General features: G+C 69.7%; 56 protein-coding genes (1 of these 56 running past the window's edge). 31 read left to right on the top strand and 25 right to left on the bottom strand.

All coding sequences use genetic code 11. The features are described from left to right. The 4 genes from GTZ93_RS23840 to GTZ93_RS23825 form a co-directional block, all read right to left on the bottom strand. A protein-coding gene (locus GTZ93_RS23840; RefSeq protein WP_139915652.1) for a tol-pal system YbgF family protein crosses the window boundary here: on the bottom strand, positions 1–614 show its beginning. It extends 811 nt beyond the left edge of the window; the window shows 614 of its 1,425 coding nt (coding positions 1–614); the start codon lies at positions 612–614; its stop codon lies off the left edge, out of view. Positions 615–627: 13 nt separating this feature from the next. After that, positions 628–2,400, bottom strand: coding sequence for a M61 family metallopeptidase (locus GTZ93_RS23835; protein ID WP_161663013.1), 1,773 nt, complete (start codon positions 2,398–2,400; stop codon positions 628–630). Between the two features lie 35 nt (positions 2,401–2,435). After that, the gene (locus tag GTZ93_RS23830) at positions 2,436–3,926 is read right to left on the bottom strand and encodes an RsmB/NOP family class I SAM-dependent RNA methyltransferase (protein ID WP_139915650.1); all 1,491 of its coding nucleotides are present in this window, start codon (positions 3,924–3,926) and stop codon (positions 2,436–2,438) included. Positions 3,927–4,135: 209 nt separating this feature from the next. Beyond that, positions 4,136–5,800 carry a metallophosphoesterase gene (locus GTZ93_RS23825; protein ID WP_139915649.1) on the bottom strand — a complete coding sequence of 555 codons (1,665 nt, stop codon included), beginning with the start codon at positions 5,798–5,800 and terminating at the stop codon, positions 4,136–4,138. A gap of 207 nt (positions 5,801–6,007) precedes the next feature. Between GTZ93_RS23825 and GTZ93_RS23820 the strand changes: the two genes are divergently transcribed. From GTZ93_RS23820 to GTZ93_RS23770, 11 genes are all read left to right on the top strand, one after another. Beyond that, on the top strand, positions 6,008–6,205 hold the full coding sequence (locus GTZ93_RS23820) for a hypothetical protein (protein ID WP_120580872.1): 198 nt from the start codon (positions 6,008–6,010) through the stop codon (positions 6,203–6,205). Positions 6,206–6,385: 180 nt separating this feature from the next. Beyond that, on the top strand, positions 6,386–7,009 hold the full coding sequence (locus GTZ93_RS23815; protein WP_139915648.1) for a DUF7710 domain-containing protein: 624 nt from the start codon (positions 6,386–6,388) through the stop codon (positions 7,007–7,009). A gap of 37 nt (positions 7,010–7,046) precedes the next feature. After that, on the top strand, positions 7,047–7,304 hold the full coding sequence (locus GTZ93_RS23810; RefSeq protein WP_139915647.1) for a hypothetical protein: 258 nt from the start codon (positions 7,047–7,049) through the stop codon (positions 7,302–7,304). 193 nt (positions 7,305–7,497) lie between these two features. Next, the gene (locus tag GTZ93_RS23805) at positions 7,498–7,929 is read left to right on the top strand and encodes a hypothetical protein (RefSeq protein ID WP_139915646.1); all 432 of its coding nucleotides are present in this window, start codon (positions 7,498–7,500) and stop codon (positions 7,927–7,929) included. A gap of 104 nt (positions 7,930–8,033) precedes the next feature. Next, positions 8,034–8,372 (top strand): hypothetical protein, encoded by a 339-nt coding sequence (locus GTZ93_RS23800; RefSeq protein ID WP_139915645.1) that lies wholly within the window; start codon positions 8,034–8,036, stop codon positions 8,370–8,372. Next, on the top strand, positions 8,353–8,709 hold the full coding sequence (locus tag GTZ93_RS23795) for a CPCC family cysteine-rich protein (protein WP_139915644.1): 357 nt from the start codon (positions 8,353–8,355) through the stop codon (positions 8,707–8,709). Before GTZ93_RS23800 ends, GTZ93_RS23795 begins: the two co-directional genes overlap by 20 nt. A gap of 47 nt (positions 8,710–8,756) precedes the next feature. Then, positions 8,757–9,551: a hypothetical protein gene (locus GTZ93_RS23790; RefSeq protein WP_139915643.1), complete on the top strand. Its 795-nt coding sequence runs from the start codon at positions 8,757–8,759 to the stop codon at positions 9,549–9,551. 39 nt (positions 9,552–9,590) lie between these two features. Further along, a complete protein-coding gene (locus GTZ93_RS23785; protein WP_139915642.1) occupies positions 9,591–10,142 on the top strand; it encodes a hypothetical protein in 552 nt (183 codons plus the stop codon). 23 nt (positions 10,143–10,165) lie between these two features. Further along, positions 10,166–10,519: a dihydroorotate dehydrogenase (quinone) gene (locus tag GTZ93_RS23780; protein ID WP_139915641.1), complete on the top strand. Its 354-nt coding sequence runs from the start codon at positions 10,166–10,168 to the stop codon at positions 10,517–10,519. A gap of 174 nt (positions 10,520–10,693) precedes the next feature. Continuing rightward, positions 10,694–11,431: a hypothetical protein gene (locus GTZ93_RS23775; RefSeq protein WP_139915640.1), complete on the top strand. Its 738-nt coding sequence runs from the start codon at positions 10,694–10,696 to the stop codon at positions 11,429–11,431. A 110-nt stretch (positions 11,432–11,541) separates the two neighbouring features. After that, positions 11,542–11,823, top strand: a complete 282-nt coding sequence (locus GTZ93_RS23770) for a hypothetical protein (RefSeq protein WP_139915639.1) — start codon at positions 11,542–11,544, stop codon at positions 11,821–11,823. 626 nt (positions 11,824–12,449) lie between these two features. Here GTZ93_RS23770 and GTZ93_RS23760 read toward each other — a convergent pair. Beyond that, positions 12,450–13,403, bottom strand: coding sequence for a peptidylprolyl isomerase (locus tag GTZ93_RS23760; RefSeq protein WP_161663011.1), 954 nt, complete (start codon positions 13,401–13,403; stop codon positions 12,450–12,452). A 280-nt stretch (positions 13,404–13,683) separates the two neighbouring features. On the opposite strand from GTZ93_RS23760, the gene GTZ93_RS23755 reads away from it, so the two are divergent. The 5 genes from GTZ93_RS23755 (at position 13,684) to GTZ93_RS23735 (ending at position 65,051) form a co-directional block, all read left to right on the top strand. Continuing rightward, positions 13,684–14,496, top strand: a complete 813-nt coding sequence (locus tag GTZ93_RS23755; RefSeq protein WP_161663010.1) for a peptidylprolyl isomerase — start codon at positions 13,684–13,686, stop codon at positions 14,494–14,496. A 95-nt stretch (positions 14,497–14,591) separates the two neighbouring features. After that, positions 14,592–47,957 carry an Ig-like domain-containing protein gene (locus GTZ93_RS23750; protein ID WP_161663009.1) on the top strand — a complete coding sequence of 11,122 codons (33,366 nt, stop codon included), beginning with the start codon at positions 14,592–14,594 and terminating at the stop codon, positions 47,955–47,957. Between the two features lie 119 nt (positions 47,958–48,076). Further along, positions 48,077–48,871: a peptidylprolyl isomerase gene (locus GTZ93_RS23745; RefSeq protein WP_161663008.1), complete on the top strand. Its 795-nt coding sequence runs from the start codon at positions 48,077–48,079 to the stop codon at positions 48,869–48,871. Further along, entirely contained in the window at positions 48,868–64,386 is a 15,519-nt protein-coding gene (locus tag GTZ93_RS23740; RefSeq protein WP_161663007.1) for an RHS repeat-associated core domain-containing protein, read from the top strand. Before GTZ93_RS23745 ends, GTZ93_RS23740 begins: the two co-directional genes overlap by 4 nt. Then, positions 64,383–65,051, top strand: coding sequence for a hypothetical protein (locus GTZ93_RS23735; protein WP_139919840.1), 669 nt, complete (start codon positions 64,383–64,385; stop codon positions 65,049–65,051). Before GTZ93_RS23740 ends, GTZ93_RS23735 begins: the two co-directional genes overlap by 4 nt. Positions 65,052–65,427: 376 nt before the next feature. On the opposite strand, the gene GTZ93_RS23730 is transcribed toward GTZ93_RS23735, so the two are convergent. From GTZ93_RS23730 to GTZ93_RS23705, 6 genes are all read right to left on the bottom strand, one after another. Continuing rightward, positions 65,428–66,237 carry a hypothetical protein gene (locus GTZ93_RS23730; RefSeq protein ID WP_139919839.1) on the bottom strand — a complete coding sequence of 270 codons (810 nt, stop codon included), beginning with the start codon at positions 66,235–66,237 and terminating at the stop codon, positions 65,428–65,430. Then, a complete protein-coding gene (locus GTZ93_RS23725; protein WP_139919838.1) occupies positions 66,234–66,944 on the bottom strand; it encodes a DUF4956 domain-containing protein in 711 nt (236 codons plus the stop codon). Before GTZ93_RS23725 ends, GTZ93_RS23730 begins: the two co-directional genes overlap by 4 nt. A 5-nt stretch (positions 66,945–66,949) precedes the next feature. Next, positions 66,950–68,656 (bottom strand): dTMP kinase, encoded by a 1,707-nt coding sequence (gene tmk, locus GTZ93_RS23720; protein ID WP_139919837.1) that lies wholly within the window; start codon positions 68,654–68,656, stop codon positions 66,950–66,952. A 6-nt stretch (positions 68,657–68,662) separates the two neighbouring features. Next, the gene (locus GTZ93_RS23715; RefSeq protein WP_139919836.1) at positions 68,663–69,382 is read right to left on the bottom strand and encodes a VTC domain-containing protein; all 720 of its coding nucleotides are present in this window, start codon (positions 69,380–69,382) and stop codon (positions 68,663–68,665) included. Positions 69,383–69,396: 14 nt separating this feature from the next. Next, positions 69,397–70,677 carry a hypothetical protein gene (locus GTZ93_RS23710; protein ID WP_161663006.1) on the bottom strand — a complete coding sequence of 427 codons (1,281 nt, stop codon included), beginning with the start codon at positions 70,675–70,677 and terminating at the stop codon, positions 69,397–69,399. Positions 70,678–70,902: 225 nt separating this feature from the next. Next, positions 70,903–71,550, bottom strand: a complete 648-nt coding sequence (locus GTZ93_RS23705; RefSeq protein ID WP_161663005.1) for a hypothetical protein — start codon at positions 71,548–71,550, stop codon at positions 70,903–70,905. A 72-nt stretch (positions 71,551–71,622) separates the two neighbouring features. Here GTZ93_RS23705 and GTZ93_RS23700 point away from each other — a divergent pair, with 72 nt between their 5' ends. After that, positions 71,623–73,842 carry a serine/threonine protein kinase gene (locus GTZ93_RS23700; RefSeq protein WP_139922171.1) on the top strand — a complete coding sequence of 740 codons (2,220 nt, stop codon included), beginning with the start codon at positions 71,623–71,625 and terminating at the stop codon, positions 73,840–73,842. Here the strand turns inward: GTZ93_RS23700 and GTZ93_RS23695 are convergent. Next, positions 73,839–74,171, bottom strand: a complete 333-nt coding sequence (locus GTZ93_RS23695) for a rhodanese-like domain-containing protein (protein ID WP_120566412.1) — start codon at positions 74,169–74,171, stop codon at positions 73,839–73,841. The genes GTZ93_RS23700 and GTZ93_RS23695 overlap by 4 nt on opposite strands. A gap of 101 nt (positions 74,172–74,272) precedes the next feature. Between GTZ93_RS23695 and GTZ93_RS23690 the strand changes: the two genes are divergently transcribed. After that, entirely contained in the window at positions 74,273–74,656 is a 384-nt protein-coding gene (locus GTZ93_RS23690) for a HesB/IscA family protein (protein ID WP_120581019.1), read from the top strand. A gap of 85 nt (positions 74,657–74,741) precedes the next feature. Here GTZ93_RS23690 and GTZ93_RS23685 read toward each other — a convergent pair whose 3' ends face one another. Genes GTZ93_RS23685 through GTZ93_RS23675 form a run of 3 tightly spaced genes read right to left on the bottom strand, consistent with a single transcriptional unit; the run spans position 74,742 to position 76,882 of the window. After that, the gene (locus GTZ93_RS23685) at positions 74,742–75,260 is read right to left on the bottom strand and encodes an acyl-CoA thioesterase (protein WP_120581020.1); all 519 of its coding nucleotides are present in this window, start codon (positions 75,258–75,260) and stop codon (positions 74,742–74,744) included. 34 nt (positions 75,261–75,294) lie between these two features. Further along, on the bottom strand, positions 75,295–76,050 hold the full coding sequence (locus GTZ93_RS23680; RefSeq protein WP_139922169.1) for a deoxynucleoside kinase: 756 nt from the start codon (positions 76,048–76,050) through the stop codon (positions 75,295–75,297). A 13-nt stretch (positions 76,051–76,063) separates the two neighbouring features. Then, positions 76,064–76,882: a glycerophosphodiester phosphodiesterase gene (locus GTZ93_RS23675; protein WP_139922167.1), complete on the bottom strand. Its 819-nt coding sequence runs from the start codon at positions 76,880–76,882 to the stop codon at positions 76,064–76,066. Between the two features lie 159 nt (positions 76,883–77,041). Between GTZ93_RS23675 and GTZ93_RS23670 the strand changes: the two genes are divergently transcribed. The 3 genes from GTZ93_RS23670 (at position 77,042) to GTZ93_RS23660 (ending at position 82,257) form a co-directional block, all read left to right on the top strand. Then, positions 77,042–78,103: a hypothetical protein gene (locus GTZ93_RS23670; protein ID WP_139922165.1), complete on the top strand. Its 1,062-nt coding sequence runs from the start codon at positions 77,042–77,044 to the stop codon at positions 78,101–78,103. Between the two features lie 213 nt (positions 78,104–78,316). After that, on the top strand, positions 78,317–81,292 hold the full coding sequence (locus GTZ93_RS42355) for a serine/threonine protein kinase (RefSeq protein WP_186820061.1): 2,976 nt from the start codon (positions 78,317–78,319) through the stop codon (positions 81,290–81,292). A 158-nt stretch (positions 81,293–81,450) separates the two neighbouring features. Continuing rightward, the gene (locus GTZ93_RS23660; protein ID WP_167548358.1) at positions 81,451–82,257 is read left to right on the top strand and encodes a hypothetical protein; all 807 of its coding nucleotides are present in this window, start codon (positions 81,451–81,453) and stop codon (positions 82,255–82,257) included. Between the two features lie 87 nt (positions 82,258–82,344). Here the strand turns inward: GTZ93_RS23660 and GTZ93_RS23655 are convergent, their stop codons facing one another. Both GTZ93_RS23655 and GTZ93_RS23650 read right to left on the bottom strand, forming a co-directional pair. Further along, on the bottom strand, positions 82,345–83,532 hold the full coding sequence (locus tag GTZ93_RS23655) for a hypothetical protein (RefSeq protein WP_139923944.1): 1,188 nt from the start codon (positions 83,530–83,532) through the stop codon (positions 82,345–82,347). Between the two features lie 23 nt (positions 83,533–83,555). Continuing rightward, a complete protein-coding gene (locus tag GTZ93_RS23650) occupies positions 83,556–85,118 on the bottom strand; it encodes a hypothetical protein (protein WP_186820060.1) in 1,563 nt (520 codons plus the stop codon). Between the two features lie 182 nt (positions 85,119–85,300). Between GTZ93_RS23650 and GTZ93_RS23645 the strand changes: the two genes are divergently transcribed. After that, positions 85,301–85,681 (top strand): metallothionein, encoded by a 381-nt coding sequence (locus tag GTZ93_RS23645; protein ID WP_139918577.1) that lies wholly within the window; start codon positions 85,301–85,303, stop codon positions 85,679–85,681. Positions 85,682–85,733: 52 nt separating this feature from the next. On the opposite strand, the gene GTZ93_RS23640 is transcribed toward GTZ93_RS23645, so the two are convergent. Both GTZ93_RS23640 and nadA read right to left on the bottom strand, forming a co-directional pair. Next, positions 85,734–86,345, bottom strand: coding sequence for a zinc ribbon domain-containing protein (locus GTZ93_RS23640; protein ID WP_139918579.1), 612 nt, complete (start codon positions 86,343–86,345; stop codon positions 85,734–85,736). Positions 86,346–86,433: 88 nt separating this feature from the next. Then, positions 86,434–87,366, bottom strand: coding sequence for a quinolinate synthase NadA (nadA, locus tag GTZ93_RS23635; RefSeq protein WP_120578459.1), 933 nt, complete (start codon positions 87,364–87,366; stop codon positions 86,434–86,436). A gap of 379 nt (positions 87,367–87,745) precedes the next feature. Here nadA and GTZ93_RS23630 point away from each other — a divergent pair, with 379 nt between their 5' ends. The 6 genes from GTZ93_RS23630 (at position 87,746) to GTZ93_RS23605 (ending at position 98,990) form a co-directional block, all read left to right on the top strand. Further along, on the top strand, positions 87,746–90,190 hold the full coding sequence (locus GTZ93_RS23630) for a PilZ domain-containing protein (RefSeq protein WP_139918581.1): 2,445 nt from the start codon (positions 87,746–87,748) through the stop codon (positions 90,188–90,190). Further along, positions 90,190–90,975: a methyltransferase domain-containing protein gene (locus GTZ93_RS23625; RefSeq protein WP_180946068.1), complete on the top strand. Its 786-nt coding sequence runs from the start codon at positions 90,190–90,192 to the stop codon at positions 90,973–90,975. The genes GTZ93_RS23630 and GTZ93_RS23625 overlap by 1 nt, the downstream gene beginning before the upstream one ends. Then, on the top strand, positions 90,972–93,899 hold the full coding sequence (locus GTZ93_RS23620; protein ID WP_139918583.1) for an ATP-binding protein: 2,928 nt from the start codon (positions 90,972–90,974) through the stop codon (positions 93,897–93,899). The genes GTZ93_RS23625 and GTZ93_RS23620 overlap by 4 nt, the downstream gene beginning before the upstream one ends. 172 nt (positions 93,900–94,071) lie before the next feature. Further along, the gene (locus tag GTZ93_RS23615; protein WP_139918585.1) at positions 94,072–95,460 is read left to right on the top strand and encodes a peptide MFS transporter; all 1,389 of its coding nucleotides are present in this window, start codon (positions 94,072–94,074) and stop codon (positions 95,458–95,460) included. A 124-nt stretch (positions 95,461–95,584) separates the two neighbouring features. Next, positions 95,585–96,751, top strand: a complete 1,167-nt coding sequence (locus GTZ93_RS23610) for an FIST signal transduction protein (RefSeq protein WP_167548357.1) — start codon at positions 95,585–95,587, stop codon at positions 96,749–96,751. 16 nt (positions 96,752–96,767) lie between these two features. After that, the gene (locus GTZ93_RS23605) at positions 96,768–98,990 is read left to right on the top strand and encodes a sensor histidine kinase (protein ID WP_139918587.1); all 2,223 of its coding nucleotides are present in this window, start codon (positions 96,768–96,770) and stop codon (positions 98,988–98,990) included. Here GTZ93_RS23605 and GTZ93_RS23600 read toward each other — a convergent pair. Together GTZ93_RS23600 and uvrA are read right to left on the bottom strand one after the other, a co-directional pair. Next, positions 98,987–100,435 (bottom strand): POT family MFS transporter, encoded by a 1,449-nt coding sequence (locus GTZ93_RS23600; RefSeq protein WP_139918589.1) that lies wholly within the window; start codon positions 100,433–100,435, stop codon positions 98,987–98,989. The two genes, GTZ93_RS23605 and GTZ93_RS23600, sit on opposite strands and share 4 nt — an antisense overlap. A 22-nt stretch (positions 100,436–100,457) precedes the next feature. After that, positions 100,458–103,331, bottom strand: coding sequence for an excinuclease ABC subunit UvrA (gene uvrA, locus GTZ93_RS23595; RefSeq protein ID WP_139918591.1), 2,874 nt, complete (start codon positions 103,329–103,331; stop codon positions 100,458–100,460). Between the two features lie 418 nt (positions 103,332–103,749). Here uvrA and GTZ93_RS23590 point away from each other — a divergent pair, with 418 nt between their 5' ends. Both GTZ93_RS23590 and GTZ93_RS23585 read left to right on the top strand, forming a co-directional pair. Then, positions 103,750–106,689 carry a choice-of-anchor D domain-containing protein gene (locus GTZ93_RS23590; RefSeq protein WP_139918592.1) on the top strand — a complete coding sequence of 980 codons (2,940 nt, stop codon included), beginning with the start codon at positions 103,750–103,752 and terminating at the stop codon, positions 106,687–106,689. 84 nt (positions 106,690–106,773) lie between these two features. After that, positions 106,774–107,697, top strand: a complete 924-nt coding sequence (locus tag GTZ93_RS23585) for a metallophosphoesterase family protein (RefSeq protein ID WP_139918594.1) — start codon at positions 106,774–106,776, stop codon at positions 107,695–107,697. Here GTZ93_RS23585 and GTZ93_RS23580 read toward each other — a convergent pair. The 4 genes from GTZ93_RS23580 to GTZ93_RS23565 are packed head-to-tail and all read right to left on the bottom strand — an operon-like array spanning position 107,687 to position 113,753. Next, complete coding sequence (locus GTZ93_RS23580) at positions 107,687–108,850, bottom strand: hybrid sensor histidine kinase/response regulator (RefSeq protein ID WP_169831350.1); 1,164 nt, start codon at positions 108,848–108,850, stop codon at positions 107,687–107,689. The genes GTZ93_RS23585 and GTZ93_RS23580 overlap by 11 nt on opposite strands. Further along, complete coding sequence (locus GTZ93_RS23575; RefSeq protein ID WP_139918596.1) at positions 108,834–109,454, bottom strand: chemotaxis protein CheB; 621 nt, start codon at positions 109,452–109,454, stop codon at positions 108,834–108,836. Before GTZ93_RS23575 ends, GTZ93_RS23580 begins: the two co-directional genes overlap by 17 nt. A 16-nt stretch (positions 109,455–109,470) precedes the next feature. Then, positions 109,471–110,298 (bottom strand): CheR family methyltransferase, encoded by an 828-nt coding sequence (locus GTZ93_RS23570; RefSeq protein ID WP_139918597.1) that lies wholly within the window; start codon positions 110,296–110,298, stop codon positions 109,471–109,473. Positions 110,299–110,306: 8 nt separating this feature from the next. Continuing rightward, entirely contained in the window at positions 110,307–113,753 is a 3,447-nt protein-coding gene (locus GTZ93_RS23565; RefSeq protein ID WP_161663003.1) for a response regulator, read from the bottom strand. A gap of 1,045 nt (positions 113,754–114,798) precedes the next feature. Between GTZ93_RS23565 and GTZ93_RS23560 the strand changes: the two genes are divergently transcribed. Then, a partial coding sequence (locus tag GTZ93_RS23560; protein WP_161663002.1) for a FadR/GntR family transcriptional regulator occupies positions 114,799–115,343 on the top strand: 545 nt, incomplete at its 3' end.

Below are 115,343 nucleotides of genomic sequence, written 5' to 3'. Positions count from 1 at the left end.
AAGAAGGGGTCCTCCCACACCACGGGCTGCCCCAGGGCCTGCAGCGGGAGCATGATCCGCCCGACGGTCTCGTACCCGGACACGGAGGGCAGCAGGTGCCAGGCACGCGCGAGCGCGGGCACGAAGACGCCCACGGTGACGCCCAGTCCGCGCAGGCCCGGCACGATGTTGTCCTGGACGATGCTGGTGAAGCCGGGTCCCTCGGGATCCGCGTCGCCCCGGGCCGCGCCGCGCACGAGCGCGAAGAAGGCGGACCAGAAGACGCCCAGCCCGAGCGCCATGGGCAGCACCACGAGGATGCGCACGCCCATTCCGAGCATGCGCAGCACCGCCAGCATCAGGCTGACGGCCAGGAGCGTCTGCAGGCCCGGAACGGTGAAGGGAAAGCGCAGGGCGCCAGTCAGGCGGGTCCGGAGGGCCCGCTGCGAGCGGTGGCGCAGGAGCACGTTCGCCGTGCCCTCGCACCGGACGCAGACGGTGTACTCCACCGTGCCCGTGCGCCGGGTCTCCACGCACGCGGGGCACAGCAATGCCTCGCAGTGCTCGCAACGCCAGCCAGCGGCAGCGTCCGGGTGTCTCGCGCAGGGGGAAGGGGCAGGGAGGGAAGGGGCCATGCGGCCCGAAAGCCTACGCCGGGCCGGGAGTCTCGTCCCAGGGGGACCCCAACCACGCCTGGAACGCGGCCTTCTGCGCGTCCGTGGGGCGCTCCACGCGCTGCAGCCACGCGGCGTCCGCGGGCTTCTGGCCCAGGACGACGGGCACCTCCAGCAGGCGGTCGCGGCGGAACAGCGTCACCCTCACGGTGTCGCCGGGGCGCTTGTCCTCGCAGCGGGCGATGAGCCCCGCGCCGTCCACGCGCCAGCCGTCCAGCGCCACCACGTCGTCTTCCGGATACAGGCCCGCGTCCAGCGCGGGCGTGCCCTCCGGTACGGTGGACAGCGTCGAGGAGCCGCGCAAGGTGACGCCCAGCCAGCCCTTGGGCTTGGGCTCGCCCTTGAGGCGCGGCGGCGTGCCGCCCTTGTCGTTGGGGGCCTCCCGCACGCGGAAGGACACCTCCAGCCCCACGTGCGCGAAGACGCCGTAGTCCAGGTCCTCCGTGGAGCGCACCGTCCGGTCGAAGAAGGGCGTCAGGTCCACGCCCGCCACCTCGCTCGCGGCCTGCTCCACGCCGTCCTCGGGGACGCCGGAGCCGTCGCCATGGCGTTGCCACAGCAACCGCATGACATCATCCAGGCACTTCGCGTCGCCGGTGGCGCGGCGCAGCTCCAGGTCCAGCAGCGCGCTCACCACCTCTCCCTTCAGGTAGTAGGAGATGGCGCTGTTGGTGGAGTGCTCGTCCGGGCGGTAGTGCTTCACCCAGCTGACGAGCGACGCCTCCGTGAGCGACTGCACGCGGCGGCCCGGGGTGGAGTGCAGCAGGGAAAAGGTCTCCCCCAGCCGGGCCAGGTAGCGCGTGGGGGACATCAGGCCCGCGCGGCGCACGAAGAGGTTGTCGTAGTAGGCGGTGCCGCCCTCGAAGGCCCACAGCAGCGTGGTGTAGTTCTCCTGCGAGTAGTCGAACGGCACCAGCGCGCGCGGCTTCACCCGCTTGATGTTCCACAGGTGGAAGTACTCGTGCGCCACCAGCGTGAGGAAGTCCTCCCAGCCCCGGAGCGAGGACAGCCCCGTGCGCGGGAAGAGCAGCGCGGTGGAGGCCTGGTGCTCCAGCCCGCCGCGGCCCTTGTCGGTGAGGTAGACGAGGAACAGATATCGCTTGAGCGGCAGGCCTCCGTACATGCGCGCCTGGGCCTCGCAGATGCGCTGCATGTCCGCGCACAGCCGGTCCGCGTCCGGCACGCTGTCGCCCCACACCACCACTTCGTGCGGCACGCCCGCGGCGGTGAAGGTGAGCGGCGTGTGCGGGCCCACCTCGAAGGGGCTGTCCACGAGCGTGTCGTAGTCCGGCGCGTGGAAGGTGGCCCCTTCCGAGTCCAGCGCGCAGAACGTGCGCCAGCCCTCCGGCGCGTCCACGGTGACGTGGTGGGGCAGGGTGCGCGTGGCTTCCGTGTAGAGGAACACGGTGGCGCCGTTGAAGTAGGCGTGGCTGCCGTCCAGGTGGCTGGTGCGCACGGACAGCTCGTTCGCGTAGACGCGGTAGCGCAGGGTGACGGCCTGCCCTCGCGCGTCCACGCGCCACGTGCGCTTGTCCACGCGGCGCACCGGCAGGGGCTGGCCGTCCGGGCCCTGCGCGGTGACGTCCTGCACCTGGCGGGCGTACTCGCGCACCAGGTAGCTGCCCGGCGTCCACACCGGCATCACCGCGTCGAGAAAGTCCGTCCCGGCGGGGAAGCTCGCCTCCACTTCGAACAGGTGCGCATGCGGGCGGGGCATGGCGACGCGGTAGTGGACGGCGAGCGACATGGACGGAGGGCCTTTCTTCCTGGGGGACGGCGGGGTTACTTCGCCTTGACGAGCACGGCGCCGAAGAAGCCGTCGGTGCCGTGGGTGTGCGGGGCCAGCCGCAAGAAGGGGCCGGGCCCCAGCTTCGCGCCCAGCTCCGCGCCCAGCACCTCCGCCACGGGGCGCACGCTGAAGTCGGGGTGCTTGGACAGGAAGTCCTCCACCACGTTCTCGTTCTCCTCACGCAGCACGCTGCACGTGCCGTAGATGAGCCGGCCGCCGGGCTTCACCAGCATGGCGAAGCGCGCGAGCAGGGCCTTCTGCCGGCCCACGTGCATCTCCAGGTCTTCCGGAGTGAGGCGGTAGCGGGCGTCCGGCTTGCGGCGGAAGGTGCCGGAGCCGCTGCACGGCGCGTCCACCAGCACCCGGTCCGCCAGGCCCTTCAGCGGCGTGAGCGCGGCGTCCGCGTCCGGGCCCTCGTGGGGGATGATCTGCGTGCGCACGTTGTGCACGCCGGCGCGGCGCGCGCGCTTGCGCAGGTCCTCCATGCGGCCTTCATCCACGTCCAGCGCGTGCAGGTCGCCGCGGTTCTTCATCTGCGCGGCCAGCTGCAACGTCTTGCCGCCCGCGCCCGCGCACGCGTCCACCACGCGGGTGGGCGGCGCATCCACGAGCATGCCCAACAGCTGGCTGCCCTCGTCCTGGATCTCGAACCCCCCGTCCTTGAAGTCCTGGAGGGAGAAGAGGTTGAGCCGCGTCTCCATCACCAGTCCGAAGGGGGACAGCGCGGTGGGCTTCGTGGACTCCACGTCCTCCGCGGCCAGGCGATCCTGGAGCTGGGCGCGGTCGCCCTTGAGCGTGTTGGCGCGGACGATGAGCGGGGCGCGCTCATTCATGGCCTCGGCGGCGCGCGAGGCGTCCTTGCCGAAGACGGCCTTGAAGCGGTCCGCGAGGAAGTCCGGCAGCGACGCGGCGATGGGGAAGCGCTTCGCTTCCGGCAGGGCGTCCAGGTCCGCGGCGGCGTCCGGCAGGCGGTCGAGCACGGACACGTCCGGGCCGGTGAGCCCGCTGGAGCGCGCGACGTAGGTGGGGTCCTCGCCGTGGAGGATGCGGGACGCTGCGAGCCGCATGACGTCCTGCCGCGTGGCGTCCAGGGTGTCGAACTTCTTGTGAGACTTCTCCAGGAGGAAGTCCACGGTGCGCTGGCGGCGCAGCAGCGCGTAGACGCGCTCGGCCACGGCGCGGCGCTCGGTGGAGTACAGGGCCGTCTTGCGGCGCAGCACGAACTCCAGGGCGCGGTCGGACAGGCGGCCCTCGCGGCGCACGCCGCCGTAGGCCTCCAGACACGCCTGGAGGACCAGGTCCTCGCGCAGGGGGCGGTTGGGGTTGGGGCGCGCGCGTTCATGCTGGGCGCGGCTCATCTTCGGTTTGTCGGCGCGTCCACCGGCGTCCTTGCGCTTCTTCGGCGCGCCAGGGCGGGACGTGCGGGGCCCGCCGGACTTGGGGGGGCCGCCGCGGGAAGGTCCAGGCTTACGAGTCGTGGCCATGTCGCATGGGGCCTTTACATCCCCGGGTAGCGTTGACAAGCGAGTAACGCAAAAGACGCCCCCGGAAGGCCCTGGATGGGCTGGCCGGAGGCGTCTGGGAGCCGCTGGGGGGCTGGGGCTTCGGACCTCCGTTGGGTCCGCCCCTCCCCGGCGGGGTCCGAAAACCTGTCCGACAGTCGGACAGGTTCGCGCGGTCCGCCTCCGGGGGCTCAGCGGTTCCGGCGCCGGCGACGCACGAGCCCGGCCACGAGGGCCGCGGCGGCGGGAATCAGGGCGGCGGACGGGCCGGCGGCGCAGCCACCGCCCCCGTTCGAGTCATCCCCCGGCGTGACGCCCGGCGTCGAGGGCGTGGCCGGAATCTCGGGGCGGGGGTCGGGGTCGGACGGCGTGGTGCCGGGGTCCTCACCCGTGCCGGGGTCGGTGCCAGGGTCGGTGGTCCCGTTGGACGTCACGGTGACCACGGTGGTGGCCGTCAGCGGGGCGGCGCCCTGGACGGTGGCCTTGGCCGTCACGGTGTAGGTGCCAGCCTGGGCGAAGACGTGCTGGACCTGGGGGCCTTCAGCGGTGGCGCCGTCGCCGAAGTCCCAGGTGACGGTGGCGCCGGACTGGGAGGCCGTCGCGGTGAACGAGGCCGTGTGGGGCGCGGCGCCGCTGGCGGTGTTGACGGCGACGTTCAGCGTGCCCTGGGGCTGATCCGGCTGCGTGGGGAGCGTCTTGGAGAGGGTGAACGAGTCCAGGGTGCCGCCGTCCGTCTTCACGAGCTTCGCGGTGAGGTTGCCCTCGACGACGTCCACGTCGAGGAAGCCGTGGGCCGCGTCGTCGCGGATGACGCTCCAGGAGGGGCGCGCCGTGGCGAACGTGCGCAGGGTGGCGCCGCCGCCGCCGACGACGAGGAAGGGGATGCCCGTCTCGTTCTTGCCGGCCTCGGCGTCACCGCGCATGGGCTTGCTGCGCTCGTAGTCGTGGTCATGGCCGGTGAGGACCAGGTCCACGCCGTACTTCTCGAACAGGGGGCCGAACTGGCGGCGCATGGTGAGCTGCGAGCCGTGCTCGCCGCTGGACCAGGACGGGTGGTGGAAGAAGACGACCTTCCAAGGCTGCGTGGTGGCGGCCAGGTCCTTCTCCACGAACGCCTTCTGCGCTGCGAGCGTGCATTTGCTCGCGGACGCCAGGCCCACGGCGCAGTTCGAGTCGATGGACACGAAGTGCACGTGCCCCCAGTCGAACGAGTAGTAGCGCTCCGAGCCCTCTGCGTTGTTGGTGGGCAGGTAGAGGTTGTCCAGGTAGGGCTGGGCCTCGTTGGTCACGTACTCGTGATTGCCGGGCGTGGCGAACATGGGCACCTGTGCGAGCAGGGCGGCCATGGGGGTGAAGAGGTTGGTCTGGAACTCGGTCTCGGTGCCGGATGCGTAGGCGTTGTCACCCAGTGCGACGAAGAGCTCCGGCTTGTTGGTGAGCATGGAGGCGGCGACCTTCTTCTGGTCGCTGCCACCGGTGCCGAAGTCGCCCACCGCTGCGAAGTGCACGCGCCGCGTGCCGGGCACGGGGGCGGTGGTGAACGTCTTCGCCGGGGTCGTCTCACCGCAGCCGTCCACGGAGTACGTATAGGAGGTGGCGGGCGACAGGCCGGTGAGGACCACGGCGTGAATCTTCGCGGTGGCCGACGACTTCACCGTCTGGCTGGTGTTGCCCACGCCGTAGCGCACCTGGGCGCTGGAGCAGTTCGACGACAGCCGGAACGCCACGGTGGCGGTGTCGGGGCCCACCTTCTGAAGGTAGGGATCACGCGGCAGGGCGAGCGCGTCACCCGAGGCGAAGCCCCCCACGAAAAGGGCAGCCAGGGCGGCGAGCGAAAGAGACTTCGTCCGGTCCATGAATCCTCCGGCCCGAGACATTCGGGACGGGGGCCCAACCGTTCATCGTTCAACGATCATCCGAAAATCAGGCGTTCGGGAGTAGGCAGGCGAACGGGCGCCCGGTGTGGCGGAAAGACAGACGAACAGGCCTGCGTCGCATGTTTCAGGGAAGGCGGAACCGGGGGGCGCCTTGCGGCGTCCGGAGGCTGCGTTACCCCTGAAGACATGACCGAAGTCCACTCCCAGACCCGTGAGTACACCCTCCCCGAGGGCTGCCCCGTGTGCGAGTCGGACCTGCCGGTGCGGGTCACCGCGACCGGTCCGAACGCCGTCTGCACGCACTGCGGCTGGATGGGGCGCCCGTTCATCACGGTGACGTACGACGGCCTGCGCGTGTCGTACGACGACGCCGCGCGGGCCTGAGCGCCAGGCCTGCCTGTCAGGCTTGCGGAGGGGGCAGGAAGTCCACGCCAAACCGATGGAGCGGCTCTTCCCGCGGTCCGACGTCACGTGTCCGTGAAGCGGGTGCCCCTGCACCCTTCGCGGGATGGCGCCGGGCGTGTATGGAGGTGGGAGGTGATGTCCCGAGCAGGGGTGCTCCCAATGCGACCGGTGTCCTTCCCTGTAGCGACTACCTATGAGGATGAAGACTGGGTCGTGACGTTTGCTTCGACCCGGGAAGAGCTCCGGCCGCTGGGCGAGCCCGGCTTCATCGAGGAGGACTCGCTGCGCACAGCGGGAGGCCGTGAGTTTCACTGGGCCTTCGAGTTGGAGAGTGGGCTTCGGTTCAGTCTGCGCTGGAGTGAGGAGATGAAGTATTCGGTAGTCGTCGCGGATCCTCCGGACCCGTCCGCGGTCGTCGCCGCGCTTCGTGCCCTCGGCATGAACACCGAGTTCGTGACGCGGGAGCTACCGGAAGACCGTCATCTCCGGCGCAGGATGGCGCGCGGTTGTGTCTGGCTCTTCACGGGGGAGGGCGCCGTCCAGGTGACAGCGGTCTTCTCTCGGAAGGCCCTGGCGGACGCGTGGCTGGCGGAGAAGCACCTTTCCGGAGAGCTTGTCGCGTACCCGCTGGACACCTCCGTCTACGAAGCAGAAAGGCGCTGGGGGATACCGGAGGTGCCTCAATTGGGACCTGAAGGCATCCAGTGTTTCGTCGGACGGGTGGCCGAGCGCTACACATATCGGGACGGGAACCCCGTGAACCCAGGCGTGCCATCCCCGTGAGCGAAGGCGCCGCCGTCCGGGTTGAGAGCAGTCGGGCATGACCACCTATTGGTATACGACCTGCTCCAGGTGCCGTGGCCAGGGGCGCCTGTTCATCATGCGGGAGCTTGAGAACGGTTCCCTCTACCTCCATTGCGAAGAATGTGAGTGGGGCTGGCGGGATCCGGCGAGCGTGGGAGAGGTGCCCGCTGGCTTCCTGACCTTGGAGGATGAGGCCGACGCGAAGCCCGCGAGCCGTGAAGAGATTGAAGCAGCGGGCTGGACGCCGTTCGCCACGCACCGTGTCGAGGAGTGAGGCGGATGAATCCGGAAATGAGGAAGTGATGACGTGCCCGGAGTGCTCTGGTGAGCTTGCCTGGATCGGGGTGATGGGAGGCACGGACCACCTCCGGTGTTTGGTGTGTGGACATGACGTCCATGCGCTGTCAACGCCGCGCCTCAGTCCGGAACGGCGGTTCCGAGCCGTCGTCCGGTGGAAAAACGAGATCTTGAGCTTCGCTGAACTGGAGAGCCTGAGGACGATTTCTCCTGAGGCGAGGATCATCCCTGCTGGTGAGATCTGGGAGCGGTCAAAGCAGGAGGGGTGGGTGCTGGGCGAGTACATGGAAAGCCAGATTGACGCCCTCTGGACTCAGGCTTACGAACTTCAGCTTAGGTTGGATTTTGTTCTGGTGTCCGAGCCAGAGCCCGAGGTGCGGCCGGTTTGCATGTTTGTGGTCTGGGAAAAGGCGGGCCCTTCCCCCGAAGAGATTGTTGCATTGCGTAAGCTGTCGGAAGAGGCCGCGAACATGCCTGTTTCAGCGGTTCTGCGGAAGGCCAGGGCGGGTGAATGGCTGTTGGGGCGCTTCTGGCCAAACAGGCTGCCTGAAATCGAACGCCGAGCGATGGAGTTGGGGCTTCAGCTTCGGCGCGAGTCTTGAGGCCCGCATGCCTCCAGCGTGCATGGAAAACTGTTGCGGCTTGTGCGTAGGGCGAATGCGCAAGCCTCACCCTTGGAAAACGAGTGGGACAGGAGGCGGTGGAGATGGCGCCCATTGATGATGTGAAGGCTTTTCTCCTGCTGCATGGGCTGGAGACAGAGCAGACCGCTTATGGCTTGCGCGGGGAGCTGGAGTGCGGGGGGCGGAGGTATCTCTATAAAATCGGGAGAGCGCACGACGGTGGGAACGAGGTGAGCGTCCGCCCCCTTCCTGAGAGGCTCATCTGGTGGTTCTGGCGCGAGAACCTCGAGGGGATTGCCAAGCTGCTGCTGGATGCACGTGCGCGGGTTGAAGAGGGACAGGCGAAGTCCTGGCTGGAGGCCCTGCGTCATCTCGATTCGACGATGAGTGCTCTCTGGCCGGATGACCCTGATGCATTGTGAACGCGGGGCGAACGAGGAGGCGATCCAGGTCCTTTGCCGTGGCGTCACCAACGGGTTCCTGTCGCCGGTCTGCGAGGCGATCTTGGGGGGAAGAGTCGAGGTCGTGGGGGAGGCAGAGGTCCTGTTGCCATGGCCGTGCTGCGGCCACCGGACGCTAACGGAGCTGTATGATTCAGTGGTGAGAACCGGCTACGACATCTGCAACCACTGCCGCTGGGAGGATGATGGAATCGTGAGTGATTCCGTCCACGGCAGCGTCAACAAGGCAGCCATGTCTCAATATCGGGAGCGGATTCGCGAGGAGTCGAACTACTTCTACCGTGAGAAGTGGAGCTAATAGATGTCGAGTCCGGATGGGGCGCGATGGCCTTGCGAGGAGCACCTGTGAATCTGGTGCGCATTGATGAGTTCGTAGAGGGCTCCGAGCCCGACCGTGTCTATCTGACGGAAGTGGCGAAGCGCATGGACGCGCTATGGGGGCACGTGCGGGACGAAGGTGCAGTCGGGCCCGCTGTCGGATTCTTGAGTATTACGAGGCTGGTCTTTCGTGATGGTTTCAAGATCAACGACGGATTGGATATTAATAATATTCTCAATATTGCCATGGCTGCGGCAGTCATGGCCGCCGTTTGGGACTGGATGGACCTGGACTGGAAGGGAATGGAGCATCGGTATTGGGCTCCGAAAGAGGAGCACAGACCTTTCAGTAAATGGGACAACGCGCTCGATGCGCTGGCATCCGGTCATCCATCCGTTGTGTTGGTGCACGGGAAAGCCGCGAGATGGCCTCATTGGCTGCCTCCAGAGCAGCCGCCGCTGGTCGAGTCGAAAACCGCGATGCGGCGGCGCCGACATCGTTTGAGGGTGCCCGGAGGCATCTGGAGACTGTTCGCCCAGATTAAATCCGGTCCTGTGCACATCGAGAACCAGGGGACCCTCAAGGAACTGGTCGTGGGCGACTGGCTCCATGTCGAGCATGTGGAAGACGGGGTCTGGTGGATGCGGGTCGGAGACATGCGAGTATTTGTCGTGGCCTCACGTGGCGACAGGCCCCTGGTGGATGTCGAACGGGGCTTCTATGGCAGGGTGGAAGGCGACACGACAGTCATCGAGGACAGTTTCAGCCCCGAGGTCGCCAGCGAAGGGGATGGTGGAGGAGGAAGGGGCGGTGAAGAGTAGTGGCAGAGAGGGCCGGGAGATCTGGGGTAGACTGCGCCAATGCTCCTTGAGTGGATCAGGCAGTGGTGGGCGGGAAGCGTGGAGCGCTTAAGTCCAATCGAACGACTCCGGCGTGCATACCGGCTTCTGCCGGATGAGGCGTTCACGATTGAGGGGTTGCTCTACACTCGGTCCGATGTGGAGAATTGGCTGGAGCGGACAGAGTATGAGGTTCTGGTCATCGTCTTGGGTAGCATCGGAGACCACTACGAGTCGGAGCGGGCCTCGCTTCCTGGTGAGTTCTGGGAGGAACTGCGCCAGGCGGCTCGTGAGCTGGGCTATTCTGAAACCCTGGCGGACTACCTCCCTGGTGCTCAGCTGCAGCCTTCAGCGCAGGCACGGTTCATTGTTGCGGACGCGGCTGGGGATTTTGTCGCCATGCGAGACTCGGGCCGTACGCCGGTCGAGATCGGTGCTGCGGCGGTGCGCCTCGGCGCTTCCAAGATTGATGCGGTTCGGCTTCTGCGTGGGCTGTTTGGAGTTGACCTGCGACAGGCCGTGTCGATTTATTCCGAAGTAGAAGCGGCCGTGCGCGACAAGCGCGTTTATTGATCAGTTCGCCAATGACGAGTTGTATGCGTGATTTTTACGAGGGATTCGAGGGTGAGCCGGAAATTCGCTTCGTCGCGAAGGTCAAGGGCGTGCCAGATCAGGTTCTGCGGATCTGGGATGGATATTTTGATTCTATCATGGCGAGAATTGAGCTGAAGGGTGGCCAGTGGACTGGGTTGGCTCTGCCATATCATCTGTGTGAGGGTTGGCATGACGCACCCTGGAAGATTGAAAACCTGGACTCTGTGGTGGATCAGTGGAGACAGATACGAACGGACGGTCTTCCCGCAGGGTGTGGCGAGGTGCATGTCGCCATTCTTGAGTTGTTGACTTCAGCTGATGCGGCTGGTGGCGAGGTGTGGATCTCGGAGGAGTAGAACCGTCGCTATTCGCGCCTCTCGAAGTCGGGGTCGCTGCGTCATGAGCTTGCTGGGGATGTGCAAAGACGGCAACTGTTGATGGGAGCGACGCTTGGAGGTGTGTCTACAAGAGGATGCCTGGATGAGCGTGGGGCGATTCAGAGTTCCCGCGGATTCTACAGAGGAGCATCCATGAACCTGGCACGCATCGATGAGTATGTCGGGGACTCCGAGTTCGACCGTGTCTTCCTGACGGAAGTGGCGAAGCGCGTGGACGCGCTCTGGGGGCACGTACGCGATGAAGCCGCGGCCAGAGTCGCCGTAGGTATCTTGTATCTGGATACGCTGGTCTTTCGGGATGGCTTCAAGGTGAATCACGGCTGGGAAGCGAATAGCTTCGTTGGAGTCGACGGGGCCGCGGCGGTGATGGCCGCGGTCTGGGACTGGATGGGGCTCGACTGGTTGATGATGAAAAAGCGGTTCCGCCCAGGCCCTGGGGAACCTCAACCACCCCAATCGTTGCACGACGAGCTCCGGGGAATGGCCATTCGCCACCCGTCTGTCGTCCTGGTGGATGATCAGCCCGCGAGATGGCCTCATTGGCCGGCCCCTGAACGGCCGCCGCCCGTGGAGTCGAAAGCCGCGATGCGGCGGCGGCGACGCCGTTTGAAGGTGCCCGGAGGAATCTGGAGGCTATTCACCCAGACGGATTCCGGCCCCGTGCACTTCGAGAACCAGGGGGCCCTCAAGGAACTGGTCGTGGGGAACTGGCTCCATGTCGAACAGGTGGAAGATGGGGTCTGGTGGATGCGGGTCGGAGACATGCGCATCAGCGTCCAGGCCCCACGTAACGGCTCACCCGAGGTGGATGTGGAACGGGGCTTCTATGACGTGGTGCAGGGCGAGACGAAGTGCGTGCCAGACGAATAAGACCGCGATTCTACAGCCGTCTCGGCATCTCTCCTGAAAGGAGCACCAGCATGGTCGAGTGTGAACGTCACGGACTCAGCTTTGGGAGTCGTTCGTGTGAGCATGTCGCAGTGGCCATTGACGAATACATTTCGCTGGCTGCCAAAGTCTTTGTGGATAGGATGACAGACCTGCATCATCTTTGTCCGGCCTGTGTCGTGCCGGTCGAGGCGTGGCTTTCTGCGTATAGACTGGGCACTCAACCGGTGCCTGAGCCGGACTACTCCATGAGTGGCAGTTGTCTCGAGTGCGCGCGTGAATGGTACAAGGACACAGGCTTGGGTGACCTCGGTGCGGCAGTGCAAAAAGCACGCGGAGAACGCTGGAAGATTGAGCAAGAACTCGGTGGTTGATGCTCGTGCCTATCGAAAGCCATACGACATAGGCGCGGAATGGAAAGCCCGGGCCAGCGCATCCTCACACCTCGCCGCGCTCGTTCAGCTTGCCGCGCTGGACCTTGATGGCGTTGGTGAACGTGCCTGCGGGCGTCGTCACCGTCACGTCCTTCTCCAGCACCTTATGAATCCGAGCGATCCCCCCAGAATTCTGGTCGATCTCAACGAGATGGTTGAGCAAGACGTTGTGCTTCTGTCGCGCGAGGACACAAGGCGCGATTCCTCAGGAAGCCTTGTTGAGTTACGGGCCGGACGACGCGTCTACCTCTACGCGGAGGATGCCGACGACAGGGGTGCTCCGTGCCAACTCCTGGCAACGGGAATCGTCGAGCGGAATGATGCCGACGACTGGAGTTCGTCGGTCCGGTGGCGGTGTAGGATCGACCAGTGGGAGTCCTGGTGACACTGCTGCACGACGAGTCGTGATGCTCGAACGGCCTGGAGGGTAAGCAGACGGCTGATTCGCTGGGAGAGCGGAGTGCCTACCCCGATGCTCGCACCGCGCAAAAGACGGCCAGCTCTTGCTGCGCGCCGCGCCTTCTCGACGCGCAGCGTGAGACCGTTCGAGACTTACGCTCGGTCGTCTATCGCGGCGCCGCCTCGGCCTGCCCCGGGCGGGGCGCGGGCTTCACGCCTGCCTCCGGATTCACCTTCGCGAGGATGTCCTCGTTCACGTCCACCTTCGTCTGGGTCCGCAGCTTCTCGACCAGGGCCTCCAGCGCCTTCGCCCGGCGCTCCGCTCCCAGACGTTGCATGATGCGAGGCTTTGCCTGTTCGAACGTCTGCTCATGCCCCACCTGACGTGCCTGCAACATCAGGAGATGGACGCCCGCATCGGTTTCGACGGGGGCTGACAGCTGGCCCACCGCCTTCATGTTCCACGCGGACTCCGCCAGCGCCTCGCCTCCCAGGGCCGTCAATTCCTCTCGCGTGTGGAAGCCCAGGTCTCCACCCTGTGCCTGGGTCGCCGTGTCCTGGGAGTGCGCACGCACCGCCGTGTCGAACGCGCGCGGCACATTGCTTTCCTTCCGCACCTCCGTCGCCAGCTTCACCGCCTGCGTCAGCGCCTTCTGCCGCTCCGGCGTGCCCCGGGGCGCCTTCAACACGAGCTGGCTGATCCGGACGCGCTCCGGCTTCACGAACTCCGCGAGGTTGGCGTCGTAGAAGGCTTTCGCGTCCGCGTCGCTCACCACCGCCTCCGCGGACTCCGTCTGGGATTTTACCAGCTGCTGCACCATCACCTTCTCAAGCATCGCCCGGACCTCGGGGTCCGACTCCAGCCCGCGGCGCTTCGCCTCCTGGACCAGCAGTTCAAAGCGAACAAGATTGTCTAGAAATTCCTTCTTCTTCTCCGGAGTTCCGTAGCGCGCCCTGACAAAGGCAGGCTGTTCCGCCAGCTTCGCCTCCAGCTCCGCCTGGGTGATTTTCGTCTCCCCCACGCGGGCTACGACAGAATCCGTCACTGCCGGGGTCGAGGCTGACTTCTCCTTGCCGCAGGCACTCACTCCCAGGGACAGCCCCAACACTGCCAGTCCCATCCACCTGAACTTCCGACCCATCGAAATCTCCACGGTCCAGCTGCCCCCGGACGCGGTGTCCGCGCCATTGAATGTCACCCTGTCCGTTATCCTACAGCTGCTTGTGATCAATGGTCGAACTGGAGTATTTCCAGCCGCCTCGGGCAAGCGGACATTGGACGGCATGGGACATCAGCGGGGCTCTGGAGTTTGGCTGTCAATTTCCTCGCTGCTCCTGTCCCTGGCGTGCGGCCGGGCAGGCACCCCCGAGCCCTCCTCCACGGCTGGCACGGCCCCCGTCGTGGCGCGCTTCGATGGCGGCGTGGTGACCCAGGACGAGGTCCTGCGCGAGAGCCAGCGGCTCCCTCCCAACCTTCGCGAACGTTTCGAGACCGGTCCAGGACGTCAGGAGTTCATTCGTTCCCTGGTTGATAAGCGATTGCTGTTCCAGGAGGCCACTCGCCGGGGCATTCCCCAGGACGAGGAGATCCGCCGCCAGGTGCGGGAGCTGGAAGAGCGGCTGAGCATCCAGGCCCTCCTCGCCCAGGAAGAGAAGGCCGCTGCCGCCCCCACGGAGGCGGAGGCGCGGGCCTTCTATGAGGGGCACCTCGAACGCTTCGCGCAGCCGGAGCGGCTCCGCCTGGCCCGGGCGTGGGTGATGGTCCCTTCGGGCAGCGGTCGCCCGGTCTGGGAGCAGGCACGCCAGCGCGCCGAGTCCCTGCGAAAGCGGCTGCTCGCGGGCGAGCCGGTGGCGAAGGTCGCGGCCTCGGGGGATGGCCCGGAGCGTGCGCGAGGCGGGGAGTGGGGGCTGCTGGCGCGGGGCGAGTTCGGGAACGCGGAGCTCGAGAAGGCCGCGTTGGCGCTGAACCGCCCGGGTGCCGTCTCCGCGGTGGTGCAGGACGCGACGGGCGTGGGCGTGCTGGTGCTGCAGGAGCGCCGTCCCGCGCGCGTGCCTCCCTTCGAGGAGGTTCGCGAAGCGGTGGCCGGGCAGATGGCGCCGGGGGCCCAGCGGCGCGTGTTCGAGCAGCTCCTGACGCGGCTTCGGGCCGCGTCGTCCGTCCAGTTGTCGGACGGGACCGGATCCCCGGCGGGGACTCCGGACGTGAAGCCTTGATGGGGCGTGGTGGGTGGCGGGGCCTTGCCTTCGGGCAGACGGTCCGGGTCGAGCGGTCTTCGTTGGAATGAGGGGGAGCGGTGCTCCTTGAAAACATGAAGCGGTGCCTGACGCTGCTGGCGCTGGTGACCGGGCTCATCGTCGCGGGAAACGCCCAGGCGCAGACGCGCGTGGCCGCTGTGTTCCCTCTGATGCCGCTGCGGCCCGGAACGAGCGCCCTGGACCTGGGGTTCACGACCACCGGCGTCGTCACCCAGCTGCGCGTGGCGGTGAAGGCGACGTCCGCCACCCAGGGCACCCTGGTGGACGTCCAGGACGTCGTGGTGGAGCAGGACCTGGCCGGCGCCGTGCCCTTCCACGTCCGGGTGCCGCTGCGGCGCGCGCTCCCCCCGGATGCCGTGGTGGACATCGACGCCGCCCCGGCCAGCGGTGGGACGGGAGAACCCCAGCACGCGCATTTCGACCTCTCCAGCGCCCCCCCGGTCCTTCCGGCCGGCTCGGTGCGGGTGAACGCCAGCGCGGACCTGTCCCATCTGGTGGTGGTGGTGACCGCGCAGGGACCCGTGTCCCATGCGGAGCTGACGCTCGTGGGCGCTTCCGTGGAGGCGCTGCGCAGCGTTCACGGCAGCCTCAGTGACGCGGAGGCCGTGGCCTTCGCCAGCGTGCGCCGTCAGGTGGGCCGCCCCCAGACCCAGGGCTCCAGCCAGATCCAGTTCGTCGTCCCCCTGCTGGGTGACGTCCAGGTCCCCGCGGATGGCGTCGTCGTGGCGGACATCGCCGTGCATGATCCGTATGGGCGCGTGGTGAATGGCTCCGCCGTGGAGTTCACCAGCGGCCGGGCGTTTGATCCGCTCGTCGCGCTGTCCGTGACCCCCTCGCCGCTGCTTTTGTCCGGAGGCTACGGCTCCACCGTGCCCGTGCGGGTGACGGGGCACTTCTCACTCGCGGGCGACGTGGACCTCAGCGGCGCGCTCCAGGGCGTCACCTACGCTTCGTCCAATCCCTCCGTGTTCGTGGTGTCCTCCGAAGGCCGCGTCCAGGCTCGCTCGGACGGCTCCGCCCAGCTCACCGCCACCTTTGGTGGGCTGACCGCCACCGCCACGGTGATGGTGGACTCGGGCGCGGACCTGGCCAGCGTGGCCGTGCTGCCCGCCAGCCCGCAGGTCGCGCGGGTGGGGGGAACGACGGCGCTGCGCCTGGAGGGCACCCTCACCGGAACGCCCGTGCGGCACGTGGACCTGTCCGCGGGAGCGCTGGGGACTCAGTGGTCGTCCGCGAAGCCGGACATCGCGACGGTGGACCGCGACGGACGCGTGACCGGCGTTCGCCCCGGCGTGGCGCGCATCCTCGCGACCCACGAGTCGTTCCAGGCCTTCGCCGATGTCGAGGTGAAAGACGGCGCTCCCACGGTTCGACTCTCGGTCCCGTCCACGGTGGTGGCCGGTACCGCGTTCGACCTCACGGCCGTGGCCACCGACGACATCGGGGTGGCATCCGTCGAGTTCCTGGTCAACGGCGTGCCCGCCGGCAAGGACACGGAGGCGCCCTACACCCTGCGCATCCAGGCGCCTCCTTATGGTGGCGCCACGCTCACCCTGGCCGCGGCGGTGACGGATACCGGGGGGCAACGGGTGGTGGGTCCGACGCAGAGCGTGACGGTGGCGGGGACCCCCGCGCCCAGCAAGCAGCCCGTCGTCATCGAGTTGCCCGCGCCCGGCGCCATGCTGGTGCAGGGCCTGCCCCAGGTGCTGCGCGTCACCAGTGGCGCCTGGACGTCAGGCACCCTGTCCACCGAGGACTTCCAGGTGGCGCGCTTCTACCTGGATGACGCCTTCGCGGGCGCGGTGGACCTGCCGCGCGTGGAGGTGCGGGAGGACCCCGAGACCGGCGCCCCCATCCCGGTGCCCCTGTGGGAGATGACCTTCACGCCGCGCCAGGGGACCGCCGGCTCCAGCGTGGCGCTGCGCGTGGAGGCCCTGGACCGCGCGGGAGCGCTGGTGCGCTCGGAGACGCTGCTCGTGCGCGTGGTCGCGGACGCGCCGCCGCTGCTCACCGTGACGCAGCCTCGTGGCACCACGGCCAACGCGGTGGTGGGCGTGCCCTTCCATGTCTCCGGCACGGTGGGCGACGACGGCATGGCCTTTGGCACCCAGGTGTCCCTGCGCGTGGCCGGGACGACCGTGGCGTCGACGCGGCTGACCAAGGCAGGGGGCGGTGGCACCTCCTCGGGCAGTGACTTCTTCGACCTGTCCTGGACGCCGGTGACGGGTGACCTGGGCCGTTCGCGGCAGGTGGAGGTCGTGGCCATCGACAGCGCCGGCCAGCCCTCGCGCTACGCGTTCACCGCCACCGTCGTCGCGGACGCGCCTCCCAAGAACCTCGTCATCCTCACGCCCGCCTTCCAGTCCACCCAGGTCGGGGGCAGCACCGTGACGCTGACCGCCCAGGTCGAGGACGAGCAGCCGGACAAGGTGGAGGTGCGTTGGTTCGTGGGCGGCGTGGCGGTGGGCCTGTCGACGAAGGCGCCCTATGCCCTGGCGTACACGCTGCCGGGCGTGGCGCAGTCCACGGTCCTGAAGATCGCCGCCGAGGCTCGCGATGTCGCGGGGCTCACCACGCTGAAGGAGAGCGAGGTGTTCGTCGTTCCGGACGCCGTGCCGCCCTCGGTGTCCTTCGTGGTGCCCAAGGCCCCCGCGAAGGTGACGGAGCAGCAGGACCTGCTCGTTTCCGTGGCAGGCCTGGACGACGTGGATGTGGTCAAGGCGGAGATCCTCCTGGACGGCAACCGCATCCTCCTGGACGAGTCTCCGGGGGAGAACGGCGGCGTGCGGGGCTCGTTCGTCACCCACGCCGTGGTGCCGAAGAGCGCGCTGGGCGTGGCGGGCAGCCACCACGTGCTGACCGCGCGGGCCTGGGACTCGTCCGGCAACCTGGGAGCCGCGCCCCAGGTGCAGGTCGAGGTGACGGCGGACGGTGCACCGCTGGTGTCGTTCCCGCCGCTCACGCCCACGAAGGCCACGGTCGGGACGACGGTGGATGTGTCCGTGGTGGCCAGCGACGACGTGGCGGTGACGTCCGTGAAGCTGCTGCTGGACGGTCAGAGCCTGGGCGAGGCCACGGTGCCCCCATACCACTTCGCCTTCACGGCGGAGGGGCCCGCGCGCAAGGCGACCCTGGTGGCGCGGGCTTCTGACGGCACGCACGTCACGGAGGCCTCCAGGGAGCTGGACATCGTCGGGGACAGCCAGCCGCCCATGCTCACCTTCCGCTCGCCCGCGCCGGGTGCGCCGGTGTTCGCGGGCCGGACGCTCGAGGTGGTGGTCGCCGCCCTGGACGACGTGGAGGTGAAGCAGGTGGAGCTGTGCGCGCAGGGCAACTGCGTCACGCGCACGACGGGCACCACGGAGGGGCTCTACCAGGTGTACCGCTGGACGGTGCCGGTGGCGGCCAACCTGGAAGGCCAGACGCTCACCCTGAAGGCCGAGGCCAAGGACTCCTCCAACCTCACCACCGTGCGCGAGCTTCCGGTCGCGGTGGTGAAGGACCAGGCGCCCGTGGTCACCCTCGTCGCTCCCGCCGCCGGCACGCCCTACAAGGAGGGCGAGGACGTCCGGCTGATGGCCACCGTGGGCGACGATGACGGCGTCGTCGGACTCGTGGGCCTGTCGGGCGGCGTACGTCAGGGCCCGCTGCCGTTGTCGGGGCCGCCGCTCGTCCTCTCCGGACAGCAGACCCTCGTGGTCCAGGCGCCCATCGTCAGCAAGGGCGCGCAGCCGTCCGTGGGCATCGAGGCGAGCGACACGGGGGGCCAGACGGGCAAGGCCGAGGTGCACCTGGACGTGCGCGCGGACACCGAGGCTCCCTCCGCGGTGCTCGTGGCCCCGCTGTCGCCGCAGGGCAACACCCTCACCGTGAAGCGCGATGGGGCCCTGGGCCTGCGCGTGGAGGCGGGCGACGACGTGCGCGTCGCGCGGGTGGACGTGGAGGTGCGCCGCAACGGCGTCGTGGTTGCGGGTGTCGGCGGTGACAGCGTGCTCGCGTCCAAGGACGGGCGCTATGAGGAGACGCGCACGCCCAACCCGCTCGCGCCCGGGGAGATCCTCGTCAGCCGGCGGTACCTGGCCAGCTTCGAGGGCACGCTCAGCCTGAAGAACCTCCCCGCGGGGACCGATTACACCCTGGTGACCCGGGCGGTGGACCCCGCCGGGAACACCACGGCCACCGCGCCCCTGGCCTTCCACATCGTGGAGGCGCAGGACACGGAGGCGCCCGTCCTGGCCCTGTCGCTGGAGGGGGCGCCCTCCGACAAGACGTGCGTGGCGGGTTCCTCGGTCACGCTGAAGGCCCAGGCTCGCGACGACGGCAAGCTGGCGTCGCTCACCGTCAAGGCGGATGGCACGGCGCTGACCGTCGCGCCCTTCGAGCCCGTGGCGTCCCTGACGCGCACGTGGCCGCTGACGCTCCCCGCGCTGGGCTCCTTCGGCCCCCGGACCTATACCTTCACGGCCCAGGTGACGGACGCCGCGGGACGGACCACCCATGCCTCGCTCTCGTGCGAGCTGGTGGCGGACGTGGCCCCGGTGGTGCGCTGGTCGCAGCCGGCCGCGAACGCCGCGCTCCTGGAGGAAGCGGCGCAGACCGTCCAGGTGGAGGTGGAGGAGGACACGGGCCTCGCCGCCGGGTGGCTGGTGGGCTCGACGCGCGCCCTCGCGGGCTTCCTGGGCAATGGCCACTTCGTGCTGCCCACGCCCAACGCGAGCGGAACCGCGCGGGGGGCCGCCGTGGCGCTGGAGTTCGGCACGGCCCAGCGCTTCGCGCTCCAGGCTGGCGCGACGGGATTGGACGTGGAGCCGCCCGCGACCGGCCTGCTCGGCTCGGCGCCGCGCCGGCTGGTGCTGTCCGTGGGGCCCTCGGCGGTGGACGGCTTGCGCGCCGAGGTGCGCTACCGCTTCACCGTGACGCCGGGCATGGAGAACGACGCCCTGCTCCAGTCCTTCCTGGCCGCGAACCCGGGCGGACGCCGGCAGGTGGACCTGGCCTCCGCGTCGCGTTGCGGGGGCGTGCAGGACGGTCCCTTCTGCGTCGACCTGATGTTCCCCGCGGCGCTGGACATGGAGGAGGTCCAGGTGTCGCTGCGGCCCATCCAGTCCGGGGGCGCGATGCCGGCCGTCACGGAGGTGGGCGTGCGCTACGAGGGCGCTTCCGCCCAGGTCCGCGCCGTGGTCTCCGGTGAGCGGCTGACCGTGCAGCCCTGGAGCATGGCGGTGACGCCCGGCAGGGTCTTCTCCGCGCAGACGAAGTACCGGCTGCCGGAGGGCTGGAGCCCGGATCCGGTGCGGCTCACCGTGGCGGTGAAGGACCTGGCGGGAGCGCTGACGGTCCAGGGCCGCGCGTTCCAGGCCGCGCCGGACACGGTGGGGCCGTCGGTGCGCATCGTGCAGCCGGTCAGCGGGACGTCCCGCGTGGAGAAGGAGGCGTTCTCCGTCCAGATTGAAGCCGCCGACAACGTGGACGTGCGCCGCGTGGAGCTGTTGGTGGACGGCGTCAGCCGTGGCGTGCGCGAGGGCGTGCGCCTGGGCACCGTGTACTTCCCCCTGAGCATCCCGACGCCCACCACCGGAGCCCCGCTCCAACTGGTGGCGCTGGCGGAGGACCGCTCCGGCAATGCCTCCGTGTCGCAGACGGTCTACCTGGAGATCCGCCCGGACGCGCCGCCGACGGTGGCCCTGTCCCAGATGGAGTTCACGCTGCCCAACGGCGCGCCCGAAGGGGGCAACCGCATCTCCGAGACGGAGCTGCGCAGCGGCTACGTGCGCGTGCTGGAGGACGTGCCGCACAAGGTGCAGGTCGTGGCCGCGGACGACGTGGGCCTGGCGAAGGTGCAGGCCTGGTACGACGACGTGGAGGTCCTGACGAACGTTCCCGCCGCGGGCACCAAGAGCGCGTCCCACACCGTGTCCTTCACGCCGCGGCGCAAGGCGGGCGGCGCGCCCGGACTGCTGCGGGTGCTCGTCACGGATTCGAAGGGCTTCCAGCAGCAGGCGCGGGTCCTGGTGGAGGCGCAGGCTCCTCGTGCGCCGGCCATCGCCATCGCGACGCCGACGCCCGGCATGACGCTCACCGAGGGCAGCGTGTCGCTGGTGCTCTCCGCGGTGGCGGGTGACGACACGGGCGTGGGCAGCGTGGAGTTCTTCATCAACGGCAAGTCCGCGCTGACGGTGTCGCGCGCGCAGGCCCGCGGCATCCAGGCGGAGCCGGCGGATGGCTCGCCCAACAGCCTCCCCCTTGCGTACGACCCCACGGTGCGGGACGCGGCGGCGACCCTGGCCGCGCCCTTCAACGACGTGTCCCGGCTCAAGGAGTTCCAGGGCCGCGTGTGGTTGCCACCGGGCTTCGTGAAGCGGGATCCGCTGAACCCGACGCGGTTGGTCGTCCGCGCGGTGGCCCGGGACCTGGAGAACCACACCTCTGGTGTCGAGCACAGCGTGCTCGTGGTGGCGGACACCACGCCACCGGAGGCCATCGTCCTGCGCCCGTCGCTCGGGCAGGACCTGGTGGAGGGCAGCCCCGTCGTCATCGAGGCGATGGGCCTGGACAACGTCTTCGTCCAGGAGGTGGAGATCCTCGTGGGCCCGCACCTGGGCGCCCTTCAGACGGTGCGCCGCGCGGGTGGCTTCACCCCGGAGAGCGCCGTCGTCCAGGAGGGCTACGGCCTCTCCAGTCCCGTGGTGCGCGCGGAGTTCACCGCGCCGCGCCTGAGCGAGCTGGGCGCCGGGGACTCGGCGCCGTACTTCATCGTGGTGCGCGTGCGGGACTCCGCTGGCAACATGAGCGAGGACGCGCTGCAACTGGTGGACATCGTGAGGGATCAGCAGCCCGCGGTGTCGCTGCTGTCCCCGAGTGACGGCGCGTCCGTGGTCGAGGGAACGCCGGTCACGGTGACGGTGTCCGCCGAGGACGACGTGGCCGTCACGAGCGTGTGGCTGTCCGTCAACGACGCGGCCTACGGACTGGTGCTGCGCGCGCCGCCGTATGTGTTCAACGTCCCCGTGCCCGCGGGCGCCACGACGATGAAGCTGCAGGCGGTGGCCCGGGACTCCTTCGACCACGAGGTGCGAAGCCAGGTGGTCGTGGTGTCGGTGAAGCAGGACGCGCCGCCCACGGTGGCCATCGCCGAGCCGCAGAACGCCACCCAGGTCACGGAGGGGCGGGACTTCGCCTTCCTGGTGGCCGCGCAGGACGACGTGGGCGTGCAGTCCGTGGAGGCCACCGTGGAGGGAGGCCTGGGCGGAACGCTGCGCTTCGTCAGCACCAGCGCTCCCCACCGCTTCCGGGTGCCGCTGCCGCCCGGCTCCGCGGGACGGACGCTCACCCTGCGCGCCAGCGCCCGCGACACCGCCCAGAAGCAGGCGCTGGCGCCGGTGGTGACGGTGCAGGTGGTGGCGGACACGACGCCGCCGACGCTGAGCTTCCTCACGCCGGCGGACAACTCGGAGATCACCGCCGGGCAGCTGCTGCGCGTGGAGACCACCGCGGACGACAACGTGGCCGTGGTGCGCGTGGACTTCAAGCTCAACAACGCGCTGTACGCGACCATGCCCGCCGCGCCCTACGCCTTCACCTACCGGGTGCCCGCGAATCTGGCGGGAACGGACCTCAAGCTCGAAGCCATCGCCACCGACACGTCCGGCCTCTTCGTCAGCAAGACGCGGACGGTGAAGGTGAAGGTGGATGCCCTGCCGGAGGTCGCGATGGTACCGGCGGGCCGGTTGGTGGTGGGCCGGCCGACACCGCTGGGCGCGACCGCGTCGGACGACGTCGCCATCGCCAGCGTGGGCTTCCATGCCTCGCGTGCGGGCGGGAACGAGATGGAGGTCGGGCGGCGCAACCAATTGCCCTACGAGATCGTCTACGTGCCGCAGCCGGAGGAGTTGGGCCAGACGGTGGTGTTCCGCGCCCGGGCCGTGGACGTGGCGGGGCAGGAGAAGTGGAGCCAGACGGTCTCCGCGGTGGTGGAGCCGGACTCGAAGCCCACGGTGGCCATCGTCCAGCCGGCCGCCGATACCGCCATCTTCGAGGGCGCGTCCCTGCGCATCGACGTCGACGCGCGCGACCAGGAAGCGCGCGTCAGCGCGGTGCACTTCTTCGTGGACGGCCTCAAGGTGGCCACGTCGAACGTCCCGGCGGGCTACGCCGGCAAGCCCACGGTGTTCTCCGCCACGTTCCAGCCGGACGTGGGCAGTGGCAACCGCTTCCTGACGCTCACGGCGGTGGCCGTGGACTCGGCGGGCCAGGAGACGACGTCCGCTCCCGTCCGTGTGGGCACCGTGCGCGACACCGTGCCCCCCGAGGTGGAGCTGGTGGATCCGCCCGCCTTCGACGTGGTGACGGAAGGCGAGCCGATGACGCTCTCCGCGGCGGCCGTGGACAACGCCCCCCCGCTGGCGCGCGTCGACTTCATGCTGGACGGCGGCGTCATCGCCTCCGATACGACGCCGCAGACAGGGCCGGCCAACCGTCCGCTGTACAGCGGCACGTGGACGCCGCCCACGGGCTTCGCGGGTGAAACGGCGACGTTCCACGCCGTCGCGTGGGACTCGTCCGACAACAAGGGCGTGTCGTCGCTGGAGACCGTGGAGCTGGGCATGGCGCCGTCGGGCCGGTTCATCCCGTTCCCGGGCAACATCACCCAGACGCTGCTGCGCGGGGGACCGGACCATCTGGTGCTCGTGGGCAAGCGCGGCGGACAACCCGTCCACCAGGCGGCGCTCACGCGCGTGGACCAGGGCACGACCACGTCCCTGGGCACCGTGGAGCTGGACGGTCCCGCGCGCGCGGCGGCCTTCATTGGCAACACCGCCGTCATCGCGACGGGCGTCTACGCGCCGGGCGGCAACCAGTCCGCGTTCCCGCCGCAGTTGACGGTCGTCGACGTGGCCAACCCGAACGTGCCCGGGAGGAAGGGGACGGTGGATCTGCCCGGGGAGGCCATTCACGGCGCCGCCGCCGCGGGCCACCTGGCCTTCGTGGCCAACGGCTCGGCGGGCGTGGCCGTGGTGGACATTGGCGACCCCATGACCCCGGTGCGGTTGAACACGCGCACCGTGGTGGGCACGGCGTACGACGTCGCCGTGAGCGGAGACCTGCTGCTGGTGGCGGCGGGGACGGGCGGCCTGCGCGTGCTCGACCTGCGCAGTCCGTCCCTGGTGCAGCGCGGCTTCGTGGCGCTGCCGGGCGAGGCCGTGCGGGTGGTGACCCAGGGGAGCCGGGCCTTCGTGGCATGCCGTGACTCCGCCGCCACGCTCGCGGTGGTGGACGTGTCGAACCCGGCGGAGCCGCTCCTCCAGGCGCTGGTCCCGCACCGTTCGGCGCGCCAGGACCTCCTGGCCACTGGCCTGTCGGACGTGGTGGTGGAGGGCAACCTCGCGGTGGTCGCCGCCTCGCTGGTGAAGGGCACCACGCCCGTGAAGGGCCTGCTGACCGCCTCCGTGCTGGGCACGAACGGCACCGTCACGCCCTTCGTCCGGGCGAACCTGCCGAGCGCGGGTGGACTGACGCTGACGTCCGGCACGCCGGTCGCGCAGTTCGGCGACGTGGGTGGCGCCATCTACACGCTGCCCCGCTTCGTCGTCACCGGCGTGACGCCGCTGGACGGCACCCAGGGCGTGGCGGTGAGCGCCCCGGTCGCGCTGGAGTTCTCCTCGCCGCCCGAGGAGGGCGAAGTCACCGTGGACACGGTGATGCTGCGCGAGGCGGACCCCACGCTGGGCCGCCGGGTGCCCGTGACGCTGACGGCGTCCGGCCGGTCGGTGACGCTCACGCCCCTGTCCACCGAACCCCTGAAGGTGTCCACGCCGTACTTCGTCGTCGTGACGTCCGCGCTGCATGACGTGGCGGGCAGGGTGCTCGCGAAGCCCTTCGTCTCCGGGTTCCGCACGCGCGCCACGATCCAGGACGCGCCCGTGGTGTCGAAGGTGGTGCCCGCGGCGGGTCCGCTCGGAGGCGGCTCGCGGGTGACGCTGACGGGAGCGCACTTCGTCACGGGCGCGAAGGTGTACTTCGCCGGGGCGGAAGGGCAGGCCGTGGAGGTGGCGGAGGACGGCGCGAGCCTCACCGTGACCACGCCCGCGCGGGAAGAGGGTCCGGCGCTGGTGACGGTGGTGAACCCGGACGGCGGCGAAGGGTCGCTCGTCGGCGGCTTCCTCTATCTGCCCATGTTGCAGGTCTCCTTCGTGGCCCCCGCGTCGGGGCCGCTGGCGGGCGGCACGCACGTGGAGGTGTCCGGCGCGGGTTTCCAGCGCGGCGCCACGGTGACGTTCAACGGCGTCGAGGCGACGGCCGTGCGCGTGCTGGCGCCCGGGCGGCTGGAGGCGGTGACGCCCCCCGGTGCCTTTGGTCCGGCGGACGTGGTGGTGACGAACCCGGACACGAAGCAGGCCTTCGCCGCGGGGGCCTTCCTCTACAGCCGGCTGGCCGTGTCGACGCGCATCGGGCGTTACGACCCCCAGACGGACGGGAGCACCAAGCCCAACTACCGTCTGGCGAAGGGCGCTCCGCTCGCGGTCGTGGTGAAGGACGGGACGGCGTGGGTGCTGTCCGGGGCCCAGGTGAACACGCAGGGCCTGACCCCCACGGAGGTGACCGATACGAGCACGGCGGGCGGCCTGGGCGCGGTGGACGTGTCCCTGGCGCAGGCCGGGGTCGTGGGCGGCATCGACATCCTTGCGCCGTACGAACCCGCGGCGCTGGCGGTGCGGGGCAACCGCGCCTACGTGGTGGCCAACGCGCAGTCGCTGCCGTTCGTGGACATGGTGGGCGAGGGCGGTCCGTCGCTCCTGGCTTTCGACATCTCCCAGCGCAACGGGCCCACGAGGCTGGGCGCCGTGCCGTTCCCTGGCACCGCGCGGTCCATCGCGCTCGTGGGGGACCTGGCGCTGGTGGCGGCGGGTGACGGGGGCCTGTTGACCTTCTCCCTGGTGGACAAGGATCAGCCCCTGCTGCTCGGCGCCCGCACCCAGTTCCTGATGGCGGGCAGCAGCGCGCCCGTGAGCGTGGAGCAGGTGGCGGCCTGGGGCGACCGTGCGCTGGTGGAGGTGAAGCGCGGCAACGTCTTCAGCACCCTGCTGCTGGACCTGGCCCCGGCGGGCTTCGCGGTCCTCGGCGAGCTGTCCGGTGAGTTCGGCGCCATGGCGATGCGCGACACCCAGGCCCTGTCCGCGTGGCGCACGCTGCGCACGACGTCCCTGGTCCCCACGTCGCGTCCGTACACGCAGGCGGTGGTGCCGCCGATGATGCGCGGCGGCCTGTTCGTCTCCGGCGCGCTGGGGCCGCAGGTGGCCGCGGCGGTGACTTCCTCCATCGGAATGACGGGCAGTCCCGCGTCGCTCCAGCTGGTGGAGGCCTCGGACCTGTCCACGCCCCGCACCATCGACGCCATCGACCTGTACCCGGCGACCCAGTTGTCCGACGTGGACATCGAAGGGGACGTCGCGGTGGTGGGCATCTCCGCGACGGAGAGGGGCAAGGCCCTGGACGGCCTGGCCGTGGTGCGCCTGCCGTTCCCCATGGTCGTGGCCTCCGTGCCTTCCGCTGGAGAAGTGGCGGCGCGGCCTTCCAGCGCGCTGCGCCTGACGTTCAACATGCCCGTGGAGCAGGGCCCCTCCGCCGAGGTCCGGCTGGTCCTGCTGGATGGTTCCGCGAACGGCGCCAACGTCACCGTCAGCGTCGGGGGGATGGGCACGGACGAGCTGACGATTTCGCCTTCCGGAGGGACCCTGGCGACGTCGCAGCGCTACCGGCTCACCGTGTCGGGCCTGCGCTCCAAGGACACCCAGGCGGCGATGCCCGGCGTCTACACGCTGGAGTTCGGCACGGCGAAGGTGGCCAATCCCTCGCCCATCAGCGTGACGTCGTTGACGCCGCGTCAGGGGCCCGTGGGCGGCGGCACCGAGGTCACCGTCGAGGGCACGGGCTTCGAGGCGGGCCTGGCGGTCCTGGTCAACGGCCAGGAGCTGCTCCCCGCGAAGGTGACGCTCGCTGGTTCCACGCTGAAGTTGATCACGCCCCCGGGAGCGGAAGGGGCCGCGACGCTGGAGATCCGCAACCCGTCTGGAACTCGCTTCGTGCTTCCCGGCGCGTTCGTCTACACGGCGGACCTGTCGCTGGTTTCCATCGCGCCCGCGCGCGGCCCCACCGCGGGTGGGACGCGCGTGGTGCTGACGGGCCATGGGTTCTCACCCACGGGCACCGTGAAGGTCTGCTTCAAGACGCTGACGGACTGCGTGAACGCCAGGGTGCTGGGGCTCAACACGCTGGAGGCCACCACGCCCAATGGGGCGCGCGGCACGGTGGACGTCTCCGTGGTGAACCCGGATGGCGCCCACGCCACCCTCCCCAATGCCTTCACCTTCGACCAGCCCACGGGCGCGTCGGTGGCCCTGGGAGGCACGCTGCGTGATGCGGTGGTGATTGGTTCCTATGCCTACGTGGTGGGCAGCACGGGCCTCACCGTGGTGGACATGTCCGGCCTCTACACCAAGGGCCCCAAGGCGGACGCGGGCATCGCCATCCCGCCGCAGCAGCAGGCGGAGCTGGTGGACGAGGACAAGCTGGGGGGCGATGACCGCATCGTCGGCTTCGAGGCGGCGGGGGACCTGTGGTCCGTGTCCTATCCGTCCACCGGGGGCACCCGCATCTTCGCGAGCGGCGTCCTGTCGCGCGACGAGGACGGAAACCCGAGGACGGGCGCGGTCTACGAGTTCGACGTCTCCAACCCCTTCCAGCCGAGGCGCGTGTCCACGCGCGCCATCCCGGGGGACGGCGTCTATGGCGTGGATGCGCGAGGCGACCGGCTGCTGGCCGCCGCGGGGACCCAGGGCTTCCACACCTTCGACATCTCGTACGCGCCCTTCCCGATCCGGAGCGACGCCTCGACGCCGGGCGCCCAGGCGCTGTCCGTCGAAGGCGGGCAGGCCGCGGCGGGCGTGGGCACGCGCACGCGCGCGGGCACCGTCCAGAACGGACGGCTGCGGATGCTGTCCGTGGAAGGCCCCGTCACCCAACGGGGTGAGCTGGCGCTGAACGTGCAGCGCGTGCGCCTGCGCGGAACCCTGGCGGCGGTGGCCGCGGGGGCCGAGGGGCTCGTGCTCGTCGACGTGAGCGACCCGGCGCACCCCGTGCGCATGGGCGACATCGACGTGAAGGGCTTCGCGACGGACGTGCGGCTCGCGGGCGACCTCGCGTACGTGGCCGCCGGCGCGGCGGGCGTCGCGGTGGTGGACATCAGCGACCCGGCGTCGCCGCAGCTGCGCTACCACGTGACGGGCGCGCAGGCGGGCAGCACGTACGCCGCGGTGCTGACGCCGGGCGGCCGCGTGGTGAGCCTGCGCCAGCGCAACGGTTCGGGGGCGTGGTCGGTGGACTTCGGTCCCGGCACGGACCTGTCCGTGGTCAGCGCGAGCGTGGCGACGGGCGACGTCGTTCCGCTCGGCCTGCAGTCCGTCACGGTGGTGCTGTCCTCCACGGTGGATCCGACGTCCGCGCAGACCGCCTTCCAGCTCACGGCGGACGGCGTGCCGGTCCCTGGAACCCTGGCTGCCGGTGATGCGCAGCAGGCGCTGAGCACGATGGTGTTCACGCTGGCGGCGCCGCTGCCTCCCGACGCGCAGATGCGGCTCACGGTCGCGGACACGCTGCACAGCCGCGACGGGCGGCCGCTCGCCGCGCCGCTGCAGGTGGACTTCCGCACCGCGTTCGCGGAAGGGCCGGCGCCGGTGATTTCGCAACTCGTGCCCCGCGTGGGCCCGGTGGCCGGCGGGGGCGTGCACCAGTTGCTGGGCGCGAACTTCGACGCCTCGTGTGAGGTGTTCATTGGCGGCGCTCCGGCGACGGTCGGCTCGCGCTCGTCCACGCGGATGGACGTGGTGGCCCCCTCGGGCGCACCGGGCCTCGCGGACGTGGTGGTGCGCAGCACGGCCACCGGCCTGAGCGCGCGTCGGTCGGGCGGCTACTTCTACACGCTGCCCCTTCAGGCGATGGCCGCGACGCCGCGCTTCCTGAATCCGCGCGGCGGCAGCACGGTGGAGGTGGAGGGCCAGGGCTTCCTTCCGCCCTGGGCGGATCCGCTCGGCCTGTCCACGCAGGTCCGGGTGCGCGGCATTCCCGCCACGCAGGTGGAGGTGCTGTCGCTCACGCAGCTGAAGGCCGTCGCGCCGCCGGGCTCGTTCGGTGATGCGCCGGTGATGGTGCTGTCCTCCGACGGCGTGGAGCGCAGCGTGGCGACCACCACGCGCACCGGCTACGGCCTGCCGTACCTGGGCGAGGAGCCGGCGCTGGCGGTGCGGCCGCAGGCCCTGTCGCGCAGCCCGCTGTCGCCCTTCTACGTGTACTCGGCCGCGGGAGCGGCGGGGGCTGGCAACCGGTTCCCGCAGCCGTACATCGGGGCGCTGACGGGGCAGGGGACGGTGCCGCAGTCCTACCGCGCCGTGGCCTACGACGTGCAGCTTGCCGGTCGTCCGCGCGCCGCGGGCAATCAGATCGTCAAGGCGCCGGACGCCAGCGTCGACCTGGTAATGGCCATCCTCAACCACTTCGTGCCGGCCAGCACGCCGATGCCGGACATCGAGCTGATGCCTGACTCGCTGGACATCGCGCTGTCGGGACAGCAGCTGTACGTGGCCAGTGGCCTGAGCGGACTCGCGGTGCTGAACGGGACCGGCACGCTCCAGGTGAACGCCAACGGTGAGCTGGAGACGCTGGGCCTGCTGGGCCGGGCGAAGCTTTCGGGCAGCGGAGAGTTGCTCTCCACGCGCGTCATCCCCACGCCGGTGGGCGCCTGGGTGCTGACCAACGGGTTGATGGATCCTCCGGACAGCCAGCCGCCTCCGACGTGCCAGCCCCAGCGGGATCAGGTGGGCGCGGACGGCAGGCTCTACCTGGTGGACACGCGGACGCCGACCGACCCGCTGCTCGTGACGCAGTCGGGAGGCGAGGGCTTCGAGCCGTACGGCGCGACGGTGGCGGACGGCCGTCTCTACGTGGTGACGGGCCAGCACCAGGGCGTGCGCTACACCCGGTGCGAGCCGAATCAGCCGCTGCCGCCCCTGCCGGAGGTGTCTCTCAAGGGCGGTGCTCGCGGCGGTCAGCGCACCATCTACAAGAGCAACGTCATCCCCAAGGGCTCGCTGCTCATCTACTCCTCGGCGGGCGCGGACGCGGCCGTGGTGGGGACGCTGCATGAGAACGGCAACCTCACGGACGTGGTGGTCCGCGACGGCGTGGCCATCCTCGCCTCGGCCGAGTTCGGCCTGACGTTCGTGGACGTGTCGAACCCGCAGTCCCCTTCGGTCATCACCCGCATTCCCTTCGACGAGGACCTGTCCAACACGCCCGGCGAGCCGCAGCGGCTTCGCCTGGTGGGCGACGTGCTGTTCGTGGCGGCGAACGCGGGCGGCGTCGTGATGGTGGACGTCTCCGACCTCCACCATCCGGAGCTGCTGAGCGGCGGCAACGTAGAGCCCGCCATGGACGTGCTGCCGGTGAGCGACCGGCTGATGCTGGCCGGAAGCTCGCGCCTTTACGAGCTGGAGACGCCGTTCATGCTCGTGACGGGGACGCAGCCCGCGCGGGGTGAGCTGGTGCCGCCGTCACTGCAGGAGCTGGTGGTCCGGATGAACCGCCCCGTGTCGCCTGGGAGCGTCACCGCGGACTCCGTGCGGCTGAAGGGGCCGCAGGGGACGAACGTGCCGCTGACGCTCTCCGTGCGCGACATCCCGGGGCAGATCGACTTCGCCATCGTCGCGGTGCCTCAGCAGCCGTTGCAGGCGGAAGCGCTGTACACGTTGGAGGTCGACACCTCCGTCACGGATCAGCGGGGCGGCGCGCTGCTCCTGCCGCTGCGCACGAAGTTCCAGACGGCGAAGGCCGGGGCGCGCGCGCCGGTCATCGCGTCGTTCTCCCCGTCCACGGTCTCCACGGCCGGTGGCGGAACGGTGACGGTGCACGGCCATGGGCTCGCGGGCGTGAACCGCGTGTTCCTGGGCTCGGGCGCGGAAGGCATCGTCGGCGACAAGACGGACACGACGCTGAAGGTGACGCTGCCGGTGCTGTCCGCGGGGCCGGTGGACGTGAGGCTCGTGGACGCAGGGGGCCCGGAGACCTTCTTCCCCGCGGGCCTGCTCGCCCTGGAGCCGCTGGCCAACAAGGCCGTCACCCTGAGCCCGAACCACGGTCCGGTGAGCGGTGGAACGCGCGTGCGGGTGAGCGTGGCCGGCAAGGCCATGGCGCCCGGAACGACGGTCAAGGTGGGCGCGGTTGCTGGCGTGGACGTGGACATCCTCGACCTGTCCTCGCTGGAGTTCACCACGCCCATCAGCGATGCCGCGGGCCTGGCGCTCGTGACGCTGACGCGGCCGGAGGACAAGGATCCGCTGACGGGGGAGTCCGTGCCCGTCACCGTGGGGACCTTCTCCTATGACCTGCCCATTGGCACGACGCTGAGCCTGCCCGGGTTCCCCCCGCGCGAGGCGTCCGACATCAAGCTGGTGGGAGACAAGCTCTACGTCGGTGTCTCCACGCCGCCCCTGGCGGGCCTGGAGATCTTCGATGTCCGCCTGGAAGAGCGCCCCCTGCGGCTGGGGGGCTTGAGCACGACTTCGCCGGTGCGGGGCCTGGATGTGGCGGGCGCGCTGGCGCTCCTGGCCAATGACGTGGCGGGGCTCGCGGCGGTGGACGTGTCGCGTCCGGAGACGCCCTTCCTGGTGCGGCGGGTGGCCACGGATGGCATCGCTACGTCCGTGAGGCTGGAGGGCTCGCGGGCCTTCGTCACCACCGTGAACCCCACGGTGGCGGGCGGCAAGGTGCAGGTGTTCGACGCGGCGTCGCCCGGCCTGGAGCTCCTGGAGACGGTGCCGTTGGCGACGGGGCCGCTGGGGTCTGACGCGCTGGCCCTGGACCTGGGGCCGGAGCGTTTCTACGTCCTGACGTCCGACGTGGTGGGCACGCAGGGCAACGGGCTCGTGCTGTCCATCCGCGACCGCGCGGGGACCCTGTTGGGGCACATCAGCGTGGACACCGCGCTGACGCAGTTCGAGGATCTGGTGCGCAGCCGCGTGGTGGTGCGCTCGCAGCGCGCCTACGTGACCGCGGGCAAGCGGCTGCACGTGTTCGACCTCACGAACGAGGCCTCGCCGCAGCGGGTGCAGTCCACCGACCTGGGCGTGGACCTGGCGGGTCTGGGCTGGGTGGGCGGGACGCTGTTCGTGTCCACCGACGGCGCGACCACCGTGCAGACGGTGCCGCCCGTGGAGCTGTTGCCCGTGGGCATGGTGCCCGCGTCCGGGGCGCTCGCGGAAGCGACGGCCTCCGTGCAGGTGGACTTCACCCTGCCGGTGAAGGAGGAGTCCCTCACCGCGGCGTCGTTCGAGGTGAAGGCGCTGCGCGCGGGGACGACCCTCGGGGTGCCGGGGACGCGGAAGGTGGAGTATGCCGTGCGCGGCTCCTCCGTCGTTTTCACGCCCGACGCTCCGTTCCAGGATGGGGACGTGGTCTCTGTGGACGTGAGTGGGCTCGTGTCGATGAGCCTCAAGCCCCAGGCCGTGCCCTTCCATGGGACTTTCACGGTGGTGGGCGCGCAGGCTCTCCAGCCGCGCATCGACTCGCTGAAGCCGGCGTCGGGCCGGGCGGACCGCACGACGGTGGTGGAACTCAAGGGCGCGGGCTTCCGCGCGGGCGACGTCGTCCGCGTGGGCGGCCGTCCCGTCACGGTGACGGTGGTGGATGAGAACACGCTCTCGCTCACCATTCCCCCGACGCCGTTGGACAGCTCCGGCCTGCCGGTGGCGGGCGCGGCGGCGGTGGAGGTGGTGGACCTGAGCGGCCTGTCCGCCCTGAAGCTGGGCGGCTTCGTGTTCCGCGACGCGCTGAAGCTGCTCGCGCTGTCGCCGGACCGCGCGCCGCAGCAGGGTGGGGTGAAGGTGCAGTTGACCGGCCGCGGCTTCGCGCCGGGCATGAAGGTGTCCTTCGGGGGCACGAACTCCTTCGACGTGCGGGTGCTCGGCACGCAGGCCGTGGAGGCCGTCGCGCCGACCCATGTCGCGGGCGTGGTCGATGTGGCGGTGACGCTGGAGGGCGACACGTCGCTGCTGCCGGCCTCGTTCCTGTATGGCTCGGGCGCGGTGTCCCGGCTGTCGACCCCGCCGGTGCGCGACGTGCTGGTGGACAACGGCGTGGCCTATGCCGCGCTCGGCGCCACCGTCGACGTGTACGGCGCGAATGGCACCCTGTTGTCAGCCAACCGGAAGACGCCGAACGGCGGACTGCTGCTGGCAAGCCTCAGCGAGCCCACGCACGTCACCTCCATCGCGCAGCTCACCTTCTCCGGGGAGGGGGGCAGCCGCCGCGTGCTCAAGCGGGGCAACACCGTCTACGTCGCCGCGGGTTCGAGCGGCGTGCAGCGCGTGAACGTGGCCACTCCAGGTCAGCCCGCGCTGTACTCGGCCCTCACGGTCCCTGGCGGCGCGGCGGACATCGCGCTGGGCGGGTCGCTGTTGTTCGTCGGTGACTCCGAAGGCGTCAAGGTGTTCGACGTCTCCAACGCCAATGCCGCCGCGCAGCCCCTGCGCGTCGGCGCGCGCGCCATCCCGGGTGGGGTGGGCGCCCTGGCTTTGCACGGGAGCCGTCTGCTGGTCTCCAGCGCGGCGAAGGTCGCGCCGAAGTTCCATGTGCTGGACGCGCGGACCGGCGACCTGGTGGAGCAGGGCGTGGCGGAGCTCGTGGCCCCGGCGGCGCACATCACCGCCGAGGGGACGCGGGCCTTCCTGTCACTCGGAGCGGCGAAGCAGGTAGCCCTCTACGAGCTGTCGGGCTCCCAGCCCACGCCCGCGGGGACCCTAGTGGTGGAGGATCCGCTGGGCGGCACCTGGGTGTCCGCCGAGCAGACGCGCGTCGCGGCGGGCGTGGCGTACGTGGCCGCGGGTGGCGGCAAGGTGCAGCGCTTCTCCGTGCGCGAGGGCATGGCGCCGGTCCGGTTGGGCCAGGCGGCGGTGGTGGGCGACGCGCGCACGCTGGCGTTCATGGGGCGCTACCTCCTGGTGGGCACGCTGGTGCTGGACGACGCGGGCACGGCGGTGGAGCTGCCGCTGACGGACCCGACCCAGGCGGGGCTGCCGCTCGCGGGCGCGCTGGCCTCCGTGGAGCTGGACACGCTGGAGATCCGCGGCACGGAGCCGGCGGAAGGGGACATCGTCGCGCCGGGCGCGGAGGTCCGCGTCCTGTTGACCTCCCTGCCGGACGTGGCGAGCGCCGGACAGGTGACGCTGGTGCGCGCGGATGACGGCGAGCTGGTGTCGGTGTCGCGCTCGGTGGTGACCGACACGCAGGGCGGCCAGGTGGTGCTGACGCCGTCCGCGCCGCTCGCGCTGGACACGCGGTACGAGCTCCGCGTGGGCGCGGGGCTGAAGGACCTCCGGGGCGCCACGCTGGGCACCGAGGCCCGCGTCCGCTTCCGCACGAGCCTCAACGCGTCGCAGGAGCGGCCGGAGGTGGCCTCCGTGTCACCGGCCTACGGGCTGGAGGCGGGCGGCAACGCAGTGGACGTGCTGGGCACGGGCTTCCTGCAGGACTGCACCGTGAAGGTGGGCGGCGCGGTGGCTGCTGTCGCGGAGCTTTCGCAGGACGGCAAGCGCATTCGTGTGACGGTGCCGCCGGGCAAGGCGGGCGCCGCCGCGGTGGAGGTCATCAACCCGGGTGGCCTGTCGCACGTGCGGCTGGGCGCCTACCGGTATCTGTCGCTTCCGTCGCTGGCGGCGGTCCAGCCGGCGCGCGCGCCGTACAGCAGCCGGCAGGTGGTGACGCTCACGGGCCAGGGACTCTTCCCGGGCTCGCAGGTGTCGTTCGGTTCGGTGCCCGCGCGGTCGGTGACGTTCTCCGATTCCGGGGCGCTGCTCGTGGAGGTCCCGGATGACGTGACGGGGCGCGTGGACCTCACGGTCCTCACGCCGGGCACGCCGCCCCAGCAGGCCACGCTCGCGGGAGGCTTCACCTTCACGCTGGCGAAGCGCGCCCAGCTGGACGGCGTGGGCCAGGTGGTGGCGCGCAAGGACCACCGGCTGTTCGTGGCCCGGGAGGGGTTCCTGACGGCCCTGGACTTCTCCGTTCCGGGGAGCCCCACGGAGGTGGGGACGGTGACGGGCGTGACGCAGCCCGTGGACCTCGCGCTCCACGGTGACTCGCTGTTCCTCGCGGGCAAGGGCGAGGTCGTCCGCTACGACGTGTCGTCTGGTGCGTGCGCGCCCCAGCCGCTGGCGACGTGTGGTCCGCTGGAGAAGGACCGCGTGCAGCTCGCGCCGACGTCGGGTGTCACGCTCCGCGCGGTCGCGGCGGGCAACGCCGGGGCGTACGTGGCGGTTGCAGGTGGCAACGAGCTGGCGCTGCTGGCTCCCGTGAACGGCGTGTACGCGGTGGTCGCGCGGACGTTGCTCGACTCGGGCACGGTGCTGGACCTGGACCTGGTGCGGGGCGCGCTGGTGGTGCTGGTGCGGGATGGCGCGGCCGGTGCCCGTCTGGAGGTGCGCAGCACGGAGAGCGCCAGCCTCACGCGTCTGCGCGAGGTGTCCCTGCCGGGCACGACGTCCGGCGGTGACGGCGCCCTGACGCACGAGGGGGCGCGCCTGGCGGCCTCCGTCGGTGGGCAGCTGTACCTCTTCGACCTGACGGAGGTGGAGGCGCCGGGCTTCGTGGCGTCCGCGCTGGACCCCAGCGGTAGCACCTCCAGCACCCTGTCGCTGTCGGGCCCGTGGCTCATGGCCGCGCAGGGCGGCCGCGTGTCGTGGCTGGACACCACGCAGGGGCTGCGGGAGCGCACGTTCGCGGACGGCCTGGGCCTCGTGTCGGACGTGGCGGTGATCAACGGCGTGGCCGTGGCCGCCAGCTCCAACAACAGCCTGCACGTGTTCCGGGTGCCGTACCCGGCGGTGGACGGCATGTCGCCGCTGCCTGGTGAGAGGGTGGCGCAGGGGGCGGCTGTCTCCGTGGCCCTGGCCTCGGAGGTTCCCAGCACGGTGACCCAAGCGTCCTCGCTGGCGCTGTGGGACGGCGCGCTCGAGGTGGAGGGTTCGTTGCTGGCCTCGGGCCACTCGCTCGTCTTCACGCCCGTGGCGGCGCTCGACCCGGCGCGCTCCTACGTGGCGCGGCTGGGACTGGGCGCGCTGCCGGATGTCGTCGGTGGCACGGTGCTGGGCCCGTGGGACTACCCGCTGCGCGCGGGCGGCCCGGCGGTGTCGTTGATCATCTCCTCCGTGACGCCGGACACGGGCCCGACGGCGGGCGGCGTGACGGTGAGCGTGCTGGGCGCGGGCTTCGATGCGAGCACGCAGGTGTTCATCGGTGGCATCGCCGCGCCGCTTGTCGCTCCGTTCGAGGCGGGCCGGCTGCAGGTGAGCCTGCCGCAGGCCATTGTCGCGGGCCCCGCGGACGTGCGCGTGCGGCGCGCCTTGGATGGCGTGGAGGCCGTGGCGGCTTCGCGCTTCCTGTACGTGGCGCCGCTGTCGTTCGCGAGCGTGACGCCCCGCGCGGTGGACCTGGCGGGAGGCACGGTGAGCATCACGGGCGCGGGCTTCCACCGCGGCCTGGAGGTTCACTTCGACGGCGTGAAGGCGTTCACCCAGAACCTGACGGCCAGCCGCGTGGACGCGCTGGTTCCGGCGGGTGATGAGCGGCACCTGACGCTGACGCTCAGCCAGCCCGGCGCGACGCCGATGGTGGTGGCGCAGGCGGTCTACCGCGGTGACGTACGTGCTCCCGTCGTGGAGCGCGTGGAGCCGATGGCCACCGTGGGCAACCAGAATGTCCCGCTGGCCGCCGTCTTCGACGTCCGCTTCGACGAGACGCTGGCGAGCGCCAGCACGCAGGGCCTGAAGCTGCTGCGCCATCCCTCTGGCGTGGCCGTGCCTGGCTCCGCGAGCCTGCTGGGCGACGGGCGCACCCTGCGCTTCACGCCGGGCGCCGCGCTGACGTCCACCACGTCGTATGCGCTGAGCGTCACCGGCGTGACGGACGTGGCGGGCAACATCGCGTCCGCCTTCACGCACGTGTTCCGCACGGTGGACACGGTGAAGCCCACCCTGCAGCTGCGCCGTGCCGGTGGGGCCGTGGTGGTGGATCAAGCGCGCTTCGCGGCGGAGGTCGCCTGGACGTTCCAGGTGGTGGCCACCGATGACAGTGGCGGCACCACGACGACCACCCTCAAGGTGGACGGCCAGCCGGTGACGGCGACGAACGGCATCTACCGCTACACGTGGCCGTCGTCCGCGATGGGCCCCTCCGTGCTGACGGCGACCGCGACGGACGCGAGCGGCAACGTCAGCGACCCGGTGACGGTGACGGTGACGGTGGTGGAGGACTCGCCTCCGGACGTCTCCTTCCAGCAGCCGGTGGCGGACGGGACGCGCACCGAGGGCGAAACGCAGGACATCGTCGTGGCGGCGTCCGACAACCACGGGCTCGTGTCCGTGGAGCTGCACCTGGATGGCGTGCCCTTCGCGCGGCTGGACGGGTTGAGCGGCACGAGCGCGACGCTGACTCGCACGCTGAGGCTGGACCCGGTGCCGGGGACGGACCTCCAGGTGCAGCGCGTGCTGACCGCCTATGCCACGGACTCCGAGGGCCAGGTGTCGGCCGCGGAGCAGCGCGTCGTCACGGTGACGCGCGATGCGCAGGCGCCCACGGTGGCGCTGCGCTCGCCGGTCGAGGGTGGCCGGGTGGTGGGCGGTTCGGAGCTGACGCTGGAGGCGCTCGCGTCCGACGCGAACGGTGTGGCGTCGGTGGCGTTCTTCGTGGATGGCACTCCGGTGGGCGAGGCCCAGAAGGCCCCGTGGACGGTGGCCTGGAAGGCGCCGACCGTGACGTCCAATGCGTCGCGTACGGTGAAGGCGGTGGCGAAGGACGCGCGCGGCAACGCGGCGGAGGCCTCGGCCCTCATCACGGTGGAGCCGTCGTCCGCCCGGCCGTACGTGGCGTGGTCCTCGCCCGCGGCAGGGGCGTCGTTGCAGGAAGGGCGGCCCTTCGAGGTCTCGGTGGATGCCTCGGCCTCGGCGGGAGTCGCGTCGGTGCGGGTGCGGGCCGGCACGGAGGAGCGGATCCTCACGCAGGCGCCGTGGCGCACGACGTTCGTCGCGCCCGTCCTGGAAGCGGGCTCCGCGCCTCTGGCGCTGGAAGCCCAGGTTACGGACAACGCGGGTGGCACGAGCACCGTCATCCGTCGGCAGGTCACGGTGGTGGATGACGGCCAGACGGCGGTGGGCGTGTCGCTGGCGCAGGAGCCGGACGGGACGTTGCTGCTGGGCGGCTCGACGCTGGTGCTGACGGGCGCCACGGATGGTGGGGGCGCGCCTGTCCTGACCGCGAAGGTCGGGAGTGTGGACCTGCCGGTGCGGATGCGCGCGGGCGGGGTCCAGGGCGAGGCGCAGTTGCCAGAAGGGCCCGAGGGCGCGCAGGTGCTGGCGCAGGCCTCGGTCACGGCCGCGGGCGGTGCCTCGGCGTCGGTGGAGCACGCGGGAACGCTGGCCGTGCTGTCCAGTGGCCAGGCGGCGCGGGTGGAGGACGCAGCGGATTCCCTGACGCCGGTGGCGCTGGTGTCGCGTGGCGACCAGGTGCTGGTGGTGCGCTCGGATGACAGCGGCGCGGGTGTGGTGGAACTGCGCTCGCGGCAGACGGGCGTGAAGCTCGCGACGCGCGACGTCCTTGGCACGCCGGTGGGCGCGGCCTTCGTGGGCGACGCGGTGGTGGTGGCCTTGGGCCGGAACGGCGCGGGGTCGCTGGAGCGCTTCTCGCTGTCCACGCTGGACCCGCAGGACTCGACGCCGCTGGCCCGCGCCCCGCTGGCGATGGATGGGGCGGGGGACTGGCTTGCGCTGGGCACGGACGAGGGCGTGGAGGTGCGTCGCGCCAACGGCAGCCTGGCGGGCCGGCTGCGCCTGGGCTCGGTGAAGGGCGTGTCGGCGGAAGGCGACCGGCTCTTCGCGCTCACGGGCACGCAGCTCGTCGCGGTGGACGTCACGTGGCCGCATGCGCCGAAGGAACTGTCCCGCTCCTCGCTGGGGACCTCCGGTTTCACGGTCGTCGCCGCGCTGGCGGACGGCGGCGTGTGCTCGGCGGGCGCTGGCGTGAAGTGCTTCGGGATGAATGGCACGAACGCGCTCGTCGCGCGTGGTGAGACGACGATGGGCTCGCCCGCGGTGAGCGCCGGCGCCTTCGGAGAGCTGCTGGTGGTGGGCACCGCCTCGGGTGCCCGCGTACTGGACATTCGCGGCGCACCGGCCGTGGCCGGTGTGTATCCGGCCATGACCGGGCCGGCGCTGCTGGTGCCGGGAGCGCTCGTCGGTGGACTTCCGCGTGGGATGGCGCGGCTTCCGGTGGTTCGCGGGCCGGCCACGCCGCAGCTGACGTGGACACTGGTGGCCTCCGCGGTCCAGGGCTCTCGCCTGACGCTGGGCGCGCAGACGACGGATGACGCGCTGCCGCTCAACGGGTTCACGGCGGAGCTGTCCGTGAACGGCGTGGTGGTGGACGCGAGGGATTCGAGCTTGCCGCAGTGGGTGGACCTGCCCACCACGGGAAGCAACGCGACGGTGGATCTACTCGTGAGGGACCTGGCCGGACGACAGGCTCGCGTCACGCGCGAGGTGTCGCTGACGGAGCCCACGGGTGGACCGGTGCTCGCCTCGGCGGAAGTTCCTCCCTTCGTGGAGGAGGGGACGACCTTCTCCGTGAACGCCGTGCCGGTGAACCCGGCACAGGTGGTGAATGTGGAGGCCACGCTCGCGAGCGGAACGCCTGTGCTGCTGCCGGCTCCTGCCTTCACCGGCGGCCTGCTCGCGCCGGCCGTGACCAGCGAGACGCAGATGCAGGTGTCGTTCGTGGCCATCGACGCCCAGGGGCGCCGGGGCCCGGCCCTGGTGCTCCCGGTGTCCATCCGTGACGCCACCAGTGCTGCGCCGTCCGTGGCGCTCGTGCGCCTGGGCGCCAGCGGTGACTCCGCCATCGAGGGCCAGTTCGTGACGGTCGAAGCGACCACCACGCTAGGCTCCGAATCCACCGTCGTGAGCTTCCTGCTGGATGGGGTGGAGGTGGCGTGGGGAACGGGCCTCATCGTCAACGCGACGGTTCGGATGCCGCTGGTCGTGGGGGCCCGGCAGGTGGTGCTGAGCGCGGTGGCATGGGAGGCGGGCCGCAAGTCCGCTCCGACGACGTTGAACATCCAGGTGTTGGATGACCTGACGAAGCCGACCCTCTCCATCGAGACGGATCCGTCGGGACCGGTCGTGGCCGCGGGCACAGAGCTCAAGGCGACCGCCAAGGCCTCGGACCTGCTGGCGCTGGAGCGCGTGTCGTTGGAGCTCTGGTCTGGCGGTGTGCGTCAGGCCCGGGGTGGAACGGTGCTGAGCTTCCACGTCCCCGAGCAGACGCCGCCCGGAACGGTGTTGGAGCTGCGGGGCCGTGCCGAGGACCGGTCGGGCAACGTGGAGACGGTCACGGTGCAGCGCACCGTGGTGTCGCCGGCGCAGCCCGCCGACGCCGCCACCGTGGCGTTGAGCGGAGCCACGAGCGTGGCTCGGTTGGGCGAGCACGTGTACGCCGCCCATGCCTCGGGCTTGTGGATTGGAAAGGTGGCCGGGACGGCCGAGGCGCCGGGGCTGGAGACTCTCGGGTCGCTCGCCACGCCGGTCGCGCCCAAGGCGCTCGCGGTGTGGGGCAAGCACGTGGCGCTGGCCCTGGGCGCGTCGGGCCTGTGGCTGGTGGACGTCAGCGTGCCTGCGTCGCCGGTCGTGATGGCGCGGATGGAAGGCAACTACGCCACCGTCGCCGCCGCCGATGCCTTCTACGCGGGCCGCTTGGACTCCGGCTACCCCACGTCGGAGCGGCTGGATGTGGGCGACCCGTCCGCGCCGGTGCGCACGGCCATCCTGCAGAACTCCAACCTGTCGCTCGCCGGAGCGGGGATGGATGGACCGCTGGCGTGGTACGGCACCTCGGACCTCATCGTCTACGAGGCGGAGTCGGGAAACAGCTCGGTCTCGTTCTGGCCCGCCGTCGGCCGCGTGGCCCGGGCGGATGGGGACCGGCTGGTGGTGGGCACGGACCGCTCGCTGGTCGTGTGGACGCGCGAGACGAACAACGTGCTGACCAAGGTGGCGACCCTGGAGCTGCCGTCGGGTGTCCGCGCGATGGATGTGGTGCGAGGCGTCGCGTATGTGGCGGGCGACGACGGCTGGCTGCGCGTGGTGGACCTGCGCGAGCCGACCTCGCCGCGAATCGTGTCGCGCACGGCGCTGGACGCGAGCGGTCTGTCGATCGGCGGTGGCCTGTTGTTCGCGGCGGGCCCCGAGGGCGTGCGCGCGATGCTCCTGCCTGTGCCCACGGCGGGAGAGTCCGCGGGGGCGGTGGTCCTGGCGGACACGGCGCTGGGATTGACGCCGTTCCGTGGTGGAGCGCTGGTCGCGGCGCGGACGGCGGGGGTCCACGCGGTGTCCGTGGCGGGCGGCGTGGCTCCGACCGACCTGGGCGTGCTGCGCTCGGGCACGGACGTGCGGCAGGTGGAGCGCGCGGGCCGGGACGTGCTGGTGCTGGACGGCCAGGTCCTGAATGTCTACCCGGAAACGGCCAACGGAACGTTGGCCGGAACGTCGGCGAACGGCTGGGCCCTGACGGCGTCGCTCGGAAACGTGGACCGCTTCGCGGCGTCCGCGGGTCGCATCTGGTCCGTGTCGGCGGGGACGGTGAAGTCGGTGCGCTGGCCTTCGGCGGATGGCTTTGGCTCGCTGTTGCTGGGCAGCGCCGTGCTGGACGTGGCGGGTGACGAGCAGCGTGCGCTGGTGGCGTTGGGCGCCCAGGGCGTGGCGGTGGTGGAGGTGGCGCCGTCCGGCCAGCTGCGCCGTGTCGCGACGCTGCCGGTGAACGCCTCGACGGTGGCCCTGGCGGGGCCGCTGGCGGTCGTGGGCGGCGCGTCGTCGTTCTCCGTGTTCACGCTGGCGAATGGGGAAGCGCCCCAGCTGGTGGGCACGGTGCCGACGGTGGGCACGGTGCAGCGCGTCCGGCTGGAGGGCCGGTTGGCGCTCGTGAGCGAAGGGGCCGCGGGCGTCGAACTGTGGCACCTGCCGGAAGGCCAGCCGTTCTCGCTCATGGCGACCCTGGCGGCGGCCGGGGCGACCGACGCGGTGGTCTCCGCGGGCCGGGTGCTGGTCGCGTCCGGCGCGTCCGGAGTTCAGGCCTTCATGCCGCCCACGGGCGTGCTGCCGGCGGTGCGGGTGTCCGCGCCGACGGGAACGCAGGTCGTGGAGACGGGGGGCCAGGTGAGCCTGACCGCCGTGGCCACGGGCGTCGGCCTGGACAGCGCGGAGCTGGTGGTGGACGGCCAGCCGGTGGCTGCGCTGGATGAATCGAAACCGCTGGCGCGCTGGACGGTGCCGGGCGGTTCCGTCACGGGTCAGCGGCACGCGCTCCAGGTGCGCGTGCGCGCCGCGGGCGGGACGGAAGCCCTGTCGCCCCCGTTGATGGTCGAGGTGAAGGCACCGACGACGGGTGCGCCGGCGGTGGCGGTGACCTGGCCCTCGGCGAACACGCAGCTGCGTTCAGGGGCCGCGGTATGGGTCGAGGCGCGTCGCTCGGGTGGCGTGACGCCGGCCACGCTGGTGGCGCGCCTGGGAACGCTGTCGCTGGGCAGGCTGCTTCCCTACGCGACGGATTCGTCGCTCTACGGTGCCATGTTCCGGCTGCCGGTGGTGGAGTCGACGCTGGACACGACGCTCACGGTGTCCCTGTCGGATGGCGCGGGCCGTGGGGCGGAGAACTCCATCCTCGTGAAGGTTCTGGCGGACGTGCAGGCGCCGAGCATCCCCAGCGGGCTGCCCACGAGCCTTCGCGCCGGGCCGTACGTGAACACGTTCCAGGTGAACGCCACGGACGACGGCGTGGTCTGGCTGGAGTTGGAGAAGGACGGCGTGGTGATCGCGGCCACGTCCGAGGCCAATGTCAGTACGGGCCTCTCCTACAGCCTGATCCTCCCCGAGGATTCGGTGGGCCAGCAGGTGACGTTGAAGGCGACGGCCTATGACGTGGCGGGCCACAGCACCCCCGTGGAGAAGACCTACACGGTGGAGCCGGATGGCGTGAAACCGACGGTGTCGTTCTCCTTCAACTTGCCGCCCGCGACTGCCATCGAGGGCAGCACCATCACGGTCCAGGCCACGGCCACGGACCCGGACGGAGACCTGGAGAGCATCCAGCTGTTCGCGGATGACGAGGAGATCTCCTCGAGCACGACGTACATCGCGACGGCGGCCTACACGCTGCCGCTCCGTGCGCAGAAGCAGCAGGTCGTCTTCCGCGCGGTGGCGAAGGACCACCGCGGCCGCCCGGATGAAGCCATTCGCACGACGGTGTTGCAGGCCAATACTCCCCCGGAGCTCACGTTCACCCTCAACCCCAGCGCTCCGCGCGAGGGCGATACCGTGAACGTCTGCGTCCGGGCCGTGGACAACGGCGGCATCCAGTCCTTCACCGTCACCGTGGGTGGGGGGCAGATGGTGGCGCAGGTGTCATGTGGTCCGACCTGCGTCCGCAAGTGCATGGATTACTCGCTGGGCGCGGGGGCGGCGCCAATCCATGTGGAGGCGAGCGCCACGGACGATCTGGGCGCGGTGACCACGGACGTGCGGGACTTCCCGGTCACGGCCAACGAGCCGCCGAAGGTGACGTTGGCGACGCTCAACATCCCGAGCAAGGGTGTCGATATGGTGCTGTCCGGCACGGTCACGGACGATCGGGGCCCACTCGCCTGGGCGGAGTTCCGGGTGGGCGGCACGCGCGTGGGGAACCGCGTGGAAAACCTGCCCTCAGGTGCCGCGTTGAGCCAGACCTGGGTGCCCACGACGGTGGGGCCGGTCACCATCTCGCTCGTCGCGCGGGACCGCAGCGGCCTGGAGACCTCCGCCTCCCAGACCCTGACGGTGGTGGAGCCGCAACAGCCCACGGAACTCACGGATGTCATTGCCGCGGATGACATGCGTTTCGAGAACCAGGACATCATCATCCAGGGCAACAAGACGCTGCGCATCGATGGCGCGCACACATTCCGCAATCTGTATGTCCTTTCAAACTCGACGTTGACGCACAGCCTGCAGGGCGTGTCTGGGGCGAAGTTCCTGGACCTGACCGTGACGCAGGAGGTGCGCGTCGACAGCACCAGCAAGATCGACGTAAGCGGACGCGGGTACCTGGGTGGGCGGCAGGATGGGAATGAGCAGATTCCAGGACGGACGACAGGAAATGTGTCGTCAGGCCAGATGGGTGCGGCGGGCAGTCATGGAGGCGTCGGGTACGTAGGCTCGTACTATGGGGTGGCTCAGTACGTCCCTACGTATGGTGACCCGAAGGACCCAGCGGATTTCGGGTCGGGTGGCTCCGCCGTTTCGGATTGGCAGTCTGGAGCCAATGGAGGCGGGTTGCTGCGGTTGAAGGCGGGCAGCTTGAAGCTGGATGGCGCGCTTCTGGCCAATGGAGACGCGGCTCGCTACAGCGGCGCGGGTGGCGGCATCCGGGTGGAGGTAGGCGCTCTGACCGGGGCTGGGCGAATGGAAGCCAACGGCGGCGGCGAATCCAGCAACTTGCGGGGCGGTGGCGGGCGGGTGGCTATCTACTACGATACGGGCAGCAGCAGCTTTGACTGGAGCAAGGTTTTCGCGCGCGGAGGCCCCGATTCGGGTGCGGGAACGGTGTTCCTGAAGGGCAGCCAGCAGCCGAATGGCGAGCTGGTGGTGGACAACCTGGACAACCTTCCCAATGCCAGCACGTTGGGGCGCACCCAGGTGCCAGGTGGGTCCTATGAGCGCTTCGTGGTGCGTGGCAGGGCGCAGGTGGACGTCACGGGCCCGCTGACCACCCCCATCCTCCAGGTGAACAAGGGAGATGTCGTCTTCAGGCAAGCCCTGACGGGAAGCTTCACCTCCTTGTTGGTACAGGGGGGGGGGACGGTGGACTTGCGTCAGCCCTGGGCCTTCGCGGATGGAATGGCGGTGGAGTTGACCGAGGGTTCGACGCTGAAAGCCGCGGGAGGCATGCCGCTCCGGCTGTCGCGCCTCAAGGTTCTGGGAAGCAACTCGAGGCTGGCACTCAACGGTCGTGAGGACGGAGTTCCCTGGCCCTTGGATCTGGACGTCACTGGCGCGGTAGAGGTGGGAAGCGGGGCCTCTATCGACGTGAGCGGCCGTGGGTACCTGGGCGGGTGGCAGGGCGCGAATCCACAGCTGCCAGGGCGAACGACCGGGAATGTATCGTCGGAGTTGTTGCGTGCGGCGGGCAGCCACGGCGGCATTGGGTACGCGAGCGACTCTCAAGCCATGCCTGCCTACGGTGACCCGAGGGGCCCAGCGGATTACGGATCGGGTGGTGCCGCCAGTTCGCAAACACAGCCTGGAGGTAATGGAGGCGGGTTGCTGCGGCTGAAGGCGGGCAGCCTGAAGCTGGATGGCAAGCTCCTGGCCAACGGAGCCGATGGCTACTTCGGCGGCGCGGGCGGCGGCATCCGCGTGGACGTCGAGGCGCTGACGGGAACGGGGAGCATGGAGGCGGTGGGTGGGAGCTACTCCCCCTATTACAACGGCGCAGGAGGGGGCCGAGTCGCCGTCTATTACGACACCGCCAGCAGCAGCTTCGACTGGAGCAAGATCATCGCGCGAGGAACGCTCAACGCGGGTGCGGGGACGGTGTACCTGAAGGGCAGTCAGCAGCCGAATGGCGAACTGGTGGTGGACAACCTGGGCATCGTCCCGGATGCCACCCGCGCAGGAGTTACACCGGTGCCAGGAGGCGCCTATGATCGCTTCGTGGTGCGAGGTGCCGCGCAGGTGGGCGGGGGCCGAAGCCTAAACGGTGTTCCCCAATCCCTGGTGCTGGACGTCACAGGGGCGCTGGAAGTGGGGACCGGAGCGTCCATTGATGTCAGCGGTGCTGGGTATCTGGGCGGTTGGCAGGGCGTGAACCAACAGCGCCCCGGTAGGACACAGGGTAACGTTTCGACAGGCCAAGCCGATGCCGGCGGCAGCCACGGTGGCTCCGGAGAGGCGGGTCCCAGTTCCACTTCTGTGCCTCTCTATGGAGACATCCACGCACCGTCGGACTTCGGCGCGGGTGGTTCGGGTGGCTCCACCAACTCCTCGAAGGGGGGCAATGGTGGTGGTGCTCTCTGGGTGAAGGCCTCCAGCCTGAAGCTGGACGGTGCCCTCAAGGCCAACGGCGTCAATGGAACCACCTACGGCGGCGCGGGCGGCAGCATCCGCGTGGACGTGGGGACCATGACCGGGGCCGGTACCGTCGAGGCAGTGGGTGGCACTGCTGGCGGCGGCGGGCGGGTGGCCATCACCTACGACACGTCCAGTAGCACCTTCGATTGGAGCAAGGTCTCCGCCAAGGGAGGCGACCGAGCAGGCCCGGGTACCGTGTACCTCAAGGGCAGCCAGCAGCAGTACGGTTCGCTGTCAGTGGATCACAAGTTGAACAGCCTGGACCGGACGAAGGTGAAGGCCACGCAGGTGCCAGCGGGCCGCTATGATCGCTTCGAGGTCCGCGGCCGTGCCTGGGTCGAAGTGGTGGGGACCTTCCTGGAAGGAAGCGTGCTGGAGGTGTCGGGTTCAGACTCGGTCGTGACGCTGCAAGGCGCTGTGACGCACAGGCTTTCGTCCTTGAAGGTGACCGGGTCCAATTCCTATGTGTCTGTCCAAGGCAGGGCGGACGGCCAACCGCTGCAGCTCAAGTTGGACGTGGACTCGGTGGAGGTCGGGAGTGGCGCGTCCATCAACATGAACGCCGCGGGGTACCTGGGCGGCTGGCAAGGCGTGAACACGCAGCTGGCGGCACGGACCACGGGGAACGTATCGACGGGCCGGACGGACGCCCTCGGGGGCAGTCATGGTGGATACGGGAGTGTCGAATCCTCCACGGCGTCTGCCATCCCAATCTATGACGACATCCAGAACCCCTCCGACTTCGGTGCGGGAGGCTCGGCCAATAGCTCCACGCAGAAGGGTGGCAACGGTGGCGGCGCCCTGTGGCTAAAGGCTGACAGCCTGATGCTCAATGGCAGTCTCCTGGCCAATGGAGAACATGTCAACGCGTGGGCCAGAGGCGGCGCTGGCGGCGGCATCCGCTTGGAGGTGCGCGCGCTCACGGGCGCCGGAACGGTGGAGGCCGCGGGAGGCGCCTATGGTGGCGGTGGACGCGTGGCGGTCTACTACGACACGGCGGCGACCTCCTTCGACTTGAGCAGGGTTTCGGCGCAGGGAGGCACGTACGCAAAATCCGGCACCGTGTTCCTGAAGGGGAGTCATCAGACGAACGGTGAGCTGGTATTGGATCAGCTGAACGTCGGTGCGAACCGTGATCTCACCCGGCCCACGCCCGTCCTGGGTGGAACCTATGAGCGCGTCCTGGTGCGCAACAATGCCTTCGTGGAACTGGCCGACGCAGTGTCGACGCCCGTGCTTCAGGTGGAAGGCACTGGAACGGTGCTGGTCCTCAGTGGAACCCAACCCCGGGTGCTCTCGAGCCTGAAGCTCACCGGCCTCAACGCGGCGCTGGAGACCGGCCGGGCCTCCGACGGCAACCCGTTGACGCTGGACCTGGACGTCAGTGGAACGGTGGAGGTGGGGAGTGGCGCCTCCATCAACCTGACCGGAGCCGGCTACCTGGGCGGATGGCGAGGCGTGAATACCCAGCAGGCGGGACGGACCGTGGGCAACGTCCCGGCCACGGCGGTCAATCTGACCGGCAGTCACGCGGGTTATGGCGCTGCGGAGAACTCCGCGGTCGTGCCTACCTACGGTGACTACCTGATGCCCGCGACCGCCGGCTCAGGTGGATCCGGTAGCGGAGGTGGGGCGCCGGGAGGCAATGGTGGCGGCGTACTGCGCCTGAAGGCGGCCAGCCTGGTCCTCAATGGCAAGCTGCTGGTGAACGGCATGGACAGTGGCTCCGGCTACTATCCAGGCGCGGGCGGCAGCATCTGGCTGGATGTGCTGTCATTGACCGGGGCGGGGTTCATTGAGGCGAACGGAGCTTCCGGCGCGGGCGGCGGGCGGGTGGCCATCTACCACGAGGCCGCCAGCACCACCTTCGACTGGACCCATATCTCCGCGATGGGGGCGTCGTCCGGTGGACCCGGCACGGTGTACGTGAAGGATCATCAAGAGCCGTACGGCGACCTCATCGTCGACAATGCCAACGCCGCCTACTTCAACCCAGGTACGGCGCGTGCCACCCCGTTGCCCGCGACCCCCGCCGGACAGCAGACCTTCCGCAATCTCACCCTCACCCGGAAGGCCTCCGTGGCCACGCCGGATGCGCTGAACATCACGGGCACGCTCACCGTGGACTCCAGCTCGCGCCTGCAGTCGTCGAACCTCAACCGCCCATGACCCGTCCTGCTCGTGACCGGAGCGCTTCCGCGCTCCCTCTGTCTGCCCGAATCACATCTGTTCTCTTCCTGACAGCCCTGCTTTCCACGGGCTGCCGTGACGAGGACGTGGTGGCCCGGGTGGGCCGTACCGACCTGCGGCGCGCGGACGTGGAGCTCTTCGCGTCCCAGCGTGCGCCGGAGCCTGGCGGCATCCAGGCCCAGCTCGACGCGCTCATCGACCGGCAGCGACTGGCGGAGGAGGCGGACACGCGCGGTCTGGACGACCGCCCGGACGTCCGCGCCCGGCTCGCGGCGGCCCGGCGGGAGGTGCTCGCCCAGGCCCTGGTGGAGGAGCAGCTCCAGGGCGCCACGGAGGACAAGGCGCTGCGCGAGCGGTACGCGGCCCAGAAGGACGCGCTGTCGCGCCGGGAAATCCATGTGCGGCACATCCTGGTCCGCGTGCCCCAGGGCGCGGACGAGGCCGAGCGGCGCAGGGCCCGGGACCGCGTGAACCTCCTCTACGCCCGCATCCTGGGCGGTGAGGCCTTCGACAAGGTGGCGCGCGAGTCCAGCCAGGACGAGGTCTCCGCGCCGCGCGGCGGGGACCTGGGGCCGGTGCTCGAAGGGCAGGTGCACGCCGCCTTCTTCGAGGCCGCCGCGGCGCTGAAGCCGGACGAGGTGGGCAAGCCCTTCGAGACGCCCTACGGCCTCCACATCGTCCAGGCGATTTCGCCGGTGGAGACGCGGGTGCCCTCGTTCGAGGAGGCCCGGGGCCGGCTGGCGGCGGAGTCGCGCCGTGAGGCGGAAGCGCGGTGGATGAAGGACCTGCGGGAGCGCGTGTCGGTGGAGCGCTTTCCCCAGGCGATGCGTCCGTTGGAAGCGGGCGCACCGGATGCGGGGACGGAAGGAACGCAGGGGGAGATGTCTCGATGAGCGGGCGAGTGCGGATCCAGGGGTTGTGGGGAGCGCTGTTGCTGGCGGTGGTGATGGCGTGCGGCAAGACGCCGGAGCGTCCCCCCGAGGCGCCCGCGTCCAAGCCCTCCGGGGCCGTGGCCTCCACGCGCATGCGGCTGACGCCCGCGGAGCTGGCGCCCGCGTGCGTCGGCGTCATCGAGGAGGCCGTGGGGCCCGCGTGGCGGGGTGGCACCCTGCCCGTGCAGGGCGGTCAGCAAGGCACGTCCTCGTTCACCGGGACGCTCAACGAGCCCGCGCTGGTCGTCGTGCAGAACGGCGACGCGCGCGGCGCGAATGAAGTGGCGACGTCGGAGGTGACGCTCAACGGCACCGTGCTGGGCGGCGTCTCCGCGGGCACCCCGTTGGCCGTGTTCCGCGTGGCGCTGCAGGCAACCAACCAGCTCTCGGCGTCCACGACGGGCGGCGGCTCGGTGCGCGTGTCGGTGGCTTCGCTCGGCGCCCTTCCGTGTTCGCTGGCGGATTCGGGCTACGTCCAGGCGGGCCCCGAGCCCGTGTCGAGGTCGCTGGAGTTCGCCCCCGACGCGGCGGCCGGCAGGGTGGCCGTGCTCGTGGTGGACATGGTGGGCACGGACGCGGACGGCACCGTCCGCTTCAACGGCGTGGACATGCTGGCGGGCCTCACCGGCGCGCAGAAGCGCACCTTCGTGTCGAAGGTGACGCTGGCCGCCACGAACCAGCTGGAGCTGACGGTCCTGGGCGGGCCGGAGTCCTCGGTGCGCGCGGCGGTGTTCGACGCGGACACGCTGCCCTCCACGCTGACCATGCTGGAGCCGGAGCCGGGGGCGTTCTTCACCAGCTCCCCGGTCCGCGTGTCCGGCCAGTTCGGGGCGGACGCCAAGAGCGTCGTCATCAACGGCATGACCGCCATGCTCTCCGGTCAGTCGGGGTACTACCTGGACCTGCCCCTGGTGGAGGGCACCAACGCCGTCACCACGGTGATCGCGGACCAGTGCGCCAACGTGACCCGGGTGTGCCATCCGGTCGCGCTCGACAGTCAGGCGCCGGTCATCACCCTCAGTGGGGTGACGGAAGGGGCGATCACCCGCGGGCCCGTGACGCTCAGCTACACGGCGACGGGCCTGGGGCCGCTGACCGAGGCCGCCACGGTCGACGGTGTGCCCATCGCGAACGGCGCGTCGTATTCCGCCGAGGGACCCCACGAGTGGCTCGTGACGGTGACGGACCCGGAGGGCCGGGTGGCGAAGAAGCGGGTGCGCTTCCGCATCCTGACCATCGGGCCCGTCCTCGAGATCATCGGGGTGGCGGACGGCGCGTACTACCCGGGGCCCGTGGTGCCCACCGTGACGGTGCACAGTGAGTTCCTGGAACTCACTTCCTTCATCCGCGACAGCATCTTCGACTGGAAGAGCGGCGATCCCATCGTCGGCGAGGGGCAGCATCGCCTCTTCCTGGTCGCGAAGGACCAGGCAGCCAACTACGCCGTCACGGACATGTACTTCACCATCGACCAGACCTTCCCGGTGGTTTCCATCGCGGGGGTCGAGGAAGGCTCGGTCCATGACGTGCCCGTCGAGGTGACCTTCTCCGCCACGGACGCCCATCTGGTCGTCGGCAGCGTGGTGGGACGGCTCGACGGCGTGGAGTTCACCAACGGGAGCACTGTCGCGGGTGAAGGACAGCACACGTTGGAGGTGGAGGCCACGGACCGGGCCGGCAACCGCACGGTGGCGCAGCGCCACTTCACCCTGGACCTCAACCCGCCCGTCATCACGTTGGGCGGGCTGCCCCAGACGAGCCCGGTCTCCACGACGGTGACGCCCACCTTCACGGTGGCAGACGTGAACCTGAAGTCGGTCACCGCCACGTTGAAAGGCGTTCCCTTCGAGAGCGGCACGGAGGTCACCGAGGATGGCTCGTACCTGCTGGAGGTGAAGGCCGAGGACTTCTCCGGAAGGCAGTCGTCGGTGGTGGCCTCCTTCAGCATCGACCGCACGGCGCCCGTCATTGCAGTCACCGGCGTCACTCCCGGCGCGCACTACAAGGCGCCCGTGCAGGTGGGCTTCACCGCGACGGATGCCTATCCGCAATCGCTCACCGCGAAGCTGAACGGGGCGGACTTCACCAGCGGGACGCAAGTCTCCGAAGCGGGCGAGTACTCGCTGGTGGTGACGGCGGTGGATCAGCTGAACCACACCTCCACGAGCACCGTGCTCTTCGTGCTCGACTTCACGCCGCCGGTCCTCCTGCTCACGGGCCTTCCCGCGCAGCCGCTGACGAACCAGCAGGTGACGCCGGGCTGGACGCTCACGGAAGCGCATCCGGACCGGGTCGAGGCGAAGCTGGACGGTGTGGTCTTCGAGGCGGGCACGACGCTCTCCGCTTCGAAGGACTACACGCTGGTGGTGAGCGCGTGGGACCGGGCGGGCAACACCGACAGCAAAACGGCCCAGTTCACCATCGACCGCGTCGCGCCGGTCATCACCGTGACGGGCGTGGCGGACGGACAGCACCGCAACACGCCCGCGACCATCTCCTGGACGGTGGAGGATGCGCACCCGGGGACCGCGACGGCGAAGCTGGACGGCGCGGACTTCACGAGCGGAACGACGGTGAGCGCGGGCGGGTCGCACACGCTGGTCATCACCGCGGTGGACCAGGCGGGCAACAGCGCGGAGGCCCAACGCACGTTCACCATCGACACGGCGCCCCCGGTGCCCACCATCCAGTCGCCGCAGAACGGGCTGGTGACGCGCGAGGCCCAGGTGGAGGTCGCCGTCTCCGTGACGGAGCCCGGCCAGGTGTCCCGCATCGAAGTGGGCGGCGTGGAACTGGTGAAGGGGACGGACAACGTCTGGCGTCACGCCGTGCCGCTGAACGAAGGGACGAACGTCCTGACGGTGAGCGTGCTGGACGCCGCGGGAAACGCGTCCACCGCGAGCGTGACGGTGGTGCGTGACTCGACGGCGCCGCAGTTGGTGGTGACGAGCCCGTCCTCGAACGCGCGCATCGGCGCCCTCTCCGTGAAGGTGCGCGGCACGGCGAAGGACGCGACGCCGGTGGTGCTCACGCTGAATGGCACCGCGGTGCCCCTGACGGCGGACGGTGCCTTCGAGGTGACCCAATCGCTGACGCAAGGCGCGAACACGCTGCTGCTGCGGCTGACGGACGCGGCGGACAACCTGACCGAGCAGACGCTCCAACTGCGCGCCAACGCCACGCTGCCCACGCTGTCGCTGACGGCACCCGTGGACGGCCTGGTGACGGAGCAGACCTCCGTGACGGTGCGAGGCACCGCGTCGGCCGCGGACAGCACGGACACGGTGACAGTGGTGGTGGCGGGCGCGCTGGCCGCGACGTTGCCGGACCACTCCTTCCAGCGCACGGTGCAGCTGTCGCCCGGGACGCAGACGCTGACGGTCGTGGCGATGGACAGCTATGGCCTGCGCACCGAGTCCACGGTCAACGTCACGCGGAACGTCACGTTGCCGGACGGCGGGATCGCGGACGCGGGGACCGGTACCGGAAGCGATGCGGGCACGACGGTGGATGCGGGCAGTCCGCTGGATGGCGGGTCGGGCTCGGATGCGGGTACGTCCGTGGATGCGGGCAGTGGGGCGGCGGCGCCGGTGCTGGCGCTGGAGTCCCCCACGCAGGGGGCGGTGCTGGGGGGCGTGAGCGTGGCGGTGGCGGGCCAGGTGCAGGGCGGGACGTTGCCGTTGCAGGTGAAGGTCAATGGGGTCAGCGCGGCGGTTTCGGCGCGCAGCTTCACCCTGGCGTTGGCGCTCCCGGAAGGGGACCACACGCTGGCGGTGCAGGTGACGGACGCGGAAGGGCGCTCGGCGAGCACCACGCGCACGGTGGCGGTGGACCGCACGAAGCCCACGTTGACCATCACGGATCCGGCGACGAGCCCGGCGACGGTGAACGAGTCCCCCTACGTGGTGAAGGGGACCGTGGGCGACACGCACCTGGCGGGCGTCACGGTGAAGGGGCAGCCGGCGACGGTGTTGGGCGGCGCGTTCAGCGTGCCGGTGGCGCTGGCGCAGGGCCAGACGGTGGTGGAGGTGGTGGCGGTCGACCAGGCCGGCAACACGGAGCGGAAGAATCTCACGTTGATTGTCGACCACGCGCCCCCGCTGGTGACGGTGCTGTCGCCGGTCAGTGGCAGCGAGTCGCCCCAGGCCGTGGTGCATGTCCGCGCGAAGGTGGAGGCCTTCGCCGCGCTGTCGGAGGTGCGAATCGGCACGGGGCTCGCGGCGGAGGAGTCCACCGGCGTGTACGGGGCGGACCTCCCGCTGTCGCTGGGTGAGAACACGCTCAAGGTTCAGGCCACGGACGTGAACGGGCTCATCGGGCGCGCGAGCGTCGTGGTGCGTTACCGGAACCCGGCCACGGAGCCGTTGGTGGTGACGGGCGTGCAGCCGTCCGCGGGCGCGAGCGACGTGAAGACGGACGCGCTCATCAGCGTGTCCTTCAACAAGGCGGCGACGCTGGCGTCGGTGCGGCAGGGCTTCAAGGTGAAGGCCCAGGGCAAGAACCTGGAAGGCGGCTACTCCCTGGCGCCGGGAGGCCAGACGGCGACGTTCATCGCCAATGCGCCGCTGCCCGAGGGGGAGCTGCTGCAGGTGGAGGTGAAGGGCATCCAGGCGGAGGTGGGGCCCGAGCAGGGCGCGGCGTTCTACAGCCAGCTCACGGTGCGGCGGCCGCTCACGCGGGTGCGAGGCTCCGTGATGGATGACGCCTTCGAGCCGCTGTCGGGCGTGCGAGTCATCCTGGAGGGAACCTCCGAGACGACGCGTACGTCGGCGGACGGCAACTGGTCGTTCATCACGTCAGCGTCGGGGCCGCGAGTGGTCCGCTACGAGGGCGGGACGACGGCGGAGGGCCGTCCGCTGCCCACCGTGCGCCGGATGCTGACCATCACGCCGGAGGTGGAGACGGTGGACGCGCCGCTGGCGTTGACCGCCGTGGACACCGCGAGCGCGACGCGGGTGGACACCACGCAGGCGCTGCACGTGGACTTCGCCCAGAAGCACGGGGCGCTGGCCATCGACGGAGACCCGGGCTCGCTGCTGTTCGAGGACGGCAAGACGGAAGGCCAGTTGACGGCGACGCGGCTGCAGCCCGTGTCGCTGCCCGTGCGGCTGGAGAACAACGCCACGCCCACGGCGGTCTGGCAGGTGGGCCCCGCGGGCGTGCGCGTCCAGAAGCCCATCCTGTTGCAGTTCCCCAACGTGACGGGGCTGCCGGTGGGCCGTTACGTGCTGGTGCTCGCGCACGAGCCACGCACGCACGTGCTCGCGAGGGCGGGTCTGGCGGTGGTGAAGGACAGCGCGACCATCCAGACGGAGGAGCCGCTGTCGCTGCGCTCCGTGGAACTCGTGGGCTACATGGCCCTGACCGAGCAGCAGGACACGATCGTCCGTGAAGCGCTGGCGCGGTCGGGAGGGCAGGGGAGCGCGACGCCGGATGCAGGCATGGAAGGCTCGCTGCCTCCGGGAATGCTCCAGACGCCGGAAGCGCCGTGGTGGAAGCGGGCGCTGAACCAGGTCGTGGGGGAGGCCCACGCGCAATTGGCCTACGCGTTCCTGCCAGTGCTGGACGAGTACCTTCAACAACTCATCCCGGGCCTGATCAGCGGAAAGGTTCGTGCGCCGCAAGATCAGCAGCTCACCGTTCAGTTGTCAGACGAGCTGACGGGTTTCATCTCGATTCCCCGGCAGGTGACCTTCCCCTACGCGATGCCTGTGTCGCTGCGGGCCTCGCGGATCTCCGATGGTTCTGGCGCAGAGCGCGTGGATGCATTCATTTCGGCGAAGACCGAAGGTGGCGTGGACATCGCGCCTCCGGCCGGGGAGACGTGGTCGGTCAGCGACCAGCGAAGTGACAGTCAGGAACTCACTCTCGCGGGCAATGTCGAACTGGTTCGGGGTGGCGTCACGGTCATCACCCTGGGCGCACGGATGGGCACCGAGCTTCGGACCGTGACGCTGACCGTTCAGGCCGTGCCTGTGGCGGATGCGGGTGCGCAGACGTTCCAGTTGATCGTCGCCCGTGACGATCAAGCGACCTCCAACGGCCAGGAGCTTCAATCCGTCGTGCGCTTCCCGGACGTCCGCGTGACGGTGACGGGACCTGGGCCCGCGATGAGTGGTGTCACGGGAAAGACCGGCGAGTACGGCATTCCCGTGATGGTGCCCGGAGGCTCGGCCATGGGCATCGCCTGCGCGGACATCCCGCTGGGGCCTCGGCCACTTCTGGGCCATGACCCGGAGACGGGAGCCGCGGTCGTCCAGTCCATGGTGTCCGCCAGCTATCCCGCGTGTTCGCCGACCTTCACGGCGAACATCGGTCAGCTCACGCGCGCGGACATCCTTGTCGACGCTCGCCTGCTGCATGGCGCGCTTTACTTCGTGGATCGCGAGGGCCGTTCGCTTCGTCATGACTGTGGCGAGGGGGCGACCAGCGAATACGACGCGCAGAAGGGAGGCTTCGCCTCCATCGCGGACGTGGACATTCCCCGGACGGAGGTCCACTTCTTCCGCGCGGACGACCTGGAGCGGCCCATCGCCCAGTTCACTGTCGGCGTGCCGGACACCGAGTGCGAGGCACAGCAGCCCGGCAAGCGCGTCGCGCAGGGCCGCTACGCCCGGGTGCGCATGGGGCCCACTACGCCCTTCAAGCGAGTCATTCGCGAGCGTTGCCGGGAACTCAATCCCGCGATCGATCAGGATCAAAGCGCGCCCACGCCCACCACCCTGAATGACGAAGACCGGGCCTTCTATGAGACGGAGTGCCGGGACAACCGGACCAACTTCCTGCGGCTGACGGCAGGAGAGCCCCTGGTGGTCGTGGCGGTGAATCACGCGACCGGCCACACGGGCATGACGCGAATCCAGGTGCCGGCCATCAGCAAGCTGCAGCTTGATGCGAACGGGCGATGCTCCCTGGACGATCAGCTTGGCGGCCCGCTCAAGGTAAAGGACTTCGGGCAGGATGCGCTGGTGTCGCGCTGCTCGGTTGCCTCACTGGGCATCGCAGCGCCGGTGTACCTGTACCCGCCGGAGATCGACGTGCGGGTGTGGCGCAGCGCGGAAGCGGACGGCATCCGTCAGGACGCGCCGCCCACTCTGGTGCGCACGGGGGGCGCCGCCACCACGCGGGACACCTACGTCCACCTGGACACGCACTGGCGTGTGCGGACGCTGGCTCCCGCCGAGTGGCGCCTGCCGAACGGAGGCGTGCGCGAGTCGCCCGTGGATCTGGGCCTGCCCGCGGACCGGGTCGACGGTGGCATCTCCGAGTGCCGGGTGCCGGGTGCGGACGGTGGGACGGAGCCATGCCGTCCGGACTACCTGCGCGATGAAGGCGTCTCCGGCCGGCTCCTGGAGACCTGCTCCGCCTATGGCCCGGGCATGGCAAGCCAGCTGACCAAGGCCGTGGCCTGCTTCCGTGAGGGCGACCTGGAAGATGTCCCGGCGGGCGTACCGCCACTGGCGGGCCGGGTGGTGCGTGTCACGGGTTCCGCGGTGGAGGAGCCGGCGGTGGCGCAGTTCGGTGTGGTGCCGGGACGTGGCTCCGCCGCGCTCCAGGCGGCGATGCGCATTGTCACGCCCTCGGGCCAGCGGGTGACCCTGGGGAGTCTGCCCAAGGCCAACTACTACCTGCACGTCGTGGGGCATGAGGTGTTTCCCCGCGACCAGGACGGTGACGGTGTGCTGCGCCCGCAGGAGCGCAACGCACCGCCGCCTGACTTCAGCGAAGCGACGGAAGCGCACCCCGCGGGACTCCCCAAGCGGGCCCTGGGAGTGAAGAACGTCTACAGCAGCCTGGATCCGGATGGCTTCAAGGTGCTGCGCTACGACCCGGCCCGCGAGCACGAGTTCCGGGTGATGGAGCTCACACAGCCGGAGGTCGTAGCTCAGGGCTCGCTCGACTCGCGCGTCCTGGATGGGGAGTCGGCGGAAGCGGACTCTGACGATCTGGCCTACCAGTTCTTCGCGGGATTGATGCAGCCGGCGCCCGGCCGGGCCAATACGCCCACGGGCGATTACGTGGTTCGCTTCGGAAGCGATGAGTTCGGCGTGGAGTGCGAAGTCAACGTCACGTTCAACTCCATCACCGGCAACTGTGACAACGAGTTCATCGACGACGTCCTGTCCGCCAACGACCTGCTGTACGTGGAGCTGTATCTCAGCGGCAACGCGGACAACGTCCTCTATCGCTTCAACCTGATGGGAATGGCTCCGCGTGTGGACCTGCTGAAGGCAGGCAGTGCCTTCACGGCGAGGCGCTCGGTGGAGACCGGAACCGGGGGCCGGTCCGTCACGGATCGTTCCATTTCCCTGCCGGCCTCCGCGCACTTCGCGCTGGATCCCGCCGTCATCCACAGCGGGCGGGTGAAGGTCTGTACGTCCGAGGACTGCGGTACGGGCGACCTGGTGAACCAGGTGGACGTGCAGCTCCAGCTCAATGGCACCTACGCCGTGTCTCCATTGGATGGTGGCTCGGCGGAGGATCCGCTGGAGCAGTCGCCGCTGTTTGGCCTCAACGGCGCCCGGCTGTTCCAGCAGCCCATCCCTGCGCACCTGGTCTCGATGCCCGGCTCCGGGGTGGAGCCGAAGCGCTTCTTCCTCGTGCAGGAGGTATCGCAGCCGGAACCGCGGCGCCTGGTGCGGACGCTCGGTCGGCCGCGCGGCACATTCGAGGGCCTGAACGCGCGGGCCCCGGGACAGCTCACGGTCAAGGGCATCAACGTGGCGGACGGACACCTGTCGTTCGAACACGAGGACTTCGCCGTGCCGCAGTTGGCGGAAGCGGTCCGCTTCGCGCGCAGCTACAACAACCAGAGCAGCCTGGTCAGTACGACGGGCGTCGGCTGGACGAACAACTACGACGGCTTAGTGCAGGAAGAGCGGCTGGGCCGATACTCGGTGGTGATCGCGGGGCAGGCCTATGACTTCCCCGTGTGCGCCAACGTGGTCCGGGAGACGCGGATGGCGCAAGGCTGCGTCACGGATCGCTCGCACGGCATGCAGCTCGACATGAAGGAGAAGGCCGGCCAGACCGTGGTCGTCGTGACGACGGCGGAGGGCTTCGTCTACGAGTTCGGGACGCGGGCGAAGGGCTTCTCCCTGGAGGAGCGCCGCCGCTGGATGCTGGACCGCGTCCACGACGGACACGGTCGCGGGGACGAAGACGAGGGGTGGACCCGGCTCACGTACGAGCCGGGAAGCAATCTGGTGTCGATGGTGGAGCGCACTCCCGGCCGGCTCCAACTCGCCATGACCTATGAGGCCATCAACACCGGTGACGACACGGTGGCGTACCGGCTGCGCAACATGGCTCGCAACCAGGGCTTCGCGTTGTTGAAGACAGTAGAGGTGCGTCTCAAGGCTGGGGAGCAGGTGCTGCACCACCTGGAGCTCACGCACGACAAGCGAGGCAACCTGCTCAGCGTCTCGCGGACCTCCGCCCTGCCTGCAACGCAAGTCTGGGAATACGACTACGCGCCACTGCCCACTGGCCTGAGCGGCCATGCACTGTGGAGTGCCTCCAACGAAGTGACGAGCGCGCGGCTCAAGCAGAGTCCTCCAGAGGGCGGGACGCCTGTCATTCAATGGCAGTCGGCCTACGGACGCGAGGCGCAGCATGCGGTTTATGCGCACGTGGATGAGCGGGAAGTCGTCACGTCCGTGGTGGGGACGGGCATGCCTTCGCCGGGGTGGCGCATTGTCGCGGCGAATGAGTCGACGCGGACCATCAAGCGGCCGGATGGCGTGGATGTGTCGCTGAACCTCAATGACTATGGCAACACGAAGGCCACACAGGTTCCGGGTCTTGCGCCGAGCTCGGTCGCCTGGGGGAGCGAGGCTCGCGGCGGCCCGGTGCAGATGAACTCCTCCATGACGCCCATGGGGCGGGAGGTGAGCAACACCATCAACGACCGGCTCCAGTTGGATGGAGTGACGTTGCGGGACGCGCCTACAAGCATCGCGAATGTGCCGGGTGCGAGCGGCAGGCCGCTCTGGTCGGTGACAAGCCGTCAGTCCGAGACCGGCCGTGTCACAGGAGTGTCGGTGTCCACGGGGAATGGCCCGGTGAGCGTGAGCCGGCCGCTGTCTGCCTCGGGTGACTCGGAAGGCGTTACGGTGACGAACGCGGATGCCGACATCGTCTTCACTGCGCAACAGTTCCCGGATCCGGATGGCGTGGTGCAGGGGGGGCAGGATGCGTCGGGGAACACCCTGACGTTCTCCGGCCACGAGACGCAGCCGCTGGGCCTGCCTCGTTTCGTGGACGTGACCCGCACGCTCCAGAGCACGGGGGGCCGTGCGAGCTACCAGGTGGAGTACGACTATGACGCGCTCGGCAATCGCACCCTGGAATGGAACCACACCACGGGGGCCCGGGTTGAGCTCACCTATGACTCCGTGGGTCGTCTGCAGTCGCGCACGGTGGCAGGCAACCCTGCTCAGGTATGGACGTACTCCTACGTGCTCACCAATGACGGGATGAAGGTCACGAAGACACTGGCGCTCGGGCGGTGGGGACGGAGCCAGTCGAACACGACGGAGTACCAGCAGGGGCTCAAGCGCGCTGAGCGCTTCACCTATGGCTTGAACGCGCAGGTCGGCGCCGTGGTGTACGACGATTACCAGGGGACGAGACTGCAATCGTTCCAGGATGCGCGCGGGTATCGACACACGCTGACCTACGACTCCGCGGGCCGGCTGACAGGCGAGACGGTCGGTGGCAAGTCGCTCTACACAAACGTCCCGGATGACGACGGCAACCTCATCGAGGTAACGAACAGCGACGGCCTCAAGACGCGCATCGGGTACGACGCGCTCGGGCGACCGGTGAGTTGGGCATACGAGACCAAGGGTTCCGGAGAGCCGTGTAACGAGCAGTGCCGGTTCTCGGATGTGGAAACGGTGGTGCTCGACGCCGAGGGTTCGGTGGTCAAGCGGACGTTTGGCACGTTGGCCAAGAAGCACGTCTTGGAATCCGGGACGGATGCAATGGGCCGCGAGGTGTCGGTCCAGAGCAATGCGCAGAGTCACGGAGGCGTCCATGCCGAGACGGCGTATGACGCGGCGGGGCGGGTGGTCCACCGTACCGACTTCGAGACAGGACTGGATGAGACGTATGCGTATGACGACGTGCTCGGCCGGCTGACGCGCTACGTCCGCACGGTTCAGTCCGCGGAGGGGGTGAGGACGCTGACCGAGACCCGGGCCTATACGGACAATCCGGCGGGCACCAGCCTGGTCCTGGTGACACACACGTTGTCAGGAGAGGCGGCGACAGAGACCCCGACGCGACAGGAACTGCGCACCTACTCCGTGGATGCACAGGGGCGCATCCTGAGCATCACGGAAACAGTAGATGGCCAGCCTGCGGTCCACGTGAGGGAGTACGACGCGCTCGGCCGTCTGTACGCCAGCGTGGATCCTCTGGGGCGGCGGATGACGCGCGAGTATGACGCCGCGGGCAACCTGGTGTCTGAGACTCAGCCGGGCAACATCACGACGACGTTCACACATGACGCCGAAGGCAATGTCCAGACGCAGACCGGGCCACTGGAGAACGAATCGTGGGGGATGACCTACGATGCGCTGGGGCGGATGCAGACGCGTACGCTGAATGGACAGCCTCCTCAGTCTCCTTGGACCTGGACCTATGCATACCCAGGGGATGGCCTCGAGACGGAGACCGATCCTGAGGGGACGGTTGTCGCCCGGACGCGCAATGCACGGGGGCTTGTGGAACATGAAGTCTGGACGGGAGTGACGAGCGGCGAGCGCTCGGTGCGGACCCGTTACGACGGCCCCTGGATGAAGTGGCGGACAACGATCGAGGGTGACTCGGCCCACGTGATCAAGCGCGACTCCGTGACCGCGATTGATGACCGTGGGCGAACCCGACTCGAAACCGAGAGCTGGTCTTCGCCTGGGTACAGCTACGCCTACACGACGACGACAGGTTGGGCGGACCGGACTGTGACGTCTGCTGAAACCTGGACGATGAACGACCTGGCTCTGGGTGTCCGGACGGTGACGGCACAGGTCGACAGTCTGGGGAACGTGGTTCGACGCGTCCAGTCGGGAGCGGAGGACCAGTGGGAGTACTATGCGGACGGCAAGCCCATGCGCTCACGCGCGTATGGCTTTGCTCCCGATGAACTCACCCAATGGACCTACGACACCAGCGGCCGGGTGAAGACCCAGCGCTTCGGGTCGGAGGAGACCGCCTTTACGTATTACGCGGACGGCCAACTCCACTCCGAGACGACCCCTGATCTCCGGGTGAAGACGTTGACGTACAACGACCGAGGCCTGCCAGAGACAGAAAGCCTTGGACGGGGAACGGACGTGAGTCGTACGCGGTACGTCGCCTACGACAACGCTGGCCACGCCACCGTCATCCGGCAGGCGGACGGCACCCCTGACGCGGTTGACTGGCAGTACCTGTACGGCTCCCGTGACGAGTTGCTTGAGGTGACGCCTCCGGGCCTGGGGACGTTCAAGTACACGTATGACGCGCTGGCGCGGTTGAAGACAATCACGCCTCCCGCGGGCTCGGTGACGCCTGAAGTGACGTACGGCTACGATTTCATGGGGCGCGAGGTGTCGCGCAAGCGGGGCACCGCCACCTGGATCACGAACTGGGCGAACGGCAACCCCGAGGTACAGAACGAGTTGAACGAGCGGGTCGCGCGGGTCCTGGACGGTCGAGGCCGCGTGGTCCACGAAGAATTCAAGGCAGGGCGCCCCACGGCGGATGCCTCGGGCGCGATGCGGACCTTCACGGATCTGGACACGGTCGACTACGTGTACAACGGCCGGAATCAGCTTCGGAAGGTGACGGAGCGCCGCGGAGCCAATACGACTGTACGGTCGCTGTCTTATGACGGGCAGGACCGCCTGGAGACCATTAACAGTGGAAACGCGGACACCATCACCTACCACTATCACAACAGTGGTGTGATGGATTGGGTTCAGTCTCCGGCTGGAACGGTGAACTATGACGTGGGGCCGTTGCAGCGACTCAGCAAGGTAACGCTGGCGGAAGGCACGCAACTGGATGTCGAGTGGGAAGCAGGAGGCCGCCGGGTCAAGGCGGTTGGAAACGACGCGCTCCAGCATTCCTACTGCTATGACAACCGGGGCCGCATTGCCTCCGTAACGCACGATATCGCTACCGAGGCGCGCAATGCGCGACGTGAGAACTGCGACAGCGCGCCTTCCTCACTCATCAATTCACCTCATCTGCGATACCGCTACACGTACGACAACCGTGGCAACCGCCTCTCTGAACTGGTGGAGCGCGCCCAGGCGGGAACGCCAGGAGGAGCGGAGACGACGGAGTACGGCTACGATCTTGCGGACCGCCTGATGGGTGTGAGGTATCCGGAAGGCCAGTCCGTTCTCTATGCGCTGCACAATGACGGCTCGCGCAAGGCAGAGAAGAGGGTTTCGGGGTACGCAGGAGGCCTGAGTCTCAGCGAGTCCGCCTTCAATGCCGTGAGTCAGCCTCAGGAACATGTGGCGTATGGTTATGATGCGTTGGGAGGCTTGCAGAAGACGACGAACGGACTCGCCGCCCATGCGGTGATTGCTGCCTATCAAACTGACCTCGCCGGTCGCCTGGTCAGTGAACAGCGCGGAAGCCTTAACAAGTTGTTCCACTTCGACGCTGCGGAGCGTCTCGTCAAAGTGGAGCAGACGGATGGCTCGCAACAATGGAGTGCGACGTATCAATACGATTACGCAGGCCTGCGTCGTTCCCGCACGGTCAATGGCGCAACCACGAACTATCTGTGGAGCGGGAGAACCCTGGTCGAGGAGCATCTGCCTGATTCGACCCAGCTTCTCTATCAGTTTGGGGCTGGGCTCACGCTCGCAGTTGGATCCGAGCGCATCCTTCAGGATGGTCTGGGGAGCGCGGTAGCGCGTATTTCACCCGGAAGCCCTGCAACGCATCATCGCTACGATGCATGGGGTAATTACCGGGATGGGAACAGACCCACGTCTACCCAGGCCAGCCTTGGGTATACCGGACATGCCTATGACGCTGAGTTGGGTCTGACTTATGCCCAGCAGCGGTGGCTTGATACTTCGACTGGGCGGTTCTTGAGTGAGGATCCTGTCGGCCCGGAGGCGTACCTCGCGGCATCGCAAGGTCAGAATCCGTGGCTGTATGCCCACGGAAATCCAACGCGGTACACGGATCCTGACGGGCGGTGGGTGAATCTTGCGGTAGGTGTCGGTGTTGGCGCCATCGGTGGTTGTGCCTTCGGGTATTTGGGCGACAATGATGGAGAGGGCCTCGATGCCTGCCTCAAGGGGGCCGCGGTCGGTGCTGCTACCGGCCTTGTTGCTGGCGCAACCCTTGGCGCATCCATGTGGGCGACCGGGGCCATGGGGATCGGAACGACGGCAACGGGCGCGACGGGCAGCGTGCTCGTTTCTGGCACGCTCGCTGGAGCTCTTGGAGGTGCTACCGGCGGTGCAGGCAGTGTTCTCGTCAACGGTGGCAGCGTTGAAGAGGCGGTTGCATATGCTGGAATCAGCGCTCTAAGTGGCGCAGTCGGTGGGGCCGTTGGGGTCTGGGCAGGAAAAAGTACGGACTACATTTTTGGTAGGACGGGAACCCATCTCATTGACGAGGCTGTGTCGGGCGCCTTCGGAGGCGTTCTTGGCGATGCGGCAGGCCAAGTCGTGATGGTGTCTCTGGACCCCAAATCCAAGTTCTCGGTTGCTCAGCTTGTTTTTGCGGGTGCCGTAGGCGGAGGGTTTGGGGCTGCGTCTGGGTTCGAGCGCGACTTTGGGAATTTTATTGGTGGAACGATCGATGAGGGGCTTCAGAACGCTGTTCGCGAAATCGGTGGAATTGCGCCTAGGGCTCCCCGTGACGCCTATGAGCCGCTGTACCCCTCTGACGTGCAGTCCGCTAGCGTGGCGGGTGAGAGCGGCTTCTGGGGCGTGGAGCCTCAGCAGGAGGCGCTGTTCGACTTGATTGAGAAGATTCGGAATCGCATGAAGGACCCCAGCTATATTCCTTCAAAAAAGGACAAGAAAGTCGTGGTGGTTGCCGCAAGGGAGCTCATGACTGGTCGCGTTCGAGCTTCTCGCTCGGCAGGTAAAAAAGGGGTTCCCAATCTGGAGCCTGAACTCGATGAAGCTGTGGCGCACACTCAATCGCTTGTAGAGCAGGAACAGATCATAGATCTGGGTAGAGGATCGTTCGTGACTTGCGCAGAGCCTGCTTGTGCGAACCCTCTGCTCACTCCTGTTGATGTCGGCGGGCAAACTGTCACCCCCAGGATTCGAAATCTCAGGTTTACGGAAGCTTACGAAATCACGTACATGGGGCCAGGAATGGAGCCGCGTATTGCAATCAAAGCTGTGTGTGCGTATTGTTCGACCACGTTCGGCAGAGCTGTGTTCCCGGATGGAGCGCGGTTCCAACCGACAGCGCCATGGGGCGCCGGAGATTCCCAATGATGGGCTGGCAACAGAGGAGGCTCTCAGAGAGAGCGCAACGGCTCCTGCGAGCAGCATCAGTTCATCGTGTTCCGAATGATGAAGCGACGGTTCGGTCTTGGCTCTTGGCGAACGAGCCCGGTCTTGAGCCGTCGGTGTTTGTTGGTTTCCAGAGAGACTTCGGCGGCCTGATTCTGGACATCCCCGGAGAAGTCCTTTCGCTAGGACTTTGGTATGAGGATTGGAGTGGCGGCGTTACTGGGCCAGTTTCAGATGAGGACGACGACGGGAATACCCTGGTGAGTTGTGGCTCATTCCGGGCTGCGCAGTATGCGCTTTATATGAGGGGGGATGGCGCCATCTATCTGGGAGAGTGGCCTGCTGCCAGTTCCGTCGAAAGATATCTTGAAGACATGGCTATGTTCTCTGCGGCGTATGGAGCACGCACTTCTAGAGTGAAGAAATTCAATCTTCCGCAACGGTTCGGTGAGCGGTTCGCGGCCCTTGAGCTTTCCTCGGTTGAGATGGCCTCGGATTGGCCATACTTCGCGTGGTGGATTGGGGATGGCGTCTTTGTTCGCGAGGATGGAGACGTAGGTGGTGCCGGGCAGGTGACTGCCAGGGTTTTTGGGCGTGCTGACTCTCCTCGCGTGGCTGCTATCGAGGCTGCTCTGCTGGGTTCGTAGTGAGTTGGTGCGCTGGGCTCACAGGAGACCTCTGTGCGACGACGCATCCATCCGGAGTTGCTCCCCGGGAGCGACGCGTTGACGTACAGCAGAGCCGGCTGTCCCGTAGGTACGAGGGAAAGAACGAACCCCGCGCGCACCATCTTGTCCCCCATTTCAGCCTCCGGCGCTTCGCTAACAACAAAAAGCGCGTTCAGGTTCAGGTGGCATCGCGAGACCAGAGGCACACGTCCGGCTTCAGCGTTCTAAGTGCGTGCGTGGAGCGCGACTTCTGTGCCGTCGAGACAGTGTGTGGCACCTCAACAAGCTGAAAGCCCGGGCCAGCGCATCCCTCGCGCCAACCCGGGCCTCAATCCCATCCAGATGAATCAGCGGCCTACGGCTTCTTCACGTCGTAGGACACCAGTTCCTCCAGGCGTTCCCCTTCCTCGCGGACCTTGCCCACGCCGGGGACCAGCCAGTACAGGCGCTGCTTCTCTTCCTTTACCTCGCCGCTCTTGTTCAGCTTGTCGCGCTGGACCTTGATGGCATTGGTGAACGTGCCCGCGGGCGTCGTCACCGTGACGTCCTTCTCCAGCACCTTCCAGACGTAGGTCGGATCCTTTCCCTCCGTCCCTCCCGCCGCGTAGGTGATCAGCTCACGCACCTTGTCCTGGTGCTCCCAGGGCACGGAGGACGGCGTCGCCGCCAGGGACTTCATCATCGCGGGGGACCAAGTCGTTGCCTTGGAGGCCAGGCCGTCCGTGACGTCCTCTTCGCGCAGGCGCACCACCAGGCCGTTGGTCAGCTCCAGTTGCCAGGAGTTCTCTTCGTAGACCGTTCCGGACTTCGTCCGGTCCTGCCGGCTGTGCACCTTCACGGCCGTCATCGTCGTGTCCGGCACCGTCTCCGGACCCTGCACCGTCACGACCTTGTTGAAGACCCCCTCCACGCCATCCGTGATGCGGTAGGTCCACGTGGAGCCCGTGGTCAGCGGCCACAGCGTCGTCAGCTCCGCCTGCTGATCCGGCTTCGTGCCGCCGCCCGTGCCCGGGTCCACCGCGTTGCCCGGCAGGTCCACCGTGCCGTCCGGGTTCGTCGTGGGCGCGCCCGGATCATTCCCCGTGGGCAGGCTGCCTCCACCGCCACCACAGGCGGCGATGGCTCCGCACGCCGCGAACAGCACCGCCAGCTTCCTGAACTTCATACCGTCTCCTCCCGCGCGCCCTTCGCGCTCACCGCCGTCCACCGCAGGCCCCGCAAGGGCGCCCCTTCCGTCCGTCCCAACGCCGCCGCCAGGCTTCCAGGCTCCGGCTCCTCTACTTCCAGCTCCACGCGCCGCGCGGAGAAGTCCATCGCGCAGCTCTTCACCAGCACGTTGCGCTCGCCCAGCGCCGCCCTCAGCGTGGCCTCCGCTCGCACCAGGTCATCCGCCTGCGCGGACACCAGCAGCCGCTGCTTCGACTCCTTCGTCGCCACGGCCTTCTTCTCGAACAGGTCCAGCACGAAGAGCAGCACCGCCACGAACCCCGTGCCCACGCACGCCAGCACCAGGTTCCCGTGGCCGCAGGCCATGCCCAGGCCAATCACCAGGAACAGGATGGCCGCGTCACGCGGGTCCTTCAGCCCCGAGCGGAACCGCACGAACCCGCCCAGGCCCACCAGTCCGAAGGCCTTCGCCACGCTGTTGCCAATCACCGCGGTAATCACCGCCGCCGCCGCGCAGAGGAGGATCTGCGCTTGCACCATCTCCACCTTCGGCAGCGGCTTGCCCGTCACCATCCGCCACGGCCGCGACGACAACAGCGCGCCAATCACCGCCGCAGCCACCAGCCGCGGGAGGATGGCCCCCATCGACAGCGACTGCAGCTCCTGCTCCACGTCCTGGAACAGCGCTCCGAACGGACCCTCCATGGGCGTCATGCCTCCTGCCGCCCGGCGTCCACTCCCAGCGTCTCCGCCAGCGCCCGCGCCGGCCGCTGCGCCTGCTCCAGCGCGCGAGCGTGCGCCACCACCGCGTACGCGTTGCGCAGCACCGGCAGCTTCCCGGCCTGCTCCTCCAGGATGCGCTCCAACAGCGCCCGCGTCTCCGCCACCAGCGGCAGCCCGCGCATCGACGACACCACCGTCGCTGGCCACCGACGCGCCGCGGAGGCCCGCAGCTTCCACGCGGCCGGCGAGTCCATCCCGTCCACGGAGTCCAACGCCTCCTTGGTGGACTGCGCGCCCCGCTCACGCATCGCCCAGGCCCGCGGCGTGTCCACGCCGGTCAGCGAACGCAGCACCAGCTTCAGCGCTCCCTTCTCCAACTGCTCGCGCAGGCCCACCGCCACCGGCGTCTCCAGCCCCGTGGTGCTCTTCAGCACCGCCAGCCGGTCGTGCGGAATCAGCGCATCGCGCAGCGCCTCCGCGCGCCCCGTGCTCAGTCCGCCCAGGCTGCGCGCCACTTCCGAGTACAGCTTGCGCTGCATGCCCGCCTCGCGGACCACCCAGGACTCCTCGCCGTCCACTCCCACGAGTCCCAGCAGCACCGCCGCCAGATGCCCGTCCTTCATGCCCCGCTCGCGCAGCGCCCACGCTTCCGGCGAGTCCTGCCGCTTGAGCCCCTCCAGCACCGCCGCCGGCGCCTGCGCGTACAGCCGCTGCCGCAGCGCGTGCGAGCGCGGGGACGTCACGAACCCCAGACCCTCCGCCACGTCCGCCGGCACGCTCGCCGACAGCACGTCGCGCAGCGTCCACGCCGTGTCGTCATCCAGCCCGCTCAGGCTTCGCGCCACCAGGCCCGGCAGCCGCTCCGCGTACGCCACCCGGCGCTGGTGCGCGGGCAGGCCCGGGATGCCGTTGAGCAGCCACGCCGCCAGCTGCGGCTCGCGCGCCTCCAGGCCGTCCACCGCCTGGAAGAAGCGCTCCTCCACGTCGTCCACCGACACCGCGCCCGGCGCCGGCGGGGCGGGGACCAGCCGCTGCACTGGCTGCTCACGGCCCTCCAGCCTCGCGACCACCGCGTCCACCAGGCGCTGCTCCAGCACGCGCAGCGGCTGATCATTGTTCTCCAGGATGATCCACCGCGCCGGGTCCTTCCGGGCCTGCGCCAGGAACGCCTCGCGCACGCGCACCGCCAGCCCCGCGCCGACCAGTCCCTTGCGGCTGTCCGCGTCGTTCACCTTGCCGCTCTGCACCTTGCCCAGCCGCTTGCGCAGCCGCGCCAGGTCCGGGTCGACGTCCACCAGGATGACCAGGTCCGGCCACAGCCCCTGCGACGCCAGCTCGCACGCGGGCAACAGCTGCGCCTCCTTCAGGCCCCGCCCACCGCCCGTCAGCGCGAGCTGCGAGTAGAGGTAGCGGTCGGTGATGCACACGTCGCCCCGCTTTAGCGCGGGCGCGATGACCTCTTCCAACTGCTGCGCGTCACGGGCCAGGTTCAGGAAGAACTCGGCGCGCGGGCCCATCTCCAGGAGCTTCGCGTCGCGCGTCAGGTCGCGGATGCGCCGCGCGGTGGGCGACTGCAATTCGCCGCCCTCGCGCGCGTGCGCGACCTTGTAGCCCAGCCGCTTCAGCCGGGCCGCGAGCAGGTTGGACAGCGTCGTCTTGCCGCTGCCGTCAATGCCTTCGAAATCGATGAACACGGTGCCCTAACCCCCTACGACCCCAACGCCACCTGATGTGAAGGCATGCACCCGCGACATGCCCTCCGCGAACTTGCTGTACGCCGTCGCTCCCCCCGGATTGAGGGCCGACAGCCACTCGGGCAGCGCCGCCCCGAGGTGCTTCACCTCCACCACCACCCGCGAGTCCTCCCACACGGGCATCCCCAGCCGCTCCACCGTCAGCGCCACGGGCGACAGGGCCAGCTCCGGCGATACGGCGTGGAAGCCGATGTCCCGGTCCACCGTCACCCGCCACTCCTGCGACACCTGGTACACGTGCCGCCGGTACGTCACCGCCAGCACCGGCGACAGGCTTCCCCCTGCGATGAGCGGCAACAGGCTCACGCCGCCCTTGAGGGTCCGGCCCAGCTCCGCGCGCGGCACCCACACGCGCCGCTTCCGCGTGAGCCCGCCACGCTCGAGCTTCACCTCCAGCACCACGCGCTCGCGGCCCGCCGCGCCCACGTCCGGCGAGTACTCCTTCGTCCTCACCTTGAGGCAGTCGTCCGGCGTGCGCAGCGCGCGCATCGCCAGCGGATGTCCCGGCTTGTCGAAGTACACCGACACGATGCGCGTGGGCGGCGGCAGGTACCCGCCCAGCTCCTGCGACAGCCTCGCGCAGACCGCCTTGGCGTCCGGGGCCTCCAGCACGCGCTTGAACTCACGCCGCAGCTTCGTCACTTCCCCTTCAGCGAACGAGATCATCTCCAGGTGTCTCCTCAACGGAAGCGGGTGGCGAGCTGCACCGACAGCTCGAGCGCGGGCGTCACGTCCCCCGGCCGGAGCGCACGCTCCGCCTGGACCTGCGCCTTGAACGAATCCGCCAACAACACGTTGAGCCCCCCCGTCACCGAATGCCCTTCCGCCTGGATGCCACCCTGCAATTGCAGCGCCTCCGCCCCCACCACCGGTTGCACCGCCCACCCGTTGTGGCCTACCGGCACCGTCCAGTAGGCCAGCACCGACTGCGACTGGAACGGCCCCAACGCCAGCCGGCCCATCGCCGCCTCACCCGTCAACGACAGCCCCCAGAGGTTCAGCTCCGCGTCCGCCGCCGTCGCGTACTGCTTCGTCCCGTCAATCACCTGCGTCAGGTACGTGCTCGTGCCCAGCGTGAGGAACTTGAACGGGCGGATGCTCAGCCGCGCGGAGCCGTCCTCGCTCAGCCGCTTCCCGGTCGCGTCCTCGCCGCCCTCGAAGAGGCCCGCGGAGAACTTCAGGCCCCACGCCTCCTTGAGCCGCATCTCGCCCATCACGCCCAGGCGCCGCCCGCCCAGGGAGTTCGTCTCCGTGAGGTAGTCCTCGACCAGGCCGCGCTCCTGGATGGGCAGCCGCCACGCAGACTCCTGCGAGCGCTGCAGGAAGGGCGACTTGAAGCGGCCCGCGTACAGCCGCATGCGCTTGCCGTCGTCCGCCAGCCGGACGAACGCGTCCTTGAGAATCGTCTTGGAGGCGAGATCCGCGCTCACCTCCGCTTCCAGGTTGGACAGCGACGCGGCCACGCCCACGCGCGCGGACTCGATGCCCAGGTCGCGCTCGTACTTCTGGCGCTCGTCCGCGGCGGCCCGCGCGAACACGCGGCCGAACACGCGGATCCGCTGCTGCGGCCCGCCCTTGTCGTCCACCTTGTCCGCTTCGTCCGGCGCCTCGCCCAGCGTGTCCGCCTTGGGGCCCGTGTCCTTCTTCTTCTTCTTGCCCGGCACCGCCGCGCCCGGCACCGGCGCGCCCGCCTCGGAGACCTGCTCCGGCGAACCCATGACGGGCCCCTGCGAACCGCCAGGCATTGCCTGCGCCACCGCGCCTTCCAGCGCGTCACCTGTCCCGTCCGCCGGCTTCTTCGCGTCGTCGTCTCCGGACACCTCGAGCGGCCGGTCTACTCCTTCCGCCGCCGCGTCCTCGTCCGGCTCCGGCGCCGCGCTCGCGACCGCCGGCAGGCCCAGGAGGACCGCGACGAGCAGTCCCCGCCGCCACCCCTTTTCCTCCAGCCCCGTCCCGCCCATGCCCGATGTCTCCCCGCCCCGGTAATGCCCGACGCCTTCCGACCCGCCGCCTGCTCCCCTGTGCAACCCCGGTGCCCAGGGCAGGGACGTGCACTGCCGGACATCCGGAAGCGGCGCTCGGGGTGGATGCCCCGTGACGTGGCCGTGACGAGACCCAACCTGGGAAGACTTTTTCCCTCCCGGGGCCCCGCATGGCTGTAACGACGGACTGTAAGAAGGGCGGTGTTACCGATCAGCGGGCGGATCCGCCGGAGGGGCGGCGGGCTCCACTGGAGGCTCGGCACCGGACTCCACGGGTGTGGCTTCCGCAGGCGCCTGGGGCAGGGGAGGGATGGGGTGCTCCGGCGTCACGCCTCGCCGCGTGACGGCGTACAGCACCCGCGCCAGCAGGAGCCCTCCGGCGATGGCCATCAGGACGCGCCAGACCATGGGTGGAACCGGAGGCTCGCTCACGGTGAAGCGCGCGTGGGCCGACTTGGGGCGGGTGGTGAGGAAGCGCACGTCCACATCCCACGTGCCGGCCTCGTCGGGGACGAACTCGGTGCTCCAGCCCACGGCGTCGCGCGTCAGCGTGCGCGTCACCTGACCCGGCACGCCCTCTCGGGAGAACGCGACCGTGACGGCGCCCTGGAAGGGAGGTCCCTGGAGGTTTCCCACCGACAGCGTCAGCCGCAGCGGCTCACCGGGGCGGGGGACGGCGGGGGTGAGGACGCCGTTCAGCTGGTCCTCCGCGTCACGCCAGGAGAGGGAGAGCAGCTCGCCGCGCCGCTCCACCTTGATCTGATCCGACGCGGGGCCCGCGGCGGCATGCAGGGCCAGCAGGCAGGTCATGACGACCCACCCCAGGAAGGAGGTCGTGCGGCTTTGCCTCATGGACCGCTGTCCCCTAAGATGCGCTGCCCTGTCACCTTCCACCAAGCTTGCTCCCCCCGGGGAGTCCCCGGGATGAATCCTCAAGCATTCGGGAAATACCAGCTCATCAAGAAGCTCGCCACGGGCGGCATGGCCGAAGTCTGGCTTGCGCGTCAGTCCGGAATCGAGGGCTTCCAGAAGGAGCTTGTCGTCAAGCGCATCCTCCCGCACCTCGCGGAGGACCGCGAGTTCGTGGAGATGTTCAAGAACGAGGCGCTGATCGCCGCGCGCTTCAACCATCCGAACATCGCGCAGGTCTACGAATTCGGCGAGGCCAACGGCACCTATTACATCGCCATGGAGTTCATCCACGGCGAGGACCTGGGCCGGGTCATGCGCAAGGCCAGCGGGATGAATCAGTGGATCGCCCGTCCGCTGGCCATCCGCATCGTCGCGTCCGCGTGCGAAGGCCTCTACTACGCGCACAGCCGCAACGATGACCGCGGCCAGCCGCTCAACGTGGTGCACCGCGACATCAGCCCGCAGAACATCCTGATCAGCTTCGATGGTTCGGTGAAGCTGGTGGACTTCGGCATCGCGAAGGCCGCGGACCAGGCTTCGATGACGAAGTCCGGCGCCATCAAGGGCAAGTTCGCGTACATGGCGCCCGAGCAGGCCGCGGGCAAGCACCTGGACCGGCGCGCGGACATCTTCGCCATCGGCCTGGTGCTGTACGAGATGCTCACCGGGCACCGGCCGCTCAAGAAGGACTCGGAGCTGGCCACGCTGCAGGCGGCCATGGAGTGCTCCATCCCGTCCCCGTCCGAGGTGGCCGACGTGCCCCGGGACATGGACCACGTGGTGATGCGCGCCCTGGCCAAGAGCGCGGATGACCGCTACGACAACGCGCGCGAGTTCCAGACCGCGCTGGAGGAGCTGCTCGTCAACGAGCGCTGGCTCGTCACCTCCGGGCAGATTTCGGAGCTGATGAAGACGCTCTTCGCGGATCGTCTGGATGACGAGCTCAAGCAGGGCCAGGTCATGCCCGTGGGCGAGGACTCCAACACCGCGCCGCCCCGGCCGCCCCCGGACATGAACTGGGAGGCCCCGCCGGGTGAGTCGCGCGAGCGCTCGCGAAGCAACGCCACCCGCACGGGCTCCGCGCCCCGCCGCGCCACGGGCATGTCCCCCGCGCTGGCGGATGATCCGAACGAATACGACGCGCCGTCTCTCACCGGCGTGGAGCAGCCGCCGCCCCGGCGCCGCTCCAGCGTGTCGGAGCCGGCGGTCCGGCGAGGCACGTCCACCAGCAACCCGAACGCGACGCAGATCGCCCGCACCAACTCTCGCTCGGACCTGCGCAGCCAGTCCGTGGACGACGTCCCTCCGCCCCGGCGCACGGCGTCGCGCGCCATGCCGGTGTCGGAGCCGCCCATGCGTTCGCGCTCGGGCGTGCATCGCATGGAGCTGGAGGACGACGAGCGCACGCGCCTGCCGCCGCCGGACGATGAGACGGAGCCCGCGCCCGCGCCGCCGCCTCCGCGCCGCCGCACCAGCACCAGCACCAACCAGTCCGCCGTGGAGCCTCCGCGCCGCCGCACCTCCAGCCGCGTGGACGCCCCGCGCGCCCGCCCGGTGGCCCCGCCGGTGGATGACGAGGATTCCGGCGAGCGCCGTCCGTCGCGCTCCAGCGCCCCCGCGCTGCCGGAGCCGGTGAAGCCCAGGGGCGGCAGTGTGCGCACGTTGGTGACGGTGGGCCTCGTCGTGGGCCTGCTCGCGCTGGGCGTGCTCTTCCGCGAACCCATCACGCTGGCGCTCACGTCCAAGGCCGCGGACGCGCAGGGCGTGTGGCTCACGGTGAACACCAACCAGCCGGTGAAGGTGTCCGTGCGGCACTCGGAGCGCTGCAACAGCCCGGAGCCGGTGACGATGCTGGGCACCGCGCCGCTCACGCGCGTGCAGGGCGCCCACCTGCAGGACACGCTCATCCTGGAGAACGACGCCCAGGGCATCTACCTGGAGGACTCGGAGGAGCTCGCGTTCGGCGCGCCGGGCGAGCTGAAGACCTTCGAGCGCAGCTTCAAGGAGGGCACCCTCAAGCTGAAGATCACCCCCAAGGGGATGACGACGGGCCTGACGGTGTACCGGAACAACCAGATGATGGGCAGCGCCGGCACCACGCTCAAGCTGATGGAGGGCAAGCAGCGCCTGGAGCTGCGCGGCAAGCAGCTCAAGGAGCCCGTCGCCTTCGAGGCCACCATCAAGCCCGACGAGACGACGGACCTGCCGTTGGACCTGGCCTCCGCGCTCTAGTAGCGCGGCAGGGCAGGGTCCACGGTGCGCGAGTACAGGTCGATGCCGCCCTGGAGCGACACGGCCTCCAGGCCCCGGTCGATGAGGTACGCGGCGCCGTCCAGGCTGCGCACCCCGTGGTGGCAGTAGACGACCACGGGGCGGCCGCGGAAGGACTCCAGCTGTTCGTGGAAGTCCTCCAGCTCCGGCAGCGGCATCAGCACCGAGCCGGGCAGGGCCACCCACTCGTGCTCGTGCGGGAAGCGCACGTCCACCAGCACGGGGCGCGACTCGGGAGGGCCGGCCAGGCGCCGGGCCAGCTCGGCGGGGGTGATTTCGGGGATGGGCATGGGGGTTATCTTCTGTTGAGCCGGGAAGGGGCCCGTCAGGTCCCTTGGCTTTTCGGGCGCCAGGGCGTTATGTGGCGCTGTCTACGAGGAGATTGAAGCACATGGATACTTCTACCGCCGTCACCGGCTCCACGCCGGCCTCCCAGCCCGCCGCCTCCGAGCCCGTCGTCCTGACGGCCGCCGCCATCGCCCAGGTGAAGACGGTCATCCAGGCCCAGGGCTTCCAGGGCTACTTCTTCTCCATCCGCGTGGTGCCCTCCGGCTGCAGCGGCCTGGGCTACGACCTGAACCTCGTCAAGGAGATGAAGGCCGGCGACCAGACGTGGGAGCAGGATGGAGTGACCATCGCCACCGACGCGCTGAGCGCCCAGTACCTCTCGGGCACGCACATCGACTACGTCACCAGCGTCACCGGCGCGGGCTTCAAGTTCGAGAACCCCAACGCCAAGTCGTCCTGCGGCTGCGGGACGTCGTTCACCACCTGATTCGCTGTTCGTCGACTCAAGGTGCAAGGAGGGCCGGGATGGGACGCCAGGCAGGCGTGCCCCCGGCCCTTCGTGCGTCCAGCTCTCAGGCTCCGGCCACGGGCTTCATCACCTTCATCCAGTTCTGCTCACCCTGGCCGCGGTTGCGGCGCTGGGCGCGGCGGGCCTCCGCCTCCTGGAAGGCCTGGCGCTCCGCCTCCGACTCCAGGAGCAGCGGCGGCACGGGCACGCCCTTTCCGTCCTGACCCTGCGCCACGAAGGTGAGCAGCGCGCTGGTGGTGAGGTGCCGCTCACCGGTGAGCGGGTTCTCCGCGTGCACGGTGACGCCCACCTCCAGCGAGGTGCGGAACGCCGCGAGCACGCGCGAGTGGAGCAGGGCAATCCAGCCCACGCGGATGGGGGCGTGGAAGTGCAGGTCGTCCATGGACGCCGTCACCACGACCTGACGGCAGTGGCGCTGGGCGGCCACGGCGCCGCAGATGTCGATCCACTGCATCACCTTCCCGCCGAACGCGGCGTTCAGGTTGTTGGCGTCCGGAGGGAGGATGAGCTGCGTCATCACCACTTCGGAGTCGCGCGGGCTCTTGGGGCTGAGGTCGTGCATGGCGCTGGTGAGCGTCGCACGAAACAGCGCCGCGTCAGGCCAGGAATGCGGAGACGCGGTCCATGAACTCCTCGCGGCCCTCGCCGCGGCGGATGTCCTGCTTGGAGACGTCCACCACCAGGCACTCCACGCCGTACTTCTCCTGGAGCACCTGCGGGAAGCCCGCGTAGTAGCCGTTGAGGCCCTTGAGGAAGGGCCGCCCGATTCCCTTCTCCTCCGCGCGGCCGCGCGTGCGGATGCGCTGGAGCAGCACCTCCTCCGACGGTACGTCGAAGCAGATGACCTTGTCCGGCCGCACGATGTGGCGCGACAGCCGCTGGAAGTACTCGTAGTACAGGTCCAGCTCCGCGTTCGTCATGTGCCCCAGGCCGTGCAGGTACTTGGCGAAGATTTCCGGGTCCTCGTAGAGCGTGCGGTCCTGCACGCAGCTCTTCCGGACGGAGTGGATGAGCTCGTGGTGCTCCACGCGCCGGATGAGGAACTCCAGCTGCAGCGTGAACGACCACCGCGACATGTCGCCGTAGTAGTCACGCAGGAAGCGGTTGTCGATGACGGGCTCGTCGAAGAGCTCGAAGCCGAAGGCCTGGCTGATGAGCTTCGCGGCCGTCGTCTTGCCCGCGCCGATGTTGCCCGCGAGCGCCACGAAGCGCTTGGCGCGCGGCACCTTCACCTTCGCCTTGAGCGTGTTGCGAGCGGCGGGCTTCGTGTCGGCGTCGGCCGGGGGCGGCGCCTTGGTCGAGGGCTCGGTGCGGGACGTCGCCGGACGCGCGCGGGCGGTGGAGCGGGGCATGGAGCCCGAAGGCTTAACCCGGCTTTCCAGAGGCGTCCATTCGCTGGCGGAGCAGGTCCGGCCGGTCGGTCATGATGCCGCCAATGCCTTCCTGGATCAGCCGGTCCATCTCCGCCGGATTATCCACCGTCCACACGTTGATCCACTTGCCGCGCTCGGCCGCGGCCTTCAGAAGCGCGTCGTCCACCAAGCGCACCTCGCCGAAGTACAGCGGCATGTCGAGCACGCTGTAGCGCGCGTCCTCCGGTGGCGCCTCGCCCGCCTTGAGCGCCAGGACGAACGCGGCCAGCGCGTCGCGCGGGTAGAAGTGGCACGCATCGGGCAATTCCTTGTGCAGCCGCTCCGCGATGACGTCCTGCTCGCTGCCCAGGCACACGCGGCCCAGGGCTGCTTCCTCGGTCAGCAGGCGAGCGAGCACGGCTTCCGCGCCCGGCACGTCCGGCTTGAGCTCCACGTTCAGGCGCAGGGTGGGGAAGGCGCGCAGCACCTCGCGCAGCGTAGGCAGGCGCACACCCTGGCCTCGGAAGGGGAAGGTGCGGCCTTCGTCCGGCGTGAAGCGGTGGCCCGCGTCCAGCTTGCGCAGCTGGGCCAACGTCAGCGCCGCGAGCGGACCTTCCCCGTCGGTGCAGCGCTCCAGCGTGTCGTCGTGCGCGACGATGACTTCACCGTCGCGCGACAGGTGCACGTCCAGTTCCAGCATGTCCGTGCGGTGGGTGTGGACGGCGCGCTGGAAGGCCTCCAGCGTGTTCTCCGGCGCGAGCAGCGCTCCGCCGCGGTGCGCGATGTGGAGCGTGGGCTTCAGCCCATCAAGAAACATGTCGCGCGGCAGCATGATCCACCTATTCTTGAATTGACGATGGTGTGACGAACAGGGCCCCGGTCCGTTCCTTGCCGGCCCTACTAACCCACCGGTATAAGGGCCTGAATCCTCAGCCCGACCGGCGTCGGACTTCAACCACCTCGGCGCCCTTCACCTCCCGGAGAATTTCAAATGGAACTGCGCACGAAGCTGGGCGCCGCGGCCTTCCTGGCTGCCGCGGCGATGGCCACCGCGGCCGGCTGTGGCGGTCGTGACGACGACAACCCCACTCCCACCCCCGATGCCGGCTGCACGGGCGTCTGCAGCACCGACGCGGGCTCTGACGCGGGCACGAACACCGACGCGGGCACTGACGCGGGCACCGGCGACGCGGGCCCCACCGCCAACCAGATCGCCGCGACGCGCAAGGTGTCGTTCGGCACCAAGGCGACGCTGCGCGACGTGGTCGTCTCGGGCATCCACTACGAGAAGCTCAGCGACCAGGGCAACGGCTCCTGGCGCTCGTACTTCTGGGTGACGGATCCGGCCGCTCCGAAGGAGGGCCTCTTCATCCATAAGTTCTACACGGACACTCCGGATGCGTACCACCCGCAGATCGGCGACACCGTCGACATCGTGGGCTACTTCGGCACGGAGCCGAACAACTCGCCGTTCACCGGCCGCCGCCACCACCTGGCCAATCAGCAGACTCCCGCGGTGCCCCTGGCCATCACGCCCAAGCTCACGGACGCGGGTACGGCGAACCTGCCCCCGGCCAACGAGGTGACGGTGGATGAGCTGACGGCGTCGCTCGCGGCGGCCCAGAACAGCGCGGCATACCTGGGAACGCGCGTGCACCTGGCGGGTCCGCTCACGCTGACCAACCCGCAGCCCTCCCAGCTCCAGCGCCTGGACAACGAGGACGCGGGCACCCTCTTCTACGGCTTCGAGGTCACCGGCGGCATCCTCGTCTACCACGACAAGACGCGTGACCGGTCCGACGGCGGCTTGGGCTGCGACTACCAGAAGGCGGCCCTGGATGGCGGCTCGGTGACGTTCCCCAACGGCATCACGGGTGTCTGGGATACCTACACCTTCGCGGGCTGCATCAACGGCAGCTCCAACATCACCAGCTGCGGCACCGGCGGCAATGACCGGGACAGCGGCGTGCCGGGCACGGACCAGCGCTACACCTACACCATCATCCCGCAGGGCTGCGAAGACCTGCCGGGCCAGGTGTCGCTCCCCGAGTAATCCGCTTTCGCCTGATGCCTTCCCCGTCCGCCTCCCAGGGCTCACCTGCCCTGGGGGGCGGTCGTGTTTCAGGGGCCCGAAAGTTCGCGTGCTCCGCCGGGCCTGCCTAGAGTCCGACGCCGGGCGGGTCGGACGGCTCCCCCCGGGGCGGGAATGCAGGTAGGCTCCGGACACGCTTCAAAGTTCCACCCGCGGCCCACACCTTCCACGTCCTTGAGCTCGCCCCAGACGGCCACCCCGTTCGGCAAATACCTGCTCATCAAGCGCCTCGCGCTGGGCGGGATGGCGGAGCTTTTCCTGGCGCACAAGCCGCCGGATCCCACGCTGGTGGTCATCAAGCGGATCCTCCCGTACCTCTCCGAGGAGCCGGAGTTCGTCCAGATGTTCCTGGACGAGGCGCGCATCGCCGCCCAGCTCCACCACCCCAACATCGTGCAGGTGCACGAGCTGGGGAAGGAGGGGGACAACATCTTCATCTGCATGGAGTACGTGGAGGGCGTGGACCTGCGCCGCGTGCTCGCGGAGGAGTTCAAGTTCGGCGCCTCCATGCCGTACGGCGTCGCGGCGAAGATCTGCGCGGCCATCGCCGCGGGCCTGGACCACGCGCACTTCAGCCGCGGCGTGGATGGGCGCCCGCTGGAGCTGATCCACCGGGACGTCTCTCCGCAGAACGTGATGATCGCCTACGACGGGCGCGTGAAGCTCGTCGACTTCGGCATCGCCAAGGCCGGCGCGTTCATGGAGCGCAGCAAGCCGGGCGTCATCAAGGGGAAGTTCCTCTACCTCTCCCCTGAGCAGATTCTTCAGGAGCGGTTGGATCACCGGGCGGACATCTACGCGCTGGGGGTGATGCTCTACGAAATCACCACCGGCAAGCAGCCCTTCCACCGCCCCACCACGGAAGGCATCCTCTACGCCATCCGCTACGAGGAGGCGACGCCGCCGCACCTGGTGCGCCCGGACTACCCGGAGGTGCTGTCGCGCATCGTGATGCGGTGCCTGGTGAAGGACCGCACCCAGCGCTACCAGCGGGCCTCCGAAGTGCGCGACGACCTGCACGCGTTCCTCGCGTCCGGCGTGCTCAAGCAGAGCCTGGACGTGGCGCAGTACATCGCGCGGCTGTTGGGGGAGAAGGAGGAGCGCACCGTGCTCCACATCCCCCCGGCGAAGCGCGCGGGCCGGCACGAAGCCACGCTGCCGCTGCCGTCCCTGCGCACGCCGCTGCCGCCCCCGGTGCCGGACCTGCCGGAGGACACCGCCGCGCGCACGCTGCCGCTGGCCGACGCGGAGGACACCGCCGCGCGCACGCTGCCCCTCACGGAGGACACGTCGTCGCGCACGTCTCCGCTCGACGAGGACACGGGCGCGCGCACCCTGCCGCTGGGCGGGACGGCGTCGCAGCCCCGGGGGCCCTCGGCGCTGACGCCCGTGGGGCTGGTGTCCCGGCCTCCCGCGCGCAGGCCCACGGCGGAGGCCGCGGCGCTGCGCACCTGGGACGCGGAAGAAGGGGAGCCGGAGACGCAGATGGCGCGTCCGCGCGACCTGCCCTCGGGCCACGACGACGACGATGACGACGGCGAGTCCACCGCGGTCGGCACGATGCCCGGCGCTCCCTCGCCGCGCCGCCACCTGGAGCCCGTGTTCGAGGCGGAAGCCTGGGACGAGGAGGAGGAGCAGGAGGAGGACGACGAGGGCGACTCCACCGTGCCGCTGCGCGCGCGCCGCCCCCGGCCCGTCGCGCCCACGCCCGCACCGGCGCGGCGCAATGGCCCTCCGGAGCCCACCGCGCGCTCCGGGTCGGGAGAGCGGGGCGGGGGAGACCGTTCGCGGCGTCCGTCGACTGGCGTGGCCATGCCTCGCGGCGCGGGTGGTGGGGATGATCCGTTCGCGCCCACGCCGCGTCGCACGCCGGAGGGACGCGCGTCGACGCCGCCACCTGGCCCGCGTCGGCCGGGCATGGCGTCCGCCAACGACGGCCGCTCCGAGCCGCTGTCCTCCGGTCCCCGCCGCATGGGCGACGATGGCCGGTCCGAACCGTTGTCCTCCGGTCCCCGGCGCATGGGAGACGATGGCCGGTCCGAGCCGTTGTCCTCCGGTCCCCGCCGCATGGGGGACGATGGCCGGTCCGAACCGCTGGCGTCCGGTCCCCGCCGCATGGGGGACGATGGCCGGTCCGAACCGCTGGCGTCCGGTCCCCGCCGCATGGGCGACGATGGGCGCTTGTCGCAGCCTCCGGGCCCGCGCCGGGGCGCCTCCGCGTCCAGCGACGCGAACCGCTCCGCCCCGTCCGGCAACTCCGGGGCTCGCAACGTCCGTCCTCCGCCGCGGCCGTCACCGGAAGACGACGAGCGCTTCAACACCGACCCGGGACCCTCCGGGGTGAGCCTCACGGACCCGACGCCTGTCTCGAGCGGAGACCCGGACGACGACGAGTCCACCGTCGGGTTCCAGGCGCCGCGAAGGCCGCCGCCCCGTCGGGTCGTGCGCGCGCCCGTCGACGAGGACGAGGACTACGACGACGAGGGGCCCGACACGCTCGACGCCTCCCGGTCGCCCCGGCGCTCGCGCGCCATCGTGCTGGTGGCGGGCGTGGTGCTCGTGGCCGTGCTGGGCCTGGGGCTCGCGTGGATGATGGGCTTCTTCAGTCCGGAAGCGCAGGCACCTCCCGCGCCCATGAGGGGGCCTCCGGCGGGAGGCCCGGCGCGGCCCGGTCCCCAGGGAACGGCCCCCGTGAAGGCGCCCGCGCCACCCGCTCCTGTCCCGGCCGAAGTCGCGCCGCCGAAGCCCGCTGAACCCGCCCTCGCGGACACCGCCGCGCGGCAGCCCGTTGAACCCGCCCTCGCGGCCACCGCCGCGAGCCCGCCAGACGCAGGACTCGCGGTGGCCGCGGCGGGCACCGAAGCCGCGGCCCCGCCGGCCGTGGCGACCGCGGCCCCGGCCGAACCCGCCGAGCCCCCACCCCCCGCCACCGTGGAGGTTCGCTTCGAGGCCCCGGTGCGCACCGTGCTTGGCCGGCCGGGGGGCGGAAAGCTGCCCATCAACCAGGTAGTCGCCCTGGCCCCCGGCCCGCTCCGCGTCCAGTACACCTGCCCGGGACGGCGTGCACCTCGGGGCATCGAGACCTACAACGTCCGACCTGTAACCGGGGAACTCCAGACGCTCCGGGTCCCATGCCGCAGGCGACGCTAATTGGCACGGCGACTTACGCGTATGCGGCATCCGCACCCCCCGGAGGACACGTAGGACCGGGTACGCTTGAGTGCCCTTAAGTCGTTGGAATTCCTTGGTTTTCCACCAAGCGGGCGCGTTTACACATGTCAGAGGGGTCCGTAGACTCCGGCCCCTCTATGGCTCGCGCGAAGAAGCAGAAGAACATCATCCGACAGAGGACCTACCCCGCGGGGAGGGTGGCCCGGCAGCTCCCGGTCGCCCCAGAGCCCAACCGACTGGTGAAGGTGTGGCGACGCGTGTTGGAGCGCCGGTTGCGCACGCGGCTGCGGGGGAAGGTGGCGGTGGAGATCCACGACAACACCCACACGATGCTGACGTTCCAACGCCAGCGGGCGCTGTGGCGGTTGAGGCTGCACCACATGTTCCTGGCCGCACCGGACGAAGTGCTCCAGGCGCTCGCGAGCTTCGTGCGCAAGGGGGACCCGGACGCCAGCGCGCTCTTGGACCGCTACATCGAGCGCAACCGCATCTTCATCCGCCGGCTGTCCCCGGCGCAGATGCGCAAGCGGTTGCGGCTGTCCCCGGTGGGGCGCTACCACGACCTGACCCGCATCTATGAGCGGCTCAACGAGCGCTACTTCCAGAGCCGCATCGACGCGGCCATCACCTACGGGCCGGCGCCCCGGGTGAAGGGGCCTCGCAAGAGCATCAAGATGGGCTCGTACTCGGCGGACTCGAAGGTCATCCGCATCCACCCGGCGTTGGATCAGCCGCTGGTGCCCCGGTACTTCGTGGAGTGGATCGTCTTCCACGAGATGCTGCACCACGTCTACCGAGCCCGCCGGGGCGAGGACGGCCGGCGCTGCATCCACCCGCCGGAGTTGATGGAGCACGAGAAGCGCTTCCACGACTACCAACGGGCGCTCGCCTGGGAGCACGAGAACCTGGACCTGCTCCTGTGCGCCCGCACGGAGCAGCTCTGATGCAAGCGGGCCCGCTCCCGGGGCGCCTTCGAGGCGTCCGGGACGCGGGCCCCGCTGACGGCGGCTCCTGAAGGCGCAGGGGCGCCGTCAGGGCAGGATGAGGCCGCCGGGGCTGCGCCGCTCGCCCGTGAGGGCGGCAGGAAGCGCTTCAGGGGCCGTGGCGCCCTGCGCCGCCTGGGCCTGGGCACCCGCCGCGGCCAGGACCACGACCTTGGCGAAGAGCGTCTCCGCGAAGAGCGAGAAGGGCTCGTCGAGTCCGTGGAAGAGGCGCCGCGCCTCGCCCCGGGCGATGGACGCCTGGAGGGCCCGCCCGGTCGCGTCGAAGAAGGCCGCCATGCGCCACAGTCGTCGCGCGTAGCGCTGGCGCACCTCCGGCGTGAAGTAGGCCCTCGCCGCGTCCAGCACCCGCTGCCGCACCTGTTCCTGGCGCTGGGCCCCGCTCAACGCCAGCGGGCTCGACGCCAGCGCCTGCACCTGCTCCATCAGGCCCCGCATCTCCGCGTCGGGAGGCATCCACTCGGCGATCTCCGGCGTCGCATGGAGCTGATCGCCCTCCAGGGCATGGCGCACGTCGTCGGGCTCGGGCGCGGGGAGGGGCTCGGGCACGTGGATGGGCTGGACCCCGTGGTGGCGCAGCGCGGCCTCCAGGTCCGGCGGGAAGGGCGTGCGGGTGCTCAGGTTGAGGGCCGCGGCCTCGGCGAGCAGCCGGGCCCCCTCCTCGCGGGAGACCTCCATGCCGAAGCCGTTCTTCAGCCCGTGCTTGAGGATGCGGCGGATGTCCCCGCGGCTCTGCTCGGTGCGGTTGAGCTCCAGCACACCCTGCTCATCCGACGCGATGACCTGGAGCAGCTCCACGCCGCCGCGCACCACGCGCGTGAGCAGCAGTCCGTACTGCCCCGCCGACGACACCACCGTCACCAGCGTGGGCAGCGTCTCCGGGGCCGGAGCCATGGGCGCCTCCCTGGGGGCTTCCGCCGGGGTGACGCCGCGCGAGCGCAGCCGGTAGAGCGCCTTCTTCGCGGCCTTGGCCAGCGGCTTCACCGACGAAGCGGAAAGGGCCTCCGGCAGCGCCACCTGTCCCGCCAGCACGGCGGCCTCCAGCACCGCGCCCGCCAGGGCCTCGGGCAGGGCCTCCACGGCCGCGGGCGTCGCGGAGCCCACGTCGTCCGCGAGCTTCCGGGCCTGGGCGACGTCCGCCTCCAGGAAGGCGGGCAGGGGGGTGCCGGCGCGCAACGCATCCAGCAGGGGACGGGGCTCGGTGGAGGCAGGGCTCATGCGCCGGGTTTCTACTTCACGCGCTACCGCCGCCGCACCAGCCAGCTCCCTCCACTCTGTCCCACGATGACCAGTTCCGACTGGAGCCGGGCGCCGAAGACGCGCGACGGATGCACCCCGCGCACCAGGAAGTGGTCGTACCAGGTGCCCTGCGTCGCGTAATTCATCTCCTGCGGCCGCCACTCGGACGGGAAGGTGGGCGGCACCTCCCCCCGGTAGCGCAGGGGCGAGTGGGGCGTGGTGGCGAAGGTGAAGTTGGGCACCCCGCCGCGCTCGCGCGCCACCACCGCCGCGGCGTGGATGAAGACGGGGAAGCGCACCACGCTGGAGCGCGGGTCGAACACCAGCCCCATCACCTTCGGCCGGTTCGCGGCCAGGCCGGACAGCGCCTCCAACTCGCGGGCCTCCTGGGAGAAGTTCTGGAAGCCGCGCCCCATCACGAAGGCCAGCAGCAACGCGCTCGCCGCCGCCGCGAGCCCCAACGGCCGCCGCCAGTCCGCGCGCGCGGCCGGCATGCTCGCCACCAGCAGCGCCGCGGCCAGGTGCGCGTAGCGCGTGTTGAGGTAGTAGACGTACCCCCGGATGTCGAAGGGCAGGAGGAAGTACAGCGCCAGCGCCAGCACCCCCAGCCCCAACAGCCGCCAGCGCGCCAGCGGGCCCTCGCGGCGCGTCCCCGGCCCCACGAGTCCCAGCACCCAGCCCGCCACCGCCACCGCGCCCACCGCGTACAGCGGCCAGCGGTCCGAGCCGTCGTGGAACGTGTTGGCGAGCACCTGGAAGAACTCCGCGCGGTTCTGCTCGAAGCCCTTCCACGCCAGGTTCTGCGGCGAGAACGTGGGCCCCCACGCCTTCCACGGCGCGCCCGGCTGGATGTCCGGCGGGTTGCCGAACCGCAGCACCACCCACGACAGGAACAGCGTCACGCCGGGCACCACGCCCAGGAGCGCCGGCACGCGCGGCTTCACCCGGGCCACGATTCCCTGCGCCGCCGCGTCCTCCGGCACCGGCGTGGTGAGGAGCAACCACGGCAGCCCGAACGCCAGGAACCCGAAGGCCTGCACGTGGAAGAGCAGCACCGCCACCAGGCACACCGCCAGCCCCACGCCCCAGCGCGCGCGGCGTGGCGCGTCCGTCAGCGTCCGCACGAAGAGGCCGCAGCACAGCAGCGTCAGCGGCAGGGCCGCCAGGTAGTTGATGAAGCCCCAGCCGAAGCTGTCCCCGTACGCGAGCGGCAGCGTGAGCAGCGCGGGCCACGACGGCCGGCCCAGGCCGCGCAACAGGAAGGCCATGCCCAGCGGCATCCCCACCACGTACGCGGTGAGGAAGACGCGGTTGGCCATCTCCAGCGGCAAGAGCCAGTTGAGCGCGCTGACGAGGTAGTAGTAGCCCAGGTACGGCGTCAGCTCGTGCCGCGCCGCGAACAGCGTGGGGTAGAGCGTCGTCGGGTCGTCCAGCCGGTGCAGCACCGAGATGAGGTACAGGTGCTGCGGCAGGTCCACCATGGGCAACAGGCGCGACACCCAGAGCGGGAGCGCCCCCAGGACGAGCGCGGCGACAAAGGCGATGCGAGCAGTTCGGTTCGTCACGGGCAGGAGGGCGCGGACTGTACGCGCGCGCCCCCGCGCCGGGCGAGCGCACCGTGGGCTCCGTTGACGGGTAGGCAAAGGTGCGTGCGAATGCCTTGGCAGGGGGAATGCCCTGCGCTATAGGCCGGGACGGCGGATGCCTCCCCCAAGCCTTCCCCAGGCCTTCGCCAAGGAGAGCGGACATGGCACGCAGCGCGACGTTGATGACCGCGGGATTGCTGATGGGCGGCCTCTGGCTTCTGCCCGCCAGCGCCCACGCCTGCGAGGCCCACGCGAAGGCGGCCGCTGCCTCCAAGGGCACCGCGCCCCAGACGCCGGCGCCGGCCCCGGAGGCCAAGAAGGACGACGCGCCGCGCCCGCTGGAGGAGCTGGATCAGCTGCTGACGGCGAAGTGCTCCTGCGGCAGCAAGGCGGACTGCACCTGCAAGCGCGGCAAGTGCGAGTGCTCCAAGTGCTCGGGCCGTCATGCGCCGCGCCAGGTGACGGATGCGCTGCGCGGCCGCCCCGCCACGCAGGAGCTCCAGGAGGCGCGCAACGACGCCTCCGCCGGCATCTTCATCTGAAACGAAAAGGGGGCCCGTGGAAGGGCCCCCCTGGGAACGACAGCGAGGTGGCTCAGGCCGCCGGGCTGGAAGAGCGCCCGCGCGGGGCAGGGGCTCCGCCCTCGGCCACGAGCACCGGCCAGCCTCGCGCCATGGCCTCGCGGAAGAAGGCCGCCAGCTGGTGCCGGCTGCTGTTCACCGCGCCCTGGAACGGGTCGATGAGGGCCTCTTCGCCCAGGCTCTCCTGCGAGGACAGCTGCACCGGGTTGCCGCAGCGCTCGCAGCGGATGGACACCTGGCGCACCAGGGCCACCGGCACCGCGTAGCGGGCACTGCATTGGCCGCACTTCCACACCAGCGCGCGCTCGCCGGCCTCCAGGCGGGCCAGGTGCTCCAGCTCATCCGCCAGGCGCAGCAGCGCGGGCAGGTCCTGGGGCGGCTGGGCGAAGATGGCGCTCGCGCCAAAGCCCTTGCCCGGCGAGCCCAGGGCCGGGGGACGGTCTCCCTGGAGCAGGGCGCGCAGGCGGTCGCGGGCTTTCAGGTCGCGGAACTCGGCGCCGGCGAGGGCGCGCTCCACGGCCTCGTGCACCGGAGGCAGGTCCGGCTCGAGGCGCTCTTCGTCCGGCAGGGTCTTGGGGAAGTCCACCAGCCGGTGGGAGGGAAGTGCGAGAAATCGGAAGGCCACGTTCCTTCCATGGCACTTGGGCCCGCCGTCCGCAAGACGCGAGTTGCCAAACGTGGGACGCGGGCGACAGTCCCGCGTCCCGCTTATTTCAGGCGGACCACTCCAGCATCCGCTGCAAGGGGGCGAGCGCCGCGTGCTGCAGGTCCGCCGGCAGCACCAGCTCCGGCGTCCTGTCCCGCATGCAGCGGTAGAGCTTCTCCAGCGTGTTGAGGCGCATGTACGGGCACTCGTTGCACGCGCACCCGTTGTCCGGCGGCGCCGGGATGTACGTCTTGTCCGGCGCGGCCTTCTTCATCTGGTGGAGGATTCCCGCCTCCGTCACCACGATGAACTTCTTCTTCGGGCTCTTCACCGCGTAATCCAGGATGGCCTTGGTGGAGCCGATGAAGTCCGCGTGCCGCAGGACTTGCTGCTCGCACTCCGGGTGGGCCACCACCTCCGCGTCCGGATGCTCGACCTTCAGCCCCACGAGCTTCTTCTCGCTGAAGATTTCATGGACGATGCAGCTGCCCGGCCACAGCACCATGTCGCGGCCCGTCTCCTTCATCACGTGCCGGCCCAGGTGTTGATCCGGCGCGAAGAGGATGGGGCGGTCCTTCGGAATCTGGTTCACGATGCGCACGGCGTTGGACGACGTGCAGATGACGTCGCTCATCGCCTTCACCGCGGCGGAGCTGTTCACGTACGACACCACGAAGGCGCCCGGGTGTTTGTCCTTGAACGCCTTGAAGGCCGCGGGCGGACACCGGTCCGACAACGAGCAGCCGGCCTTGAGGTCCGGAAGCAACACCTGTCGGCTGGGATTCAGAATCTTGGCGGTCTCCGCCATGAAGTGCACACCGCAGAAGACGATGACGTCCGCCTCCGTCCGCGCCGCCGCCTGCGCGAGCGCCAGGCTGTCACCGACGAAGTCGGCCACGTCCTGCACTTCGCTCTCCTGGTAGTAGTGCGCCAGGATGACCGCGTTCATGGAGCGCTTCAGCTCCCGGATGCCCGCCTCGTAATCCACCGTCTCGCCCATGGGGGGCCTCCTCGTCGCCCACGCATTTTGTAACCGCGTCCGCGACCCGGGGCCAGCGCACTCATCAGGCCCTCGTGCGTGCGTCCCTACCCACCAAGGGGTCCCAGCAGACCGCGCGTCTTTAACCTATTCCGAAAAGTCCTCTCACCCCCGCGTACATCACCTAATCCATAGGAGCAGGTAAAGTACGCGGTGGTTGTTCGCCGGCGGCTCACCGGGGAAGGCGTTTCAGCGCGGGCCCGCTGGCAACAGAGAGAGCACCAGGCTCGGACACTCAAGACATGCGGATGGCGGGAACGGGGCGCGTGCATGCCCCGCGTCGACGGGAATGGCGCCATGCACGGGCGCCGGTGTGGCTCTTGCGCGTCGGGGAAAATCCATGAGCGTGCCGACTCACGAAGTCCTCATCGTCCACCCCAACGAGATGCGTCGCAACGCGTTGAAGTCCGCGTTGAACACGCACCGGGTTTCAGTGGTGGGCTCACAGCTGGAAGCCACGCGGCGCATGGAGGCGACCGCACCCACGTTGATCATCGCGCCCGCGGACAACGCGCGCCGCTTCCTGCGCCACGTGGACCGGGCGGCGCCGGAGGCCGTCTGCGTGTTCGTCTGCGCCCGGTCGGACCAACACGGGCTGGAGGAGTTGGTGGAGACGGCCGCGGAGGGGCACGTCTTCAGCACGGTGGACGACGCGCTGACCGAAGGCGAATTGAAGACGCGCCTGCGCGACATCCTCCAACTGCGCGCCTCCACGCGCGTGTCGCTGGATGCCGGCATGCGCGTGGACTTCCTCCTGCGCGGCCAGTCCTTCACCGCCGAGTGCCAGGACCTGGGCCACTTCGGCGCCGCGCTCCAGGTCCCCATGGACGCGTCGCTGGCGGCCTTCCTGCCGGGCACGCCCCTGGACTCGCTGACCATGCTGCGCGACGGCCGGCCCGTGCTGCACGTGGCCCGCGCCTACGTGCGCCACGCCACCCCCGTCCAGCAGGGGACGCACGCGTTCCTGCGCGTGGGCATCTCCTGGCGGATCGCGCAGGACGAGTCCACCGCCGTCCCGCCGCGCACGCTGAGGGACCCGGTGGCGGTGCAGGCCGCGCTGCGCAAGGCGCTCCGGCGCGAGCTGCCCGTGTGGCTGCATCCGGCGGACAGCCAGACGGCGCACTTCCGCCTGGAGTCCGCCCTGGTGGAGCCTTCCGACGAACGGGGCGTGTTGCGCGGGCAGGTGTCCACGGCGCTGCCCGCGAGCGTGGGGGAGGTGGTCCACCTCTCCTTCGAGATGGGCGGCCAGCGCTACCGCGGCGTCACCAGCATGCTCCACGTGGGGCATGACGGCGTGACGCTGGGGATGCCCCGCTCGCTCGCGGTGGAGAACCGGCGGGGACAGCAGCGCTTCCGCCCCAGCGCGCAGCACCGCTTCCTCGTGCACTTCACCTCGCCGTTCAGCGGCCAGCGCATCACCCGCGCGGTGCTGGACCTGGGCGCGCGGGGGTTCGCCTTCCCCATCGACGCGTCGTGCGAAGTGCTGCCGGTGGGCTCGCGCCTGGACACCACGCTGCTGTTGCCGGACGGCACGGAGGTGGCGTGCCGCGTGGAGGTGCGCTCGGTGGACGTCGTCCCCTTCGAGTCCCGGCATGATCAGCGCCTGCGGCCCTACCGCTGCGGCGTGCGCATCCTGGACATGCCGCGCGCGGTGGCGGACGCCATCGTGGACGCGTTCGTGTCCGCGAGAGCCCCCCAGGTCCGCGACGGGGCGGTGTTCCGCTTCCCGGACGTCTGGCGGATGATGGAGGACGCCCACTACACCTTCCACCCGGACCACCCCTTCGGCGAGGAGGCCCGCGTCCTGCCCGTGCTGGAGGCGACGCACGAGCGGCTGGGCCGCTCGCGCGAGCTGGGGCGCTCGCTCGTCTTCACGGATGCGCACCGGCTGTTGGGGCACGTCAACGGCCTGCGCATGTACTCCGGCACGTGGCTGGTGCAGCACCTGGCCGTGATGCCGGGCTTCCGGCGCAGCGAGCAGATCTCCAGCGAACTCACGTCGCTCGCGGTGGAGGTGGGCGAGGCGATGGAGGACGTGGAGTTCATCCGCTACATGTGGCGCACCGACAACCGGTGGCCGCACCGGCTGGGCACGTGGCTGGCGCGCGTGCTGGAAGGGCAGGGGCTGTGCCACCTGCGCCAGTTCCACTACCTGCGCGCGGACCTGACCCAGATGCCCACCGTGGACGCGGGGGCGCTGCCGGCCGTGCGCGAGGCGGGCCCGGAGGACCGTCAGTGGCTGGAGTCGTACCTGCGCCGCCGGGGGGAGATGGTGCGCCTGCTCAGCGAGGACCTGGGCTCGGACCCCGGCCCCGAGTCCGAGCTGGGCGCGCGCTTCCGGGCGGCGGGCCTGCACCGCGAGCGGCGGATGTTCGTGGTGGATGGGAACGACGGCCCGCTCGCGCTGGCGCTCCAGGACGAGGCCACGCCGGGCCTGAGCCTCATTGAAGTCACCAACGGCTTCAACCTGGTGGTGGCGGACCGGGAGCACCCTCGCGCGAAGGACGCGGTGGCGGCGCTGGCGCTGCGGTGCATGGCGCACGCGCGCGAGCGGGGCCGTGGTTCGGCGCTGGGCATGGTGGACGCGCTGGACGTGCCGGTGCTGGACGCCTGGGGCTTCCTGGACCAGGGCCTCTTCTCCGAGTGGACCTTCCACCGCTCCATGGTGCGCCGCTGGTGCGAGGCCTGGCGCTCGCTCTTCGAGCGGCAGATGCCCATGCGGCGCATGAAGCCCAGGGCCTCCGTCCAGGCCGCGGCGTTCGTCCAGAAGCAGGAGGTTCGCTGATGTACCTCATGGAATCCGCCGAAGAGTCCCGTCGCCTCCTGGAGCAGGAGCAGTCCCAGGACACGCGCGACGTCCTCCGCCGCACGGGCCTCAAGCCGGGGGACCGCGCGCTGGACGCCGGCTGCGGCCCGGGCGGCATCGCCGAATTGATGGCGGACCTGGTGGGGGAGGGCGGCCACGTCACCGGCGTGGAGCTGCACGACGGCCGCCTCGCGGAGGCGCGCTCGCGCAACGCCCACCGCCCGAACCTGACGTTCCTCCAGGCGGACGTGCGCACCACGGGCCTGCCCTCGGACGCGTTCGATTATGCGTGGAGCCAGTACGTCTTCGAGTACCTGCCGGACCGGGACGTGGCGCTCGCGGAGCTCATCCGGGTGACGCGGCCCGGGGGGCGGGTGGTGGTGTCCGACATCGACGGGCTGGGCCTCCAGAACTGGCCCTTCCCGGAGCACCTGCGCGTGGGCACCCAGCGCATCGTGGAGGCCCTGGCTGCGCAGGGGTTCGACCTGTACGTGGGCCGCAAGCTGTACTCCGAGTTCCGCCGCGCGGGGCTCACGGACGTGCGGGTGCACCTGATGCCTTTCTACCTCTCCCCGGGCGCGGCGGAGGCGCGGCTCGTGCGCGACTGGAAGACGCGCTTCGAGGCGTTGGCGCCAGTGGGCGCGGCGGTCCTGGGCGGGCTCGAGGCCTACCAGTCTCACTGCGCCGACTTCCTGGCCATGCTCGAGGACCCGGAGGGGCTGAAGTACGCGGTGACGCTGGTCACCGAAGGAACGAAGCCGTGACCCAACGCCTGCCGGCGGTGAAGGTGCAGGACGTGTCCGCGGACAACGCCCCCGAGGTGAGCGTCCGCGCCACGTCCACGCTGTTGCTCTACTTCGAGCACCGCTATGGCGCGGAGCGGCTGGCCCGGGTGTGGCGCGAGCACGCGTTCAGCCTGGGGCTGGACTACATGCGCCAGCCCACCAACTACGTCTCGTTGCGCTTCCTGGAGCGCGTGGCGGCGGCGCTGCGCGAGGACTCCGGCGACTCGCGCTTCATGCGCGAGGCGGGCCTCTTCACCGCGTCGCCGCAGGCGCTGGGCTTCGTCTTCTACATGCTGCGCGCCTTCGGCTCGCCCAAGGCCTGCTACAAGCAGACCATCGACTTCTCCCCCAGCTACAACCGGGTGGGGGCGTTCGCGGTGGACCTGCTGGAGCACAAGCGGCTCAAGCTGTCCTACCGCAGCAGCACCCCGGAGCAGAACCGCAACATCTGCGAGCTGCGCATGGGCCAGTTCGCGTCCTTCCCCACCATCTGGGGCCTGGCGCCCGCGGAGGTGCGGGAGTCGGAGTGCCAGGTGCTGGGCGGCCAGGCGTGCCGCTACCACCTCACCTGGACGGATCCGCCCACGCTCTGGGGCCACTACCTGGGCCTGCTGCTGGGCATGGTGAGCGGGCTGTTGGCCACGCACCTGGGCTGGGGGGACGCGCTCTTCTCCGTGACGTCGCTGGGCATGGGCGGCTTCGCGCTCGGCGGCTGGTTGGACCGGTGGCGCGAGCTCAAGCGCAAGGACGAGCTGCTCGCGGCGCAGGCCCAGGCGAACATGGGCTCGCTGCGAGAATTGCAGCAGCGCTACGACGAGGTGTTCGGCAGCAACGTGGCGCTGGAGGACCGCGTCGTCGCGCGCACGCGTGAGCTGTCGGAGGCCAACGCGAAGCTGGAGGCTGCGCTCGTCAAGCAGCGCGAACAGGACCGGCTGAAGACGGAGTTCTTCGACAACGTGAGCCATGAGCTGCGCACGCCGCTCACGCTCATCCTGCTGTCGCTGGACGCGCTCCAGAAGGAGCCGGAGTCGCTGCCCACGGTGGTGCGGCAGCACCTGGTGACGCTGGACCGGAGCACGCAGCGGCTCTTGAGGCTCATCGACAACCTGCTCAACCTGGCGCAGCTAGAGGCGGGCAAGGTGCGGCTGCGCTACCAGCCGCTGGAGCTGCACGCGTTCCTGTCCTCGCAGCTGTTGCCCTTCCGCACCGTGGCGGAGAAGCAGGGGCTCACGCTCTCGCTGGAGGGCGGGCCGGTGTCGCCGGTGCACGCGGACGCGGAGCGGATTGAAGGCGTGTTCCACAACCTGGTCTCCAACGCGCTCAAGTTCACTCCGGCCGGCGGCAACATCGCGGTGCGGCTGCGCGAGGACGACACGGACGTGCACGTGGAGGTGGTGGACACGGGGCAGGGCATGGCGCCCGCGGACCTGGCCGTCATCTTCGACCGCTTCGCCCAGGCGGACACGACGGGCACGCGGCGCTTCGGGGGCAGCGGCATCGGCCTGGCGCTGGTGAAGGAGACGCTGGCGCTGCACTCGGGCGGCATCGAGGTGTCGAGCACGCCGGGGCAGGGCAGCAGCTTCCGCGTGCGGCTGCCCAAGGGCACCTGGCATCTGCGCGAGGACCTGCGCGAGCGCCGCGCCACGGACCTGCCCACGCGCCGCGAGCGCCGCAGCTCCGGCCGCTTCGCCACCGTGCTGGCCGCCACCGTCGCCGGGGCGCAGCGCCCCACGGAGCCGCAGGACCACACGCGCGCGGACTCGAAGGCCCCCCGCATCCTGGTGGTGGAGGACGACGCGGAGATCCGCGCCTTCATCGCGGACATCCTCGCGCCCAGCTACCGGGTGCTGGAGGCCGCCAACGGGGAAGAGGGCGTGCGCCGCGCGATGGAGGATCGGCCGGACCTGGTGGTGTCCGACGTGATGATGCCGGTGCAGTCCGGCCTCAACCTCCTGGTGCAGCTGCGCGCCCACGCGCAGACGGTGGACATGCCCGTCATCCTGCTCACCGCGCGCCAGGAGGTGGCCGCCAAGGTGGAGGCCCTGGGCGCGGGCGCCAATGACTACCTGGGCAAGCCCTTCAGTCCGCGTGAGCTGCTGGCGCGCGTGGAGACACAGCTGCGCCTGCGCGAGGCGGCCGTACGCGCGGCGGAGAACGAGCGGCTGGCGGCCATCGGCCTGCTCACCTCCGGCTTCGCGCACGAGGTGCGAAACCCGCTCAACGGGCTGATGAACGCGCTCATCCCGTTGAAGGAGGTCATGCAGGGGAAGCAGACGGGCGGGGACCCCAACCTGGGCACCGCGATGCTGGAGGTGATGGAGGAGTGCGGCCAGCGCATCCGCCACCTGGCGGAGTCGCTGCTGTCCTTCGTGCGCACGGCGGAGAAGCCGGTGGCGGTGCGGCTGGACGTGGCGCTCGACTCCACGCTCAGCGTGCTGGGCTGGCGCATCCCCTCGGCCGTCGTGGTGGAGCGCGCCTACCAGTGCGCGGAGCCCATCTGGGGCGACCCGGGCACCCTCAACCAGGTGTGGCTCAACCTGCTGGACAACGCCCTGCGCGCGGTGGGCGACGCCGGCCGCGTGCTGGTGGAGACGGCCCAGCAGGGCGACGAGGCGCTCGTCACCATCGAGGACACCGGCGTGGGCATCCGCGCGGAGGACCTGGAGAAGCTCTTCCAGCCCTTCTTCTCCACCCGCGCCCCGGGTGAAGGCACGGGCCTGGGCCTGGCGCTCAGCCGGCGCATCGTCCTGCAGCATGGTGGCCGCATCCACATCACCAGCCAGACGGGGAAGGGCACGCGCGTGGAGGTCCGGCTGCCCATGCGCCCCGCGCACGCGGAGCCCCTGGCCTCCACCCCCACCGCGGGTGCGAGTCGCGGCCGCTGGCCCCGGCGCATTGGCTGACGCGCCCGGCCACGAACGGCCGGGGCGCGGGGGGCTGAAGGGCTGCTCGCGCAGGGGGCGGGAATTCCCAAGGACGCGGGGTGTCCTCTGTCCTCGCCGAGGGCGGGACTCCTGTTACAGTCGCGCGACTTTTCGTTCCCCCTCACAAGAATCCGTTCGAGGAACTCACGGCATGCAAAGCACCGTCGCCGCGGGCGAGGCCCGCAAGGGGCATCCCCCGGGCCTGTATTTGTTGTTCGCCACCGAGATGTGGGAGCGCATGTCCTATTACGGCATGCGCGGCCTGCTGGTGCTCTTCCTCACCGACAAGGTGCGGGGCGGCTTGGGCTGGTCCACCGCGGATGCGCTGAGCCTCTACGGCACGTACACGGGCCTCGTGTACCTGACGCCGATTTTGGGCGGCTACATCGCGGACCGCTACATCGGCCAGCGCAAGGCGGTGGTGCTGGGCGGCGCGTTGATGGTGATTGGCCACCTGTTATTGGCGCTACCCGGCATCTCCATCTTCTACGCGGGCCTGGGCTTCCTCATCATCGGCAACGGCTTCTTCAAGCCGAACATCTCCACCATGGTGGGCGGGCTGTACCCCGCGGGTGACGGCCGGCGCGACGGTGCCTTCACCATCTTCTACATGGGCATCAACCTGGGCGCGGTGCTGGGCAACTTCATCTGCGGCACGCTGGGTGAGCGCGTGGGTTGGCACTGGGGCTTCGGCTCCGCCGGCGTGGGCATGACGCTGGGCGTGATCATCTTCGTGTCGCTGGCGAAGCGGTTCCTGGGCAACGTGGGCCTCGCGCCCGCGCCGCGCCCCACCGAGGCGCAGACGACGACGCCGGACGGCAAGCACCATGCCTTCAGCCGCCAGGAGTGGGACCGCATCATCGTCATCTTCATCATCGCGCTGTTCGTGGTGGCGTTCTGGACGGGCTTCGAGCAGGCGGGCGGCCTGATGAACCTCTACACGGACCAGAAGGTGGACCGCTCGATGTTCGGCTGGGAGGTGCCCACCACCTGGTTCCAGAACTTCAACTCCGTCTTCATCGTGACGCTGGCGCCCATCTTCGCGGTGGTGTGGAGTTCGCTGGCGGCGAAGGGCAAGGACCTGAGCATCCCGGTGAAGATGTCCCTGGGGCTCATCTTCCTGTCGGTGGGCTTCGCCTTCATGCTGGGCGCCTCCAAGGAGAGCGCGATGGACGGCAAGGCGGCGGCGTGGTGGGTCATCATGGCGTACCTCTTCCACACCATGGGCGAGCTGTGCCTGTCGCCGGTGGGCCTGTCCATGGTGAGCAAGGTGGCGCCCCAGCGCGTCGTCTCCGCGATGATGGGCGTGTGGTTCCTGGCGAACGCGGTGGCCAACAAGCTGTCCGGCGTGCTGGGTGGCTACTCGGAGAAGATGGGTGAGTTCAGCGTGTTCCTCACCATCGTCATCGGCGCGGGCCTGTCGGGCGTCATCCTGCTGTTCCTCGCCCCCATGCTGAAGCGGATGATGCACGGCACGGACGAAGTGACGCCCGCGTCGACGCCCGCGCACCAGGAAGGCACCGTCCACCCGGCCACCTGAGCCGGGTAGGGCAGTCTTGCTGAAGCACGAACGCCGGAGCGCCCCCTGGGTGCTCCGGCGTTTTTCGTGGGCCGTGGGGGCCCTGCACGCCCGCTCCCGCGTGGGTATCGATTCTCTAGAGCCCATGCGGATCCAGATTGGAAAGAGTCGCTCGCCGGATTGCACCGCCGCAGCGCGGGAGGCGAGCCAGGAGGCGCTGCGCGGCGCGGACGCCCCCAGCTTCGCGCTCGTGCTGTGCACGGACCAGTACGACGCGGTGGCGTTGGCGTCCGCGGTCGGCGCGCAGCTCGGGGACATCCCCTGGGCCGGGTGCTGCGCGGCGGGCGTCTTCGCGGGAACGGAGCTGCTGCTCCAGGGCCTGGTCATCGCGGTCTTCCGCGGCGGCGACTTCCGCGTCGGCGTGGGAATGGGCGGGCCGGTCAGCGTGAGCCCGCGAGCGGCCGGACGCGCGGCGGTGGCCGAGGCCGTCAGCAAGCTGCCTCCCAAGCCCCCTGGATACCGGCGGACGCTGTTCGTCCTGCCGGACGCGCTGAGCGGCAACTCGACGGAGGTCGTGCGCGGGGCTCAACAGGAGGCGGGCGCGGGCATCCGTTGGGCGGGCGGCGGAGCGGGCAACAACGTCCGGTTCGTGAAGACGGCCCAGTTCACACACGGGCATGCCTGGCAGGACCAGGTGGTGGTGATTGCCTTTGATGCCCTGGAGCCGTTGGGCGTGGGCATCCAGCACGGCTGGTCTCCGTATGGTCCGCCCTCGCAGGTCACCAAGGCCCGGGGCTCGACCGCCGTCGAGCTCGACTACGAGCGCGCCTTCGAGGTCTACCGGCACACGGCCGAGAGCCGGGGCGACGCCCTGGACGCGCAAAGCTTTCCCCGCTTCGCGATGACGCACCCGCTGGGGATTCCCCAGGCCAATGGCGAGTTCGTGATCCGAGACCCCCTGACTGTCGAACCCGATGGTTCGGTGCGCTTCATCGCCGAGGTTCCGGACGGCTCCCTGGTCCGCGTGATGGAGGGCAAGCGCACGGACCTGCTCGACGCCGCGGGCATTGCCGCCACCCTGGCCCGGGAAGCAACCCCTGGCGCGTTGGGTGGCGCGGTGGTGTTCGATTGCGTCTCCCGGTACCTCGTCCTGGGGGAGTTCGCCCAAGACGAGCTCGCGAGGTTCCAGGACGCGCTCGGAGAAGGGGTCCCGGTCGTGGGTTGTCTGACCCTGGGCGAGGTGGGGGCCATGGGAGGCGGGGTCCCCCAGTTCCACAACAAGACAGCGGTGGTGGTCGCCCTGCCTGGATGAGGGAGTGAGGGAGCGCATGGCGGACCACGGCGCGGATGGGGACCACAAGCTCACCGAGGAGCGGCTCGCGCTGTTGAGCGTGCTCCAGGAGCTCACCGTCGCGGCGCTCGATCTGCTCAATCCCTGCAAGCCCGCCGACGACTTCCTGGACCGCGTCGCGGAGCGGCTGGGGTGCGCGGTCGCCCTCTGGCTCCAGCCGGATGCGCGGGGGCATGTGGGGCTTCTGGGCGCGAGCGGGCTGTCCTCGGCCTCCCGCCAGCTCCCGATTCCAGGGCTGCCCCCGCGCCCCGAGATGCCAGCGCCTCACTCGGTGGACCTTCCCTACCCGGAGCTGGACTCGCCGGGGCTCGTGCGGTGGTCCGTGCCCATCGACGGCGCCGGGGCTCTTTCCAGCGTGCTGCTGCTGTACTTCGACCGCGAGCCGCGGCTGCCGCGGCAATACCGGGGCATGGTGGAGCGGCTTGGCGGTGTGCTTCACACCGCGCTTGTCCACCGGCAGCTCTTCGAGCGGACCCTGGACAGCGAGCGTGCGCTCCAGCGGGAGCGGGACTTCAGCTCGGCGGTCCTGGACACGGCCCGCGCGCTGGTGATCGTCCTGGATCCCCAGGGGCGGATCATCCGCTTCAACCGGGCGTGCCAGGAGATGACGGGCTACTCCTTCGAGGAGCTGCGCGGCGCGTATTTCTGGACGCGACTCCAGCCGCCGGACGAAGCGGCGCGGGTCGCGAAGAACTTCGCCGTGCTCGCGGCCGGGTTGGGGTTCGAGCAGTCCGAGCATCACTGGATGACACGCAACGGAGAGCGCCGCCTCATCGCCTGGGCCAGCAACGTGCTTCGAGGCGAGTCGGGAGTGATTGAGTACGTCATCGGCACCGGCATCGACATCACCGAGCACCGCCGGGCCGAGCAGGAGCGCGATCAGACCTTCCAGCGGGAGCAACAGGCGCGCGCCCGCGCGGAGGCGCAGGAGGGGCGGTCCGCGCTCCTGGCGGAGGCGTCCGGGCTGCTCACCGGCTCGCTCGCCCCCGAGGACGCGATGCGCAGCGTGGCCGCGCTGACCGTCGAGCGGTTCGCCGACTGGTGCGCGGTGGACCTGCTGGACGGGGGGCAGTCCTTCCAGCGCATCACCGAGGCCCGCTCCGATGCGCTGCACGCCACCGCGACCGCGCGGATGAACTGCGCGCTGCCCGACCTGGAGGCCGCGCATGGCCCGGGGAGGGTGCTCCGCCTGGGCGAGCCGGAGTTCTGCCCGGAGGGATGCGCCTCCATGTCACTGGGGTGCGTCCGGGACGGTCAGGGCCTGTCCGAGGTGGTCGAGTTCCAGTCGTGGATTTCGGTGCCGCTGCTCGCACGGGGGCATGCGCTCGGAGCGCTCACCCTCGCCCGCGTGGAGGGCGGTGGCCGGTATGGCCCGGCGGATTTCGCGCTCGCGCAGGAGCTGGCCCGCCGCGCGGCGATGGCGCTGGACAACGCCCGCCTCTACCAGCAGGCGCAGCTGGCGATTGGCCTTCGGGATGAGTTCCTCTCCATTGCCTCGCATGAGCTGAAGACCCCGGTCACGTCCCTCCAGTTGTCGGTGCAGGGATTGATGCGCCTTGCCCGCTCAGGAGCGCTGCGGACCGCGCGGGTGGAGACGGTGACGCACTCTCTGGAGGTCATCGAGCGTCAGGCGAAGCGGATGGTGAAGCTCGTCAACACCCTGCTGGATGTCTCCCGCATCCATGCTGGAAAGCTGGAGCTGGAGTTCGAGGAGGTGGACCTGGCCGCGCTGGTCCGGGACGTCGCGGCGCGCTTCGTCCCCGAGCTGGCCTCGTCCGGAACCCGGCTCCAGGTCCACGCAGACACGGCGATGCCGGGCGTGTGGGACCGGTCGCGGTTGGATCAGATCGTCACCAACCTGCTCTCGAACGCCATCAAGTACGGCGAAGGGAGGCCCATCGAAGTGCGAGTGGAGGGGGATGCCGTGATGGCCCGCCTGGAGGTCCGGGATCAAGGCATTGGCATCCCGGTGGAGCGGCACGCGCGCATCTTCCGCGCCTTCGAGCGCGCGGTGTCGTCACGCCACTACGGGGGGCTGGGATTGGGCCTCCACATCGTGAACCAGCTGGTGGAGAGGCTGGGCGGTTCGGTCCAGGTCGAAAGCGAGGCGGGGCAGGGCGCCACCTTCACGGTGGCGCTGCCCCGCCGGGGGCCGCACACGTCTCCCACGGCGGATCCGACCGTGCAGGTTTCGCCTTAGGCCGGCTTCGGCTCGACGCCCGGGTTGCGGCCGTCCATGGGGGCCTGCGCGTCCGTCTGGTAGTAGTCGCGCACTACGTAGCGGCGGGCCACCAGCGCCATGCCCACGGCCGCCACGGTCGCCAGGGCCGCGTAGAAGAAGAACTGCGCGGAGCCCGTGAAGACGTTGAGCGCCGCGGCGATGGCCACCGCCACGTTCGCCAGCGTGTTCGTCACCAGCCACACGCTCTGGATGGTGCCCTTCATCTCCCGGGGCGCCTGCGTGTACGCGAACTCCAGGCCCGTGGTGGACACCAGGATCTCCGCCACCGTCAGCACGATGTACGGCAAGAGCTGCCACGCGATGTTCAGCGTCGTCCCGCCCTCCATGGCCACCTGGAAGAAGCCCGCGATGACGAACGACGCGGCGCCAATCACCAGGCCCAGCGGCATGCGGCGCAGCGGCGTCAGCTCCCAGCCCATCCGCTGGAAGGCCGGGTACACCACGGCCGTCAGGAAGGGGATGAGCAGCATCACCAGCATGGGGTTGATGAACTGCATCTGGCTGGGCTGGAACACGATGCCGCCCACGTTGGGGTCCATGGACCGCGCCTGCACCACCCAGGTGGACGCCTTCTGATCAAACAGCATCCAGAAGAAGGGCACGAACGGCAGCATCAGCGCGGACACGCGGAACACCGCCTTCACGCCCTCCACCGACTCCGCCGGGTGCTCCGCCTTCGCCTTGTCCAGCCAGGTGCCGCCCGCCGCGTCCTTGCCCCGGAACGCGCTGCCCAGCACCTTGAAGAACGAGTGCGGATTGGGGCCCGTGGGCGGCACCAGCACGTAGTGCTTGCGGCCCGCCCAGAAGATGATCGTCGCCAGGAACATCAGGATGCCCGGCACGCCGAAGGCCACCGCCGGCCCGTAGTTCTTCATCAGCACGGGGACGAACAGCGACGCGAAGAACGAACCGAAGTTGATGGTCCAGTAGAAGATGGCGAAGACCTTCTTCACCAGGTGCTTGTTGGTCTCCGTGAACTGGTCGCCCACCATCGCGGACACGCACGGCTTGATGCCGCCTGAGCCAATCGCGATGAGCGTCAGGCCCGTGTAGAAGCCCGTGGCGTTGTCCTCGAAGAGCGCCAGGCACGCGTGCCCCGCGCAGTACACGAGGCTCAGCACGAAGATGGTGTGGAACTTCCCGAAGAAGCGGTCCGCCAGGTACCCGCCAAGGAGCGGGAAGAAGTACACCCCCGCCATGAACAGGTGCATCAGGTACTTCGCCTGGGCCTCCCTCGCCCCTGTCTCCGGCACGTGCGTGCGCAGCAGGTAGTCGATGAAGAACACCACGAGGATGTTCCGCATCCCGTAGAAGCTGAAGCGCTCACAGGCCTCGTTCCCGATGATGTAGGGAATCTGAGGCGGGAAGCGCTGGGAGGTGGGGGCGGTCGAGGTCTCGGCCATGCCCCCACCCTACCGGGGCCCCTCAGGCCGCGTCCACGCGCTTGCCAATGCGGGCCCGGCGCGCCTTGCCCAGCACGTGCTTGAGGTAACGCCCGGTGTGGCTGGCCTCCACCTTCGCCACGTCCTCCGGCGTCCCGATGGCGAGAATCTGCCCGCCGCCCGAGCCGCCCTCCGGCCCCAGGTCGATGAGCCAGTCCGCGCTCTTGATGACGTCCAGGTTGTGCTCGATGACGAGCACGCTGTTGCCCGCCTCCACCAGCCGGTTGAGCACGGACAAGAGCTTGCGGATGTCCTCGAAGTGCAGGCCCGTGGTGGGCTCGTCCAGGATGTAGAGCGTGCGTCCGGTGGCCACCCGGGCCAGCTCGCGGGCGAGCTTGATGCGCTGCGCCTCACCGCCGGACAGGGTGGGGGAGGGCTGGCCCAGCCGCAGGTAGCCCAGGCCCACGTCGGTGAGCGTCGTCAGCACGCGCAGGATGTCCTTGTGCGCGCCGAAGTGGTCCACCGCTTCCCGGACGCTCAGGTCCAGCGTCTCCGCGATGTTCTTGCCCTTGTAGCGCACGCGCAGCGTGGCTTCGTTGAAGCGCTTGCCGTTGCAGACCTCACAGGGGACGTACACGTCCGCCAGGAAGTGCATCTCCACCAGCTTCACGCCGTCGCCTTCGCACGCTTCGCAGCGGCCGCCCTTGATGTTGAAGCTGAAGCGGCCCGGGCCGTAGCCGAACGTGCGCGCCTCCGGCGTCATGGCGAAGACTTCACGGATGGCGTCGAACACCTTGGTGTACGTGGCCGGGTTGCTGCGCGGCGTGCGGCCAATGGGCCGCTGGTCGATGTCGATGACCTTGTCCAGGTGCTCCAGGCCCTTGATGGACTTGTGCTTGCCCATGGGCTCGCGGCTCTCGTAGAGCGCGCGCGCCAGGGCCGGGTAGAGGATTTCGTTGATCAGCGTGGACTTGCCCGCGCCGGACACGCCCGTCACCGCCGTGAAGATGCCCAGCGGGATGTCCGCGTCCACGTTCTTCAGGTTGTTCTCCGTCGCGCCCACGATGGAGATTTGATGCTTGGGGTTCACCGGCCGGCGGGACTCGGGGATTTCAATCTCCTGGCGGCCGGACAGGTACGCGCCGGTGAGGCTCTTCTCGTCCGCCATCACCTGCTTGGGCGTGCCCTGGGACACCACCTGACCGCCCAGTTCGCCCGCGCCGGGGCCGAAGTCCACCAGGTAGTCCGCCTCCTCCATCGTCTCCTCGTCGTGCTCCACGACGATGACGGAGTTGCCCAAATCACGCAGGCGCTTGAGCGTGGTGAGCAGCTTGCCGTTGTCACGCTGGTGCAGGCCGATGGAGGGCTCATCCAGGATGTAGATGACGCCTGTCAGCTCGCTGCCCATCTGCGACGCCAGCCGGATGCGCTGGCTCTCACCGCCGGACAGCGTGGACGCGGTGCGGTCCAACGTGAGGTAGCCCAGGCCCACGTCCACCAGGAAGGACAGGCGGCTGCGGATCTCCTTGAGCAGCTCCTGGGCAATCTTCTCCTCCTGCGCGCTCAGGCCCATCTGCGTGAGGAAGGTGCGCGCCTCCGTGATGGTCATCCGGCTCAGGTCCACCAGCGTGCGCGTGTGCACCTTCACCGCGCGGCTCTCCGGACGCAGGCGCTCGCCCTTGCAGGACGGGCAGGGCTTGTCGCTGAAGTACTTCTGCAGCTCCGCCTTGCGCGCTTCCGACGTGGTCGTCTTGAAGTTGCGCATGGTGCGGGCGAGCAGGCCCTCCCACTCCATGTCGTACTGGCCGTTGTCGCCCCACTGCACGGTGAAGGACTTGCCCTTCGCGCCGTTCATCAGGACGTCCTTCTCCCGCTTGGTCAGCTTCGCGTACGGGACGTCCAGATCGATCTTGAACGCGGACGCCAGGCTCTCCACGAAGTCCGCCGTCCAGCCCTCGCCGCGGTTCATGCCGCTGGCCCACGGCTCAATCGCGCCGTCGCGGATGCTGCGCGTCTGGTCCGGCACCAGCAGGTCCGCGTCCATCTCCGGACGGGTGCCCAGGCCGTTGCAGTCCGTGCACATGCCCAGCGGGTTGTTGAAGGAGAACGACGCGGGCGTCAGGTCCCCGAAGGACAGGCCGCACGCGGGGCACGCGTTCAGCTCGCTCATCACTCGGTCGGACGCGAGCGTGCCCTTCTCGTCCGTGATGATGAGCGTGCCCTTGCCCTCGCGCAGCGCGGTCTCCACGGAGTCCGTCAGGCGCGTGCGCAGGTCCGGCTTCAACACCAGACGGTCGATGATGAGCGCGATGTCGTGCTTGGACTTCTTGTCCAGCTCGATGCGCTCCTCCAGCTCGCGCACCTTCCCGTCCACGCGCGCGCGGGAGAAGCCGCGCTTCTGCGCCTCCGCGAGCAAATCTTTGTGTTCGCCCTTGCGGTTCGTGACGATGGGCGCCAGCACCTGGAGCTTGGTGCCCGCGGGCAGCTTCATGATCTCATCGACGATCTGCTGCGCGCTCTGCTTGCCCACCTTGCGGCCGCACTGGGGACAGTGCTGCACACCGATGGAGGCGTAGAGCACTCGCAGGTAGTCGTGCACCTCCGTGACGGTGCCTACCGTGGAGCGCGGGTTGTTGCTGGCCGCCTTCTGCTCGATGGAGATGGTGGGCGACAGGCCTCGCAGCGTGTCGTAGCGGGGCTTCTCCATCTGCCCCAGGAACTGGCGCGCGTAGGAGGACAGGCTCTCCACGTAGCGGCGCTGCCCCTCGGCGTAGAGCGTGTCGAACGCGAGCGAGCTCTTGCCGGAGCCCGACACACCGGTGAACACCACGAGCTTCTTCTTCGGGATGTCCAGGGAGACGGTCTTGAGGTTGTGCTCCCTGGCACCACGGATGGAAATGACGTCGGGCTCGGACATGGGGGGCGCTTTATCACTGAAAGGGTGTTCCGGTGCACGCAAAGGCGCACTACCGGAGAGGTTCAGCGGAAACACGCGAAACCGCCGCCCGCATCCCCACCGCCAAACGGGCACCTGGCCGTCCTGCGCACGCCACTCGTCCCCTCTGGAAATCGCACGGCCCCCGAGGGTCAGGGGTCGGTGTAGCATCGACCGTTTGTGAAGCTTTTGCAGTCGCTTCCACGAAACGTGGAATCTCCTGCTTTACCCGTTAAATGCCGTTCCCCAGCGTGGGCGCCCGTTTGCCGTGTTGGCGGCGTGACGGCGCCTCGTTGGGACGCCCAGGCACCAGGGTTGCACCTTTCTACGACGACCGGATCCACGCGCAGTGCTGTGTGGGGGGACACCGGTGCCGTGCGTAGGAAATGGGGGACTCTGTATGCGTGGACTCCGATGGCTGGTGTTGGCGTTGGTGGCGGCGGCGACGGCGTGTGAGCGGCCCACTTCACAGCAGGCACGCACGGGCTTCGCGGCACGCCCGGAGCTCCTGGATTTCGGCCCCGCCGCCGTGGGGCGCACCAAGACGATGACGCTGCGGCTGGCGAACCAGGGGCGCGCGTCGTACCGCGTGGAGGGGGCGCGCTCGTCGCTGCCCAACGTCAGCGTCCCGGTGTTCGAGCCCTTCACGCTGACGGCCGGCGCGGAGCACGAGCTTGAAGTGCGCTTCACGCCCGACGTGGAGGGCGCGGTGCAGGGGCAACTGGAGCTGTTCACGGACGCGTCCGGCGGCGCGGCGACGCAGGTGCCCATCAGCGGGCGCGGCGTGAAGGCGCTGGTGGAGGTGCCGGAGTCAGCACTCGACTTCGGCAACGTGAACCTGGGGCTGGTGGAGATGCGCGAGGTGACGGTGCGCAACCCCTCCGACGTGGAGAGCCCGCTGGTGTTGTCGGTGGAGGGCGCGGACAAGGACGAGTTCTCCGCCGGCGCGGGGATGCCGTCCACGCTGGCGCCGCATGAGACGCGCAAGGTGCCGGTGGCCTTCAGCCCGGTGCGGCTGGGCAACGGGGAGGCGGAGCTGCACGTCGCGGTGTGCGACGGCTGCGAGCCCGCGGTGGTGAGGCTGACGGGGATGGGCGTGGCCGGCGCGCTGGAGGTGACGCCGCTGCGCGTGGACTTCGGCCGGGTGGCGGTGGGCGCCACCGCCGAGGAGCGCATCACCGTGCGCAACCTGGGCTCCGAGCCGCTCAGCTACAAGGGCGCGGCGCTCCTGGAGGACCCGTCCGGCGTGTTCAAGGTGGTGAGCGCGCCCGCGCTCCCCAACGACGTGCTGGCTCCGGGCGGGGTGGTGGAGCTGCGCGTGGCCTTCACGCCCGCGGTGGCCGGCCGGGTGCGCGATGGCCGCGTGGAGGTGTCCGTGCGCAAGCCGAAGACGACGTCGCCCGGCCCCAAGGTGACGCTGACGGGCGAGGGCGGCGCGTCGTGCGTGGAGGTGACGCCCTCGCACCTGGACTTCGGGCCGGTGGCCTTCGGCATGACGGCCACGCGCGACGTCACCGTGAACAACCACTGCCGCGAGGAGACCACCGTCACCGGGCTCCACCTCACCACGCAGGCGGGGGGCTACTTCACGCTCGCGCAGCCGCCATCCAGCCAGCCGGTGGCGCCCGGGGGCACGCTGAAGGTGGGCCTCACCTTCAGCCCTCGCGCGGGCGTGGGCAGCGCGAGCAGCGGGCAGTTGGCCGTCACCTCCACCCAGCGCACCTCCAGCGCCACGGACGGCGTGACGCTGTCGGGCGAGGGCAAGGCCTTCGCGCCGTGCGAGTACGCGCTGCCTTCGGTGCTGGACTTCGGCCAGGTGCCGGTGGGCTCGGAGGTGGCGCTGGGGGTGACGCTGCGCAACACCGGCACGCAGGCGTGCTTCCTGGCGGGGCTCCAGCTGGCGTCAGGGTCGGACCCTGCGTTCCGCGCGTCGACGGTGGCCAACAGCGTGCTGGAGCCCGGCAAGAAGGCCACGCTGCTCGTGCGCTTCCACCCCTCCGGTGAAGGGGAGTTCCAGGGGCTCGCGGAGGGCTGGGTGAGCCACCCCACGCGCGGTCACCCGTTGGTGAACCTGGTGGGCCGGGGCGTGCAGGGGTGCTTCTCCGTGCAGCCCACCACGGTGGACTTCGGCATCAGCCGGCTGGCGTGCGGCCCTCGCACCCGCGAGTTCATGGCCTACAACGACTGTCCGGGGGACGTGAAGGTGACGGGCATGAAGCTGGAGCAGCCGGGCCAGGAGTTCGCCGTGTCCGGCGCGCTGCCGGCCACGATTCCCGCGGGCGGGCGCGTGAAGCTCACCGCGAAGTACGCGCCCGGGGAGGAGGGCGAGGACGCGGCGACGGTGCGCTTCACGCTGAGGGACGGCGCCGTCTACAACGCGGGGCTCGTGGGGCGGGGCCTGGCGAAGACGGACCAGACGGATCGCTTCGTCCAGCAGTCGGAGGCGCGCGTGGACGTGCTCTTCGTCGTGGACAACTCGGGCTCCATGATGGAGGAGCAGCAGAGCCTGGGGGATAACTTCTCGGCCTTCCTGTCCGCGGCCACCGCCGCGCAGGTGGACTACCGCATCGGCGTCACCACCACCGGCCTGGATCCGTCTCCGGGCGGCTGGTCCGAGTGCCCCGGCGGCGCGCTGGGCGGTGAGAACGGGCGCCTGTTCCCCGTGGACGGCTCCAGCCCGCGCATCATCACGCCGGAGACGCCCAACGCGGCCGGCGTCTTCGCCACCAACACGCACGTGGGCGTATGCCACTGGAACGAGCAGGGCCTGGACGCGGCGTACCGAGCGCTGTCGGATCCGCTGCTCTACGACCTGGATGATCCGCGCACGCCCCAGGCCAACGACGGCAACGGCGGCTTCCTGCGCGAGGAGGCGAAGCTGGCCATCATCGTGCTGTCGGACGAGGAGGACTTCAGCTCCCAGCCGGTGTCCTTCTACGAGACCTACCTCCTGGCCCTGAAGGGGAACGACCCGTCCAAGGTGAGCTTCAACGCCGTGGTGGGCCCGGAGGACCTGACGACCTGCACCACCTCCAGCAGCTCCGGCAGCCGGTACATGGAGCTGGCCCGGAAGCTCAACGGCGTGGTGGACAGCATCTGCACGCCCAACTGGGCCGCGTCGCTGGAGAAGCTGTCGGAGAGCGCCTTCGGGCCCAACCGCGCCTTCCCCCTGTCGGAGGTGCCGGAGGACCCCGGCGCCATCGCCGTCCGGGTGGACGGACTGCCCGTGACGGACGGCTGGTCCTATGACGCGCGGGCCAACGCTGTCATCTTCGACCGGCTGCGCGCCCCGGCCCCGGGCGCGGTGGTGGAGGTCACCTATCCGCTGGGTTGCCCGTAGCTGGGGCGGCCATACGTCCGTCACTGGAAAGTGACAGAGGCGGATGACTCGACAGGGAGGGGCGGGAGGCCTTGAGTGAAGGACATGCCGCAGGACTCCCTCCTCGTCGCCGCGCTGGGTGACATCCATGGCCGCTTCCACCGCGTGGAGGCGTGGCTGGATGCGCTGGAGCAGGCGCGTGGCCGGAGGGTGGACCTGGTGCTGGCGGTGGGGGACGTGGAGGCCTTCCGCCACGCGGACGACCACCGGCGCAAGGCCGCCAAGCGCGCCATGCCCGCGGAGTTCGCCGAGTACGCGGATGGCATCCGCCGCGTGAAGCGGCCGCTGTACTTCATTGGCGGCAACAACGAGGACTTCGAGGCGCTGCACGACCTGCCCGAAGGCGGTGAGCTGGCCCCGGACGTCCACTACCTGGGACGCGCGGGCCTGCGCACCCTGGGCCCCCTACGCGTGGCGTACCTGTCCGGCATCCACGCGCCACGCTTCATCGACCAGCCGCTGAAGCGGCCCACGTCGCTGGATACGGCGAAGCAGGCGGGCTACTTCCGCACGCCGGAGGTGGAGCACGTGTCCGCGATGCGGGACGTGGACCTGCTGCTCGTGCACGAGTGGCCCCGGGGCATCGTGCAGAAGGCCCGTGACGAACGCCTAGCCCCCTCGCGCCCGCTGCCCTCGCCGTGGATTGGCAACCCGGTGACGCGCAAGCTGGTGGACACGGTGCACCCGAAGTGGGTGATCTGCGGCCACTCGCACAAGCCCTTCGCCGTGGCGCTGGATACGCACGGGCGCACGCTGTCGCGCGTGGCGTGCCTGGATCAGGCGGCGCGGCCGGACACCGCCGTCTTCTGGCTGGAGTTCGAGGGGCGCGAGGCCCAGCGCGCAGGCTGGGGCGTCTCCGGTGTCGCCGCCTGGCAGGCGGGACAGCGCTGGGGGCTGCACACGCTGCCGCCGCTGGAGGAGTCCGACGGGCCGGGCAGCGTGCCCGTGGACAACGGCGCTACAGCTTGACGACGTCCATGCCCTTGCGCGGCAGCTCCACGCGGAACTCCGTGTAGGGCCCGCTGCCGGAGAGCACCTCCACGCCGCCCTGATGCGCGTGGATGATCTGCTGGACGATGTAGAGCCCCAGGCCCAGGCCCTCGCCCCGGCCCCGGCGTTGCTGGCCGCCGCGGAACGGGTCGAAGAGGAAGGGCATCAGGTGGGCGGGGATGACGCCCACGTTGGTGATGGTGAAGTGCAGGGCGTGGTCGCGCGTGCCGTCCACGAGGATGCGCACCGGTTCCGCGGCGTCGCCGTGCTGGAGCGCGTTGCCGATGAGGTTGGAGGCCACCTGCGCCAGCCGGTCCGCGTCCCAGTCCCCCACGAGGTCTCCGTCCTGCCGCACCTCGATGCGGTGGCGGGGCCATGACGTCTGGTGCTCCTGCACCATGCGCTGCACCAGCTGCCCGAAGTCCGTCTCTCCCCGGCGCAGCGGAATCCCGCCCGCCAGCCGCGCGCGCGCCAGGTCCAGCACGTCTTCAATCATCCGGCTCATGCGCTTGCCGGCGGTCATCATCCGCGAGGCCGTCTTCTTCACGGCCTCGTCTTCCGAGCGGCGCTGGAGCAGGTCCGCCGCGGTGAGGATGGCGGAGAGGGGGTTCCTCAGGTCGTGGCCCAGCACCGCGGTGAACATCTCGTTGAGGCGCAGCGTCTCCGCGAGCGTGTCCAGCTGCTGCGCCAGCTGCTGCTTCTGGCGATGCATCTGGAAGAAGACCTCCGCCTTGCCGCGCAGCGCGTGGGCTTCCAGCGGCTTGAAGAGGAAGTCCACCGCGCCGGCCTCGTAGCCCTTGAAGGTGCGCCAGGGGTCGCCACCGCCGGCGGTGACGAAGATGATGGGCACGTCGCGGGTGCGCTCTGAGCCGCGCATCAGCTCCGCCAATTCGAAGCCGTCCATCTCCGGCATCTGCACGTCCACGAGCGCGAGCGCGAACTCGTGACGCAACAGCAGCTCCAGTGCCTCCGCGCCGGAGCGGGCGCAGTGCACCTCCACGTCGTCACGCCGCAGCACGGCGGAGAGCGCCAGGAGATTCTCCTCCAGGTCATCGACGAGCAGGCACTTCACCCGGGAAGCCACGGGCAGGGGCTCCTTGCTGAGGACGGACAGGTCAGATAGCACCGCCATCTCCCCATGCCCGGAAGACGGCGGGCATCTGTTCAAGAGGCAGCACGAAATCCACCGGCCCTGCCGCGACGGCTGCCTGGGGCATGGCAGGCGAGCGAGCGATAGCGATGTTGGGGGCCTGCACCAGGGTGACGCCGCCCCGCCGTTTCACCGCCTGGAGCCCCAGCGCCCCGTCCGCGTTGGCGCCCGTAAGGATGACGCCGCCCAGGCGTGGGCCATAGACGGCCGCGGCGGATTCGAAGAGCACGTCGATGGCGGGGCGGGAGAAGTGGACGGGGGCGTCCATGGACAGCGCGAGCAACGGCCCCTTCGCGTCCCGGTCCACGAGCAGGTGGTAGTTGGGTGGCGCGAAGTAGATGGTCCCGGGCTGGACAGGCTGCTTGTCCGTCGCCTCGTGCACCGGCAGCGTGCACCGGGCGGTGAAGACCTCCGGCAGCAGGCTGGGGAGTTTGCGCGGCAGGTGCAGGACGACGAGGACCGCGGGCCGGAAGTTCGTGGGCAGCGCGGGCAGGATTTGTGTCAGGACATCCACCCCTCCCGCGGACGCACCAATGACGATGGCGTCGACGCGGCCAGCGGGCGGAGCGGGGCGCGGAGTGGGCATGGCGGTGGGGCCTCCTCTATCGCTTCTGGTAGAGCCTATCCTCGGGGACGACGGGGGTGAACGAGGCCTCGTGCGAGGAGAAGCGCAGAGACTCGCGCGCCCCCAGGCCCAGGAACCCCTTGTGACAGAGCGATTCCGCGAACAATCCCAGCGCGCGCTCCTGGAGTTCGCGGTTGAAGTAGATGAGCACATTGCGGCACGACAGGAGCTGCACCTCCGCGAAGACGCTGTCGGTGGCCAGGCTGTGGTCCGAGAAGACGATGTGGCCCTTGAGCGACCGGTCGAACACCGCGCCGCCGTACGCGGCGGTGTAGTAGTCCGACAGCGACGTGCGCGCGCCGGACAGCCGGTGGTTCTGGGTGAAGGACGCGATGCGGTCCACCGCGTACACCCCGGCCTCCGCTCGCTGGAGCGCGGTGGGGTTGATGTCCGTGGCGTAGATGAGCGTGCGCTCCAGCAGCCCCTCCTCACGCAGCAGGATGGCGAGCGACCAGGCCTCTTCCCCCGTGCTGCACCCCGCGACCCAGACCTTGAGGGACGGATAGGTGCGCAGCACCGGCACCACGTGCTCGCGCAGGCCGCGGAAGTAGGACGGGTCGCGGAACAGCTCGCTCACCTGCACGGTGAGGTAGTCCAGCAGCACGGGGAACAGCGCGGGTTCGTGCAGCATCCGGTCCTGGAGCTGGGACAGGGTGGCGCAGTCGAGGCGCTCGGCGGCCTGGGCCAGCCGGCGCTTGAGGGAGGACTCCGCGTAGCCGCGGAAGTCGTAGTGGTATTTCAGGTAGAGCGCCTCGAGCAGCAGCCGCAGCTCGATGTCGAACTCCTTCGTCGCCACGTCGTGCATGCGCGGCCTCACCCCTTGGGCATCCAGACGCGCAGGAGCGACAGCAGCTTCTCCACGTCGAGCGGCTTGGCGATGTAGTCGTTGGCGCCCGCCTGGAGGCACTTCTCCTGGTCGTCGCGCATGGCCTTCGCGGTGAGCGCGATGATGGGCAGCTTGCGCCAGGCCTCCTGCTTGCGGATTTCGCGCGTGGCGGTGAGGCCATCCATCTCCGGCATCATGATGTCCATCAGCACCAGGTCCACCGCGAGCTGGGGCTGGGCCAGGCTCTTCGTGAGCAGGGCCAGGGCCTCCTTGCCGTTGCGGGCGATCTCCACCTTCGCGCCCCGGGGCTCCAGCACGCTGGAGAGGGCGAAGATGTTCCGCACGTCGTCCTCCACCACGAGGATGCGGCGGCCCTCCAGCGTGGACTCGCGGTCGCGAGCGGCCTGGAGCATGCGCTGGTGCTCCGGTGGCAGGCGCGACTCCACCTGGTGCAGGAACAGCGTCACCTCGTCCAACAGGCGCTCCGGGGAGCGCACGCCCTTGATGATGATGGAGCGTGAGAAGCGGCGCAGCTGCTGCTCCTCGTCGCGGCTGAGCGTGTGGCCGGTGTAGACGATGACGGGAGGGAAGGAGACGGCCTCCTCGGCGGCCATGCGCTCCAGGAGTTCCTGGCCGCTCAGGTCCGGCAGGTGCAGGTCCATCACCATGCAGTCGAAGGTGTGCTCGCGAAGCCGCTGGAGCGCGTCGTGCGCGGTGGCGACGCCCTCCACCTCCACGTCTTCCGCCGCCAGCAGCTTCTGGATGCTCTCGCGCTGACGGGCGTCGTCCTCCAGCACCAGCACCCGGCGGGGGCCCGGCGCGGACTTCGTCTCCAGCGTGCGGAAGACGTCCAGCAGTTGCTCGCGCTGCACGGGCTTGAGCGCGATGCCCACCGCGCCCAGCTCCAGTGCCTCACGCGTCGGGTCCGCCGCGGACACCACGTGCACCGGGATGTGGCGCGTGCGCGGATTGCGCTTGAGCTGATCCAACACCGTGAGGCCGGAGTGGTCCGGCAGGTTCATGTCCAGGATGATGGCATGGGGCGCGTGGCCGAGCGCGGCCTCCAGTCCATCCGTGGCGGTGGCGGCCAGGATGCACTGGAAGCCCAGCTCGCGCGCCAGGTCGCGCAGGATGAGGGCGAAGCGGGCGTCGTCCTCCACCACCAGCAGCACCCGCGAGCCGGAGGTGAGCCGCTCGCGGTCGTCCTCCAGGCTAGGGGGCGGGGCCGGCGTCGGGCGGGGCGTGGCCACGGGCTGGACGGGGACTGGGGGCGGCGCGGGGAACTGCTCGCGAACCGCGGGTGCGGGGGGGCCCGGGCGAAGGGGGAGGGTGACGGTGAAGGTGCTGCCCTCGCCCGGCGCGCTGCGCACGGTGACGTCGCCGCCCAGCAGCCGCGCCAGGTCGCGGGAGATGGACAGGCCCAGGCCGGTGCCGCCGTACTTGCGGTGGGTGCTGCCGTCGGCCTGCCGGAAGGCCTCGAAGATGAGCCCCTGGAGCTCGCCCGGAATGCCGATGCCGGAGTCGCGCACGCTGAACGTCACGCGCCCCGGGCCCTCTGCGGCGACGGTGAGGGTCACCTCGCCGGAGTCCGTGAACTTGAAGGCGTTGGCGAGCAGGTTCTTGAGCACCTGGCCCAGCCGCTGGGGATCCGTCTCCAGCGTGGGGGGCACGCCCGGCGCGACGGTGGTGGTGAAGCGCAGACCCTTCTGCGCGGCCATGGGCTGGAAGGTGCGGCCCAGGTTCTCCACGAAGGGCTGGAGGCCCACTGATTCCAACTGCACGTCCACGCGGCCCGCCTCGATGCGCGACAGGTCCAGGATGTCATTGATGAGGGCGAGCAGGTCGTTGCCCGCGGAGCCTATGGTCTGCGCGAACTTCACCTGTTCGGCGGTGAGGTTGCCCTCCTTGTTGTCCGCCAGCAGCTTCGCGAGGATGAGCGAGCTGTTGAGCGGCGTGCGCAGCTCGTGGCTCATGTTGGCCAGGAACTCGCCCTTGTAGCGGTGGGTGCGCTCCAGCTCCGAGGCCTTCTCCGTAAGCGTGACCTGTGCCAGGGCCAGGTCGTCGCGCTGGTTCTCCAAGAGGTGCGCCTGGGCCTCCAACTGGGCGTTGGTTTGCTCCAGTTCCGCCTGCTGGTTCAGCAGTCGCGCCTGGGACTCCTTGAGGACGCGGCTCTGTTCTTCAATCTCTTCGTTGGAGACGCGCAGCTCCTCCTGCTGGGCCTGGAGCTCCTCTGCCTGGCGCTGCGTCTCTTCCAGGAGTTGTTCCAGGCGGGTGCGGTCGAGCGAGGCGCGCACCGCGACGCCGATGGCGTCCGACACCTGCTGGAGCAGCTCCAGGTGCGACGGGTGCACCGGGTGCAGGAAGCCCAGCTCCACGACCGCGTTGACCTGTCCGTCCACCTGGGCGGGCGCGATGAGCACGTGGCGCGGACGGCCCCGAGCCAGTCCGGAGGAGATGGGCAGGTAGCCTTCGGGCACGTCGCGCAGGTGGCAGGCCCGGCCGTCCTTGATGGCCTGTCCGGCCAGTCCTTCGCCGGGAGCCAGCGTGTCATGCCGCGCAGCCAGGTCCGCAGGAAGCGCGTGGCCCGCGACGCGGCGGAAGTGGCGCGTCGTGTCCGCGACGTAGAGTGCGCCTACCTGGGCGTCGAGCGTGTCGGCGAGGACGCGCAGGATGTTGTCTCCCAGCCGGTCCATGCGCTGGTCGCCCTGCATGCGCACGCCGAGTTCGGTCTGGGCGGTCTGGAGCCACGACTCGATGGCGCGGGCCCGGAAGTCGCGCGCGGCGGTATACGCGGCGATGCCCAGCAGCGCGAACAGCAGCACGGAGCCGCTCAGGGTGACGGCGAGGGCCAGGTTGGCGGACGCCTGGAACTCCCCGTACCGGCTCGTGAGCAGCGCGCGCTCCTCCAGTTCCATTTCCTCCACGGTGGCGCGGATGGTGCGCATGGCGGCGAAGCCGCTGTCCTCCTTCACCACGGCGATGGCCTGCCGGCCCTCACCGCGCAGTTGCAGGTCCACGGTCTCCTGCAGCTCCGCCAGCTTCTCCGTGACCGCGCCCTCCAGCCGGTCCAACCGCTGTTGCTGCACGGCGCTGTCGGCGATGAGTCCGCGAAGCTCCGCGAGCTGCTCCGGCAGCGTCTTCTTCGCGAGGGAGTAGGGGCTGAGGTAGCTCTCCGCGCCCGTGAGGAGGAAGCCGCGCTGCCCGGTCTCCGCGTCATTCACGGTGGACAGCACCTCCTCCAGCTTCGCCGCGACGGTGAGCGTATGCGTCACCATCTCGCCCGTGGCCGCGCGCGTCTTGAGCGTGCGGTAGGAGAGCAGTGCGATGGCGAGCACGGCCAGCGTCGCCACGGCGAATCCGGTGAACGTGGAAGGGGGAAGCGCCGGTCCGAAGCGCTCGACGCGCGGAGCATCCTTCACGCGGGGCGGGCTCATGGACACCGCCCAGGGGCGCACGGAAGGCAAGCAGTCACAGTGGAGCGCACGGAAGGAGCCCGTCCGACGAAGGTGAACGGATTGACTACCATGTCAGGAGGGGGCGCCCGGGACCCGAGGGGCCGAAGTGTCGCTTTGTGCGCGCCCGGCGAAGACGCGTGACCCGGGAGGGCGTCAGCAGTTCGTCAACCCAGGCCGCGACCCGAAGTTCCCCAAGCGGGCACGCGCCTCACGGATCAGCCGTGGACCGCGACGTCGCGTATGCGCGAAGCCCAAACTGGGGCACGGACAGATGCTCCCTCCCGGGCCCGGTTTCCGCAAAACCTGTCCGACAGTCGGACCGATTCGCGCCGAATGAAACCGAGGCCACACCCCTGGCGGAAGCAGCGGCGAACCGCAACCTCGTCTGCGCGCGGTCACCCAATCATGTGTACGAGCAGCATCGTCCCCCTGGAGCCAGTTGCCGCAAAACCTGCCCGACAGTTGGCCTGGTTCGCACCGAATGAAACCGATGCCGCGCGCCTGGCGGAATGCAGCGGCGACCCGCAGTGTCGTCCGCGTGCGGTCACCCAATCATGTGTACGAGCAGCGTCGCCCACCTGGGGCTGGTCGCCGCAAAACCTGTCCGACAGTCGGACCGGTTCGCACCGCATGAAGCCGAAGACGCTCGCTTCGCGGAACGGAGCGGCGAGCCACGACGTCATGCGGGCGCGGACATCAAGGTGGGGCCACGATCAGACAGAGCCGCCCGCATGGGTGCGGCTCTCCCAAGACCTGTCCGACAGTCGGACGGATTTCGCCGCTTGGGCCCGAGGCCGCTCCCGCCCGGCGGGGGCGCGACGTCATGCGCGCGCAAACGCCAAATTGGGGGCGCGGGCAGATGTCCCCGACCGGGCCCGGTTGCCTCAAAACTTGTCCGACAGTCGGACAGGTTTTCGCCGCCCGGGTCCCGGACTGCGGCCCATCCGATGACACGGATTGGTGGGCTCGCACGTCCATGTCAGACCCCTGTGGTTGGATGGCGATGCTGTGACGAGGAGGGGGAATGGGGATGGAACGGCGAGGACTCGTGGCCTATGTGGAGGCGCAAATCGAGCGCGATATCGCGCTGGGGCGGCTGCACCCGAGCGGGCAATTCGGCTCCGAAGCGAAGCTGGCGCGCCGCTATGAGGTGTGTCGGGGCACCATCCGCGAGGCGCTGCGGCGGCTGGCGGCACGGGGGCTGGTGGTTCAGCGCCCCGGACGCAAGACTCGCGCGGTGGCGTTGGATGAGTCGCTGACGCTGGAGAATCTGGGGCTGGCGCTGCATGACGCGAGCAACCCGGATGCCCGGTGGCTTCTGGAGGGCTACTTCAGCCTCAAGCGGCAGGTGCTGGTGGAGCTGCTGGCCGACTGCTGCGCGAAGGCCTCGGACCTCGACCTGGACCGGCTGGGGAGCACGTGCTACCAGCTCCAGGACGCGGCGCGCTGGGAGTCGGGGGAAACCTGCGCGCAGGCCGAGTTCGAGTTGCTGCGGCATGCGGCGCGGGTGGCGGCGCGTCCCGGGCACGTGCTCCTCGTTCAGTCCCTGCAGCGGGCATTCCTGGGAGG

The organism is Corallococcus exiguus, assembly GCF_009909105.1.
Classification (GTDB): Bacteria; Myxococcota; Myxococcia; order Myxococcales; family Myxococcaceae; genus Corallococcus; species Corallococcus exiguus.
The sequence above is the reverse complement of the archived record's forward strand: the minus strand, read 5'-3'. Positions and strand labels throughout refer to the sequence as shown.

Excerpts from the sequence above, each read along its gene's own strand:
- GTZ93_RS23835 (WP_161663013.1), bottom strand. The coding sequence starts at position 2,400 with ATGTCGCTCGCCGTCCACTACCGCGTCGCCATGCCCCGCCCGCATGCG.
- GTZ93_RS23830 (WP_139915650.1), bottom strand. The coding sequence starts at position 3,926 with ATGGCCACGACTCGTAAGCCTGGACCTTCCCGCGGCGGCCCCCCCAAG.
- GTZ93_RS23825 (WP_139915649.1), bottom strand. The coding sequence starts at position 5,800 with ATGGACCGGACGAAGTCTCTTTCGCTCGCCGCCCTGGCTGCCCTTTTC.
- GTZ93_RS23820 (WP_120580872.1), top strand. The coding sequence starts at position 6,008 with ATGACCGAAGTCCACTCCCAGACCCGTGAGTACACCCTCCCCGAGGGC.
- GTZ93_RS23815 (WP_139915648.1), top strand. The coding sequence starts at position 6,386 with ATGCGACCGGTGTCCTTCCCTGTAGCGACTACCTATGAGGATGAAGAC.
- GTZ93_RS23810 (WP_139915647.1), top strand. The coding sequence starts at position 7,047 with ATGACCACCTATTGGTATACGACCTGCTCCAGGTGCCGTGGCCAGGGG.
- GTZ93_RS23800 (WP_139915645.1), top strand. The coding sequence starts at position 8,034 with ATGGCGCCCATTGATGATGTGAAGGCTTTTCTCCTGCTGCATGGGCTG.
- GTZ93_RS23795 (WP_139915644.1), top strand. The coding sequence starts at position 8,353 with ATGACCCTGATGCATTGTGAACGCGGGGCGAACGAGGAGGCGATCCAG.
- GTZ93_RS23785 (WP_139915642.1), top strand. The coding sequence starts at position 9,591 with ATGCTCCTTGAGTGGATCAGGCAGTGGTGGGCGGGAAGCGTGGAGCGC.
- GTZ93_RS23780 (WP_139915641.1), top strand. The coding sequence starts at position 10,166 with ATGCGTGATTTTTACGAGGGATTCGAGGGTGAGCCGGAAATTCGCTTC.
- GTZ93_RS23775 (WP_139915640.1), top strand. The coding sequence starts at position 10,694 with ATGAACCTGGCACGCATCGATGAGTATGTCGGGGACTCCGAGTTCGAC.
- GTZ93_RS23760 (WP_161663011.1), bottom strand. The coding sequence starts at position 13,403 with ATGGGACTGGCAGTGTTGGGGCTGTCCCTGGGAGTGAGTGCCTGCGGC.
- GTZ93_RS23750 (WP_161663009.1), top strand. The coding sequence starts at position 14,592 with ATGAAGCGGTGCCTGACGCTGCTGGCGCTGGTGACCGGGCTCATCGTC.
- GTZ93_RS23740 (WP_161663007.1), top strand. The coding sequence starts at position 48,868 with ATGAGCGGGCGAGTGCGGATCCAGGGGTTGTGGGGAGCGCTGTTGCTG.
- GTZ93_RS23735 (WP_139919840.1), top strand. The coding sequence starts at position 64,383 with ATGATGGGCTGGCAACAGAGGAGGCTCTCAGAGAGAGCGCAACGGCTC.
- GTZ93_RS23730 (WP_139919839.1), bottom strand. The coding sequence starts at position 66,237 with ATGAAGTTCAGGAAGCTGGCGGTGCTGTTCGCGGCGTGCGGAGCCATC.
- GTZ93_RS23725 (WP_139919838.1), bottom strand. The coding sequence starts at position 66,944 with ATGGAGGGTCCGTTCGGAGCGCTGTTCCAGGACGTGGAGCAGGAGCTG.
- GTZ93_RS23715 (WP_139919836.1), bottom strand. The coding sequence starts at position 69,382 with ATGATCTCGTTCGCTGAAGGGGAAGTGACGAAGCTGCGGCGTGAGTTC.
- GTZ93_RS23710 (WP_161663006.1), bottom strand. The coding sequence starts at position 70,677 with ATGGGCGGGACGGGGCTGGAGGAAAAGGGGTGGCGGCGGGGACTGCTC.
- GTZ93_RS23705 (WP_161663005.1), bottom strand. The coding sequence starts at position 71,550 with ATGAGGCAAAGCCGCACGACCTCCTTCCTGGGGTGGGTCGTCATGACC.
- GTZ93_RS23700 (WP_139922171.1), top strand. The coding sequence starts at position 71,623 with ATGAATCCTCAAGCATTCGGGAAATACCAGCTCATCAAGAAGCTCGCC.
- GTZ93_RS23695 (WP_120566412.1), bottom strand. The coding sequence starts at position 74,171 with ATGCCCATCCCCGAAATCACCCCCGCCGAGCTGGCCCGGCGCCTGGCC.
- GTZ93_RS23690 (WP_120581019.1), top strand. The coding sequence starts at position 74,273 with ATGGATACTTCTACCGCCGTCACCGGCTCCACGCCGGCCTCCCAGCCC.
- GTZ93_RS23685 (WP_120581020.1), bottom strand. The coding sequence starts at position 75,260 with ATGCACGACCTCAGCCCCAAGAGCCCGCGCGACTCCGAAGTGGTGATG.
- GTZ93_RS23680 (WP_139922169.1), bottom strand. The coding sequence starts at position 76,050 with ATGCCCCGCTCCACCGCCCGCGCGCGTCCGGCGACGTCCCGCACCGAG.
- GTZ93_RS23675 (WP_139922167.1), bottom strand. The coding sequence starts at position 76,882 with ATGCTGCCGCGCGACATGTTTCTTGATGGGCTGAAGCCCACGCTCCAC.
- GTZ93_RS23670 (WP_139922165.1), top strand. The coding sequence starts at position 77,042 with ATGGAACTGCGCACGAAGCTGGGCGCCGCGGCCTTCCTGGCTGCCGCG.
- GTZ93_RS23660 (WP_167548358.1), top strand. The coding sequence starts at position 81,451 with ATGGCTCGCGCGAAGAAGCAGAAGAACATCATCCGACAGAGGACCTAC.
- GTZ93_RS23655 (WP_139923944.1), bottom strand. The coding sequence starts at position 83,532 with ATGAGCCCTGCCTCCACCGAGCCCCGTCCCCTGCTGGATGCGTTGCGC.
- GTZ93_RS23645 (WP_139918577.1), top strand. The coding sequence starts at position 85,301 with ATGGCACGCAGCGCGACGTTGATGACCGCGGGATTGCTGATGGGCGGC.
- nadA (WP_120578459.1), bottom strand. The coding sequence starts at position 87,366 with ATGGGCGAGACGGTGGATTACGAGGCGGGCATCCGGGAGCTGAAGCGC.
- GTZ93_RS23630 (WP_139918581.1), top strand. The coding sequence starts at position 87,746 with ATGAGCGTGCCGACTCACGAAGTCCTCATCGTCCACCCCAACGAGATG.
- GTZ93_RS23625 (WP_180946068.1), top strand. The coding sequence starts at position 90,190 with ATGTACCTCATGGAATCCGCCGAAGAGTCCCGTCGCCTCCTGGAGCAG.
- GTZ93_RS23615 (WP_139918585.1), top strand. The coding sequence starts at position 94,072 with ATGCAAAGCACCGTCGCCGCGGGCGAGGCCCGCAAGGGGCATCCCCCG.
- GTZ93_RS23610 (WP_167548357.1), top strand. The coding sequence starts at position 95,585 with ATGCGGATCCAGATTGGAAAGAGTCGCTCGCCGGATTGCACCGCCGCA.
- GTZ93_RS23605 (WP_139918587.1), top strand. The coding sequence starts at position 96,768 with ATGGCGGACCACGGCGCGGATGGGGACCACAAGCTCACCGAGGAGCGG.
- GTZ93_RS23600 (WP_139918589.1), bottom strand. The coding sequence starts at position 100,435 with ATGGCCGAGACCTCGACCGCCCCCACCTCCCAGCGCTTCCCGCCTCAG.
- uvrA (WP_139918591.1), bottom strand. The coding sequence starts at position 103,331 with ATGTCCGAGCCCGACGTCATTTCCATCCGTGGTGCCAGGGAGCACAAC.
- GTZ93_RS23590 (WP_139918592.1), top strand. The coding sequence starts at position 103,750 with ATGCGTGGACTCCGATGGCTGGTGTTGGCGTTGGTGGCGGCGGCGACG.
- GTZ93_RS23585 (WP_139918594.1), top strand. The coding sequence starts at position 106,774 with ATGCCGCAGGACTCCCTCCTCGTCGCCGCGCTGGGTGACATCCATGGC.
- GTZ93_RS23580 (WP_169831350.1), bottom strand. The coding sequence starts at position 108,850 with ATGGCGGTGCTATCTGACCTGTCCGTCCTCAGCAAGGAGCCCCTGCCC.
- GTZ93_RS23575 (WP_139918596.1), bottom strand. The coding sequence starts at position 109,454 with ATGCCCACTCCGCGCCCCGCTCCGCCCGCTGGCCGCGTCGACGCCATC.
- GTZ93_RS23570 (WP_139918597.1), bottom strand. The coding sequence starts at position 110,298 with ATGCACGACGTGGCGACGAAGGAGTTCGACATCGAGCTGCGGCTGCTG.
- GTZ93_RS23565 (WP_161663003.1), bottom strand. The coding sequence starts at position 113,753 with ATGAGCCCGCCCCGCGTGAAGGATGCTCCGCGCGTCGAGCGCTTCGGA.